The organism is Dyadobacter sp. CY323 (genome assembly GCF_021390245.1).
Taxonomy (GTDB): domain Bacteria; phylum Bacteroidota; class Bacteroidia; order Cytophagales; family Spirosomataceae; genus Dyadobacter.
In genome coordinates this window covers 1-115,343 of sequence record NZ_JAJUXH010000009.1, presented here as the reverse complement: position 1 = coordinate 115,343, position 115,343 = coordinate 1, and the positions used below count along the sequence as shown (strand labels likewise).

General features: G+C 44.8%; 111 protein-coding genes, 1 tRNA gene, 1 pseudogene and 1 riboswitch (1 of these 114 running past the window's edge). Of the genes and pseudogenes, 56 read left to right on the top strand and 57 right to left on the bottom strand.

Going from position 1 to position 115,343, the window contains the following annotated elements:
- The 4 genes from LZG72_RS14875 to LZG72_RS14860 all read right to left on the bottom strand — a co-directional run.
- Positions 1-340, bottom strand: partial view of an EboA domain-containing protein gene (locus LZG72_RS14875; RefSeq protein ID WP_233873722.1) — the beginning only. 509 nt of this gene lie to the left of the window's left edge; the window shows 340 of its 849 coding nt (coding positions 1-340); it begins with the start codon at positions 338-340; its stop codon lies beyond the left edge, outside the window.
- Between the two features lie 192 nt (positions 341-532).
- Positions 533-1,162 carry an MgtC/SapB family protein gene (locus tag LZG72_RS14870; RefSeq protein WP_233873719.1) on the bottom strand — a complete coding sequence of 210 codons (630 nt, stop codon included), beginning with the start codon at positions 1,160-1,162 and terminating at the stop codon, positions 533-535.
- Positions 1,163-1,238: 76 nt separating this feature from the next.
- Positions 1,239-1,571, bottom strand: coding sequence for a type II toxin-antitoxin system RelE/ParE family toxin (locus tag LZG72_RS14865; protein WP_233873716.1), 333 nt, complete (start codon positions 1,569-1,571; stop codon positions 1,239-1,241).
- Positions 1,561-1,797, bottom strand: coding sequence for a hypothetical protein (locus LZG72_RS14860; RefSeq protein ID WP_233873713.1), 237 nt, complete (start codon positions 1,795-1,797; stop codon positions 1,561-1,563). The genes LZG72_RS14865 and LZG72_RS14860 overlap by 11 nt, the downstream gene beginning before the upstream one ends.
- Positions 1,798-1,985: 188 nt before the next feature.
- On the opposite strand from LZG72_RS14860, the gene LZG72_RS14855 reads away from it, so the two are divergent.
- Complete coding sequence (locus LZG72_RS14855) at positions 1,986-3,512, top strand: S8 family serine peptidase (RefSeq protein ID WP_233873709.1); 1,527 nt, start codon at positions 1,986-1,988, stop codon at positions 3,510-3,512.
- On the opposite strand, the gene LZG72_RS14850 is transcribed toward LZG72_RS14855, so the two are convergent.
- Positions 3,513-5,108 carry a Na+/H+ antiporter gene (locus LZG72_RS14850; protein ID WP_233873706.1) on the bottom strand — a complete coding sequence of 532 codons (1,596 nt, stop codon included), beginning with the start codon at positions 5,106-5,108 and terminating at the stop codon, positions 3,513-3,515.
- A 253-nt stretch (positions 5,109-5,361) separates the two neighbouring features.
- Here LZG72_RS14850 and LZG72_RS14845 point away from each other — a divergent pair, with 253 nt between their 5' ends.
- Entirely contained in the window at positions 5,362-6,621 is a 1,260-nt protein-coding gene (locus LZG72_RS14845) for a Gfo/Idh/MocA family protein (protein WP_233874037.1), read from the top strand.
- 5 nt (positions 6,622-6,626) lie between these two features.
- On the top strand, positions 6,627-7,529 hold the full coding sequence (locus tag LZG72_RS14840; RefSeq protein ID WP_233873704.1) for a sugar phosphate isomerase/epimerase: 903 nt from the start codon (positions 6,627-6,629) through the stop codon (positions 7,527-7,529).
- A 68-nt stretch (positions 7,530-7,597) separates the two neighbouring features.
- Here the strand turns inward: LZG72_RS14840 and LZG72_RS14835 are convergent, their stop codons facing one another.
- Positions 7,598-8,068: a hypothetical protein gene (locus tag LZG72_RS14835; protein WP_233873701.1), complete on the bottom strand. Its 471-nt coding sequence runs from the start codon at positions 8,066-8,068 to the stop codon at positions 7,598-7,600.
- A 136-nt stretch (positions 8,069-8,204) separates the two neighbouring features.
- Between LZG72_RS14835 and LZG72_RS14830 the strand changes: the two genes are divergently transcribed.
- The 5 genes from LZG72_RS14830 to LZG72_RS14810 all read left to right on the top strand — a co-directional run bounded on the left by LZG72_RS14830 (position 8,205) and on the right by LZG72_RS14810 (position 14,906).
- Entirely contained in the window at positions 8,205-9,440 is a 1,236-nt protein-coding gene (locus LZG72_RS14830; RefSeq protein ID WP_233873698.1) for a nucleoside recognition domain-containing protein, read from the top strand.
- Between the two features lie 114 nt (positions 9,441-9,554).
- A complete protein-coding gene (locus tag LZG72_RS14825) occupies positions 9,555-11,048 on the top strand; it encodes a TolC family protein (RefSeq protein ID WP_233873695.1) in 1,494 nt (497 codons plus the stop codon).
- A 77-nt stretch (positions 11,049-11,125) separates the two neighbouring features.
- Complete coding sequence (locus LZG72_RS14820) at positions 11,126-12,538, top strand: efflux RND transporter periplasmic adaptor subunit (RefSeq protein WP_233873692.1); 1,413 nt, start codon at positions 11,126-11,128, stop codon at positions 12,536-12,538.
- A 188-nt stretch (positions 12,539-12,726) separates the two neighbouring features.
- On the top strand, positions 12,727-13,734 hold the full coding sequence (locus LZG72_RS14815) for an NAD(P)H-dependent glycerol-3-phosphate dehydrogenase (RefSeq protein WP_233873689.1): 1,008 nt from the start codon (positions 12,727-12,729) through the stop codon (positions 13,732-13,734).
- A gap of 56 nt (positions 13,735-13,790) precedes the next feature.
- Positions 13,791-14,906 carry an exo-alpha-sialidase gene (locus LZG72_RS14810; RefSeq protein ID WP_233873686.1) on the top strand — a complete coding sequence of 372 codons (1,116 nt, stop codon included), beginning with the start codon at positions 13,791-13,793 and terminating at the stop codon, positions 14,904-14,906.
- On the opposite strand, the gene LZG72_RS14805 is transcribed toward LZG72_RS14810, so the two are convergent.
- Positions 14,903-16,045, bottom strand: coding sequence for a DEAD/DEAH box helicase (locus LZG72_RS14805; RefSeq protein WP_233873683.1), 1,143 nt, complete (start codon positions 16,043-16,045; stop codon positions 14,903-14,905). The genes LZG72_RS14810 and LZG72_RS14805 overlap by 4 nt on opposite strands.
- A gap of 79 nt (positions 16,046-16,124) precedes the next feature.
- Between LZG72_RS14805 and LZG72_RS14800 the strand changes: the two genes are divergently transcribed.
- The 7 genes from LZG72_RS14800 to fabF all read left to right on the top strand — a co-directional run bounded on the left by LZG72_RS14800 (position 16,125) and on the right by fabF (position 22,821).
- Positions 16,125-17,717, top strand: coding sequence for a serine hydrolase (locus tag LZG72_RS14800; RefSeq protein WP_233873680.1), 1,593 nt, complete (start codon positions 16,125-16,127; stop codon positions 17,715-17,717).
- Between the two features lie 52 nt (positions 17,718-17,769).
- Positions 17,770-18,324, top strand: coding sequence for a DUF2911 domain-containing protein (locus LZG72_RS14795; RefSeq protein WP_233873677.1), 555 nt, complete (start codon positions 17,770-17,772; stop codon positions 18,322-18,324).
- 127 nt (positions 18,325-18,451) lie between these two features.
- Positions 18,452-19,714: a sorbosone dehydrogenase family protein gene (locus LZG72_RS14790; RefSeq protein WP_233873674.1), complete on the top strand. Its 1,263-nt coding sequence runs from the start codon at positions 18,452-18,454 to the stop codon at positions 19,712-19,714.
- 167 nt (positions 19,715-19,881) lie between these two features.
- A complete protein-coding gene (locus tag LZG72_RS14785) occupies positions 19,882-20,469 on the top strand; it encodes a TetR/AcrR family transcriptional regulator (RefSeq protein WP_233873671.1) in 588 nt (195 codons plus the stop codon).
- A gap of 61 nt (positions 20,470-20,530) precedes the next feature.
- Positions 20,531-21,280: an SDR family oxidoreductase gene (locus LZG72_RS14780; RefSeq protein WP_233873668.1), complete on the top strand. Its 750-nt coding sequence runs from the start codon at positions 20,531-20,533 to the stop codon at positions 21,278-21,280.
- A gap of 17 nt (positions 21,281-21,297) precedes the next feature.
- Positions 21,298-21,531, top strand: coding sequence for a DUF2798 domain-containing protein (locus LZG72_RS14775; RefSeq protein ID WP_233873665.1), 234 nt, complete (start codon positions 21,298-21,300; stop codon positions 21,529-21,531).
- Between the two features lie 39 nt (positions 21,532-21,570).
- The gene (gene fabF / locus LZG72_RS14770) at positions 21,571-22,821 is read left to right on the top strand and encodes a beta-ketoacyl-ACP synthase II (protein WP_233873662.1); all 1,251 of its coding nucleotides are present in this window, start codon (positions 21,571-21,573) and stop codon (positions 22,819-22,821) included.
- A 1-nt stretch (position 22,822) separates the two neighbouring features.
- On the opposite strand, the gene LZG72_RS14765 is transcribed toward fabF, so the two are convergent.
- Complete coding sequence (locus LZG72_RS14765) at positions 22,823-23,620, bottom strand: HAD family hydrolase (RefSeq protein WP_233873659.1); 798 nt, start codon at positions 23,618-23,620, stop codon at positions 22,823-22,825.
- Between the two features lie 202 nt (positions 23,621-23,822).
- Between LZG72_RS14765 and LZG72_RS14760 the strand changes: the two genes are divergently transcribed.
- Complete coding sequence (locus LZG72_RS14760) at positions 23,823-24,722, top strand: EamA family transporter (protein ID WP_233873656.1); 900 nt, start codon at positions 23,823-23,825, stop codon at positions 24,720-24,722.
- Positions 24,723-24,724: 2 nt separating this feature from the next.
- Here LZG72_RS14760 and LZG72_RS14755 read toward each other — a convergent pair whose 3' ends face one another.
- Positions 24,725-25,633 (bottom strand): UbiA family prenyltransferase, encoded by a 909-nt coding sequence (locus LZG72_RS14755; RefSeq protein ID WP_233873653.1) that lies wholly within the window; start codon positions 25,631-25,633, stop codon positions 24,725-24,727.
- A gap of 49 nt (positions 25,634-25,682) precedes the next feature.
- Here LZG72_RS14755 and LZG72_RS14750 point away from each other — a divergent pair, with 49 nt between their 5' ends.
- From LZG72_RS14750 to LZG72_RS14725, 6 genes are all read left to right on the top strand, one after another.
- On the top strand, positions 25,683-27,233 hold the full coding sequence (locus LZG72_RS14750) for a M20/M25/M40 family metallo-hydrolase (protein ID WP_233873651.1): 1,551 nt from the start codon (positions 25,683-25,685) through the stop codon (positions 27,231-27,233).
- A 76-nt stretch (positions 27,234-27,309) separates the two neighbouring features.
- Complete coding sequence (locus LZG72_RS14745) at positions 27,310-28,704, top strand: M17 family metallopeptidase (protein ID WP_233873648.1); 1,395 nt, start codon at positions 27,310-27,312, stop codon at positions 28,702-28,704.
- Positions 28,705-28,757: 53 nt separating this feature from the next.
- On the top strand, positions 28,758-29,972 hold the full coding sequence (locus LZG72_RS14740; protein WP_233873645.1) for an acetyl-CoA carboxylase biotin carboxylase subunit family protein: 1,215 nt from the start codon (positions 28,758-28,760) through the stop codon (positions 29,970-29,972).
- Positions 29,973-30,032: 60 nt separating this feature from the next.
- Positions 30,033-30,269: a hypothetical protein gene (locus LZG72_RS14735; protein WP_233873642.1), complete on the top strand. Its 237-nt coding sequence runs from the start codon at positions 30,033-30,035 to the stop codon at positions 30,267-30,269.
- Positions 30,254-30,655, top strand: a complete 402-nt coding sequence (locus tag LZG72_RS14730; RefSeq protein ID WP_233873639.1) for a type II toxin-antitoxin system VapC family toxin — start codon at positions 30,254-30,256, stop codon at positions 30,653-30,655. The genes LZG72_RS14735 and LZG72_RS14730 overlap by 16 nt, the downstream gene beginning before the upstream one ends.
- 121 nt (positions 30,656-30,776) lie before the next feature.
- Entirely contained in the window at positions 30,777-31,328 is a 552-nt protein-coding gene (locus LZG72_RS14725) for a hypothetical protein (protein WP_233873636.1), read from the top strand.
- 8 nt (positions 31,329-31,336) lie between these two features.
- Here the strand turns inward: LZG72_RS14725 and LZG72_RS14720 are convergent, their stop codons facing one another.
- The 4 genes from LZG72_RS14720 to kduI form a co-directional block, all read right to left on the bottom strand.
- Positions 31,337-31,768: a nuclear transport factor 2 family protein gene (locus LZG72_RS14720; RefSeq protein ID WP_233873633.1), complete on the bottom strand. Its 432-nt coding sequence runs from the start codon at positions 31,766-31,768 to the stop codon at positions 31,337-31,339.
- A gap of 65 nt (positions 31,769-31,833) precedes the next feature.
- On the bottom strand, positions 31,834-33,357 hold the full coding sequence (locus tag LZG72_RS14715) for a tagaturonate reductase (RefSeq protein WP_233873630.1): 1,524 nt from the start codon (positions 33,355-33,357) through the stop codon (positions 31,834-31,836).
- A 27-nt stretch (positions 33,358-33,384) separates the two neighbouring features.
- Positions 33,385-33,729, bottom strand: coding sequence for a cupin domain-containing protein (locus LZG72_RS14710; RefSeq protein ID WP_233873627.1), 345 nt, complete (start codon positions 33,727-33,729; stop codon positions 33,385-33,387).
- A gap of 10 nt (positions 33,730-33,739) precedes the next feature.
- Positions 33,740-34,570, bottom strand: a complete 831-nt coding sequence (gene kduI / locus LZG72_RS14705) for a 5-dehydro-4-deoxy-D-glucuronate isomerase (RefSeq protein WP_233873624.1) — start codon at positions 34,568-34,570, stop codon at positions 33,740-33,742.
- Positions 34,571-34,944: 374 nt separating this feature from the next.
- On the opposite strand from kduI, the gene LZG72_RS14700 reads away from it, so the two are divergent.
- Positions 34,945-35,985 (top strand): LacI family DNA-binding transcriptional regulator, encoded by a 1,041-nt coding sequence (locus LZG72_RS14700; protein ID WP_233873620.1) that lies wholly within the window; start codon positions 34,945-34,947, stop codon positions 35,983-35,985.
- Positions 35,986-36,039: 54 nt separating this feature from the next.
- On the opposite strand, the gene LZG72_RS14695 is transcribed toward LZG72_RS14700, so the two are convergent.
- Positions 36,040-38,184 (bottom strand): TIM-barrel domain-containing protein, encoded by a 2,145-nt coding sequence (locus LZG72_RS14695; RefSeq protein ID WP_233873617.1) that lies wholly within the window; start codon positions 38,182-38,184, stop codon positions 36,040-36,042.
- Positions 38,185-38,343: 159 nt separating this feature from the next.
- On the opposite strand from LZG72_RS14695, the gene LZG72_RS14690 reads away from it, so the two are divergent.
- The 4 genes from LZG72_RS14690 (at position 38,344) to LZG72_RS14675 (ending at position 41,157) form a co-directional block, all read left to right on the top strand.
- A complete protein-coding gene (locus tag LZG72_RS14690; protein WP_233873614.1) occupies positions 38,344-38,961 on the top strand; it encodes a redoxin domain-containing protein in 618 nt (205 codons plus the stop codon).
- 111 nt (positions 38,962-39,072) lie between these two features.
- Entirely contained in the window at positions 39,073-40,215 is a 1,143-nt protein-coding gene (locus LZG72_RS14685) for a methionine aminotransferase (RefSeq protein ID WP_233873611.1), read from the top strand.
- A gap of 43 nt (positions 40,216-40,258) precedes the next feature.
- Positions 40,259-40,693: a hypothetical protein gene (locus LZG72_RS14680; protein ID WP_233873608.1), complete on the top strand. Its 435-nt coding sequence runs from the start codon at positions 40,259-40,261 to the stop codon at positions 40,691-40,693.
- The gene (locus LZG72_RS14675) at positions 40,690-41,157 is read left to right on the top strand and encodes an RES family NAD+ phosphorylase (protein WP_233873605.1); all 468 of its coding nucleotides are present in this window, start codon (positions 40,690-40,692) and stop codon (positions 41,155-41,157) included. The genes LZG72_RS14680 and LZG72_RS14675 overlap by 4 nt, the downstream gene beginning before the upstream one ends.
- Before the next feature lie 5 nt (positions 41,158-41,162).
- Here LZG72_RS14675 and LZG72_RS14670 read toward each other — a convergent pair whose 3' ends face one another.
- Positions 41,163-42,398, bottom strand: coding sequence for an ABC transporter permease (locus LZG72_RS14670; protein WP_233873602.1), 1,236 nt, complete (start codon positions 42,396-42,398; stop codon positions 41,163-41,165).
- Positions 42,399-42,531: 133 nt separating this feature from the next.
- Between LZG72_RS14670 and nadE the strand changes: the two genes are divergently transcribed.
- Positions 42,532-44,592 carry an NAD(+) synthase gene (gene nadE, locus LZG72_RS14665; protein WP_233873599.1) on the top strand — a complete coding sequence of 687 codons (2,061 nt, stop codon included), beginning with the start codon at positions 42,532-42,534 and terminating at the stop codon, positions 44,590-44,592.
- On the opposite strand, the gene LZG72_RS14660 is transcribed toward nadE, so the two are convergent.
- Genes LZG72_RS14660 through LZG72_RS14650 form a run of 3 tightly spaced genes read right to left on the bottom strand, consistent with a single transcriptional unit; the run spans position 44,589 to position 47,990 of the window.
- Positions 44,589-46,373 carry an STN and carboxypeptidase regulatory-like domain-containing protein gene (locus LZG72_RS14660; RefSeq protein ID WP_233873596.1) on the bottom strand — a complete coding sequence of 595 codons (1,785 nt, stop codon included), beginning with the start codon at positions 46,371-46,373 and terminating at the stop codon, positions 44,589-44,591. The genes nadE and LZG72_RS14660 overlap by 4 nt on opposite strands.
- Positions 46,360-47,370 (bottom strand): FecR family protein, encoded by a 1,011-nt coding sequence (locus tag LZG72_RS14655; RefSeq protein WP_233873593.1) that lies wholly within the window; start codon positions 47,368-47,370, stop codon positions 46,360-46,362. Before LZG72_RS14655 ends, LZG72_RS14660 begins: the two co-directional genes overlap by 14 nt.
- The gene (locus tag LZG72_RS14650; RefSeq protein WP_233874035.1) at positions 47,367-47,990 is read right to left on the bottom strand and encodes an RNA polymerase sigma-70 factor; all 624 of its coding nucleotides are present in this window, start codon (positions 47,988-47,990) and stop codon (positions 47,367-47,369) included. The genes LZG72_RS14655 and LZG72_RS14650 overlap by 4 nt, the downstream gene beginning before the upstream one ends.
- A 183-nt stretch (positions 47,991-48,173) precedes the next feature.
- On the opposite strand from LZG72_RS14650, the gene LZG72_RS14645 reads away from it, so the two are divergent.
- Positions 48,174-48,893 (top strand): head GIN domain-containing protein, encoded by a 720-nt coding sequence (locus LZG72_RS14645; RefSeq protein ID WP_233873590.1) that lies wholly within the window; start codon positions 48,174-48,176, stop codon positions 48,891-48,893.
- Between the two features lie 2 nt (positions 48,894-48,895).
- On the opposite strand, the gene LZG72_RS14640 is transcribed toward LZG72_RS14645, so the two are convergent.
- The 12 genes from LZG72_RS14640 to fumC all read right to left on the bottom strand — a co-directional run bounded on the left by LZG72_RS14640 (position 48,896) and on the right by fumC (position 58,334).
- Positions 48,896-49,648, bottom strand: coding sequence for a M15 family metallopeptidase (locus LZG72_RS14640; protein WP_233873587.1), 753 nt, complete (start codon positions 49,646-49,648; stop codon positions 48,896-48,898).
- Between the two features lie 44 nt (positions 49,649-49,692).
- Complete coding sequence (locus LZG72_RS14635; protein WP_233873585.1) at positions 49,693-50,733, bottom strand: LiaF transmembrane domain-containing protein; 1,041 nt, start codon at positions 50,731-50,733, stop codon at positions 49,693-49,695.
- Between the two features lie 4 nt (positions 50,734-50,737).
- Positions 50,738-50,923: a LiaI-LiaF-like domain-containing protein gene (locus tag LZG72_RS14630; RefSeq protein WP_233873582.1), complete on the bottom strand. Its 186-nt coding sequence runs from the start codon at positions 50,921-50,923 to the stop codon at positions 50,738-50,740.
- Between the two features lie 42 nt (positions 50,924-50,965).
- The gene (locus LZG72_RS14625; protein ID WP_233873579.1) at positions 50,966-51,607 is read right to left on the bottom strand and encodes a PspC domain-containing protein; all 642 of its coding nucleotides are present in this window, start codon (positions 51,605-51,607) and stop codon (positions 50,966-50,968) included.
- A gap of 137 nt (positions 51,608-51,744) precedes the next feature.
- A complete protein-coding gene (locus tag LZG72_RS14620) occupies positions 51,745-52,368 on the bottom strand; it encodes a hypothetical protein (protein WP_233873576.1) in 624 nt (207 codons plus the stop codon).
- 37 nt (positions 52,369-52,405) lie between these two features.
- Positions 52,406-52,663, bottom strand: a complete 258-nt coding sequence (locus tag LZG72_RS14615) for a DUF2442 domain-containing protein (protein ID WP_233873573.1) — start codon at positions 52,661-52,663, stop codon at positions 52,406-52,408.
- 137 nt (positions 52,664-52,800) lie between these two features.
- Positions 52,801-52,932 (bottom strand): DUF4160 domain-containing protein, encoded by a 132-nt coding sequence (locus LZG72_RS29465; protein WP_409017704.1) that lies wholly within the window; start codon positions 52,930-52,932, stop codon positions 52,801-52,803.
- 148 nt (positions 52,933-53,080) lie between these two features.
- On the bottom strand, positions 53,081-54,223 hold the full coding sequence (locus LZG72_RS14605) for an aldose epimerase family protein (RefSeq protein ID WP_233873567.1): 1,143 nt from the start codon (positions 54,221-54,223) through the stop codon (positions 53,081-53,083).
- Positions 54,224-54,260: 37 nt separating this feature from the next.
- Positions 54,261-55,466 carry a galactokinase gene (gene galK / locus LZG72_RS14600; protein ID WP_233873564.1) on the bottom strand — a complete coding sequence of 402 codons (1,206 nt, stop codon included), beginning with the start codon at positions 55,464-55,466 and terminating at the stop codon, positions 54,261-54,263.
- Positions 55,467-55,468: 2 nt separating this feature from the next.
- Complete coding sequence (locus LZG72_RS14595; protein WP_233873561.1) at positions 55,469-56,410, bottom strand: D-2-hydroxyacid dehydrogenase; 942 nt, start codon at positions 56,408-56,410, stop codon at positions 55,469-55,471.
- Positions 56,407-56,904 (bottom strand): hypothetical protein, encoded by a 498-nt coding sequence (locus tag LZG72_RS14590; protein WP_233873558.1) that lies wholly within the window; start codon positions 56,902-56,904, stop codon positions 56,407-56,409. Before LZG72_RS14590 ends, LZG72_RS14595 begins: the two co-directional genes overlap by 4 nt.
- 29 nt (positions 56,905-56,933) lie before the next feature.
- Positions 56,934-58,334 (bottom strand): class II fumarate hydratase, encoded by a 1,401-nt coding sequence (gene fumC / locus LZG72_RS14585; RefSeq protein WP_233873555.1) that lies wholly within the window; start codon positions 58,332-58,334, stop codon positions 56,934-56,936.
- A gap of 152 nt (positions 58,335-58,486) precedes the next feature.
- On the opposite strand from fumC, the gene LZG72_RS14580 reads away from it, so the two are divergent.
- Positions 58,487-59,227 carry a 6-phosphogluconolactonase gene (locus LZG72_RS14580; RefSeq protein ID WP_233873552.1) on the top strand — a complete coding sequence of 247 codons (741 nt, stop codon included), beginning with the start codon at positions 58,487-58,489 and terminating at the stop codon, positions 59,225-59,227.
- A gap of 222 nt (positions 59,228-59,449) precedes the next feature.
- Positions 59,450-59,686: riboswitch (cobalamin riboswitch) on the top strand.
- 33 nt (positions 59,687-59,719) lie between these two features.
- Here LZG72_RS14580 and LZG72_RS29180 read toward each other — a convergent pair.
- Positions 59,720-59,845: a hypothetical protein gene (locus LZG72_RS29180; RefSeq protein WP_255701030.1), complete on the bottom strand. Its 126-nt coding sequence runs from the start codon at positions 59,843-59,845 to the stop codon at positions 59,720-59,722.
- Positions 59,846-59,877: 32 nt separating this feature from the next.
- Here LZG72_RS29180 and metE point away from each other — a divergent pair, with 32 nt between their 5' ends.
- The 7 genes from metE (at position 59,878) to LZG72_RS14545 (ending at position 67,790) form a co-directional block, all read left to right on the top strand.
- A complete protein-coding gene (gene metE / locus LZG72_RS14575; protein ID WP_233873549.1) occupies positions 59,878-62,205 on the top strand; it encodes a 5-methyltetrahydropteroyltriglutamate--homocysteine S-methyltransferase in 2,328 nt (775 codons plus the stop codon).
- Positions 62,206-62,447: 242 nt separating this feature from the next.
- The gene (locus LZG72_RS14570; RefSeq protein WP_233873546.1) at positions 62,448-62,834 is read left to right on the top strand and encodes an acyl-CoA thioesterase; all 387 of its coding nucleotides are present in this window, start codon (positions 62,448-62,450) and stop codon (positions 62,832-62,834) included.
- 100 nt (positions 62,835-62,934) lie between these two features.
- The gene (locus tag LZG72_RS14565; RefSeq protein WP_233873543.1) at positions 62,935-63,969 is read left to right on the top strand and encodes a hypothetical protein; all 1,035 of its coding nucleotides are present in this window, start codon (positions 62,935-62,937) and stop codon (positions 63,967-63,969) included.
- A gap of 133 nt (positions 63,970-64,102) precedes the next feature.
- Positions 64,103-65,965 (top strand): carbamoyltransferase, encoded by a 1,863-nt coding sequence (locus LZG72_RS14560; RefSeq protein ID WP_233873540.1) that lies wholly within the window; start codon positions 64,103-64,105, stop codon positions 65,963-65,965.
- 26 nt (positions 65,966-65,991) lie between these two features.
- A complete protein-coding gene (locus LZG72_RS14555) occupies positions 65,992-67,107 on the top strand; it encodes an SGNH/GDSL hydrolase family protein (protein ID WP_233873537.1) in 1,116 nt (371 codons plus the stop codon).
- 63 nt (positions 67,108-67,170) lie between these two features.
- A complete protein-coding gene (locus LZG72_RS14550) occupies positions 67,171-67,320 on the top strand; it encodes a DUF5989 family protein (RefSeq protein ID WP_015812275.1) in 150 nt (49 codons plus the stop codon).
- A 98-nt stretch (positions 67,321-67,418) separates the two neighbouring features.
- Complete coding sequence (locus tag LZG72_RS14545; protein WP_233873534.1) at positions 67,419-67,790, top strand: SxtJ family membrane protein; 372 nt, start codon at positions 67,419-67,421, stop codon at positions 67,788-67,790.
- Between the two features lie 36 nt (positions 67,791-67,826).
- On the opposite strand, the gene LZG72_RS14540 is transcribed toward LZG72_RS14545, so the two are convergent.
- From LZG72_RS14540 to LZG72_RS14530, 3 genes are all read right to left on the bottom strand, one after another.
- Positions 67,827-68,711, bottom strand: coding sequence for a Ppx/GppA phosphatase family protein (locus LZG72_RS14540; protein WP_233873531.1), 885 nt, complete (start codon positions 68,709-68,711; stop codon positions 67,827-67,829).
- 90 nt (positions 68,712-68,801) lie between these two features.
- A complete protein-coding gene (locus tag LZG72_RS14535; RefSeq protein ID WP_233873528.1) occupies positions 68,802-70,256 on the bottom strand; it encodes a hypothetical protein in 1,455 nt (484 codons plus the stop codon).
- Positions 70,246-70,860 carry an RNA polymerase sigma factor gene (locus LZG72_RS14530; RefSeq protein WP_233873525.1) on the bottom strand — a complete coding sequence of 205 codons (615 nt, stop codon included), beginning with the start codon at positions 70,858-70,860 and terminating at the stop codon, positions 70,246-70,248. The genes LZG72_RS14535 and LZG72_RS14530 overlap by 11 nt, the downstream gene beginning before the upstream one ends.
- A 147-nt stretch (positions 70,861-71,007) precedes the next feature.
- Between LZG72_RS14530 and LZG72_RS14525 the strand changes: the two genes are divergently transcribed.
- A complete protein-coding gene (locus LZG72_RS14525) occupies positions 71,008-72,711 on the top strand; it encodes a hypothetical protein (RefSeq protein WP_233873522.1) in 1,704 nt (567 codons plus the stop codon).
- A 226-nt stretch (positions 72,712-72,937) separates the two neighbouring features.
- On the opposite strand, the gene LZG72_RS14520 is transcribed toward LZG72_RS14525, so the two are convergent.
- Positions 72,938-73,414 carry an Lrp/AsnC family transcriptional regulator gene (locus tag LZG72_RS14520; RefSeq protein ID WP_233873520.1) on the bottom strand — a complete coding sequence of 159 codons (477 nt, stop codon included), beginning with the start codon at positions 73,412-73,414 and terminating at the stop codon, positions 72,938-72,940.
- 188 nt (positions 73,415-73,602) lie between these two features.
- Here LZG72_RS14520 and metH point away from each other — a divergent pair, with 188 nt between their 5' ends.
- From metH to LZG72_RS14500, 4 genes are all read left to right on the top strand, one after another.
- Complete coding sequence (gene metH / locus LZG72_RS14515) at positions 73,603-77,427, top strand: methionine synthase (RefSeq protein ID WP_233873518.1); 3,825 nt, start codon at positions 73,603-73,605, stop codon at positions 77,425-77,427.
- Between the two features lie 209 nt (positions 77,428-77,636).
- Positions 77,637-78,185, top strand: a complete 549-nt coding sequence (locus LZG72_RS14510; RefSeq protein ID WP_233873515.1) for a nuclear transport factor 2 family protein — start codon at positions 77,637-77,639, stop codon at positions 78,183-78,185.
- A gap of 94 nt (positions 78,186-78,279) precedes the next feature.
- Positions 78,280-79,518, top strand: coding sequence for a NupC/NupG family nucleoside CNT transporter (locus tag LZG72_RS14505; protein WP_233873512.1), 1,239 nt, complete (start codon positions 78,280-78,282; stop codon positions 79,516-79,518).
- Between the two features lie 94 nt (positions 79,519-79,612).
- Positions 79,613-80,533, top strand: a complete 921-nt coding sequence (locus tag LZG72_RS14500; RefSeq protein WP_233873509.1) for a YihY/virulence factor BrkB family protein — start codon at positions 79,613-79,615, stop codon at positions 80,531-80,533.
- Between the two features lie 60 nt (positions 80,534-80,593).
- Here the strand turns inward: LZG72_RS14500 and sppA are convergent, their stop codons facing one another.
- Positions 80,594-82,360, bottom strand: a complete 1,767-nt coding sequence (gene sppA, locus LZG72_RS14495; RefSeq protein ID WP_233873506.1) for a signal peptide peptidase SppA — start codon at positions 82,358-82,360, stop codon at positions 80,594-80,596.
- A 195-nt stretch (positions 82,361-82,555) separates the two neighbouring features.
- Here sppA and LZG72_RS14490 point away from each other — a divergent pair, with 195 nt between their 5' ends.
- A complete protein-coding gene (locus LZG72_RS14490; RefSeq protein ID WP_233873503.1) occupies positions 82,556-83,059 on the top strand; it encodes a histidine phosphatase family protein in 504 nt (167 codons plus the stop codon).
- A 5-nt stretch (positions 83,060-83,064) separates the two neighbouring features.
- Entirely contained in the window at positions 83,065-83,268 is a 204-nt protein-coding gene (locus LZG72_RS14485; protein ID WP_233873500.1) for a hypothetical protein, read from the top strand.
- Positions 83,269-83,555: 287 nt separating this feature from the next.
- On the opposite strand, the gene xerD is transcribed toward LZG72_RS14485, so the two are convergent.
- Positions 83,556-84,452 carry a site-specific tyrosine recombinase XerD gene (gene xerD / locus LZG72_RS14480; protein WP_233873497.1) on the bottom strand — a complete coding sequence of 299 codons (897 nt, stop codon included), beginning with the start codon at positions 84,450-84,452 and terminating at the stop codon, positions 83,556-83,558.
- Positions 84,453-84,491: 39 nt separating this feature from the next.
- Here xerD and aroQ point away from each other — a divergent pair, with 39 nt between their 5' ends.
- A complete protein-coding gene (aroQ, locus tag LZG72_RS14475) occupies positions 84,492-84,908 on the top strand; it encodes a type II 3-dehydroquinate dehydratase (protein ID WP_233873494.1) in 417 nt (138 codons plus the stop codon).
- Here aroQ and LZG72_RS14470 read toward each other — a convergent pair.
- Positions 84,901-87,651, bottom strand: a complete 2,751-nt coding sequence (locus LZG72_RS14470) for a M14 family metallopeptidase (protein WP_233873491.1) — start codon at positions 87,649-87,651, stop codon at positions 84,901-84,903. The two genes, aroQ and LZG72_RS14470, sit on opposite strands and share 8 nt — an antisense overlap.
- Here LZG72_RS14470 and LZG72_RS14465 point away from each other — a divergent pair.
- Together LZG72_RS14465 and LZG72_RS14460 are read left to right on the top strand one after the other, a co-directional pair.
- A tRNA-Glu gene (locus LZG72_RS14465) sits at positions 87,645-87,716 on the top strand. The two genes, LZG72_RS14470 and LZG72_RS14465, sit on opposite strands and share 7 nt — an antisense overlap.
- 257 nt (positions 87,717-87,973) lie before the next feature.
- Positions 87,974-91,261, top strand: coding sequence for a T9SS type A sorting domain-containing protein (locus tag LZG72_RS14460; RefSeq protein WP_233873488.1), 3,288 nt, complete (start codon positions 87,974-87,976; stop codon positions 91,259-91,261).
- 54 nt (positions 91,262-91,315) lie between these two features.
- Here LZG72_RS14460 and LZG72_RS14455 read toward each other — a convergent pair whose 3' ends face one another.
- Positions 91,316-91,582 carry a hypothetical protein gene (locus LZG72_RS14455; protein WP_233873486.1) on the bottom strand — a complete coding sequence of 89 codons (267 nt, stop codon included), beginning with the start codon at positions 91,580-91,582 and terminating at the stop codon, positions 91,316-91,318.
- A gap of 98 nt (positions 91,583-91,680) precedes the next feature.
- Here LZG72_RS14455 and LZG72_RS14450 point away from each other — a divergent pair, with 98 nt between their 5' ends.
- The 4 genes from LZG72_RS14450 (at position 91,681) to LZG72_RS14435 (ending at position 93,327) form a co-directional block, all read left to right on the top strand.
- A complete protein-coding gene (locus LZG72_RS14450; protein ID WP_233873483.1) occupies positions 91,681-92,052 on the top strand; it encodes a helix-turn-helix domain-containing protein in 372 nt (123 codons plus the stop codon).
- A 45-nt stretch (positions 92,053-92,097) separates the two neighbouring features.
- The gene (locus LZG72_RS14445) at positions 92,098-92,319 is read left to right on the top strand and encodes a helix-turn-helix transcriptional regulator (RefSeq protein WP_233873480.1); all 222 of its coding nucleotides are present in this window, start codon (positions 92,098-92,100) and stop codon (positions 92,317-92,319) included.
- 167 nt (positions 92,320-92,486) lie between these two features.
- Positions 92,487-92,813: a HigA family addiction module antitoxin gene (locus LZG72_RS14440; protein ID WP_310590559.1), complete on the top strand. Its 327-nt coding sequence runs from the start codon at positions 92,487-92,489 to the stop codon at positions 92,811-92,813.
- A 106-nt stretch (positions 92,814-92,919) separates the two neighbouring features.
- The gene (locus LZG72_RS14435; RefSeq protein ID WP_233873477.1) at positions 92,920-93,327 is read left to right on the top strand and encodes a hypothetical protein; all 408 of its coding nucleotides are present in this window, start codon (positions 92,920-92,922) and stop codon (positions 93,325-93,327) included.
- A gap of 18 nt (positions 93,328-93,345) precedes the next feature.
- On the opposite strand, the gene LZG72_RS14430 is transcribed toward LZG72_RS14435, so the two are convergent.
- The 4 genes from LZG72_RS14430 to LZG72_RS14415 all read right to left on the bottom strand — a co-directional run bounded on the left by LZG72_RS14430 (position 93,346) and on the right by LZG72_RS14415 (position 95,908).
- Positions 93,346-93,750: a helix-turn-helix transcriptional regulator gene (locus tag LZG72_RS14430; RefSeq protein ID WP_233873474.1), complete on the bottom strand. Its 405-nt coding sequence runs from the start codon at positions 93,748-93,750 to the stop codon at positions 93,346-93,348.
- A gap of 132 nt (positions 93,751-93,882) precedes the next feature.
- Complete coding sequence (locus tag LZG72_RS14425) at positions 93,883-94,470, bottom strand: hypothetical protein (RefSeq protein ID WP_233873471.1); 588 nt, start codon at positions 94,468-94,470, stop codon at positions 93,883-93,885.
- Between the two features lie 43 nt (positions 94,471-94,513).
- Entirely contained in the window at positions 94,514-94,699 is a 186-nt protein-coding gene (locus tag LZG72_RS14420; RefSeq protein WP_233873468.1) for a hypothetical protein, read from the bottom strand.
- 81 nt (positions 94,700-94,780) lie between these two features.
- Positions 94,781-95,908: an MBL fold metallo-hydrolase gene (locus tag LZG72_RS14415; protein WP_233873465.1), complete on the bottom strand. Its 1,128-nt coding sequence runs from the start codon at positions 95,906-95,908 to the stop codon at positions 94,781-94,783.
- A gap of 153 nt (positions 95,909-96,061) precedes the next feature.
- Between LZG72_RS14415 and LZG72_RS14410 the strand changes: the two genes are divergently transcribed.
- The 4 genes from LZG72_RS14410 (at position 96,062) to LZG72_RS14395 (ending at position 99,993) form a co-directional block, all read left to right on the top strand.
- The gene (locus LZG72_RS14410; protein WP_233873462.1) at positions 96,062-96,598 is read left to right on the top strand and encodes a hypothetical protein; all 537 of its coding nucleotides are present in this window, start codon (positions 96,062-96,064) and stop codon (positions 96,596-96,598) included.
- Positions 96,567-97,238 carry a hypothetical protein gene (locus tag LZG72_RS14405; RefSeq protein WP_233873460.1) on the top strand — a complete coding sequence of 224 codons (672 nt, stop codon included), beginning with the start codon at positions 96,567-96,569 and terminating at the stop codon, positions 97,236-97,238. The genes LZG72_RS14410 and LZG72_RS14405 overlap by 32 nt, the downstream gene beginning before the upstream one ends.
- 67 nt (positions 97,239-97,305) lie before the next feature.
- Positions 97,306-99,180 (top strand): CocE/NonD family hydrolase, encoded by a 1,875-nt coding sequence (locus tag LZG72_RS14400; RefSeq protein ID WP_233873457.1) that lies wholly within the window; start codon positions 97,306-97,308, stop codon positions 99,178-99,180.
- 33 nt (positions 99,181-99,213) lie between these two features.
- Positions 99,214-99,993, top strand: a complete 780-nt coding sequence (locus LZG72_RS14395) for a ThuA domain-containing protein (RefSeq protein WP_233873455.1) — start codon at positions 99,214-99,216, stop codon at positions 99,991-99,993.
- A 44-nt stretch (positions 99,994-100,037) separates the two neighbouring features.
- Here LZG72_RS14395 and LZG72_RS14390 read toward each other — a convergent pair whose 3' ends face one another.
- Positions 100,038-101,438, bottom strand: coding sequence for a metallophosphoesterase family protein (locus LZG72_RS14390; RefSeq protein ID WP_233873452.1), 1,401 nt, complete (start codon positions 101,436-101,438; stop codon positions 100,038-100,040).
- 134 nt (positions 101,439-101,572) lie between these two features.
- On the opposite strand from LZG72_RS14390, the gene LZG72_RS14385 reads away from it, so the two are divergent.
- Positions 101,573-103,771: a radical SAM protein gene (locus tag LZG72_RS14385; RefSeq protein ID WP_233873450.1), complete on the top strand. Its 2,199-nt coding sequence runs from the start codon at positions 101,573-101,575 to the stop codon at positions 103,769-103,771.
- On the opposite strand, the gene nagA is transcribed toward LZG72_RS14385, so the two are convergent.
- The 13 genes and pseudogenes from nagA to LZG72_RS14320 all read right to left on the bottom strand — a co-directional run.
- Positions 103,766-104,875, bottom strand: coding sequence for an N-acetylglucosamine-6-phosphate deacetylase (gene nagA, locus LZG72_RS14380; RefSeq protein WP_233873447.1), 1,110 nt, complete (start codon positions 104,873-104,875; stop codon positions 103,766-103,768). The genes LZG72_RS14385 and nagA overlap by 6 nt on opposite strands.
- A gap of 57 nt (positions 104,876-104,932) precedes the next feature.
- Positions 104,933-105,496, bottom strand: a complete 564-nt coding sequence (locus LZG72_RS14375) for a pentapeptide repeat-containing protein (protein ID WP_233873444.1) — start codon at positions 105,494-105,496, stop codon at positions 104,933-104,935.
- Between the two features lie 25 nt (positions 105,497-105,521).
- Positions 105,522-105,818, bottom strand: coding sequence for a thioredoxin (trxA, locus tag LZG72_RS14370; RefSeq protein ID WP_233873442.1), 297 nt, complete (start codon positions 105,816-105,818; stop codon positions 105,522-105,524).
- Between the two features lie 76 nt (positions 105,819-105,894).
- Positions 105,895-106,944, bottom strand: a complete 1,050-nt coding sequence (locus LZG72_RS14365; RefSeq protein WP_233873439.1) for an acyltransferase — start codon at positions 106,942-106,944, stop codon at positions 105,895-105,897.
- 60 nt (positions 106,945-107,004) lie between these two features.
- Complete coding sequence (locus LZG72_RS14360) at positions 107,005-108,339, bottom strand: hypothetical protein (protein WP_233873436.1); 1,335 nt, start codon at positions 108,337-108,339, stop codon at positions 107,005-107,007.
- Positions 108,336-109,223 carry a glycosyltransferase family 2 protein gene (locus LZG72_RS14355; RefSeq protein ID WP_233873433.1) on the bottom strand — a complete coding sequence of 296 codons (888 nt, stop codon included), beginning with the start codon at positions 109,221-109,223 and terminating at the stop codon, positions 108,336-108,338. Before LZG72_RS14355 ends, LZG72_RS14360 begins: the two co-directional genes overlap by 4 nt.
- 21 nt (positions 109,224-109,244) lie before the next feature.
- Entirely contained in the window at positions 109,245-110,198 is a 954-nt protein-coding gene (locus LZG72_RS14350; RefSeq protein ID WP_233873430.1) for a hypothetical protein, read from the bottom strand.
- Positions 110,199-110,205: 7 nt separating this feature from the next.
- Complete coding sequence (locus LZG72_RS14345; RefSeq protein ID WP_233873427.1) at positions 110,206-110,964, bottom strand: DUF5672 family protein; 759 nt, start codon at positions 110,962-110,964, stop codon at positions 110,206-110,208.
- Complete coding sequence (locus LZG72_RS14340; RefSeq protein ID WP_233873424.1) at positions 110,964-111,947, bottom strand: glycosyl transferase; 984 nt, start codon at positions 111,945-111,947, stop codon at positions 110,964-110,966. The genes LZG72_RS14345 and LZG72_RS14340 overlap by 1 nt, the downstream gene beginning before the upstream one ends.
- A complete protein-coding gene (locus LZG72_RS14335; protein ID WP_233873422.1) occupies positions 111,944-113,167 on the bottom strand; it encodes a glycosyltransferase family 4 protein in 1,224 nt (407 codons plus the stop codon). The genes LZG72_RS14340 and LZG72_RS14335 overlap by 4 nt, the downstream gene beginning before the upstream one ends.
- Before the next feature lie 64 nt (positions 113,168-113,231).
- Positions 113,232-113,888 carry an acetyltransferase gene (locus tag LZG72_RS14330; protein ID WP_233873419.1) on the bottom strand — a complete coding sequence of 219 codons (657 nt, stop codon included), beginning with the start codon at positions 113,886-113,888 and terminating at the stop codon, positions 113,232-113,234.
- A 2-nt stretch (positions 113,889-113,890) separates the two neighbouring features.
- The gene (locus LZG72_RS14325) at positions 113,891-114,589 is read right to left on the bottom strand and encodes a WbqC family protein (RefSeq protein WP_233873416.1); all 699 of its coding nucleotides are present in this window, start codon (positions 114,587-114,589) and stop codon (positions 113,891-113,893) included.
- 6 nt (positions 114,590-114,595) lie between these two features.
- Positions 114,596-115,343, bottom strand: a pseudogene (locus LZG72_RS14320) (hypothetical protein); the annotation flags it as partial.

The following is a 115,343-nucleotide window of genomic DNA, read 5'->3' as shown; positions in this document are numbered from 1 at the left end:
CCACCAGCTCATTCATTTCGGCGGTATCAAAAAGCGTCTCTATGTTTTTAATGTATTCACTTTTGTCCGACGGGTCGAGCTGCGTGAGCAGCCATACGCGGCTCAGACGTACCAGCGACCAGTTCTCTACCGAAAATCCAGGAAATTCCGCATTAAGCTCCCATTTCAATTCGGGGGAATTTGTAATTATTTTTTTTGGGACAAATCTTGGGACCGCTACAAAAGCAGTCATCAATTCGAGCGGATTTGAGGATCCCTTTTGCCGCAGCCAATCGGCTTCGGCGGGAGATGTGTTATAAGTCAGTACTGACCAAAGTTTTTGTTTTATGATGTCGGACATAACGTGCAAAAATGCGATTCAACGGGAAGTGTTCTCGCAAATCATTCTGGGTTATTCATTAATAATATCTAATACCGTTATAAAGTTTCCGGCGACTCCATTATAACGTTGCCTGGTGGTCATAAGCTTCAAGAATGGCGCGTTTCTGCGCATTTTAATGAAAAACTAATTTTACCCGCCGGATACCGCGCCCTAAAAGTCGAATTCCTTAATCTCGGCGTCGTTGAGCAAGTTATGCGTTAACTTCTCGTGATCCTTTTCCGAACCCTGCAGTGTCCAGCTTCCGGTAATGTGGTTACCTGTTCTGCTTTGCTCGCCCCGTAATACCTTCAGATCATGTGCTAGGAAGAGCTGTTCATATTTTTTGAGGGTTTTGTGCTGATATGCGCACATGAGGCGGTAATTTCTGATCTGGCTTTTTTTGCGGATAAATCGTTGGATAGGAGTGAGAACCACGAGCGACAGCCCGGAAATGATAAAACAGGCGAGTGAGACTTCATAAAAACCCGCACCAATGCCCATTCCAAGTGCCGCGGTTACCCACACGATTGCGGCTGTCGTGATCCCCACCACACGATTGTTTTCACGGAAAATGATGCCGGCACCGATAAAACCGATACCGGTAACAATGTTGGCTGCAATGCGCCCGGCATCCGAACTGATCTTGATCGAAAGAATGGTGAACAGGGTAGATCCCACGGCAATGAGGATCATCGTCCGTAACCCGGCCGATTTACTGCGATATTCGCGCTCGGTACCGATTATGGCGCCCAGAAAAAAGGATAAAAGCAGTTTAAAAATTTCTTCAGGTAGGAGCTCCATTCTAAATCGGAATTAAAAAACTAAAAAGCCGGGATCATTACATCTCCGGCTTGTGAAACTATTTAAAATTGCTCTCCTAGTCGGCGTCGACGTTTCTGATTAATTCTTCCAATTCATGATCTTTGATATTCTCTTTCTCTGCTTTATCATAAATTGAAAGCAGTACGACTGTGTGTTTTAGTGCGAATACGCAAGTAATAACCCTCGCCCCGCCACTTTTGCCTCTTCCTTTACTTTTTATCGATAGCCGAATTTTAAAGCAGCTTTTTCCGAGAGGCGTACCTTGACTAGGGTCTTTCGTCAGGTTATTTGCCAGTTCTGCTATTTCATCTTTAAGTGAAGCATATTTCTTAACGAGACGCTTTAAATTTTTGATAAAGTGATCGGACGCCGTTACCTCAAAGTTCATTCAGAACATCTTTAATCGGGCGTGTCTTTAAGGTACCTTTTTTTAGAGCTACAAGGTCTTGTTTAATTTCGTCTAGAATTTTTGATTTCAAAGGCTCCTTATCTCTTCTGATTTCCTCCTGCAAAACAGAAGCCAACTTCTCTCTCTCAATTTTCGGTAATTGCAGAACGAGGTCTGTCAACTGTTGAAACGAAAGTGTCGAATTAGGATTTGTGGTTGCTTTCATAGCCTGACGTCTTTGTTACACAAACAAATTTATAAAAACAAAAGACAAGACCATGCATGGAGCTGCATTGGCCCCGCTTCTGAAACACATTCAATTTTGTAACTGGTAATTTAATTTGTAAAATTACGTTTTATCTTATTTCGAAATTACGGCCTCGGCCCATACCATACCTAACTTCTTAATAGTCCATGAAAAGATTGTTCCTGCTTGTTTTTGCATTACTTCCATTTGTTTCGTCAGCGACCCCCAAGTACTGGATCTATCTGAAAGATAAGGATTTAAATGAAACTCCGGCCGTTTCACCACAAACGCTGGAATGTCGTCAGAAGTTAGGTCTGACCGTTTCGGACGATACAGACTTGCCGGTTAACAAAGCATACGAGCATTTACTTCAATCGCAATCGATAAAGATTATCAACCGCTCGAAATGGCTTAATGCCGTTTCTGCTAACCTCACAAGCGAGCAGGCGATGAAGATCCGCGAGCTGGATTTTGTAGCAGAAGTCGTTCCCATTGATCCCGGTTTTTACATTGCCCGTACCCAGCCGATTGAAAAAGCACAAATGGCCCCGGTGATGTCGCAAGTCCAGGCAAATGCCTTTTTGAAGGAAGGTATTACTGCCAAAGATGTTACCATCGGAGTGATCGATGCAGGTTTTTATGGTGCGGATTCCTCTTTCTCGTTAACTCAGATTTTTTCCAATAAAAGAATTCTCGGCATTCGTGATTACGTGAAGCCGGGCCGCCCGGGCGAATTGTTGTTCAGCACAGCAGAATCGTTCTCAGATATGCACGGAACGGAGGTTTTGGCGGCAATCGCAGGGATCGATCATCAGGACCAAATCCAATACGGAATGGCGACCAATGCAAAATTTTACCTCGCGAGGACCGATTATTCGATGCGTGAATATCGGGGCGAAGAAGATAACTGGATTGCGGCGATGGAGTGGATGGATAGTCTGGGCGTGCGTTTGATCAATACTTCTCTGGGTTATGCCAAAGGCTTTTCCGATCCGTCTGAAAATTATTCACCTTCTCAAATGGATGGTAAAACCAGTGCAATTACTAAAGCTGCTCAGATCGCGTCTGACCGGAAGGGTATTATGCTGATTGTATCTGCTGGGAATGAAGGTGATGACAGAAGCTGGGAAATCGTTTCGGCCCCGGCAGATGCGAAAGGAGTACTGTCGGTAGGTGCAACAAATGGAAAACTTTGGAACCGGATCGGTTACAGTAGCCGCGGCCCGGAATTCCTGCCTTATGTGAAGCCGAACGTATCTTGTTTTTCATTATACGGAACTTCACTTTCGGCACCGGTGATCACAGGTTTTGCAGCTTGCCTACTTCAGGCTAATCCCAAGCTGACGAATAAAGAACTCATTTCGCTGATCGAGAAATCGTCCCATTTGTATCCGTACGGAAACAATTTTGTGGGCTATGGTGTGCCTCAGGCGTCCCGCGCACTGGCGCTTGCCAAAGCTCCTTATTTGCCGAGCAATTCCAGGCTGGTGAAAGCTACGGGCAAGTCATTTGATCTCGACGTGACAAGTTCTGATTCTCTGGTGGCGATTTACCGCAAGAAAAGCGACAAAGACGTTATGTCCCAGCAGGTAGCCAAGGTTCAGAATGGAAAAATATCCCTGAAACGTCAGAGCAATGAAAAATTCACGACTGTGGATCTCAGGGATTATGTGGTTGAAGTGGAGTGGAACTGATTAGTGCGATTTTGTCAAACGAGCCTCTTCCAGATCCAGTTCGCGTTCTTTGGCTTTAATCAATGTATCAGCGCAGATCCGTTCGCGGCGGACGGTCTGAATTTCTTCTCTTTTAACATTAATAATCTCCAGAAGCATTCTCCGGTACTTGCGCATGGCATTTCGGGAGGCATTGTCTTCCGAATGAAGCATTTTCGAATCGGCAAGTTCGATGATTTTCTCATACCTGTCTTTTAACAACCGGAACGGTTCAAATTCCGCAATTTCACCATCATAATTGGACTTCATATAATCAAGACTTGCCGTTGCCAGGCGGGCATTCAGGATAGCGTTTTGCTCGCTCAGGTTTTCACCGTCATCCTTTACTTTCAGCCATTTTATTACAAAAGGCAAGCTCAATCCCTGTAAAACTAGGGTAAACAGGATGACAACGAATGTGATAAAAAGTATCAGGTCGCGATGAGGAAATGCAGCTCCATTTAAAAACAGAGGGACAGATAATGCCGAGGCAAGTGACACGACTCCCCGCATACCACTCCATCCAACGATAAATACCGTTTGCCAGCTTGGCCGTCTTTCGGTGGTACGAATGGATTTGAATAATAAATGCGGGAGATAGGTTGCAGGAAACACCCAGATGATGCGGATCAAAATGGTTACGATACTGATAATGACCGAGTAAAGCACCAGCTCCTGAATGGTGTAGTTTTCGAGTCCCTTCATTACGGCAGGCAATTGTAACCCGATCATGATAAAGACAATGCCATTCAGCAGGAAAATGACCGTCTCCCAAACATGGGTACTCTGCATCCGGGTCTGATAACTAAATAATTCATGGGAACGAAAACTCAGGAACAAACCACCGCTAACCACCGCAAGCACACCGGAATAATGGAAATGCTCGGCTGTAATGTACATGAGATAGGGTGTTATGAACGTAAGCGCGGTGTCGATGCTCGGTGTTGTGGGGAAAAACTTGTGGACCAGATATAATATATGACCGATAACAAGGCCGATGAAGATGCCCATAAACGCTACCAGCATAAAATCAACCTCGGCCTCCCAGAACACAAACTGGCCGGAAGCGATCGTGGCGAGTGCAACGCGGAAGACGATCAGTGAAGAAGCGTCATTCACCAGGCTTTCACCTTCCAGAATGGTAACGATCCGTTTCGGGATTTTCAGCCCATGTAAAACAGATGTAGCAGCGACGGCATCGGGCGGTGATATGATGCCGCCCAGCACGAAGCCCATCGCCAGCGTAAATCCGGGGATCATGGCGTGGGAAAGATATGCAACCGCCGTGGCCGTAAAAACAACGAGTCCGACGGCCAATAATAAAATGGGACGTTTCCATGTCCAGAAATCTTTCCACGAAGTATTCCAGGCAGCCTCATAAAGCAGCGGCGGAAGAAAAATAAGAAATACGAGTTCCGGTTCCAGTTCAAAGTGCGGCATACCCGGAATAAAACTGACCACCAGACCTGCGATCACCAGAAAAATAGGGTAGGAGATCCCGATTTTTTCACTGAGCATGGTCAGCATGGATACTACAAAAAGAAGGGAAATGATAAGAAGTAAATTGTCTTGAATCATATTATAACGTGGAGGTTTGAGAACATAAAGGTAGGTGGATATGGATTTTAATACGCAGTCGGCATAATGTGTGGTCGAACACGCAAAATGATTTTTTGGTTTATCTTTGGAAAAAAAATAAGAGATTTGATTATCTTTAAGCCTTTGTAGTTGCTGAATCTGCGGCAGTATACGGAAAATTCAAAATATTATTTAGTAATTCTATAACCTAATCCCAAGTAATATGAGTACTTCTCGAAGAGATGTTCTGAAAATGGCGGGAATGGCGCTGGCTGGTAGCACACTACCAACCGTAGCGATCCTTAATCCAAATCGCGCATTTGCCGGTACTAATAGTGAAACACTGAAAGTGGGTTTGATCGGTTGCGGTGGACGTGGTTCCGGTGCGGCTAACCAGGCTTTAAAAGCAGATCCTAATGTCGTTCTTCACGCAATGGGTGATATTTTTAAAGACAAAATGGATTCTTCTCTCGAGAACCTTACCAAAGTACACGGGTCGAAAGTGAAGGTTGATGACGGGCACAAGTTCATTGGGTTTGATGCTTACAAGAAAGTGTTGGAATCAGGTGTGGACGTGGTACTTCTTGCTACCCCTCCGCATTTCCGTCCCGAGCACCTTACTGCTGCCATCAATGCGGGCAAACACGTATTCTGTGAAAAGCCTGTTGCTGTAGATGCACCCGGAGTTCGTAAGGTACTTGACGCTGCAAAACTTGCCAAGCAAAAAAATGTCTCGTTGATGTCCGGTTTTTGCTGGCGTTATCATGAGCCTAAACGTGCGAGTTTTTCCAGGATCCTGGATGGTGCGGTAGGTGATATTTCTGCGATTTACAATACGTATGATACAGGTACGTTGTGGTCTTTCCCACGTGTGGCAGGCTGGTCGGACGCGGAATACGTACTTCGTAACTGGACGTACTACACCTGGCTGGCGGGCGATCATATTGTAGAACAAGCAGTTCACAGTATCGACATGATGTCATGGGCAATGGGCGGGAAATTACCGCTTTCGGCAGTTGGGACCGGCGGACGCCAGGTTCGTACCGATTCTTTGTTCGGGAATGTTTTCGATCACTTCGCAGTAACTTACGATTACGAAGGTGGCGTGAAAGGTTTCCACCATTCGAGACAACAGGCTAACTGTGAAAACAGCTACCTCGTCGAAACAATCGGAACAAAAGGACGTGCCATGGTAAACTGCGCACGTAATGTTCATGAGATCTTTGGTGCTAAGCCATGGAAATATGAAGGCGTACAAAACGATATGTACCAGACTGAACATAACGAACTGTTTGCAGGTATCAGAAGCGGCAAGTTTGTGAATGACGGTGAGTTTATGGCTCACAGCACATTGATCGCCATCATGGGTAGAATGGCTTCCTATACCGGAAAGCGCGTTACCTGGGACGAGGCAATGAACTCATCTGAAAAACTAGGTCCCGATACTTACAGTTTCGATATGAAACCTCCGGTTGTTGAGGTTGCAAGACCAGGGATCACTGCTTTCTCCTGATCTCCATGCATAGACGAATATTTATAAAGAGCACTGCCATAGCCGCCTCGGCTGTGGCAGTTGCCCCTCATCTTGTGTCCAACGCAGAAGCTGCACCGCTCGCCCGGCCAATGGTTAAAAAGAGCCTGATGTGGGGAATGGTGAAGGAAGATCTGTCCGTAATGGATAAGTTTAAACTGCTGAAAGATCTGGGCTATGATGGGGTGGAACTCGATTCTCCTGATAAGCTGGATATGAAAGAAGTTCTTGCAGCCAGAGATAAAACCGGGTTACTGATCCCAGGAACAGTAAATTCAATGCACTGGAAGCTGCCGTTGTCTGATCCCGATCCAAAGAAACGGGAAGAGTGCGCGAAGTCGATCGAAAAGGCATTGTGGGATACAAAAGAATATGGCGGAAACACGGTGCTGGTAGTACCGGGAGTTGTAAATGCCAGTGTAACTTACAGTGAAGCATATGAACGCTCGCAAGCGGAGATCAGGAAGCTGCTTCCGGTGGCTGAAAAAGCGGGCGTGAAAATAGCGATCGAAAATGTCTGGAACCAGTTTCTGTTGAGTCCGTTGGAAGCGGCAAAGTTCGTCGATGACTTCAAACATCCTATGGTGGGATGGTATCTGGACATCGGAAATGTACTGCGGTACAGCTGGCCGGTTTCTTGGATCGAGGCATTAAACAAACGTATTTTAAAGCTCCATTTAAAAGAATTCAGCATTAAGAAGCAGAATGACCTGGGTCTTTGGAAAGGTTTTGATGTCGAATTTTTGGAAGGTGACAACAATTGGCCGGAAGTAAATAAAGCATTAGCTAAAATCGGATATTCAGGCTGGGCTTCTGCGGAAGTATCTGGTGGCGACAGAAAAAGATTGCTGACGATCCGCGAAAAAATGGATGAGGTTTTTAAGGCCTGATTTAAAGTATAGAATGAAGCAAAAGAGCCCGATTTCCGGGCTCTTTTGCTTTTTATTCACATTGTAAATTATTTCTTCACTTTATACCTGGTTCTTGCGTAATACTTTAAGGTAGAGATCTTCAACTGGTTATTCTTGATTTCCACAAGCTTATATTCTTTGAATTCACCTGTTTTATCCAAAAAACCAAGAATGCAGGATTGTTCTTTCGGGCCTTTCTGGATTTCTACTTTTGGCAGGATGCCGAAGTTTGGAATTTTTAAAGTATCCTCCACATCCATTGCCTTATATGTCATTTTAACTAAAAAATCGAACGTAGCTTTTGTCTCATACACTTCCACTGCAAATTTCCAGTCGTTCAACGGATCTTCAACCTTTTCACTATATGCCGCCACCGGCCCCGATTCGACCTGATCTCTTGTCAGTGGGATCGTATCGTTAATCGCTTTATCAGGATCAGCATTTGATTGGTCCGAACTTTCCTGCCGGTTGCACGCAATCACTAGTACGAGGAATAAAAACAGAATGGTGTACTTCATTGAAAACAGTAGTTAGGTTTTAAATGTGATCTCTACTTTGCAATATACTTTTGTTATTTGCACGAAATAAAATATTTTAATCATTGCATTATAAACAAATCATTAATTAAGCCCGCTCCTTCACTATTTCGTACTTATGGCATTAAACTACATCTTCGTCGGATTCTTTGTAATCGCCTTCCTGGTCGCTTCACTGCAATTTATCCTGACCGGGGATGTGCAGACATTTAAGGAAGTTACGGAGGGGATGCTGAAAATGGCTGAAGTGGCGGTGATGGATATTGCATTGCCGTTAACCGGCGTGATGACCTTCTTTCTGGGCATCCTGAATGTGGGAGAAAAAGCAGGGATTATTAATAATCTGGCCAAAATCATCGGGCCATTCTTTAACAAACTTTTTCCCGAAGTACCAAAAGACCATCCGGCACACGGGCAGATGATCATGAATTTTTCGGCCAATTTTCTTGGTCTTGACAATGCAGCCACGCCATTCGGTTTGCGCGCCATGCAAAGTTTGCAGGAACTGAACCCGAGCAAAGATACCGCATCCAATGCGCAGATCATGTTTCTGGTGCTGCATACATCCGGTCTGCAGATCATTCCATTATCCATTATTGCACAAAGAGCCATACTCGGTGCCGAAAGCCCGTCGGACGTTTTCATACCTTGCGTGGTCGGAACTTACATTACCACGGTGGTAGCGATGATTATTACGGCGAGCTGGCAGCGGATCAATCTTTTCAACCGGACCATTATGTTATGGCTCGGCGGTATTACTACGGTACTTGCTTTACTACTCTGGTACCTGGCGGGACTACCTCAGGCGCAGATTGAAAAGGTCTCCATTTTCGTCGGAAATTCGGTTTTGCTGGCGGTTATCGCAGGATTTCTCGGAACCGCAATGTATAAAAAGGTAAATGTGTTCGAGAGCTTTATCGATGGTGCGAAAGCTGGATTTTCAACAACGGTCATGATAATCCCATATCTGGTCGGATTGTTAGTGGCCATCAGTGCATTCCGAAGCTGCGGGGCAATGGATTATCTGATCGATGGGTTGAAATTTCTGTTTTCCCTGACCGGGATGAACACGGATTTCACCGATGCGTTGCCGGTTGCCCTCATGAAACCGCTCAGCGGAAGCGGCGCCCGTGCATTGATGATCGACGCGATGAAGGAATTCGGGCCGGATTCATTCATTGGCCGGCTGGTATGTATTTTTCAGGGATCGGCAGATACTACCTTATATATTGTTGCGCTTTACTTCGGTTCCGTGGGGATCAAGAACACCCGATACGCGATCGTGGCCGGATTAATCGCCGATTTTGTCGGAGTGGTGGCAGGAATATGGCTTGGATACTTATTTTTTCACTGATTTTTTATTCTCAAAACAATTACCCTTTTACATGGATATGCAACCGTCCGTATAAAATGGATGGTTGTTTTTTAGGGTAAAGAGTAATATTGATCATCTAACTCTGAACATCTTATGTTTAAATCGTTACGCAATTCCACACTTGTGACGCTTACATTATGTGCGATTCTGGCGAGCAGTGCCGCATTTGCGCAAAGAAACGTTGATCAGCCTGCGAATACTTATTCTCTTGAAGATTGCATCCGCATTGCCCTCGAAACAAACCCTCAGGTAAAGCTTTCCGAAATTACGGTAGCAACGAATGGTAATACCTATGCGCAGTCCAAATGGGCGCGCTGGCCTAGTATCAGTTTTAGTGCCGGCCAGGGATTCAGTTCAGGTAGAAATATTGACCCGTTTACCAACCAGTTCGTTCAGCAGAATATCAGTTCGAATAATTATCAGCTGGGAGGCCAGGTTACCCTTTTCAATGGTTTCCAGATTAAGAACAATATCAAATTCAACGACGCGAATTACAAAGCGAGTCAGAAGGACCTGGATGCTGCCCGAAATGATATTATGCTGAATGTCGCATTATCCTATCTGCAGGTAGTCACCAATCAGGAACTGATCGAAGTTGCCCGCAGACAGGTGGAAGCTTCGAATTTGCAAGTAGAACGGACCGGCAAATTGGTGGAAGCAGGCACGTCGGCCGAGAGTGCGCTTCTCGATCTGAAAGCTCAGCTTGCCAATGATGAACTAACACTCGTAAATGCGGAAAATAACCTTGAAACTGCAAAGCTCAATCTGAAGCAATTCATGAATATGCCTGGCAGCGATCCGATCAATGTTGTTAGAATAGAAGTAGCCGATCCGACATTACAAGCTTACAATGCCACCATTCAGGAAATCTATGAAACGGCTCTAACAAATCTGCCGCAGATGAAAGCAGCTAATTTCCGCATTGAAGCTGCGAAAACCAATGTGGACCTGGCAAAAGGGGCAGGCTTACCTACATTAACATTAAATGGAGGCATTTACACCGCTTTTTCAAGTGCAGCTCCGAAACAACGGTTTGTGTCTGATGGATCAGGAAATACGATGACCGAGGTGATTTCTACCACCGATTACATTGTTTATAATGACCAGCAATTACCGATCGTGCAACAGGTGTCGACGCCAAACGGATCGCTGCGCACATTTGGATATCTCGATCAGCTCAACTTCAACAGAAATTCGGCTATCAATTTAAACCTTACCATTCCGATCTTCACCAATTTCAGGGTAAAGTATAATGTGGCCAATGCTAAACTGCAGCAAAAAACCTATGAATATCAGGCGCAGCAAGTTCAACTGACCATCCGCAAGAATGTGGAACAAGCTTACATCGACATGACCAATGCCGCAAAAAGATATTCCGCGACAGCAAACCAGGTGAGAGCCTTGCAGGAAACTTTCCGGGTTTCTCAGGTGCGTTTCGACGTTGGGGCGATCAACTCCGTAGAATACAGCATAGCAAAAGCGAACCTGGACAAGGCAAACGGGAATTTGGTACAAACAAAATACGATTACGTTTTCCGGACCAAGATCCTCGATTTTTATCTGAACCGTCCGCTTTCTGATTTCTAATACTCATTCACATTACCCTCAGCCGTGCCTCTGGTGCGAAGCAAACACATAACAATTCATTGTAATCAACAAAAAATATGGCACGTAAATCTTCTAAACGAATCTGGTGGATCACAGCGGGATTGGTTGTACTTCTGGTCGCGGGTTTGTTCGGGGCCAAGCAAGCAGGTTACATTGGAAAGCCAAAAACCACGGAAGTTGAATATACAACCGTAAAAACGGCAGACATTGTCGAACGTGTGACAGCGTCCGGAAAGGTCCAGCCAGAGGTGGAAGTGAAGCTAAGCCCGGACGTATCCGGTGAGATCATCAGCCTGAATGTAGCCGAGGGAGATTCGGTATACAAAGGTCAGTTGTTACTTAAGATCCGGCCTGATAACTACGAATCGCTGATGGCACGTGCCCAGGCTGCGGTGAATTCGAGTAAGGCTAATTATGAACAGACCAAAGCGATGGTAGCGCAGTCGGAAGCCCGTTTGGTACAAGCCAAAGCCAATTTCGAACGGAATAAAAAGCTTTTCGCAGATAAGGTTATTTCATCCGCTGATTTCGAACAATTTTCATCCACATATGGCGTCGCATTGCAGGATGTGGAATCTTCAAAAGCAAACGTATCCGCTGCACTTTACAACATCAAAAGCGCAGAAGCCAGCATGAGAGATGCGGCGGAAAACCTTCGTAAAACCAGCATTTTCGCACCCGTGAGCGGGATTATCTCGCTATTGAATGTGGAAGCCGGTGAACGCGTGGTTGGGACGTCGCAAATGGCAGGGACCGAAATGATGCGTATCGCGAACCTGGCCAATATGGAAGTTCGGGTGAATGTCAATGAAAACGATATTGTGCGCGTGTCGCTGGGAGATACTGCCGAAATCGACGTCGATGCGTATAGTTCCTCCGGGCGGAAGTTTAAGGGTATTGTGAAGGAAATAGCTAATACCGCAGCCGGCCTGGCAAGTTCAACATCGACATCTGCGGCAGCGAGTACGTCAGCGGATGCAGTTACCGAATTTGAAGTGAAAGTAAAGATATTGAATGAATCGTTTAATGACCTGATGGTGTCGCGTAACAAAAAATCGTATCCATTCAAACCGGGTATGACGGCTTCTGTTGAAATCATTACGGATCGGAAGAATGGCGTTATTACGGTTCCCATTGCCGCAGTGACGACCCGTTCAAACAAGCCGGTTGTGAAAGCAGGAGAGCCGGGCGGGCCTCCGGCAGAAAACGAAAATGAGAATGAGGATGACAAAAAACCTAAGAAAGAAGAGATTATTAAGGAAGTGGTGTTTACCGACGTGAATGGAAAAGCGCAGATGAAAGAAGTAAAAACGGGTATCAGCGATTTCGAGAATATCGAGATCCTTTCAGGGCTGAAACCTGGGGATCGAATTATTTCTGGGCCCTACATCGCAGTATCTAAGAACCTGAATAACGGCGACTTAGTAGAGAAAAAGAAGGAAGAAGTGAAAAAAGACGAAAAAAAATGAAATGATAACGCGAATCGGTACGTTGTAAAAGCGTAATAAGTTCGATTTAGTTTAGGTTAAAAAGGAAAATCCTTGCGGCTTTGCTGCAAGGATTTTTTATTTTAACAAGCTTTTCAGCGATGAATCGTGCATTATTGAGATTTGTATGCCGTTATTTGAACCCAGATAACGGCTTTATATTTTTCAGGATGAGTTTTTTAAATAATACCAAAATAGCTGTAATCGGCGGCGGAAGCTGGGCGACTGCGCTCATCAAGATCCTGTGTGAACAAAATCATATACAGATCCGCTGGTGGCTCCGAAATCAGAAAGACATTGACCATATCCGCAAATTCAACCACAATCCCAGCTACCTCAGCGACGTGGTGCTTTCTCCAAGAAAGGTGAAAGTTTTCGAAAAGACAGTTGATGCGGTAAAAGGTGCCGATTATGTGATCCTCGCGGTTCCAGCCGCGTTTGTCCGCGAATCATTACAGCATTTATCTCCCAAACACTTACAGGGAAAACGCATTGTTTCCGCCATTAAAGGCATGTTACCCGATCTCAATCTCCTGATCACCGACTGGATTTCCAGGGATTTCGGCATTCCCATTGAAGATACCTGTGTCATCGCCGGACCTTGCCACGCCGAGGAAGTTGCACTCGAAAAGCAATCCTATTTGTCCATTGCCTCCACGGAATGTCCCGCCGCGGAGGATTTCGCCGCTTTAATGACCTGTCGCTACGTTGCCGCCAATCCGCTGGACGATTTGTATGGTGTGGAATATGCCGCGATCATGAAAAACATCATTGCGCTGGCCTGCGGGATCACGCACGGGCTGGGCTATGGAGACAATTTTCAGGCAGTGTTAGTCTCAAATGCCATGCAGGAAATCGGCGGCTTTGTAACTTCGCTTGATCCGCGCGAACGGAATATGAGCTCATCGGCCTATCTCGGGGACTTGCTGGTGACATCCTATTCGCAATTCAGCAGAAACCGGCTGTTTGGTAATATGATCGGCCGCGGGTATAGTGTAAAAGCGGCGCAGCTTGAAATGAAAATGATCGCCGAAGGCTTTTACGCAACCAAAAGCATTCATGAAATGAATAAAATCCATCACGTCAACATGCCGATAACGAATTCCGTTTACCGCGTATTGTACGAAGAACACGCCCCGGCGGTGGTTATGGAAGATCTGAAGAAATTGTTGAAGTAAATAGCCTGTTTCATTTCTAAATGGGTAACATTCAAAACCATTGCATTATTAACATCATGACTATTTTCAAAAAAACCTCCATTCAGATCGCAGGTATGCTGCTGTTCAGTTCTGCATTATTGTTTTCCTGCGGCGAAAAAAAAGCGGAAGATTCTGACAAAGAGGTAATTGACTCAGTTGCCAGCACGAAAGAATTTGTTTTTGGAGATAAACGTGAATTTGCCCAATGCCACGCCTCGACGGTCGTGAGGTTAAAGGATGGCCAGTTTCTGATCGCGTGGTTTGGTGGTACCGAAGAAAAAAATCCGGATGTTGGAATCTGGGTATCTAAAGGCAAGCCAGGGAACTGGAGTGCGCCGAAGGAAGTTGCGAAAATCCGTGAAGATGCACACTGGAACCCGGTACTTCAGAATAATGCCGATGGAAAAGTTTATTTGTATTTCAAAGTAGGCAAAGAAATCGCGCACTGGGAAACATGGGTGAAGACCTCGGCCGACAACGGCGTGACCTGGTCGGAGCCTTATGAATTGGTAAAAGGAGATAAAGGCGGACGCGGGCCTGTGAAAAATAAAATGATCGAACTATCCAATGGAGATTTACTTGCAGGCTCGTCAAATGAAGTGAACCGCTGGGAAGTTTTTGTTGATAAAAGTACCGACAAAGGTAAAACCTGGGTGGCAAGTCCGTACTTCAAGATTGATACGTTGGAAATCAAAGGGAAAGGTGCCATTCAGCCTACACTTTGGGAATCAACACCCGGAAACGTTCATATGCTCGTGAGAACGACCGGCGGTGTGATCGGAAGAAGTGATTCGAAGGATTTTGGTAAAACCTGGTCTACCATTAAAAAGACAAGCCTGCCCAATCCAAACAGCGGCATTGACCTCGCAAAACTGGCAGACGGTACATTGGTACTTGCCTACAATCCGGACGATGAGAACTGGGGTTCGCGATCACCATTGTCGCTGATCATGTCTTACGATAATGGACAAAACTGGACAGATAAAACGGATATAGCCACTGGCAAAAAAGAAGATGAATATTCCTATCCTGCCATTATCAGCTGGGGCGATTCCGTCGCAGTAACCTACACGTTCAACCGGCAGAAAATCGCATTCTGGTCGGGGAGTAAAAAGGATATAGTAGAACTTTCAAAAAAGGAAAAGAACTAGTAACCCATCAATTCCAGATCGTAGGATTCCAGCATTTCAACTTTCTTGCCCATCTTTTTCTGGATGATCTTGAAATGATGCACATCTTCCGGACAGATCAGCGAAATCGCCTCGCCCGAAGCTTCCGCCCGACCGGTACGGCCGATCCGGTGGACGTAATCTTTGGGTGAGCGCGGCAACTCGAAATTGATCACATAAGGTAAAAACTGGATGTCAATTCCGCGTGCTACGAGGTCGGTAGCAACTAATACCGTCAGCTTTCCGGCTTTGAATTTGTTTAATGCCTCCGTTCGGGCACCCTGGCTTTTCTTACTATGCATGGCCATCGCCTGAATGCCATTCTTATTTAGTTTTTCAACCAAATTATCCGCAGTCCTCGTCGCGGATACAAATACAAGAACCTGCTGCATTTCCTGGGTTTTGATCAAATACCGCAACAAAGGCCCGCGACGGTCAGGATCGACGAAATAGGCGGTCTGTTTGATCTGATCTATGTTTTCCTCTTCTTCCCCGATTTCAATGCGAATAGGATCTTTGAGCTGCGTTTTATTGATCTGATCAATTTCGTCGCCCAATGTGGCGGAGAACAAAATGCTCTGACGTTTTTTGGGCAACAGGAAAAAGATATCCTTCATTTCGTCCGCGAAGCCCAGATTCAGCATTTTATCTGCTTCATCCAAAACTAAAATTCGGGTCTCGGAAAGGCTCAGCGCTTTGTAAGAAAGCAGATCAAGCAGCCTTCCCGGCGTAGCAACCAGGATTTCAACACCCTGTAATCCAATCATTTGCGGATTAATGGAAACACCTCCAAAAACAGCCAGCGTCTTCACCTTCCGCGGAAGCCTCTCCCCGAATGTCTGGAAAACCACGCCAACCTGCACAGCCAGCTCTCTCGTGGGTACTAATATTAATGCAGTAATGTGCCTGTTTGGCGCTGCGGGTTTATTTTGAAATAACTCAAGAATCGGCAGGACAAAACTGGCTGTCTTTCCCGAACCTGTTTTTGCGATTCCAAGAACATCATTTCCTTTCAGAATAGCCGGAATTGCCTCCTGCTGAATCGGATAAGGTTGAGTATAATTTTGTTCCGCAATGGTTTTTAACAAGGGTTCGGATAAGCCGAGTGATTCAAAAGTCATAGAAAGTTTTATCCCGTTAACCGGATTTTTTTAGAAGAGAGCAAAGATACCATTTACAAACATTTACTTCTCCCATAACATGTCTTACAACCGCAGGGAATTTTTACAACAACTTGGATTTGGTGCACTACAGCTGGGTGTGATCAGCGCCATTCCGGCTTCCGTCTGGGCTTCGTCCCTCAGTTATGGACAGCTGCCGCGCACCTCGCCCGAATCGCAGGGAATGTCCGCAAAAGGCATTCTGGACTTTGCCAGCGCAGTGGAGGCAGACAAGCTTAATGTACATAGTCTGATGGTACTCCGGCAGGGAAAAGTGGTTGCTGAGGGTTGGTGGGCACCTTATGCGCCTGATCTCCGGCATACGCTTTATTCGTTAAGCAAAAGCTTTACATCTACCGCAATCGGACTGGCTGTGGCGGAGGGTAAGTTGAAGGTGGATGATAAGGTACTTTCCTTTTTCCCCGAGGACAAGCCGGCGACGGTGAGTGAAAACCTGGCGGCAATGCGTGTAAAAGATCTTCTGACCATGTCTACCGGGCATGATAAAGACTCTACCGGTTCGTTGAGAGGCGGCAAAGACCCAAATTGGGTGAAATCGTTTCTGGCATTGCCGGTGGAGCATCAGCCTGGTACTTTTTTCGTGTACAATAGTGGTGCTACTTACATGTTGTCTGCCATCATTCAAAAACTGACCGGGCAAACATTGCTTGCCTACCTGACGCCGCGGTTGTTTGAACCACTGGCCATCGAGGGAATGGACTGGGAAACCGACCCGAACGGGATCAATACCGGAGGATGGGGCCTGCGTTTGAAAACGGAGGATATCGCGAAATTCGGTCAGTTGTACCTGCAAAAAGGAGAATGGAGCGGAAAGCAGATTTTACCCGCTGCCTGGGTGGAAGAAGCGACACGCTCGCACATTCAGTCGAAAGGTGGTGCGCGAAAACAGGAGGAAAATGACTGGTTGCAAGGATATTGCTACCAGTTCTGGCGGTGCCGCAACGGGGCGTACCGGGGCGATGGGGCTTTTGGTCAGTATTGCATTGTGATGCCGAAAGAAGATGTCGTAGTTGCTATCACGAGCGAAACCGGCGATATGCAGAAAATTCTCGATCATGTCTGGAACCATATACTCGCGTCTGTAAAAACCAGCGGTATATCTTCCGACAAAGAAGTGCAGGCCCAGCTTCAAAAGAAACTTACCACGCTGGCATTGCCGCTCACGGCCGGCAAACCATCTTCGGAGCTGGCGGCCACATTGAATGGAAAGAGTTTCAAAATTGCCGGGAATGATCAGAAGATCAGTAAAATCTCTTTCGAGTTTGCAAAAGGCTGGTGCCTTTTTCGTTTGAACGATGATAAAGGAGAACATCTGGTCGTAAATGGCCTGGGAAACTGGAAAGTCGGGCTGACGGACTTGTCGAATATGCCATTGAAACTGGTATTAACCCCGGTACCGGGTGAGACCAGAACAAAAATCGCCTGCAACGGAGCCTGGACCGATGACAATACGTTTGAAATGACCTGGCGTTTTATTGAAACTGCTCATTATGAAACGGTTCATTGCAAATTCGCCGGCGATGATGTGCAGGTTGAGTTCAAGAGAAGTCTTGCCATTATTGGAAATACAAAAGACGCACGCCCGGCTTTAAGCGGCAAACTGATCACATAAATGCTTTCGTATCACTTTAAAGCGTATTATTGAAAAAACAACCACATAACCAATGAAAAAGAACATTTTCCTTTCGCTACTATTCCTTTTTGCAGCATTGGCCACCCAGGCTCAGAAGTTCCGGGCGCTGGATAAAAGCCCGCGCGACATCGCCTATTTCCCCGACCATTTTGCGCACGATCGTAAAGACGGCGAAAAAGCATTGGCGAGAGTTTCGTACAGCAGGCCTTACCTGCAGGGAAGACAGGCTTTTGGAAAGCTGGAACCGTATGGAAAAGTATGGCGGGTTGGTGCGGATGAGTCGGCTGAGATCAAGTTTTACCAGGATGCGACATTTGGAGGCAAAAAAGTGAAAGCCGGTACTTATTCATTATTCGCGATTCCGGGGGAAAAAGAATGGACGGTGATTCTTAGCTCAGACCTGGATTACTGGGGTGCTTACAAATACAAAGAAGCCAATGACGTGTTGCGCGTCACTGCACCAGTTAAACCGTCTGAAACAGCAATCGAAAACTTCTCGATCGTGTTTGAAAAGGTGTCTGATACTTCCGCCAAAATGTTCATGGGATGGGATAAAACCATCGTAGAGGTCCCGGTTAGCTTTTGATCTGAGAAGGAAAGCGCATTAAAGGAATCAGCCTCGCATACATACTGGCATTATTATTATTGCAAAAAAGCAGATCCGCGGCCAAACCGTCGGTCTGCTTTTTTATTTTTAATCAACACTGAAAACAATGCAAAACAATAACCTAGCTATTCTTGCAATTGCCGGAATGATCGCACTCGCAGGTTGTGGCAGTAAGGAGAAGGAAAAAGAAGAGGCCGCAAAAAGCAGCCCGGATTCGGTAGTGACGGTTAGTGACAGCCTTACACTGCCCGCGCCATTTGCCACGGAATCGGCTGAAAAGCGTCCGGAAGAAGCAGGCTGGCCGGAAGGAAAAATGCCCGTCGCGCCCGCTGGTTTTACGGTAACGAAATTTGCAGACAAGTTCGACAGTCCGCGCTGGACTTACATCGCGCCCAATGGAGATGTATTTGTGGCCGAGTCGAGTACAAAAAAGAGTGCGGACCGGATTACGCTATTGCGGGATGTGAATAAAGACGGAAAGCCGGAGCTGCGCGAGATATTCATCGAAAAACTGAATAAGCCGCTCGGAATGCTGGTTTTGAAAAACTTTTTTTATGTCGCAAATACTGATGGTCTGTACCGTTTTCCATATAAATCCGGCGATACGAAAATCACGGGAAAAGGTGAAAAAATAGTGGACCTGCCTGCAGGAGGATATAACAATCACTGGACGAGAAATTTGCTGGCTAATGCCGATGGCAGTAAGATCTACATTTCGGTGGGCTCGGCCAGTAATGTAGCAGATCACGGGATGGACGAAGAAAAGCGTCGTGCCAATATTTTACAGGTAAATCCGGATGGGACTGGTGAAAAAGTCTTTGCAAGTGGTTTGCGAAATCCGGTTGGAATGGCCTGGGCGCCGGAATCCGGTGAACTTTGGACAGCTGTGAATGAGCGCGACAAACTGGGCGACGACCTTGTTCCGGATTACATTACCAGTGTAAAGGAAGGTGGATTTTACGGCTGGCCGTATGCTTATTTCGGTAAAAACGAAGATCCGCGCCGAAAAGGAGAACGACCAGATCTGGTTTCCAAAACGATCGTTCCGGATGTGCCGGTTGGATCGCACACTGCATCTCTCGGGCTCGCTTTTTATGATAAAACCCAATTTCCTGCCAAATACCGGAAAGGTGCATTCATAGGCCAGCACGGATCCTGGAACCGTTCCAGGATCTCGGGCTACAAAGTGGTTTTTGTTCCCTTTAAAAATGGCAAACCAGCAGGGAAACCGGAAGACTTTCTTACAGGCTTTGTCGAAAGTGAAGAGAAGGTATATGGACGACCTGTGGGCATTACCGTAATGGAAGATGGCTCGATGCTGGTGAATGATGATTCTGGGGGTACGATTTGGAGGGTCAGTGCGGAATAGTGAAATAGTGAAATGTGAGATGTGAGATGTGAGGTGTGAATGTGGAAAGCGGTCTGGATTTGATTCGGGGCGCTTTTTGCATTTGACTATTTAATTGGAAATAAAATGGGTATTATGTTTGCAAAAATATACCGTATGGTATATTTTTGTGTCGTTAATTTAAGATCATGAGCAAAGCAGAGAAAACCAGGCAGTTTATTGTTGAAAAAGCGGCCCCCGTTTTTAATGTAAAAGGGTACGCAGGGACTTCGATCAATGATCTGATCAACGCGACCGGGCTTACAAAGGGTAGTATATACGGAAACTTTACCAACAAGGACGAAGTCGCGCTCGCTGCATTTGATCATAACCTTAAATGCATGCTTGGCTCCTTGCAAAAGGAAATGGACAAGCAAACTTCTGCGAAAGAAAAGCTGCTGGTCTACTCCGAAATTTATGGTGAATTGATGCGGGAATCGTTCCCGGTGGGAGGTTGCCCGGTTTTAAACACGTCGACCGAAGCAGACGACACTCATCCAGAGCTCAGAAAAAAGGCCGCCCAGGCGATCATGTCATGGAAAAGCTCCATTGCAACAACCATCAAAAAAGGAATTAGCAACAATGAATTCCGGAGTGATATTGATCCTGAGCAGATTGCCATTACGCTCGTGGCGCTGATCGAAGGTGGTATTATGATCGGCAAGGTCACGGGCAGCGAGAATTATCGGATCGCGATTATGAAATCAGTGAAAAAAATGATTAACGATTTAGAATAAAAAATTTTACCCATAAATATACCGATCGGTATATTATCTATTTAATTAAACAAAAAAGAAAATGAAAACGACTGAGAATACGGTATTGATCACTGGCGGAAGTGCCGGAATTGGTTTTGCATTAGCCAAAGCTTTATCTGAAAAAAATAATCACGTGATCATCACGGGCAGAAATGAGGAAAGACTTTTAAATGCCGCTTCACAACTGAAAAATGTAACGCCGATCGTTGCCGATGTAACGGACCAAAACGACGTTGACAAGCTGGTAACGAAACTTCAAACAGAGTTTCCTGAACTGAATTTGCTAATTAATAATGCAGGTAAAGCTTTTGTCTATCATCTGGATAGCGTAGACAATGCCGGGGAAAATGCTGAGGACGAAATACTTACCAACTATTTATCGGTGATCCGCCTCAACCAGAAGCTGATCCCTCTGTTAAAAAATCAGGATGAAGCTTCTATTGTGACCGTTTCGAGCATTGCTGCATTTGTGCCGAACCACGTTATACCTACCTATGCGGCCAGCAAAGCAGCGCTGCATTCGTACACCCAGTCGCTCCGTCTGACGTTGGCTAAGGAAACAAATGTGAAAGTGTTTGAATTAATGCCTCCGTTGGTCAATACTGATTTTTCGGAAGGAATTGGCGGTAAAAACGGCATTCCGGCCAGCCAGGTCGCTGATGAATTTTTGGAAGCGTTTGAAAATAACATTTACGAGATCCACGTTGGTGGTACGGCACAACTTTTTCAGCTGTTCCTGAGTTCACCATCGGATGCGTTGCTTGCCATGAATCCTGTCGCAAAGAGCTAATTTATACGAACTCTTAGATGAAACAGAAAATAGCATTTGCCATGATTATGGGAGTTATCACAACGGGCATAATTTCCTTTACTTTGATTTCTATAAATATTGGATTTGTTCCCAATTTTTTGGTGATTTGGCTGAAATCTTGGAGTATGGCTTATTTGATCGTCATTCCAGTGATCCTATTAGTTGGGCCGCGTGTCCAGAAACTGGTTTACGCCATGTTCAAAGAAGCAGTGACTCAGGAGTTTGACTAATGACTCCTGACGTCTTAGGAATCAATTTTCACAAATTTTATGAAAAGAGTAGTTGTTACAGGTCTGGGAGTTATTTCTCCCCTCGGTAATTCGGTTGATGAATTCTGGGAGAATATTGTAAATGGTAAAAGCGGTGCTGCTCCCATTACGAAAAAGGATGTTTCAAAATTTAAAACGCAGTTCGGTTGCGAGGTTAAAAACTTCAATCCGGAAGACTATATTGAAAAAAAAGAGCTGAAAAAATATGATCTGCATACCCAGTACGCCATTGCCGCGTCGGATACGGCTATAAAGGATGCAGGTCTGGATTTCACCAAGATTGACGTAACCGACCGTCACGATATGGGTGTGATCTGGGCGACGGGAAATGGAGGTATGGGTACATTTGAAGACCAGCTTCTGGAATTCCACGCTTCGGACGGTACGCCCCGTTTCAACCCGTTTTTCATCCCGAAAATGATCGTCGACATTGCTGCCGGGGTTATCTCGATCCGCCACAAGCTGCACGGTCCGAATTACTGTACGGTTTCAGCCTGCGCTTCGTCGAATACCGCCGTAATAAGTGCATTCGACACGATCAGGATGGATAAGGCGAAACTGATGATCGCCGGAGGCTCTGAAGCGTCCATTATCTACTCCGCACTTGGCGGATTTAATGCTGCACAGGCACTTTCGAAAAGAAACGACGAACCCGGAAAAGCGTCACGGCCATTTGATAAAGACCGTGATGGTTTTGTAATGGGTGAAGGAGCGGCAGCATTGATCCTGGAAGACCTTGATTATGCATTGAGCCGGGGCGCTAAAATATATGCCGAGATTGTAGGCGGCGGTATGGCTGCGGATGCATACCACCTTACGGGAACCCCGCCAGATGGGATGGGGGCTGCGTTGGGAATGCGTAAAGCTCTGAAAGAAGCAGGTATTGCCCCGGACAAAATCGATTACGTGAATGCGCACGCGACTTCAACCGGGCTGGGAGATATGAGCGAGCTGAATGGTATAAAAACCGTGTTCGGTGATCACCAGGTTGCTGTCAGCGCGACCAAGTCCATGACGGGACATTTGCTGGGCGCAGCCGGTGCAATCGAGAGTATCATCTGCACACTCGTTGTGAAAAATGATATCATTCCGGGAACGATCAACACGGAAAACCTGGATGAACATGTACCGGAAGGGATGAATATCATCCTGGGCGATTCTGTGAAGCAAACGGTCAATTACGCGCTCAATAATACCTTTGGATTTGGCGGCCACACGGCAACGTCCATTTTCAAAAAATATACCGAATAAATTACCCGGTTATCTCCGAAAGGATTTCTACTACCCCGTTTTCATCGTTGCTTTTAGCGATGAAACGGGCTATTTTTTTGACGTCCGGGTGCGCATTGGCCATCGCATAGGAGTAATGCGCCTTTTCCAGCATTTCGAGATCATTCAGGTAATCACCAAAAGCCATCGTCTGGTCGAAGGTCACATTGAATTTCTTCTGGATCACCTCCATTGCCGTCCCTTTATTTGCCTTTTTATGTGAAATGTCGAGCCAGATCGGGCCGGAAACTTTCACTTTAAGCGTTTCCTCAAACCTTTTGTAATGCGGGTAACTATTGTTTTCAGAGCCTGCAAGATCACATAACGTGAATTTCAGGAACTGATCGTCTTCTACTTTGAGAAGGTCGTCCACAATTTCATATTTTTCAAAATAAAGTTTGAGATGGTCAATAAACTCGGGGGCATCATCTTCCACATACGCTTTTTTCTTACCGCAAATAATGGGATACGTGTCGGGAATATCGGCGGATACGCGGATCAGATCTCTGACGATTTCGGTATCGATGGCCTGAATATGTATTTCCTGATCCTGAAAGACGACATAACTGCCATTCTCGGCTGCGAAAACTACTTCGTCTTTTACTTTGTCGAGCGTTTTGAGCAGATTAAAATACTGACGTCCACTGGCCGCGACGAACACGATCCCCTGATCTTTCAGCTTCCTGAACACCGGGTAAAATGATTCGTGTACTTCGTGTTCTGAGTTCAAAAGCGTACCATCCATATCGGTCGCCACCAGCCTGATGTCTGAAAAAGTCATATCGTTTTTATGTGTATCTGAATAGGGAAGATATTTCGCAACCCTAAGGTTCCGCGATCTCCATTCTTTTTGTCGAAACCTGGCACTATACCAAATGGTTTTATAACGAATGGTATAAAGGATTGCAAGACATGGATTTTACCAATAACTAAAAGATTGTGAGTGGATAAAAACTTAATTTTGAAGACAAAGTCTTACCGCGATGAAATTTTCAAAATACTATCTGGCCGCATTTGTATCATTCGTTATCTGGGGATTTTTTAGCCTTGCATTAAAACCACTAAAAGCGTATCCGTCACTCGATATCTTATTCTATCGTGTGTTTCTATGCGCGGTTATTATGCTGGTGATCAGCTTATTTGCGAGAACGAAGGTCTTGAAGGAAAATATCAGGACGTTCAGGGCAATGCCGGCAAGTCAGAGGACAAGAGTTGCATTACTCACATTGAGTGGGGGGATTTTACTGACGGCAAACTGGTTTTTCTTTATTTATGTAATGAACCACATCAGTGTAAAAGCAGCTTCGTTCGCATACCTGGTCTGCCCGATCATGACGACCGTTATCGCGTATTTTGTTTTGAGTGAAAAGCTGAGCAAATGGCAGTGGACGGCGGTTTTAATGAGTGTGCTGAGTTGTCTTTTATTGTCGTTCAATAACCTCGCGGATATTGCATATAGTCTCATTGTTGCGGCTTCTTACGCATTATACCTCGTGAGTCAGCGGAAGAATTTCGGTTTCGATAAATTTCTGATACTGACCGTTCAGATCCTATTTTCCGCATTGATACTGTTACCGTTTTACCCAAAATACAGCGCCGCAATTCCGGTTGAATTTTCCTTTTACGCAATGATTTTCCTGATCGCGGTACTTTTTACGATCATTCCGCTTTTTATGAATCTCTATGCATTGCAGAGAGTCACCTCTTCGACAATGGGTATTTTGCTGTATATCAATCCATTAATGAATTTCATCATCGCACTTACCTATTTCCACGAACCGATCAATGCGATCCAGATCACAGCCTATTCGCTGATCCTGCTTTCCATTGTGGTGTTTAACGAACGGTTTATTTTTGGAAGAAGCCGCACTGCAATCGGGTAGTATTAGTTAAAAAAGCTTCCCACAATCCCGCTAGCGGCTTTTACAAGCAAAAGCCCGTCGATTACAATCAGGTAATAAAGGATTTTCCGGGGCCGCTGCAGCTGAAATGCGACGATCAGCAGGCAGATGAATGGAACGAGATTCAGCAAGATCGTTGGAAGACTGAAACCACGGTTAAATGCGAAAATCAAAAAGGCCGTGAGACCGGTGAGAAGCAAAGGAACGAGAATGCGAAAAATAGTATGGGTAAGTCCAAACCGTACTGCAAAGGTTTTCAGTTCGATGTTCGCGTCGTCTTCGTAATCCTTGATGTCGAACATAATCGCATTGACGGTACAAAACATCCAGTTTTTCATAAATAACCAAAGCATTAATGCAGGCTCCTGAATGCTGATATCGTGCTCGATCCGGAGCATTGTGATCGGGAACAGGTTCACACATCCCGCCCATACAAAACCAATCACGAATGCTTTCCACCAGCCGGTGCGCCGGAGGTTTATTCTAAAAAAAGATTCCGGGGTAAGTCCATAGTAAAGAAGGGCCGCCAGTGGAATGAGAATGAGCAGGAGCCAATAGTAAAAAGGCAGTTCAACGATCCGGGCAAAGTTTTTTTGCAGGATCCAGCATCCACTCAATGCACAGATCCCGAGAAATACAAGCTGACTTTTCCGGATAAACCGCGCGTGCTGCCGGTACCATTCGGTTCGCGGATTGTCGGAAACGAGCTGCGTTTCAGGCACGGAATAAGCGAATGTGTAGTAAAAGACGGTGGCTGAAAATAACAAAATGTAGTAGGCAAAAGAATTACGCGGCAGGCCGAGTTGAAAAACAGTTTCCACCGACAATGCAACTGCCAGAAAGCCGACAAAGTAATTGGCAAAAAACAAGAATGCTACGATCCGCTTTCCCACGTCATTTTCCTACATTAGTTTTGTCAATAATTGATCAACTAACAATTTCATGAAAAACATTTTCTCATTCACTATCCTCGTTTTATTGCTCGGGGGAAATACTGTTTTTGCACAACCCAAAGATCCGGTTGTTGAAAACATCGTTAAAGAAGCAACGGAAAATTCACAATTGGAAAAGCTCGCACACGAATTAATGGACGTGATCGGGCCGCGTCTGGTAGGTTCTCCGCAGATGATGCAGGCGCACGAATGGGCTGTGGCGAAATATAAAGGCTGGAATATTACTGCAAAAAACGAAAAGTGGGGTGAATGGCGCGGCTGGGAACGCGGCGTGTCGCACATCGATATGGTTGCCCCGCGCGTGAAATCGCTCGAAGGCATGCAGCTGGCGTGGAGCCCGGGAACAGGTGGCAAAACCGTTACGGCTGATGTAATCATCCTTCCCGATGTGGCGGATTCGGTTGCATTCCAGAAATGGCTTCCCTCGGTAAAAGGCAAGTTTGTGATGATCAGCATGAACCAGCCTACCGGCCGACCGGATTACAACTGGCAGGAATTCGCGACGAAAGAGTCTTTTGACAAAATGAAAAAATTGCGCGACGAGCAAACAGAAGCGTGGACGAACCGGCTGAGAAAAACCGGCTATGGCACGCGCACATTGCCAGTTGCATTGGAAAAGGCTGGTGCTGCAGGAGTAGTCATGTCTTATTGGTCAAAAGGTTTTGGGGCTAACAAAATTTTCGGAGCTTATACCAAAACAGTTCCGACTGTTGATATTTCGCTGGAAGATTATGGGTTGCTATATCGTCTGGCGGAATCGGGGCACACACCTAAGATCAGCGTGCGGGCGGATGCGAAAGAAACAGGTATTAGCCAGACATTCAATACAATAGGAGAAATAAAGGGTACTGAAAAGCCAAACGAATATGTGATCCTTTCCGCGCATTTCGATTCGTGGGACGGTGGCTCGGGCGCCACGGACAATGGTACCGGAACGATCGTGATGATGGAAGCAATGCGCATTCTGAAAAAGGTTTATCCAAATCCCAAAAGAACGATCCTGGTGGGACATTGGGGAAGCGAGGAGCAGGGTTTGAATGGTTCCAGGGCATTTGTTGAAGATCATCCCGAGATAGTTCAGAACATTCAGGCGCTTTTCAATCAGGACAATGGTACCGGAAGAACGGTAAGTCTTGCGGGCCAGGGTTTTTTGAATTCGTATGATTACCTCGGTCGCTGGTTATCGAAAGTGCCGGAAGATATCAAATCACCCATTGTGACGAACTTTCCCGGATCTCCGGGCGGTGGCGGTTCTGACTTTGCTTCTTTTGTGGCAGCCGGCGCGCCCGCATTTTCATTAAGTTCTTTAAACTGGTCTTACGGAACTTATACCTGGCACACAAACCGCGATACATACGATAAAATCGTTTTTGACGACGTGCGCAGCAATGCGATCCTGGCGGCGATCATGGCGTATCAGGCCAGTGAGGACCCCGCGAAAACATCGCGTGACAAAATCGTTTTGCCACTCAATGCAGCAGGGAAACCAGGCGCGTGGCCAGAGCAGAGAAAGGCGACCAGAAAAGGCGGACTGGACTAAAATCAGATCTATTTTTATTTGAAAGCAAAGACTTAACTTGTCTTTGCTTTTTTTATTTACCCCAAAATTGAAACCAATGCAAATCCGGCAAATACTCGACGCGAACGAAGATACATTACTGATCAAATCTTTTGAGTCAGGATCAGAGCCCGAAAATCAGACGATGTTCAAAGCAGAAAAAGGGGAGTTATGGTGGTTTTCTTCCAGGGAATTATGGGTGGGCCTGGGAAAAGAGCCGAAGCTGCCGGCGATCATCCGGATTTTCAGATCATTGTTTTTTAAACGAAAGGACCGCTGGCCAGGTCAGATTATTCTCGATAGCAAAAACCGGAGCGCCGAATGGGTCGAGCATGCGGTCAATGGGATTTTGCTTGGCGGCTACAACATTCAGTTATACAAAACCGACCCAAAACCTGTGAGTACCTTCTTTTCGGATGGAACACTTTCCATTCTGACGGACGCGAATTTCAACCTGGGTAACAGTTTGGAAAAAGCCCAGAAAACGGCATCGGTGCAAATGCGGATCATGGATCTGATGAATGCGCCCGGAAATTATAAAACGCCGCAGGTACTGGCCGATTGGGCGGTGAAATCAGGAGAAGTGAATGGTTTCGGTGTTCAGATTTTGGATAAAGCAAAGCTGGAAGAACTTGGAATGCATGCATTGTTGTCGGTGAATAAAGGCAGCGATGTTCCGCCGGTGATGATCGTGATGGACTATCAGCCCGAATCGTATCAGCAGACGGTCGCATTGGTTGGAAAGGGGGTAACCTTCGATACGGGTGGGATTTCGATCAAAACGTCGGCCAATATGCATTTGATGAAAAGCGATATGGGCGGCGCTGCGGCGGTTTTGGGGACGATTGAACTGGCTGCGCAATTGAAACTGCCGGTACGGTTGATCGGCGTCATTCCATCCACCGAAAATTGCGTCGACGGATCTTCCACAAAACCGGGCGACGTGATTCAATCTTACTCCGGAAAAACCATCGAAGTGATCGATACGGACGCCGAAGGAAGGCTGATCCTGGCGGATGGATTGAGTTATGCCGGGAAAGAGTTTAAGCCGGACGTGATCATCGACCTCGCAACATTGACGGGAAGTGTGATCCAGACGTTGGGTTATGAAGCCGCGGGATTGTTTACGGCAAATGATCAGCTCGCAGACGCATTATCGAAATCTGGTGAAAAAACGGGCGAGAGGCTATGGCGTTTGCCAATTTGGGATGAATACAAAGAAGAAATTTCATCGGATATCGCTGATCTGAAAAACTACCATGGAAAGCCTCTGGCGGGCGCCATCGTCGCCGCGAAATTTCTGGAAGTCTTCACCGACGGGCATTCTGCGTGGGCGCATCTCGACATCGCGGGAACTGCATTTGGAGACACAGAATTCGCTCCCGGACGCGCCGGTACAGCCTACGGAATCAGGTTATTGTATCATTATTTGTCTAATGCTTCACTTGCGTAATTGCTTCTTTTTGCTAGATTTACCCTAGCTACTTTCCACCAAACGCTTTTTTTATGGCGCGAACTCTGACTTTTCTTTGCATCTCTACATACTTCAAGGGTAACGACTTTTTGAGAGCCTGTAAAGAGGCGGGCAACAAGGTGTTTCTGATCACCGCCAAGAAGCTGGAACACAAACCATGGGCCAGAGAATCGGTCGATGAAATTTTTTATGTAGAGGAGGGAGAGGACGGAACTTATAACATGAAGGAAATCATCAATGGTCTGGCGTATGTCATGCGCACGAGGCCCATTGACCGGGTAGTAGCGCTGGACGATTTTGATGTGGAAAAGGCCGCGCATATCCGTGAATATTTCCGCATTCCGGGGATGGGACAAACGACCGGACGCTATTTCCGTGACAAGCTGGCTATGCGTACAAAGGCGGCCGAATCGGGGATTTTGGTCCCGGGATTTTCAGCTTTGTTCAATGACGATCAGATTAATCAGTTTATTGAAAAATATCCTGGCCCGTGGATGATCAAACCGCGGTCGGAAGCTTCCGCCACGGGGATCAAGAAAATGCATGATGCCACGGAATTGTGGGAAACCATTCACGGCCTGGGCGATAGAAGACATGCTTATCTGATCGAGCAGTACAAGCCGGGAAACGTCTACCACGTCGATTCGATTTCTTATAATGGGCGGGTGATTTTCTCGTGGAGCAGCAAGTACCTGGCGCCACCGTTTGACGTGGCGCACGGTGGGGGCATATTCAGGTCGGTGACCGTGCCATTTGACTCTTCGGAAGACCATGCATTGGAAACGCTTGCCGTAGATCTTCTTAAAGCTTTCGGGTTAAGACACAGCGCGTCGCATACGGAGGTGATCCGCTGCCATGACGATGGGAAATACTATTTTCTCGAGACTTCCTCGCGGGTAGGAGGTGCGAATCTGTCTGAAATGGTCGAGGCTTCTTCAGGCATTAACCTTTGGAAAGAATGGGCGAAAATGGAAACGGCGGAGGCAAAAGGTGAAAATTACAAGCTCCCGCCGGTACGTAAAGATTATTCAGGCATAATCATTTCACTTACCCGCCAGGAATGGCCGGATATGTCGGTTTTTAATGACCCTGAAATTGTGTGGAGAATGGAGGAGCCTTATCATGTTGGTCTGGTAGTACGTTCCAAATCCCGCGAAAAAGTAATCGAACTTCTTGATAATTACGCCGATATCATTCAGAACGAATACCACGCATCCGCCCCGGCACCGGACCGGCCCACGCATTAGATTTGTACTTTATGTGTCTTGTAATGTTTTGCTATATTGGTGGTTTAATTCTTTAAAAATATGGAATTGACAGTACACATTGAATATGAACAAATATTAAAGTTGGCCAGGCAGTTGCCTGCGGCTAAAATCATACAATTGAAATCAGATCTGAATACAGGTTTTATAAAAGAGAAGGCTGAAAAACAAATTTCTCAGTTTCAAAAATTTCTATTGTCAGGGCCAGTAATGACTGACGATCAGTTAGATGAGTTTAAAAATAACAGGAAACTGATGAATGCATGGTGGAAGAAATAATCTGTCTGGATTCTTCGGTGTTAATTGACTTTTACAGAAAGAAGGATAAAACAAAATCATATTTTTATAATCTGACCACCAGATATAATGTCTTTGCAGTGTCAGTGTTAACTGAATACGAAAAATTAATAGGCAGTAAGGAAGACAAAGAGATTTTTTGGGAGCCATTTTTTAATACTGTGGAAGTACTTCCTTTTGACAAGGCGGTAAATATTATCGCAATTCAAGTATTTAAGCAACTCAAAACAGCGAGTAAACTTATTGAGATCCCTGACATTTTAATCGGATCAACTGCGATTGCCCATGGCTACAAGCTTGCCACATTAAATCGAAAACATTTTGAAAGAATAGCAGGATTGTCGCTCGTCGATTTGGATTTTAAATGAGCGATACGTAAGACAAATTATATTTCCAAAACACCAGGGTTGTACGAGTTATACGCATACAGCCCGGGTGTTTTTTGTGTTTGGATTTTTACGTTCCCTTTTTAACCTAACAATCGATCGCATGAAAGTCTTTACGAACTATTTGTCAGCGATTTTGCTGATGTCTGTCTTGCTGATTGGTTGTAAAGACGATAAGGAAGTTGTGCCTAAAAGTACGATAAGCTACGATGGCTCTGATTATGACCTGTCGAATGCAGTGTTGCTGGATTATGGGAGGTATCCGCCGCATGAAGGCAGTTACCAGGAACTATTTCTTTCTTCACCCGACGTAGTTATTCGCGAAAAGGCAGGTAAAATTGATTCAGTTTACGGTACCGGTCATGCTATTTTCTTTCGTCTTTTTACCGCCGGAATCGGTGAGCTGGCGGAAGGTGAATATACCTTTGACTTCTCGAACGGGCCGTTTGAGTCGGGAAGTTTTGTCTATTCGTATGCGGTATTTAACGCCAATTTCGTGTTACGAAACCAGGTTGCCCATGTCATGATCGCGGGGACGGTCACTGTAAAAAAAGAGAAGACGGATTACCGCATTACGTTCGATTGCGTTGAGGATACGGGGAAACACATCAATGGCTTTTTCAAAGGACCGTTGAAAGTTTATGACGAGAAATAGCCATTTTTTCAGGGGATCTTAAATGCCTGCCGTGCAAGCAGGAGCCATTGTCCTTTCGTTTTTTGCCAGACCAGCAGTACACGGATATTGATCGGCGCGGGATCTTTTCCTTTGTTGTGCGTTTCGCCTGAAAGCTTGTGGCGCACCAATGCCACGTCACCGGAAATGGAGATCGTTTGCTCCGAAAGTTCAATCTTTTCAAAGTTGGCAGTCCCACTCACGAGGGCTTCGATAAACGCTTTTTTGTTTTCTAAAAGGCCATTTGAATGTCCGTAAGTGAGTAATGGAGAAGTCAGTTTGCTCAATTCAGCTTCATTGGCATCCATCAGGGCAACACGAAGTTTTTCCACCGCAGTCGCCACCGATTTTTCATCTTCCTGAGCAAATGCGCAGCAATTTCCGGCTAGCAGCAATGCGATGAACAATAGTTTTTTCATCATTTCAAATACGTGAATGGAATGTTTTTATACACCAAATAAAGCTTTAAACGCGCCGGGCTTACTGGTCAGGCATATTCGCCTTTTTCGAGAAATACTTTGAGTGCTGCCATTGCACCGATTTGTTTGACCGCATGCAGATGAAAAGCCAGTGAGGATACCAATGCCTCGTTTTTAGGAAAATCCTTTCCCCAGATCGATTGTTCTTTCAAAATAGTCCGAACCATGTCATTCAGCGAGGTTATCTGCCATTTCTGATGAAAGTAAGCTGCTTTCTGATCCTGGATCAGGTAGTGAGCTCCATTCGCGAGACCATAGTAATTATCTCCGTCTTTCTTTACTGCCTTCATGTAAAAAATATATACGGCCAGACCAAAAACCATGTGGTCGGGCAATGCTTCTCGCTTTTTTTCATAATTCAGGAAAACAGGGATTACCCGTGACAGGATTTTGGCGGAATAATTCTGGGAAATGTTGAGCCATTTGTGCCTGATATACGGGTTACGAAATCTTTCTAGCACTTTTTTTGTGAAATTCAGCGCAACATCTTCCTCGACCGGATAGGGAATGGCAGGCCCGATTTCCGACTCCATTAAATTGCTGAGATAGGTTGCGAAACTCACATCTTCCATTGCTTCGGCAACCGTTTTGAAGCCGCATAAATGTGCCAGCCCGCAACCCAGGGTATGCGCGCCATTCAAAAGCCGGAGTTTTAGCTCGCGATACAGCTCAATGTCCGGCTCGATGACCAAACCTTCATCAATCCCAAAAAATGGTAATTTCTGACGGATCTTTTCATCGCCCTCAATTGCCCACAAATGGTAAGGTTCGGTGGTGATCAGCAGCTCATCGCGGTAACCGAGCTCATCTTCATATTCCTTCTGCATGGCCAGCTCGGGTTTGCCCGGAACAATGCGGTCGACCAGTGAGTTACAGAAAAAATTAGACTGTTCGATCCAATCGATAAATGCAGCTTCGAGCCCGTTCCGATGTGCCAGTTCCAGCACGATCGATTCCAGTTTTTTGCCGTTATCGGTGATCAGTTCGGTTGGGATAATAACCACGCCGTAGTCGGCGTTACCGCCAAATGCGACGTAACGGGCATATAAAAACGCAAGCAGTTTTCCGGGAAAGGAAACGGGAGGCCATTGATAAATATCATCCTGGACAAGTCTGATACCGATCTCAGTTGTATTGGAAATGACGATGCTCACGGACGGATTTTTGGCAAGATCGAGCACGAGAGACCATTGTGTTTTTGCATATAAAACACGGCTTATCGCCGAGGAGATGATGTTTTCTTCTTTTACTTCACCATTATCAATGCCCCTTGTACAAATGGTATACAGGTTATCCTGCTGGTCAAACGCTTTCAGATCGCCATCGTCGGTGGATTTTACAACCACAATCCGTCCATTAAAAACACCCTGACGATTTGCCTTATCGATAAAATAATCGGCGAGACCGCGCAAAAATGCGCCCGTACCAAACTGCAGTACCTTTTCGGGTAGCTGGAAAACGGAATCGTCGGGGACTACGAGCGAGGGCTGGCTTCGTAGCTGACGAAGATTCTCGCGGAAAAGACGCCCCATTTCAGATCATTTAATATTTAGTAAAACCTATTTCACAAAATCTTCACGCATCGGATTGAAAATATCGACGAGCGTTCCAGCTTCCATGCATAATGCACCGTGAACTACGTTTGGCGGAATATGGTAAGCATCTCCTTTTTGTAATACCACCTTTTTTTCTCCAATGGTTATTTCAAAAACACCGCTTTCGACATAGCTCATTTGCGTATGGTAATGGCTGTGGAGCACGCCGATTCCGCCCGCCTCAAACGCCACTTTGACCATCATGAGGTTTGCATCGTAGCCCATGATCTTGCGTTTTAGCCCACCTCCCAGGTCTTCCCACGGAATTTCTGCGTCGGAGATAAATTGCTTCTCTGTCAAATCCTTCATTACAATGCTACTATTTAAGGTCAGTGATTGCCACTGCGTCCATGTCTGTGTAATCTTTATTTTCGCCGGCCATACCCCAGATAAAGGAGTAGTTGGAAGTGCCGGAGCCTGAATGCAACGACCACGGCGGTGATATAACAGCTTGTTTGTCAGCAACCCAGAGATGCCTGGTTTCTGTTGGTTCGCCCATGATATGTAAAACCCGCTGACCTTCCGGCAGATCGAAATAACAGTAGGCTTCCATACGGCGGTCGTGCACGTGGGCTGGCATGGTGTTCCATACGCTGCCAACTTGCAAAACCGTCAGTCCCATTACAAGCTGTGAACTCTGAATGCCCTGCATGTGAATGTATTTGTAAATGGTGCGGTGGTTGGATGTTTCCGCACTTCCTACTGTAACCGGCGACGCATCTTCTTTGGTGAATAACCGCGTCGGGTACTTCTGATGTGCCGGTGCCGAAAGCATATAAAATACTGCGGGGTTACCTGGGTCGGCACTGGCCAGCGTTACTTCTTTGGTTTCCTTTCCCGCATAAAAACAGCTTAACCTGTTCATCTGGTACGATTCGCCATCCGCTTCGATAAGCCCCTCGCCGCCAATATTGATGATCCCGATCTCGCGTCTTTCCAGCAGATATTCCGATTTAAGCGGACCATAAGTTTCCAGTTTCAGGACCTGGTTTACGGGAACTGCGCCGCCGATCATCATGCGGTCGTAATGTGTGTAGACAAAATGGACCTGGTCGTTTTGAAAAATCTCCTGAATCAAAAAATTCTCGCGCAATAGTTCGGTATTCATCCGGGAAACCTCGCCGGGGCTGCTCTCAAATCGGATCTGCATGTAGTTGGGGTTTAGTTAAGCTTACTATTTAGTCATTTTAATGGCGCAACCGCATTTTTTTCTTTCATATCGCATACGTTGGGTAAATTCATATGGGATTCTGATTTGTCTTTTTCGGGGTGATGTTAATATTTAGCGTCGTTTCTGAAAGAGCCAACACACAACCTAGTTTAGACTGAATAATTAGAAATATCAAATATCAAATTGTCTTTATTTGTGCAATCGTTCTCGGGAACGTTGTCAGTAGACGAAAAGAACGAGTTTTCTTTCTGATATTGTAAGAAATAGTCTCCCCGAAGCCAGCCGCAGGACCGAATAGTTCGGACAATCAGAAATTATTCTCGAATCATAAGTTGGAATAAACCAATTTTTCCTTGGAAGCAATTACGATAAAGGATATTGCCAAAGCATTGAATCTCTCGACATCCACCGTGTCGCGGGCATTGAGAAACAGCTACGAGATCAATCCCGAAACGAAGAGGTTGGTGATGGAATATGCCGAGCGGATGAACTACCGGCCCAATCCGATCGCATTAAGTTTGAAGGATAGCAAAAGCAAATCCATCGGCGTGATCATTCCTGAGATTGCAAATCATTTTTTCTCTCAGCTCATTAATGGGATTGAGTCCATTGCTTACAATCTTGGTTATCATGTAGTTATATTTCAAAGTCACGATTCGTATGAACGGGAGGTAGCAAATACTAATTATCTCGTTTCCAGAAAAGTAGACGGTTTACTGGTCTCATTAGGCAGCTTGACAACCAATCTGGACCATTTTCAGGAGTTAATGGAAAAGGGGCTGCCCATTGTGTTTCTCGACCGTGTACCGAAAGAAATAGAAACCCATAAAGTGGTTGCCGATAATTTCGCAGGCAGCTACGAGGCTACCGCCCATTTGATAAGCACCGGAAAAAAACGCATTGCGCACCTCACCAGCCCCATTTATTTGTCCATTACGAGCGAGCGACTGGCAGGATATAAAAAAGCTTTGGAAGATTTCGGGCTTCCGTTTGATGAAGATTATGTCAAATACTGTTTATATGGTGGAAAAATGGTGGCGGAAAACGAGGCGGCCGTGGAGGAGTTGCTGAATATGTCTGAGCCGCCCGATGCGATTTTCACGGCAAGTGACCGGTTGACAACGGGTTGTTTATCTGTTTTAAATAGAAGAAATATTAGGATTCCCGAAGAAATCGGGATCGTAGGATTTACAAATATCAGCGTCGCCGAGTTGCTCAACCCGCCGCTGACCGCGGTCGTGCAGCCTGCATTGGACATGGGTCAGCAGGCGGTAGAGTTACTGATCCGGCTGATCGAGCATCCGCAAAAAACCGACGTGTTTGAAACCCGTTCTGTAAAAACGTCACTGATCAAGAGAGAATCTTCGGTTGGAAAACAGGCACTGGAGATTTAAGTAACAAATAAGATAGGTCTTCCAATTGACGGGGCGTTGCTCAACCGGCCTGTTTTAATTTGTCATATACCGCCAGGTTACCTTTCCGACTGTATTCGGTTTCCCGGCTTCTTCTTTTGAAATACTTCCTTTAAAAGTCCCGTTTTTCTGCTTTTCGACTTTGATCTCCCGCCAGGAAAAAATCCCTTTTTCGTAGTCAAATGTTACGCCGTCGTCATCATACAATGCATAACTTCCGTTTTTCTCGCCATAATGCCGGATTTCCAGATCCACTTTTTCGCCCGGTTTCGGTGCATGCAGCCGGGTCGGCATCATGGGGATGATTCCTCCGTCTTTTACATAAACCGGAATGCGGTCCAGACCAGGGGTAATGGTAATGACCTGGCCATCGCCGACAAACTTGCCTGTGTAGAAATCGAACCATTTGCCTTTTGGCAAGATCACTTTCCGGGTTGTCTGGCCGGTAAATAAGGGTGCCACGAGCAAAAACTCGCCGGCCATATATTGATCTTTTACTTCTTTTGTAATGGCTTCTTCGTACGGGTTTTCTTCCAGGTTCGTCGCTGTTTTTTCTTTTTTGAAATCGGATGCAAAACCTTCTTCCAGGCTCATTCCGCGGAATGGAGGGGTTCCTTTGTAATGGTATTTTGCAAATTCCGAGTACCAGTAAGGCATCATTTGCATCCGTAACTCAGCGACTGCTTTGATCTGCGGCGCAACTTCCGGGAATGTCCACGGCTGCATACCGCTCGACCACGCATTGATCATCGCCATAGGTGAAAAACAAACGGTTTGAAAGCGTCTCAGCCATTCTTCGGCCGTTTTGGAAGCTCGTACTTCCGGCGTCCATAATACACCCGCGTAGCCACTGTTTATTAATGCTGTTATGAAATCCTCGTGGCTGTAATTGTCATTATAGATCACATATGGAAAGGAAGATCCGCCTGCATTAGACGCCCGGACTAATCCATAAGTCCGGGAATTATTTTTCCGGAACATTTCAAAGCTTTGTTTTTGGACCAATAATCCATAAGTCTGGCGGATCTGCTCGGAAGCATGGCCGGATGGGAATGTCGCCACGTCGGGCCACACGTAGGAGTCGTACCCGTCGACTTCATCAATTTTATAACCGCTGACACCGATTTTCACATGTTCTTTTTCCCATTGGCTAAAAAGGATTTTACCCGCCTGGGGCATCGAAAGATCGGGGACAATGCCGTTCCATACGGTATGGGAGCCGGTATAGGGTAGGATCGCTGTGTAAATGGACGCGTCGGGAGATACATATGGATTGGTCCACAGATTTATTTTGACTCCCATTGCATCCATTTCTTTTACAAACCGGGCAGGATCGGGAAAGCGGCCTTTGTCCCATTCAAATGTGCAGGGATAGGATTTGCTTTGCCAGCCCGGCTCCAATCCGATGAAATCCAGCGGAAACCCTTTTTCTTCAAATGCTTTTGCTTCCTTTTTCACCTGCTCGTCGGTGTAAAGCCGGTGGACACGCTGGGTGAATCCAAGTCCCCAGCGCGGAGGCAAACATCCGCCACCGCTCAGCAAATTGAAACGCTCGATGACGTTGACAGGCTTCGGTCCGGCAAAAACATATATTTCCACACCTTCGGCGGGAATCAGCATTTCGACGGCATCCGAATAAGGGTGGGCACTCCAATCTTTGTCGGTGTTCCGGTCCATGATCTTTGGTGGATTTTTGCTGTCTTTTCGTACGCCCGAACCGGCATAAACATCGATATACCGGGCTGAATTGACGAAAACACCGTAGCCGAGCGAGGAAATGTAGAATGGCACCGGCGCATGCGTACGGCCATTATCCGACTTGCCATAATGATCGGCATGGAGCTGCATGATTTTCCCGCGCTGGTGAACGGTCTGAAAATTTAAGCCAAAACCAAAAAGCTGCTCGTTCTTTTCAAGCGGAATGCGCAGGTAACTTTTTCCCGAATTGAGTTGAAAATGAATGTCGTTTTTGTTTAATGGGAAATCGGCCTTATCCATTTTCTGCAAGATGGAAGATGCGCGCACATCTGCGGCTTTCAACAGATCATACGCTTCCGGTTTGCCGGCAATTCCTTTCCAAACACCCGGATATATTTTCTTCCATTCGATATTTTGAGCAGAAATAGCCTGTGAGAAAAATGCGAAAATCAGTATAAACAGGATTCTCAGAACGGGGTGCATGAGACATTTAAAATTTAGTTTGATAATTATAAGCTGCGACAGCCATTTTGTTACTAAAAAATAATTTTGATAAATAAAGTCTATTAATCTTGTAGAGTAGATAGATTAATGCTAGCTTTGGAAAAGAAACACAATTCGAGCATTAGTCCCTGACAAATCATGTATTACGAAATTGAAGATGAATCGGGTAACATTTCGACGCTTAATCTGAAACAGAAAGTGACAGATGAATCGGTTGAAATTCTCAAAACGGGCGATTTAGCGCCCTTGTTTTACCTGCGAAATGATGACGGTTTTCCGGTGACATCCATTAATGGGTTTTCACAATCGGGGGATTCCAGGTCTGTAATAGATCTGATCCATTTCAAGCCGCTTGTTTTGAGTTTCTATTGTAATTGCTGGGGAAGTTACGCGCCCAAACATCTGGCGATGATCGAAAAATTGGCGCCACAGGTGGAAGCGCTGGGCGGGCAGCTGCTGATTTTGACCAATGAGTCGCAAAAGGAAATCGAGCGGATTGGCCGGAAACTGGAAACAGAGCTGCCTATTTATCATGATAAAAATTATAATGTGGCGCGATCGTACGGGGTTTATTCTGAAACGTCACCGATCTGGGACCGCATTGCGGGCATTTCGGAGGAGGTTTTTACACCATCTTTGTTTGTGATCGGGCAGGATAGAAGAATCGCGTATGCATTCGTGGACGAGAATTTCGACCATACACCGGACGTGAAGTCTGTTCTGAAAGAAGTATATATCCGGAAATCGGGGAAATAGGGATTTCCATCCTAAACCCGCATCTGCTGACTGTCATTGCTTATATTTGACAAACCGGCATTGATGCGGGTTTTTTTATGTAAAACAGGTTCTTTTTCTCATAAGTCGCGGATGCAATCGAAACTTCCTAAAGTAGGTACGACCATTTTTACCAGAATGTCCCGGCTCGCAGAAGAGCACAAAGCGATCAATCTTGCACAAGGATTCCCCGAATTTGACTGTTCCCCGGAATTGCAGGGGTTGGTCGACAAATACATCCGCGCTGGCAAAAATCAGTATGCGCCGATGGCCGGTGTAATGGCACTGCGGGAAGCGATTTCGCAAAAAGTGTGCACCGCAACCTCGTATGAATATCATCCCGAATCGGAAATCACAATAACCAGCGGCGCTACCGAGGCATTGTATGTGGCGATCAGTACGGTGGTGCATCCTGGGGACGAGGTCATTGTTTTCGAGCCGGCGTATGATAGTTACGTTCCGGCCATTGAGCTGAATGGAGGTGTGCCGGTTTTTGTAACGCTGGATCCGCAGTATGAAGAGATTGATTGGGAAAATGTAAAATCGAAGATCAGCCCAAAAACGAGGGCTATTATCGTGAATACGCCGCATAACCCGACTGGAAATGTTTGGAAATCGTCCGATTTGAAGCAACTGGCGACACTTGCGGAAGAATACGATCTTACTGTGATCAGCGATGAAGTGTATGAGCACATTGTGTTCGATGGGCGAGAGCATATTTCGACAGCCTCCATTCCTTCGCTGGCTGCACGCACTTTTCTTTGCGGCTCATTTGGGAAAACATTTCATACGACGGGCTGGAAACTGGGCTACTGTCTGGCCCCAAAGGAATTGACTGCTGAATTTCGCAAGATCCATCAGTTTCTGGTATTCAGCGTGGTGACGCCGTTTCAGTTTGCAGTAGCCGAATATCTCTCAGAACCTGCGCATTACCTGACTTTATCTGCATTTTATGAGCGGAAGCGGGATATTTTTCTGGATGCGATCAATGACATTGGTTTTGGAATAAAACCTACGGAGGGCAGCTTTTTTCAGAATGTTTCCTACGCGAATTTGTCTGACGAAAAGGACCTTTCCCTCGCCGAACGGATGACCATTGAAGCTGGCGTGGCGTCCATTCCTGTTTCCTCCTTTTACGACCGGCCTACCGATTTTAAGACTTTGCGATTTTGTTTTGCCAAACACGATGATACACTTTTGCGGGCGGCGGATGCGTTGAGGAAAGTAGCTTGGTAAACACGAAAAAAGTCGTATCTTAGGGGGACAAAATACGGATTTTATGAAGAGCATACACTATCAGATGCCCGAAACAAATACGCCGATGCGGATTGCCGCCGAGCCGGAAGTCTTGTACATGGCCCGCAAAACGATCGATCTGTTTCCCATTGATCAGTTTCAGGCATTATCCCAAAAACTTTTATTTACCCAGCTTGAATGGGCTGATATCCTGCATATCAGCGATCGTACGTTGCAGCGCTACCTTAAAGATAACAAGCCATTTGAGGGGCTTTTTGCCGAGCACCTCTATCAGCTCGAAAACATGGCTGAGCTGGGGCTTTCTGTTTTTGCAACTCCCAAAGCTTTGGAAGAATGGCTTCGAAAGCCACGTGAAGTACTGGGCGAAATGCACGATTTTTCTACCTTGAAATCTTTTTGGGGAGTGAAACTGATTTGCAATGAGCTCGGGCGCATTGAGCACGGAGTTTACATATGATCGTTTACAGGCTCGCCGCAAAGCAGTATATCGATGATCGGACGGGCGCGGGCGCGAAGCTTTTTGGTGGCAGATGGAATCCGGTCGGACTGGCTTGTATTTATGCCAGCGAGCATATCTCTCTCGCATTGCTCGAAAAATTTGTTCACGCCGAGCATAAGGAAAATATGCAGCGGATTGCATTGATGCATATTGAAATTCCTGATACTGCGTCGCTTGTTTTTAATACCGACGAAAAGCTTCTGAAAAAATCCTGGGCGGACGATATTTCGTATTCGCAGTTCATTGGGGAACAAGTATTGAACGATCCGGATGTGATCGCATTCACCGTTCCCTCGGCGATAATTCCTTTGGAGCGGAATGTGATTTTAAATCCGCGGGCGGCTGCATTTGATCAAATCAAGTTCCTGAAAGTAACGGATTTCACAACGGACTTTCGGTTGCTCAGCAAGCTTATTTCCTGATTACATTACTTTTTGAAAAGCAATGCTTTTATCGGCTGTATTTTGGTGATAATGAGTGTGGGAATCAACAAGATTAATCCCGAAATGAGCACGGTCACGATGTTTACCATGACGAAAATCGGCCAGTCGAAAACAATGGGCACGGTGTCCATGTAATAATTGACCGGGTTGAGTTCAATGAGTTTGAACTTGTATTGCAGCCAGCAAAGCAATAATCCCGAGACATTTCCAATCACAAGTCCCTGGCGTACCATATGCAGCCCGACTCTGAAAAAAACCATCCGGATTTGTCTGTTCGGACTTCCTAATGTCTTTAAAAGCCCGATCAGCGGTGTTCTTTCCATGATCATGACCAGCAATATGGAGATCATATTAAAGCAGGCAACAAAGAGTATGAGGGTAAGAAAAACAGCGGTATTACGGTCTAACAAAATGAGCCAGTCGAAAATCTGGGGGAAGACGCTCGTTACTTTTTGCAGGTAAATGCCCGGAGGAAGGGTTCGGCGCAAGTGATTGGCAACATCGTCCAGTTTTGTGAAATCGTTCAGATAAATTTCGTACGTACCTACCGAATCGGGCCCCCAGCCATTTAAACGCTGAATCAATGCCAAATCTCCGATAATCAGGTTGTTATCGAATTCCTCCATTTGCGTATCGTAGATCCCCATTATCGTCAGTTTTCGTGGCCTGGGCGGATTTTGCAGGGAATACATAATCACATCTTCCCCAATTTTTAGACGGAGTAGCGAGGCAATTTTCTGGCTGATTAAAACCTCAGAAGAATATCCGTATTTGATAGAAGTGGAGTCTGTGTGGCCGATAAGCCTGCCAGCGACGAGGCTTTTTTTGAACGTATCCCAGTCGTAATCTTTGCCTACACCTTTTAAAACAACACCTTTGATCTCGTCCGGTGTTTTCAAAATGCCGGATTTGTGTGCGACTGTTTGCCAGCGCTTTATTTCCGGAATGGCGGGTAAGATATCCGAAACCGGATTTTTGAGGGGTAATGCACCTTCTTCGTAGGTATTTCCCTGAGAAAAGGCCGCAACATTGATATGTGCCCCAAACAAAAAGATTTTTTGCTGGATCGTCTGCTTAAACCCGAGCAGTACCGCAAACGAAATAATCCCCACCGCAATACCGATGGCGATACTCGCGATGCCTATTCTCGACACGGTAGCGGAAAAGGAACCTGCCTCATTGTGACGGATGCGTCGGGCGATAAAAGAGGGGAACTGCAAAAGGAATCGGTTGGTTATTTTTATGTTAGCAAAAATAGGGAAAAACTTTGCCTGTTTGAAAAGGCAAATTTTTATTAAGTTGCCGGCACATCATTTTAAGGAAGGCCGATATATTCATTAACAAGCCATTTTCATGCCTTTAATCAAAGTAGCTTCCGGAGTAGTAAATCAGACGCCGATGGCGTGGGAGGCTAATACCAGAAACATTATTCAAGCCATTGAAGAGGCGAAAAAGCAGCAGGTAAGTTTGCTATGTCTGCCCGAATTGTGTATTTCCGGCTACGGATGCGAAGACTATTTTTTCGCCCCGGATATGGTGGAGCAAGCACAAAAATGCCTGCTCGAAATTGTGCGCGAAACCGATGGCATCATCGTGGCGGTGGGGCTTCCGGTACGGCATAATGCCAGCTTGTATAATGCGGCCTGCCTGATTTCGAATAAGCAGATTGTCGGTTTTTTCTGTAAACAAAATCTCGCCAATAATGGCATTCATTACGAAGCCCGCTGGTTTCGTCCCTGGCAGCCGGGCGTGGTGGAAAGTATTGAGGTGAACCAAATGTTTTATCCGATCGGGGACATCATTTTCGATATTGCGAGCGGCCCGATACTCGGTGGCTCTCATGGGGTTAAAATCGGATTCGAGATTTGTGAGGATGGCTGGGTTTCCAACCGGCCGGCGCGTCGTCACTACGACCGCGGGGTTGACATTATTTTGAATCCCAGCGCCAGCCATTTTGCATTTAACAAGTTCATGACACGTGAAAAGCTGGTTGTAGATGCTTCCAGGGCATTTTCGTGCAGTTACATCTATACCAATTTATTGGGCAATGAAGCCGGGCGGGCGGTTTATGACGGTGACGCCATGATCGCTTCCAACGGGGAGCTGCTTGCGTCGAGTGATCGGTTCAGTTATGAAGATTACCTGATCACGACGGCGGTTATTGATACGGAAACAACCCGTTTGAGTCAGGTTCAAAGCAAAATTGCTGTGCCTCCGAAAGAACGGACATGGCGGATCCCGGCACGTTTTGATTTCCCGGAAGTGGAGCCAGTGTTTCCGCAGGTTCCTGATATCGAACCTTTTGAAAAGGGGGGTGCATTAAAAGAGGAAGAATTTGCGCGGGCGGTATGTCTGGCTTTGTTTGATTATTTGAGAAAAAGCCGGTCTAATGGATTTACCATTTCGCTTTCCGGAGGGGCGGATTCCTGTGCTTGTACTGCATTATGCGGGCTGATGATCCGCCTGGCTGACGAAAGCATTGGAATGGCGCGTTTGAAAGAAAAGCTTTCGTATATCAAGGAAATCCAGTCTGCGGAGACGGAAGAAGATCTCGCAAAAGCATTGATCCACAACATTTATCAGGGCACCGAAAATAGCTCGTCCGATACATTGGAATCGGCCCAGTCGCTGGCGGAATCGATTGGATCTACGTTTTATAATGTGAATATCAATGGGTTGGTTGAAACGTATAAAGGGCTGATTGAAGAGCAGATAGGTCGGAAATTGAGCTGGGAAACGGATGATATAGCTTTACAGAATATCCAGGCGAGAGTACGTGCCCCGGGGGTTTGGTTACTGACTAATATTTCAAATCATTTGCTGCTTGCAACTTCCAATCGCTCGGAAGCTGCGGTAGGCTATGCAACGATGGATGGCGATACCGCTGGGAGCATCAGCCCGCTCGCTGGCATCGATAAGCATTATCTGCGTCAGTGGCTTCGCTGGCTGGAAACGGCCGGTTGCGAGGTGAAAGGCAAACATATCAGGATCGAAGGGTTGAAAAAAGTGAACAGTTTACAGCCTACTGCCGAGCTGCGGCCGCTGGCACAAACTCAGACTGATGAAGCCGATTTAATGCCTTATGAATTTTTAAATGACCTTGAAAATCTGGCGATCCGGGATAAAAAGTCGCCGCTGGAATCTTACAGGAATTTACATGTCCGTTACAAAGCAATTTATGCGCCGGAACAAATATTAGGCTGGACTGAGCGGTTTTTTAAACTGTGGAGCCGGAATCAATGGAAAAGGGAGCGTTATGCACCATCTTTCCATTTGGATGATCATAATCTTGATCCGAGATCGTGGTGCCGTTTTCCAATACTTTCGGGTGGATTTGAGAAAGAATTGAAAGAACTGGCGGATTTTGTGAATAGCGGGAACACGAGGAATAATAGTAAAAGGATCGGGTTTTAATTACAAAAACGTATCCCGGCCTGAAAGCCGACCCAGCTGTATCCTGTTTTTGACTGATCACGTTTGCGACCGAGCCAGAAAGGTTTAATGCCATTGGTTTCGCCATTCCGAATGCGACCTGATTCATTTCCAGTGAGAAGGTTAATGGATGGTCCGGCGAAAAGAGCAAGTTTTCGGCCTAATTTCTTTTCAATACTCGCTGAAAATTTGAATAGACCTGCATTAATCTCGTCGATTTCCTGATCTTTAAAAAGAACCACATTTCCAGTCAGATCTGCATTAACCATCCACCCTTTTCCCAGATTTTGGGCTGTACCAAAGCCATAACCTATTGTCCCAAGCGGCTTTTCTGCGGACATTCCATTAAAGCCCAATGAAAATATATTGTAAAACCGGCTCACTCCCGTTTTGAATGCGGTATTGAAATAATTGAACTCGTCGGTGGAAAATTCGAAGCGGCGATAACCATTTTGGTATACATAACTGAAAAGCCCAAATGGCACCGTTGCGGAAGAATCGGCGTAATTGATAAACCCGATCTGATGGCCGCTGCGAACCGTATTTGCATAGTTATATCCCGCCGAAAGCTGGTAGCCATCCAAATTACCAACAACCACATTACCCACTCCCGCAACCTGAAAACCAGAGAAATTCCGGCCGGTATAGTTGATCAGGTTACTCCCCTGGAATCCCTGAAAATTACCTAATGTGATGTTGAGGACATTCGCGTACTGAAATCCGGTGACGTTGTTTCCAACAATATTACTTACGCCCGCCAGCTGAAAACCATTGACGTTCCCGCGAACGACATTCAGTATCCCGCCAACTTCCAATGTGCTGACTCCCAGTGAATATCCGGCAATCAGGTTAAGTGAGTACGTATTGATCACGTTTCCGCTCAACTCGTGATTGGTCCCGAAAAAAGGAAGGATAGACGCCTGGTAGTGACGATGTAATGTATCTGAAATATTCCGGGTGTGGATGGCTTGTTTGGCGCTGGCAAATGCGCTGATCAGATTATTTTGTACTTTCTGATAGGTTTGTTTTAAACGCGCATAATCCCGCGCCGCTGGCTGTGTATCCGGCAAAGTCTCCTCAGGCATTTCAACATGTGAAACCAGCTGGATTTTCGGCACGACCACTTTCCGGTGCAGTGAATCGGTTATACTTTGTTCTCTCGGGGTTAGTTTGTTGGAAAGAAGCTGCAACGTGTCTGGATTCAGTCTAATGTGCAGGAAAGTATCCTTACGATTTGAGACGGAAATGCTTTTTCCGATGTAATCCTCTTTACGAACTTCCAGCCGCAACGCTCCCGGGACGACCGGCAAACGTATTTTGTAATAGCCAAACTGGTTGCTGACGGTGGATGCCAGGGTAGCAGTTTCGTAAATACTTGCATTTGCGAGCTTTCGGCCGGTTTTGTTGTCGATAATGTAGCCATTCAGATCAAAATTTTCATCCGGCTCCGGGATGTCTGCCTTTTGGAGGATAATGTATTTTCGCTTCGCCCGGAAGGTAACTTTGCCTTTAAAAAGTTCAGTCAGTATTTCGCGAATGCTTTGATTGTCAGCCTGAATGGAAACTTTGGATTTAATATCAATAATATCCGGACTGTATGAAAAACTGAAATTCCCGGCATCTCCGAGCTTTTTCAAAGTTTCATCGAGCGGTTGACTGGAAATTTTAATGGAAATCCGTTTTTCCAAAAGATCCTGTGATTTCACAAAACCGATTGAAATAGCGAAGAAGAGTGCGAGAAGCAGATATTTATTGACAGCCATTTCCGTCGAGCCAATATACTTTTCCTTCCTTTTTTAAATCCAGGTTCAGCGTTTCGGCAATGACCGAAAGTGTCGCATCCAGTGGTTCTTTTTCAAACCGGATGGTCAGTCTGCATTGTGCGATCTGCTCATTGGACAATCGTACATCCACATGATAACCGTCACGGATTGAGTTAATTACCTCTGTTAAATTAGCTGCATTGAAGTCATATATCTGAGTGCGGTATCCCATAATATTGACATCAGCTTTGAGGCTTCGGATCGAGTCCGCCAGAACTTCGGCGCCTTCGCCTTTGGTGAGCTGAACTTTGTGACTGGCTTTGCTTACCTGCACTTTTCCTGTCGACACATCCACCCGCACGGGACTTTCTTTGTAGGCTTTTACATTAAATGACGTTCCCAAAACCTTGATTTCAGTTCCATCTGCATCGATTATAAACGGGTGTTCTGCATCGGGTTTTACATCGAAAAATGCTTCTCCTTTTAAAGAAACAGTCCTCAAATCGCCATTAAACTCTTCGGGATAGGAAATGGACGAGTTATAGTTTAAAAATACCTTCGTGCCGTCGGGAAGAATTTTTTCAACGGTATTGTTTGAAGTGGCAACCAGCAAAGGCTCTGGAAAACGGCCTGAATTGAGGAAATACCAGCTAAATGCGACGAGCAGTAACGTCACCGCAGCGGCAGCCCACATTGGTACCGGCCACGCTTTTTTGCCAAAAGGAATCTGTTTCACCTCTGGCCCAGGCAATGAAATTTTCGCTGAACTCTTGTCCATTTTCGATTTCATCTTACCCCAGGCCATATCTGTATCCACGCGAAAGCTTTTGCCGATCGCACCCGAATGTTCCCAAATCAATTTATAGGCAGCAAATTCCTTTTCATGCAAAGGTGATTCGGCGAGCCATGACAGCACGGTAGCAATCTCTTTTTCTGAGGCATTATCGGCCAGGTAACGGGCTAGCAGCTCCTCCGATATGTTGTCATGAGTGTTCATGGTAACGATCCGATTAGCCGTTCAACAAAAAAGTAAATGGGCCAGATCATGCCGGGAAGGTAATCGGCGAGTTCAATGCGTAAAAGTTTTAATGCTTTACCTATCTGATTCTCAACGGTTTTGATTGAAATTCCAAGCTGATCGGCAATTTCCTGGTACTTTAATTCTTCAAACCGGCTCAATCTGAATGCTTTCTGACATTGTTCCGGCAATGATCTGACAGCTTTTTCAATGCGTTCTTCCAATTCATTTGCATGAATGGTTTCGGTAACCGATTCGTAAGATTCAGAGGTAAAGTGGAGGGTATGTTCACGGTGAACTTCGCGCACAGATGCGTGCTTGAAACGGTTCAGACAATGATTGTGAACTGCCCGGTAGAGATACGATTTGAGGGATAAGGTAATTTCAAGATCCGCCCGTTTTTCCCAGATCGTCAAAAAAACAGTTTGAACGACTTCTTCGGATTCTTCTTCATCTTTTAATAGCGAACATGCATAGTTGCACAAGCGCGGATAATACAAACGGAAAGTTTGCTCGAAGGCTTTTTCATCGCCTCTCCTGATTGCGTGAACAATATCCGGATCCGAAGGTACCAATCTCTCTTTTTGATTTTTGGTCAAAAATAGAAAATCTCCGTTGATTAGTGGTTGCCGGTAAAGAAGTGCGGGTGCTGACACGGATGTTAATTTTGAATAGGACAATCCGGTGCACCTTAACCCCCACGCAGGAAAAATATTTTTTTAGATAGGGGGAAATCTAAGGGCGGTTGTCATGGGAGAAAGTAACAAAATCATTTATTAGCCATGAAACAATTCTTATTTTCAGTTCTGACCGTTTTGGTCATTTTTGCAGGGTTACAAGCTTGTGTTTATGTTGAGTCAGAAGATAACATTCCACCGCGCGGTGAAAGTACGCGGACCTTTGATTTAAAAAACTTTGACAAGCTGGTGATGGGTAGCGCCTATCGGGTCAATGTAAAAGCGGGGCCTGCTTTCGGTGTTTCGGCTACCGGTGAACTGAATGACCTGGATGATCTAAATGTGTTCGTCCAGGACCGCAAGTTGGTTGTCCGTTATGAAAACTCCTGGAAAAACCGGCGCACCATGCAGATTGACATCACCATGCCCGATCTGGAATCGGTCGATTTTTCCGGTGCGGTAATGTCCAAAATCGAAGGTTTCGAAAATTTGCCGGAAGTGGAATTTGAGTTATCCGGCGCGTCGAAATGTGATTTTAATGGATCTGCCCAGGAATTAAAGTTCGATTTGTCGGGAGCGTCACGTCTGAATCTGTTTGGTTCCGGAAAGTATCTGGATGGTGAGGTGTCAGGCGCGTCGCAGCTTCATGCATTTGATATGCCGGTTGAAGAATCGGATCTGGATGTTTCCGGTGCGAGTAAAGCCCGGGTTTCAGTCTCGCGATTGCTGGTAGTAGATGCGAATGGAGCCAGTGAAGTGCGTTATCTGGGAGCACCAGCGGTAGATAAAAAAGTATCCGGGGGAAGTACCGTCAGACAGGAGTAAAGTTACCGGATCATACCATACCTGGCTTTCGCCTGACTTTTAGACATACCGTCGAAATGCCACCACTCGGTCGTATTCGCACGAAATCCTGCCTGAACCATTACTTTTCTCAGCAACTGACGGTTCTCGATTTGTAGGATTGTCAGCTTGCCTTTTTTTAGCATTTCCTGCTCGGACCTCGGATAGGCAAGCGGGCCAAAAAAGTCGAATTTTGTACCCATATCCAATGGTTTTCCATTACCATCAGCAATCGTCAGATCGATCGCGCAACCGAAGTTGTGGTTGGAGCCGATTTTCGGATCGGCTACGTACATGGTTTTATTTTTAGCCGGAATTTTCAGGTTGTCCAATGCATCCCACAATGCATATTGTGCGGAATTGGGCCTTGCTGCGTCATAAACGAGCAACTTGAATTCCGGTTTCAGCTTTTTTAAGTATTCACTGGCTTTCGACAATCTTTTCGCCATTTCGGGTTGCAGATAGGCGCGGTTGAGTTCACCGTATACGTCTTTGCCGATGAAATTATCGGTTGTCGAATATTTTAATTCAACCAGAATGTCAGGATCTGTTTCCTGAACATTCACCAATCCCTGTTTGATCATCCTAGTCTCAATCTCGGGAAGATTCCTGGCGTCTATGCCTTTTTTAGTTTGTGCAATGAGTTGAAAATGGAATAACAATGCGGCAATAGGAAGTGTCAAGAACTTTTTGAACATAAAAAAATGAATATCGATGCAGGCTGCAAAGATATTCATTTGATTATGTTTTGGGATAAAACCCACTTTGCTGAATTTGGTAATTAGTACCGTTTGATGTTGATGCTGGTCAGGCCGCCTTCGAAGTGAATGATGATTTTTTTCGAGGCACTGTCAAAGCCTGGCGAGTGATACACACCGTTACTCACTTTGTCGAGGTCATCGAAATTTTTCGCATTCAATGCGCCGTCCACATGCATTTCACAACCGACAGATTTAGGAATTTCGAGAGTGACAGAAGCAACTCCGGCTTCGATATCTACATTGGAAAGAACCATTTTGTCGCCCATTTTAATATCCATATCGGCGACTCCGGTACTTACTTTCAGCTTTTCAACTTTGTAATTGCTGAAATCGAAATCACCTTTTCCAGCACCGATTCCCAGGTCGATGTTCCATACCGGTTTTTCATTTAACTGAATTTTCGCCTGATTGGAAATCTCCCCTTTTTTGATTTTCACGTTCCCTTCTTCCATTTTCAGGTTTACCGTAGCCGAATTATCCAGCTTGTTGATGGATGTGTTTGACAAAAATCCGACGATGTTGCTTTTGGTACTTGCTTCGAAGAGCTTTTGAGTATTTCCATTTAAGGTAAAGGAACCTGCTCCGCCTTCCAGATGAAAATTGGCTTTTTGTATAAAATCCTCCATATCATACTTGTAGGAGCCATTTATTGCCTTTCCATCATTCCTTCTCCAATGCTGTTTTTCATAATCTTCGTCCTTATTCTCATCATGATCACCGCCATTGTCTTCATTATGGTAATTGTGGAAGCCAAAATTGTGATCGTCGTCATCATCCCAGTCGAAGTTCCAGTCGCCCATTCTGTTGTCGAAGGCGCGGTTCGTGCGGTTTACAATGCCGCCAAAAACAGCAAGTGTGATCAGTAGCGCAACGACGCCTCCGGAGGCTACGCGAGTTGTGGCGCCAGCGAGCAAAAGAACACCTGCGAGGATCAACAGTACCGGCCAGTAGGGAAGAACTTCATCCCACTGCACAAACACCAGACCCAGACTGCGAAGAAGCCAGATGACACCGAAAATGATCAGCAACCCGCCCCAGACAATACCGCGTGAATTTTTCATTGTGTTAAATGTTAGATCTGTTGGAAGTATCAGTATTCAGGAAATTGCGAAGCAGCAACAAACCGCCCGTGGTAATGAGGATAATGGGCCAGAAGAAACGGCCAAAATCGAATGCTGTCAGTTCTTCTATCAGAAAAAGGGATCCGATGATAATGAGGATTACTCCCCAGAAAATGTTTTTGAAGTTCATGGCTATTTTTATTTTAAGTGAGTTCTGAAAAGGAATACCGCACTAGTTTACTTTAATGATCTGATCATCGTCTTCATCCGGTTTCCGGTTTTCAGGATCTTCAGGGAAATGCGTGGCAGTGGTTGGTTGCGATGAAAAAGGTGTGTAAGGCTGTGGGTCTGGTTCCGGCTGTGGCGGTGTCACCGGATCGACTGGCGGCGGAGGTGTTGTAGGGTACACGGTAGTATTGCTTTCGTGATCCTTATCTCTTTGTCTGAGAATCAGAAACGCTCCGATAGCGATGAAAACGATGGGCCAGAAATATTTTTTAAACTCATACCAGATCGGAAGATCGTCGAGCAGCATAATGGCGCCAAAAACGACTAATACTCCCCCGAGTATCATCACGGTTTGATCTGAGCGTTTTTTATCAAAGAAAGGCTCCCCCGAAAATGGCCCGGTTGGTTTTGCGAGCGGATCGGTGGGGGTTGTGTAGATATCACCGGCAGGTCCGGTAGGCAACACTGCCCATAGGATAATGTATAAAATTCCTGTCCATCCGAAGCTTGGGGGGATTGGGAGAAACAACATCACGACAAACAGGACGCGCACAATCACGACGTCTATTTGCAGATATTGAGCTATTCCGGAAGCCACTCCTCCAAAAACTGCCTGGTCGGGTATGCGGTGCAATTTCTTTTCCATGATTCGTTTAACGTTTATTTGTAATCAAAGGTAGTAGGTAATGCAAGATACTGAAAACCGGAAAATTACTATCGGTAAAACGACGTGTTAAGCGGATATTTTTAAGGAAAGTGGAAAATCGGGATCAGAATCGGGGATTATTGCTCTTCTAATGCTTCCAGAATGTCCATCATACTGCCAAAATCCTTGTATCCGGGGCGGATTTCTTCGCTGCCCCGCAATGCGATGCCGACATTTGGCAGGAGTTCGGTTAATGCACTTACTGTGAACTCATTGTCAAGCCCAAATCCGATCAGTACCGGATATTCGGCCACGAGATTGCCGAGCACACGTATCCAGGATTCGGACAAATCTGCATTTGAGTCGCTTTCCAGCAAAAAGTACGTAACATCGGATTCGTACCTGCTCAGGATCGAGCTTAATTCTTCAGCCTCGTACAAATCGACACTTATTCTAAGAATTAATGGAAGGTTGAGTTCGCTGCGGAGATAATTCAGGAGCCCGGGTTGCTCCACCTGTATCGCATGGACCGGATAGTTGGTCAACGTTTCTAAAATGGTCTCAGGATTTGTCTGGTTCGTTTCGGCCACAAGAGTCACACCGGCAAGCCAGGAGCATATATCTTCGAATTTCTTGGGAGAAATGTAATTCGGTGAATCTTCGTCAATGGAAAAACCAAGCATTTCTACACCCATGCCAGCACAATAGCGCGCATCTGACAGATTGGTAACATTGCTGATTTTAACTGTTTTAGTAAGCATTTTGGGAGTTTATGATTTAAGAGTGGGATGCCGAAATTCAAAAAGCAATTTTCCCGGCGTGCAATTGTTCTATCGGAAAAATAAGGTCCCAGTTCTGTCCCCAAACAAGATTGCCGTTCTCTATCTTGAATTTTTGAAAATGATCGAGGTTGCGATACTTATTATACTGCGGATGAGGATTTCCTTCTAAAAAATCCTTGAAATCGATAGTCTGCTGCGAGTTATCCGAGAAACGCACCATCACCTTGTAATCCGATAAATATATCGCGTCCATTACGCTAATGACCAGATTCATAGTCGTTTTGTAATTTTAACACTTTCACTTTCTTCTTGAGAACAAAGAAATCTGTCCAGCGATTCACAATATCTTATGCAAAATGTGAAATGACTTTATCAGCTTCTTTTAACTGCTGGCTTGCAAGTGGTTCTCTTTCAGCTACTTCCGGATCCGGATCTCTGCAATTCTCCGTTCTCGAAACAAATTTCAAATACACTTTCGCATTCCGCGTATGAAACATGTATGTGAATCGGCAAATGTTCATTGGAATAAAAATAAAATATCATTCCAAAATATTCGGGAATTTTTAGCATCCAGGTAATACAGTGTGATTTGCCAAAACTAACAAAAAGAAATATAAAAGGGACAAGATAACCAGTGCTATCAGAAGCTCTGATTATCTTGTCCCAATTCAATAACTGTCTTTATTAGCTTTTACTTCGCCGAAAACCGATATTTCGTGGTTGTCGAATACGTTTCTCCGGGTTTTAGTTGCGTAGTGGGGAACTGCGGCTGGTTGGGTGAATCGGGGTAGTGTTCCGTTTCCATGCACAAACCGAAGCGTTTTGAAAATGTAGCTCCTTTGCCTTTCAAACTTCCGTCGAGAAAGTTACCCGTGTAAAACTGAACGGCTGGCTCAGTCGTAAATACTTCCATAAACCGCCCGCTTTCAGGATCTTTAACTGTCGCGAATAACATTAATCCCGGTTCTGTTCTTTTAATGACCCAGCAATGGTCGTAGCCACCGCCGTTTTTAATCTGCTCATCTTCCGTTTTGTTGATACCCGCCGACACTTTTGTCGGTTTTCTGAAATCAAATGGCGTTCCTTCGACGGCACGCAATTTCCCGGTCGGGATCAAGGTGGTATCAACAGGCACTATACTATCTGAAACAATCGAAACTTCATGATCCAGAATGTCTCTTTTCAGACCGGTCAGATTGAAATAAGAATGGTTGGTCAGGTTAATTACTGTGGTTTTATCAGTTGAAGCCGTATAGTTGATTGTCAATGCGTTATCATTATCCAGCGTGTAAGTAATTTTCACACTCAGGTTTCCCGGATAGCCTTCTTCCATGTCTTTGCTGGTATATTCCAGTTCCAGGCCCACTACCGAATCCTTATTGATCTCAGTAGCTTTCCAGATCACCTTATCGAAGCCTTTTTTACCCCCGTGCAATGCATTTGGGCCGTTATTTATCGCCAATGTATAGTCTTTACCTTCCAGCGTAAATTTCCCTTTTGCAATCCGGTTACCATACCTTCCCACTAAAGCTCCGAAAAACGGATGGCCGCCGAGGTAGGGGGGAAGCGAATCAAAACCTAATACTACATCGGCAAACTCACCGTTTTTATCGGGAGCGGTCAACTTGGTAATAATTCCACCGTAGTTGGTGATATTTACCGTCATACCATTCCCATTGGTCAATGTATAAAGGTCTGCTTTCTGTCCGTCGGGAAGTTCTCCGAAGGATTCTTTTGAAATGGTACTTGTCATTTTTTCGTCATTCGATTTTTGAGAGCATCCAAAAAGGCCGAAACCGATCAGCGCAGTGAGTAAAAAAGGAAGTTTTTTCATAATGAAAGTTTAAAGTTTGCAGCTGCATTACTAAAAGTCATCCAACAATCCGGATTTCCTCAGTTCCGTCGGTTATTTTCACTTTATAGCAGGGTAGATCGATCTGATATTGGTCGAGATACGCCTTTTTCATTTCGATTTCAAACGAGGGAACGGCTTCTTTTTTAACCAGATTAATTGTGCAGCCACCAAATCCACCACCCATCATTCTTGACCCTAAAACGGCTTCATTGCGAATGGTTTGTTGCACGAGAAAGTCCAGTTCGGGGCAGCTTACTTCATATTCATGCTGCAAACCCTGGTGCGTTTCATACATTTTGTTACCAAACGCAGGTAAATCACCATCGATGAGCAAATTACAGGCATCCTGAACGCGACGAATTTCTTCGGTAATGAATTTGCAGCGGCGATATACCACATCCCCAAGTTCTTCCCGATGCAATTCCACAAATTCGGGATTAGTGTCGCGGAGGCTGAGAATAGAAGAATCGTATTTCTGTAAAATCTGGGTTCCTTTTTCGCATTCCAGCCGACGCGTGTTGTACTCCGAACTGGCGAGGGAATGTTTCACCATCGTGTCACACAAAACGATCAAATAATCATCCATCGGGAACGGAAAATATTCGTATTCCAATGAGCGGCAGTCAAGACGGATAACCGATTCATTTTTGCCAAATGCAGATGCAAATTGGTCCATAATGCCGCATTGAACACCTACGTATTCGTTCTCCGCTTTTTGGGCCATCTTAACAATGGTCAGACGATCCAGCTTCAACTCGAAAAGCTCATTCAACGCAAAAAGTAAACAGCATTCCAATGCCGCTGAGGAAGACAAACCGGCACCAACTGGCACATTTCCCCCGAAAGCAGCCTGAAAACCACCTATTTTCAATCCCTTTTTATGAATTTGTTCAACGATACCAATCTGGTAATGCGGCCAGGATTGCTCTGGTTTGGACAGGTCGGAGAGTGAAAATGAGTACGTTTCATCCAGATCAGATGCGTATAATATAACCCGATCGTCTGCACGCGGCGAGATTACAAAATAGACCGCTTTATCCACACTGGCTGGCAATACAAACCCATTATTGTAATCCGTATGTTCGCCGATCAAGTTAATGCGGCCCGGGGACCTGAAAACCCGTATTTCTTCCGGATTTTCGCTGCCGAATTTTAAAAGATATTTTTCTTTTACGGCTTCCGCCAATTCCGTTTCCGTGATCACTTGTTGCAATTTGGTCATGATTAATATCCTTTACGGAGGTTCACTTCATTTGCAATATTTCCCCCATTATCGAGTGCAAACACATTATTCAGGAATAAATCGACTTTACCGACATGTTCATTCCGATGTCCGCCGCCCGTATGTTGTGTTAAAATCACATTGTCCATTTTCCAGAGTGGGCTGGTTGCCGGCAGTGGCTCCACCTCGGTCACATCCAGTACGGCACCTTCTATTTTTTTCGCATTTAATGCCTCGATCAATGCATTTTCATCCGTAGTACTGCCTCGTCCCACACTTGCGTAAACACTTTCCGGTTTCATTTTTGAGAAAAACTCCGCATCGGCAAAATGCGTGGCAGTTCCAGGCAATGTGTTGATAATCAGATCAGCAGAAGGTAGTTCGTGCAGTAACTCTTCACGACTGTGCAGGTCGGCATCCGGGGAAGTTCTTGCCATGAGATGAATGGTGCAGCCAAATCCTTTCAGAATGGAATGTACTGCCATGCCGATAGTCCCTGCGCCGAGTACGATTACATTTTGTCTATAAATGATCCGGAGGTCCGCCCGCAATTTCGACCCGATCCATTCCGATTTCTGTTTCAGCAACGTCAGCGTATCCAGGCCTCTGTACAATGCCAGAACACCTCCAACGATCGATTCGGCGCAGGGGCGCGCAAACCAGTCACCCATGTTGGCTACTTTGGCACCGTCGGGAAGTGATACCGAAGAAAACTGATCAAATCCGGCTGAATCCAGCTGCCAGAAGTTGAGATCCGCAGGTTGGTTTTCAAACCATTCCACGGGCGGGTTTCCCAAAATATAGTTTGCATCCCGGAAGAACGATTTATTCGTTTGCTCGTCCGTGCTTTCCGTTCTAAAATGAATGGTATGCGAGGCTGATAATCCTTCGCTAAGCTTATTTTGCAGCGTTTCGTCCAGCAGTGAATGACAGTAAATGATCATTTGGTCTTTTTGTTTAATGCAGCTAAAATTTTCGTTCCCCTCGACCTGAATGCAGCCGTCTCATAGTCTATATTTTCTACTATTATATAACAAAGCTCATTCTTTATTTCCGGATAAATCAGCGAAAGCCTGTAAAGTATCGTGAGCGAAAATGCGCGTATCGCAATGGCGGTCTGCCTGTTCTGAATAAATCCAAAACAGGCATCCATTACTTCTCCGTGGAATTGTTCCGGTATCTCAATTTCTTCAAGGATTCTCGCACTATTCCGTATCACTGCATCATGCACATCGTTTCTCTTCAACTGGTCGACTAGTATACCCACATAGGGCTGCATCAGATCAATTTTTTTTCTGGCAGCGATGCTAAGGCTGTATGCGGCGCGTTGGGCCAGTTTGTGATCTTCAGACAGATAGCAATGTATGAGTTCTTTAAAGGCATTTTCAGATGAGCAAGCATACTCGGCTACGCGTGTGGCGAGGCTTTTGGATTGCATTTGATCCGCCAATAAAACTTCCGGAATGATCATTTGTTATCGCCGACCATGTCTTCCGGTTTCACCCATGCATCAAACTCATCCGGCGTAAGGTATCCCAGTGCCACTGCCGTTTCCTTCAATGTCGATCCATTTTTATGAGCCGTCTGCGCGATTTCCGCGGCCTTATAATATCCGATTTTGGTATTCAGCGCAGTAACCAGCATCAGAGAGTTGTTCACATGTTTTTTGATATTCTCATGAAGTGGCTCAATGCCCACTGCACAATTATCATTGAATGAAACACATACATCGCCGATCAGACGGGCCGAATGCAGGAAGTTATAAGCCATTAAAGGTTTAAATACATTCAACTCGAAATGTCCATTTGAGCCGCCGATACCGATTGCTACATCGTTACCCATTACCTGGGCTGCCACCATTGTCATCGCCTCGCATTGGGTAGGATTCACTTTTCCCGGCATAATGGAGCTACCCGGCTCATTATCAGGAATATGTATTTCGCCAATACCCGATCTCGGGCCCGAAGACAACATCCGGATATCATTACCGATTTTCATCAGACTTACTGCGACTGTTTTCAATGCGCCGTGAGCTTCCACAATGGCATCATGTGCGGCCAATGCCTCGAACTTGTTTTCGGCAGTAATGAAAGGAAGTCCGGTCAATGCAGCAATATGTCTGGCTACGTTCTCAGAATAACCTTCCGGCGTATTAATACCCGTTCCAACCGCTGTTCCGCCCAATGCGAGTTCCGAAAGGTGGGCAAGTGTGTTGTAAATGGCGCGGAGACCATGATCAAGCTGGGAAGCATATCCCGAAAACTCCTGCCCAAGTGTAAGTGGCGTAGCATCCATAAAGTGAGTACGGCCGATCTTCACTACATCTCTGAATGCTTCTGACTTTGCTTTTAATGTATCTCTCAGCTTGGTAATGCCGGGAATTGTTACGTCTACCAAAATTTTGTAGGCTGCAATGTGCATTGCCGTCGGGTAGGTGTCATTGGACGACTGGGACTTGTTTACATCGTCATTTGGATGAAGGAATTTGGTTTTGTCGGCCAGTTCGCCACCTTGCAGCACATGTCCGCGGTAGGCGATCACTTCATTGCAGTTCATATTAGACTGGGTTCCCGAGCCTGTTTGCCACACGACCAACGGAAACTGATCACTAAGTTGATCGGTAAGGATTTCATCGCAAACTTGTCCGATCAGGTCACTTTTTTCTTTGGGCAAAATACCCGCTTCGAAATTGGTAATGGCCGCGGCTTTCTTCAAGTAAGCAAATGCCTTGATGATTTCCTTGGGCATCCTATTGATATCCTGTGCAATCGGGAAATTTTGGATTGAACGTTGCGTTTGAGCGCCCCAATATACATGAGCAGGTACCTGCACTTCGCCCATTGTATCTTTTTCTATGCGATATTCCATTTTATGTAGTAAGAGAATGAAAAATTGTAAATGTGGATGAGGTGGTAAAGTTAGGGTCGGGTTTGCAGTTTTTGTTGATTTTTTGGGATAAATGTTCAGCAGGATAAAAAGAATGTTTAGATTTCAAACCGCAGGTTCAAATCACTAAAAGAATGATTCCTAAAATCACTATTTGCCCCGATTACAATGCGATGAGTTCGATGGCGGCGGATCGCGTAATGGCGCTTTTAGCAAAAAAGCCGGATGCCGTCATTTGTTTACCTTCCGGCAGTACGCCGCTGGGCATGTTTCAGACCTTGGTTGCTGCAAATCAGAAAGGAACGACCGATTTCTCGAAATGCGTTTTTATTGGTTTGGATGAATGGATCGGACTGAATGCAGATGATGATGGAAGTTGCCGAAATTTGTTAGATCGCGACTTCCTGAAACCAATCGGAATGCGTGAAAATCAGATCGTGTATTTCGACGGGAAAGCGATTGATCCAGCCGCTGAATGCGACCGGGTTAATAAAATTCTCGACAGTCTGGGAGGTCTCGACCTGATCGTACTCGGTATGGGAATGAACGGTCACCTTGCATTAAATGAGCCGGGTACGGCCTGGAATCTGTACGCACATGTCTCTGATCTCGATCCGGTTACGGTGGAAGTCGGGCAAAAATATTTTAAAAAAGCGACGGTTTTAACAAAAGGCATTACCATCGGAATAAGAAATATTTTAGAAGCAAAAACGGCTATTTTACTGGCTTCCGGCAAATCGAAAGCCGAAGTAGTGCGCCGCGCCCTGGCTTTTCCGGTCACTACCGATTTCCCGGCTACGGCTTTGCAAAACCATTTGAATGCAGAGATTATTTTGGATGAAGAGGCGGCCGACGGCGTTGCCGGGAACGGATAAATGACACTCTCGCCTTTACCCGAATTCTTCACAGGAAAGAGATATACAGCTATTTTCCCTAAAATAACGGCTTCGAAAAATCACTTTTGAAGCCGTTATTTTTGGCTAAATCAGATATTTTATCGTTTCAAAAACTGAATTTTTTATTCAAATCACTTAAATCGGCCTACCCAGCCGCATCGATTCTTTTTCTCTACTAACTTCGTCGAGTTCTTTGGAACGCCCGTCAATCGGGGTAGTGGTTTTTGCTTTTGGAACCCTCATCCAATGTCAGCAAAACAAAAAGGAACCGTGTGCGAATCACGGGCAGTCGTGCTACTGTAAGTGCCGGCCCTGCAAATTTCAGGGCAATTTTTACCCTCGCGTCCCATTGAGATCAAAGGCAGCAAACCGGAGAAATCGAGAAGGGCGGTAAAAATGGTGCAAGCCAGGAGACTTGCCGCTACTCTCAATGGCCTTTCTCTCACGTCAGGAGAATTGTCACGCATTGATTTACTCAAAATACATATTTCCATATGCCAATGCACGATCGTTCGCAAACTGGCTGCCCGGATGACTGTATTCAGTACTGATCAATCTTTTTATCAAAGTCAAATCAGGATGGGAGGGTGTTTTCAAAGGGTTTTTATTAACTCTTAAACACAATTGCTATGTTGTCACACAACCTCGGTTACCCACGCGTCGGTAGCCAACGCGAACTCAAAAAAGCCAGTGAACAGTATTGGGCTGGAAAGATCAACCGGGATGAACTTCAAAAAACCGCCCGGAAGATCCGTCATCAGAACTGGGAGATCCAGAAAAATGCAGGCATTGACCTGATCCCCTCCAATGATTTTTCTTTGTACGATCAGGTACTGGATACGTCGATGATGGTCGGTGCTATCCCGGAACGTTATTACCAGCTAATCGATGGAAAGTCAAACAACGAGCTCGATCTTTATTTCGCGATGGCGCGGGGTTTCCAGCGCGATAATACAGATGTGAAAGCCATGGAAATGACAAAATGGTTTGATACAAATTACCATTACCTCGTTCCGGAATTTACTGCAAATCAGAAATTCAAGCCATATTCCGACAAGGTACTGCTTGAATTTGAGGATGCATTGCAAAAAGGAATTACTACCAAGCCAGTTTTGATTGGTCCGGTAACTTACCTGCTATTGGGTAAGGAAAAGGAGGCTGGTTTCGATAAAATAGATCTGCTAGACAACCTTTTGCCGGTGTATATATCGGTTCTCAAAGAACTGTCGTCGAGAGGAGCGGAATGGGTACAACTGGACGAGCCCGGCCTTGTTCTGGATCTGACAGAAAAGCAAAAGCTTGCATTTCAGAGCGCATATGCGCAGCTCCGGGAAGCATTACCGACGTTGCGCATTCTGGTAGCCACGTATTTCGGGGCACTTGAAGACAATTTGTCGACTGCAACTGCATTGTCGGTTGATGCCCTGCACATTGATCTGACGAGGGGCGCGGAAACGCTTCCAGCCATTCTGAATGATGAAGATTTTGTTTCATCAACTAAAAAGCTCTCGTTAGGAGTAGTTGATGGCAGAAATATCTGGAAAAATGATTATCAAAAATCGCTGGACTTCATTACAAAGGCAGTGGAAGTTTTAGGTGAAAATCGAGTGATGGTGGCACCTTCATCTTCCTTGCTGCACAGTCCGCACGACCTGGATTTGGAAACGAATGTGACGGTTTTGACCCTGGAAATAAAAAACTGGATGGCTTTCGCAAAACAAAAACTGCATGAAGTTTCGGAAATAACTGCACTCGCTAAAACCGATTGGAAGAGTGAAAATGCATTTGTTGAAAACCAGACAGCCATTGAAAGCCGCCGCAATTCTTCATTAATCCATAAACCACATGTTAAAAAACGCGCAGAGGAGATTGTAGATCGTGATTTTGAGAGATTGAGCACTTTTCCGGAGCGTCAGGCTATTCAGCTTGAAAAACTAAAATTGCCTCTTTTCCCGTCCACGACAATCGGCTCTTTTCCGCAAACCGATGACGTCCGTCAACTGAGAGCTAACCTGAAAAAGGGCGTTTTGACCCAGGACGATTATGAAGATCGGATCCGGGAAGAGATTGTGAAGTCTCTCAGATGGCAGGAAGATCTGGGCATCGACGTGCTGGTTCACGGGGAATTCGAACGGAATGATATGGTCGAGTACTTCGGCGAAAGTTTGTCCGGATTTGTTTTTACACAAAATGGATGGGTACAAAGTTACGGCAGCCGTTGTGTGAAACCTCCGATCATTTTTGGAGATGTAGAACGTCCCGAGGCGATGACCGTAAAATGGTCTGCTTTTGCACAAGCCAATTCTGAAAAACTGGTAAAAGGGATGCTGACTGGCCCGGTAACGATTTTGCAATGGTCATTTGTGCGAGACGATCAGCCGAGAAAGGATACTGCATTCCAGATCGGCCTGGCGATCCGTGATGAAGTTGTCGACCTCGAAAAAGCCGGTATCAAGGTTATTCAAATTGACGAACCTGCCATTCGGGAAGGATTACCGTTGCGGAAACATGCGTGGAAAACGTATTTAACCTGGGCTGTGGATGCATTCAGGCTTAGTGCCGCAGGTGTCGCTGATCAGACGCAAATCCACACGCATATGTGTTATTCGGAGTTTAATGATATTATCGATTCCATTGCGGCCATGGATGCCGATGTGATTACGATTGAGACTTCGCGTTCGCAAATGGAGTTACTGGATGCATTTGCCAACTTTAATTATCCAAATGAGATTGGCCCTGGTGTTTATGACATTCACTCGCCGAGGGTTCCGACGGTGGATGAAATGGTGTTTTTGTTAGAAAAAGCACTGAAAGTGATCCCAGCCAGAAACTTATGGGTAAACCCGGACTGCGGCTTGAAAACACGAAAATGGCCAGAAACCGAAGCCGCTTTGCGCAATATGATTTCAGCAGCTAACTTGCTCCGTGAATCAGTTGTGGCGGTGAGCCAGGGGTAGGTTGGCATTTGTCAGGACGGTCAGGGATGGTCATTTGTTGTCACTTATTGTCATTTGTTGTTCAGGATTGTTCGAAATCGATCAAAATGGTTTGGAGTTGTTTTGGGCTGTTTTAGAACATTTTTTTTTAGAATATTTAATTAACCACATCGAACTACCCCAAACAACCCACGACAATAAGTGACAACAAATGACAACAAATGTCCACCCCTGACCATACAATTACCAAAACCAAGAGAATTTTGACACTAGAAGAAAAGATTACCGCCTCGGAAGCAAGGGTTTTTAAAACTGTTTTTCCAAATAATACCAACCATTACGATACGCTTTTCGGTGGAACCGCATTATCGATGATGGATGAAGTAGCGTTCATTGCTGCCACACGGTTTTCCAGGCTGCGTTGTGTTACAGTTTCTTCGGACCGCATTGATTTTACTCACCCCATTCCGGCTGGGACGATCATCGAACTCGTCGGAAGAGTTGAGACGGTCGGCAACACCAGTATGAAGGTGAGAGTCGATATTTTTGTCGAGAAAATGTATGAAGAAGGTCGGGAGAAGGCTGTGACCGGTATTTTTACGTTTGTGGCTTTGGATGAGGCACATAAGCCTACAAAAATACTAGCCTAATGGTGCAGGCAATCTGAAATTTACGGTAGATAATTAAATGCATTAAAGTTTTTGCGGATTACTATATTTGCATATAACCTGTCCGTTTTTAACGCTCGTAATGAAGTTGCGCTTATTTCTTTTTTCTGCGATATTCTTCCTCATCCTTTTCCTCCTCACGGAGATTTTGCTTCGATTAACTCTGGTTTTCTTTGGTTATCCCTTTTTCAAACCTTCCGACAATATTTATAAAAGTTACTATACCAATCTGGATCCCGTCCGGCAAAAAGATATAAAGAGTAACGATGATATTTTTGACGTCCTGATTCTCGGAGGATCTGTCGTAAGTACACCCTGGTCTAACCTGGAAGCCCGCCTGGATACAATCCTTAAAGATGAATACAAAGACAGAAAATTCGCATTCTACAATATAGCGGGCGCAGGTCATACTTCACTTGATAATGCTCTCAAGTATACATTACTGGACAAGCAGCGTTTTGACCTGGTTTTTTACTATGAGGCCATTAATGAGAACCGGGCTAATAATATTCCGGCGAAAGATTTCAGACAAGATTACTCCCATATCCAATGGTACGACGGGATTTACCTGCTGCAAGCCCATCCCGAAATTAATATTACAGTCATCCCGTATGTCGTCGACAAAGCGATCCGGTTTATACGGGATAACATTAAGAAAAGGGTTTTTATCAGTCAGGATAAAGTAGATCCGGCTTATGCGGTTTTCGGTTCAGACATTAAAACAGCGGTACCTTACCAAAAGAATATCGAGCGTTTGATCAAAACCGCGGCGTCGCGCGGGGATAAGCTGGTGCTGATGAGCTATGCAAGTTATTTTCCACCCAATGTGAAATTGACGGGCAAGGAAAAAGACATGAAACATTTCGCAGGCTGCCGTTTCGCGTCCCCGGTCACGATATGGGGACTTCCTGAAAACGTGCACAAAGGCATTGAAATACACAATATGGGACTACGGAAGTTGGTTAAGAAATACCGGATGCCGTTTTTGGATATGGAAGCAACAATGCCAAAAGATTCGACTTTATTCTGTGACGTATGCCATGTGAGTGAAGCTGGTGCTCAAAGGTTTGCTCATGAAATGGCAGGATTTATTATACGTGAAAAGATCGTTAAATAAGCTGGAATGACTATTAAACTCCTGTTACCATTGGCAGACAAGGTCTCCCTGAATTGCACGGTTGAGCAAAATGCTTAACTTGCACGCCTTTTGGACGGTATAGGAGTAACTGTACACATAATTTAAACACTTAATGAAAATTCTAGGTATTTCGGCCTTCTATCATGATTCTGCGGCAGCTCTTATTGATAACGGTGAAATTGTAGCAGCAGCCCAGGAAGAACGGTTTACCCGTAAAAAACACGATCCAGGTTTCCCCTCCAATGCGGTATCATTTTGCCTGGAATACGGCGGTTTATCCATTAACGAGCTTGATGCAATCGTTTTTTATGACAAACCTCTCCTGAAATTCGAAAGATTACTCGAAACGTATTATGCTTTTGCCCCCAAAGGAGTAAAATCCTTTTTAACCGCAATGCCGGTATGGATCAAGGAAAAGATGTTCTTAAAACGTCTGATCAATGAGGAGCTGGTTAAGCTTGGGTACGACAAAAAGAAAAAAGTAAAAATGCTCTTCCCTGAGCATCACTTGTCGCACGCAGCCAGTGCGTATTACCCATCTCCATTTGAAAAATCGGCTATTCTGACAATCGACGGGGTGGGTGAATGGGCGACAGCCTCCATTTGTCTCGGCGAAGGAAAGGATATCAGTATTTTAAAGGAGTTGCGATTCCCGCATTCACTTGGTCTGCTATATTCAGCATTTACTTATTTCTTAGGTTTTCGGGTGAATTCCGGCGAGTACAAACTCATGGGACTTGCACCTTACGGAGATCCGCATTCTCCTGACATTAAAAAGTATGAGGAAATCATACTGAGAGACCTTGTCGATTTAAAAGAAGATGGTTCCGTTTGGCTTGATCAGGAGTACTTTGATTATGCAACCGGCCTGAAAATGGTGAATGAGCATAAATGGGAGGCTCTTTTCGGATTCAAAACAAGAAGGCCGGAAGATCCGCTAGAAGCCATGCATTGTAATTTGGGTCTTGCAATTCAGAATATCACGGAAGAAGCGGTGATCAGAATGGCGAAAGAAGCGAAACGATTAACAGGTGCTGATTATTTGTGTATGGCTGGCGGTGTTGCATTGAATTGCGTATCAAACGGCAAGCTTCAGAAAGCCAATATTTTTAAGGACATTTTCATTCAACCTGCTGCGGGTGATGCCGGTGGCGCATTAGGAGCGGCGCAAGCTGCGTACCACATTTATTTCGGTCAGGAAAGAACAGTTACCTGGAAAGCAGATGCAATGAGAGGTTCTTATCTGGGTCCAACCTTCTCGGATCTGGATGTGGCACTGACTGCAAAAAAATACAAAGCAGTTTACACTTACTACGATAATTTTCAGGAACTTACGGATGAGGCTGCGAAATTACTTGCCGAAGGAAATGTAGTAGGCTGGGTGCAGGGACGCATGGAATTCGGGCCGCGTGCATTGGGTGGACGAAGCATACTGGGAGATCCAAGAAATGCCGAAATGCAGAAAAAACTCAACCTCAAAATTAAATACCGCGAATCTTTCCGGCCATTTGCGCCATCCGTTCTCGCGGAAGAATGCTCCGATTATTTCGATTACGATGGAATTTCACCTTACATGCTGCTGGTTCATCCAGTAGCTGAAAGCCGCCGCAAGCCGGTTCCATCTAATTATGGTTCGCTTGATCTTCGCGAAAAGCTTTACTTCGAGCGCTCCGACCTCCCATCAATCACGCATATTGACTATTCCGCGCGGATCCAGACAGTCCATAAAGATACCAATCCGAGGTATTACGATCTGATTCATTCCTTCAAGCAACTCACTGGCTACGCGGTAATCGTTAATACCAGTTTCAACGTTCGCGGTGAACCGATTGTTTGCACGCCCAATGACGCTTACAGGTGTTTTATGCGTACCGAAATGGACTATCTGGTGGTTGGTAATTTCATTTTCAACAAGAAACAACAACCGGAGTGGCTTGAAAAGGACAATTGGAAGGAAGAGTTCGTTTTGGATTAATTATCCTTCCATGATTAACATCACTAATGGCATCTAAAATTTTTACAAGCCTCGTTAGAATGATCTTTCTGGGGCTGCTTTTTATCTTTTTATTTTACCCGGACAAATTTCACATCAAATTTGATTATCCCGGTTTCCCGCAAAGCGACAGCTGGTATGTCAGGCTTGCCAAATTCTCTTTCTGGTTCCTGCTGATCATCGAGATCCTCCGCATTTTCTATTATGGGGTGGTCAAAAGTAAAGCGAAAGGATTGATTGCGAATATTGTAACCATTGTCATTCCGTTAGTGGTTACACTTATTTTTCTCGAGATCATCTTCATGTACATCCCGCAAAGTCATGAAGGCGTTTTGTCAAAGGCATCACAGATCTGGTGGGAGAAATATTGGAACCCGGTGAATACGCTTGGTTACCACGATAAAGAAATAAAGCAGGAATCAACCAAGAAAAATGTACTGGTTATCGGAGATTCTTTCGCCGCCGGACATGGATTGAAAGATGTAAACGAACGCTTCTCCAATATGCTTGAAGCGAAGTTGGGGCCTGATAAATATTCGGTCTATAATCTTGGAATGTCGGGAGCAGACACGCGCGACGAAGCAAAGAGACTCGCGGAATTCCCCGTTAAGCCGGACATTATCATTCTTGAGTATTTCCCGAATGATATCGAAAAGGTCGGACGAGAAAAGGGATTGACATTGTCTGGCGCTGAACCATATGCGGATTTGACGGGGCCCATGGCGACAATTGTGAAAAGGTTTTATCTGCCGAATTTTATCTACTGGCAGTTGCCTCATACCGGTTTCAGCACATTTGAAAAGTTTGTACAGACTGCGTATACCGATTCAACCGTTCTTAATGCGCATCTTCGCGATCTCTCCAAGATGACCGAATACAGAGATAGCACAAATGCTAAAATGTACGCCGTGTTTATCCCGTTTTTGTTTCAAATTGAAAAAAGTGCTGGGTATACAAAGCCGGTTGAAGATTACCTCCGTTCGAAGGGTGTAACCGTAGTCGGGATAAATGATGGTATCACTAAAATTCCTGAGAAAGAGCGTGTTGTGGGAAAAAATGACGGTCATGGAAGTGCAACCCTGAATGCATTGATCGCCGACAGACTTTACAATGCGATGAAATGATGCATTGATTTAATGAATTGAAGTAACGTAATTTTATAATTTAATCTAAAACATTAAAAGGAAATGGATTTTTTGACAGACTTGTTTGCTTTTATGAAGGAGCGCAAAAAATGGTGGCTTGCTCCGGTGATTATCGTTCTGCTCCTGATCGGGGTTCTGATCGTGATTGGTGGTGGGTCCGCAGTGGCTCCATTTATCTATACTTTGTTCTAAAATTCGTGGTCTGTTTCGCAGGCCTGAATCAGAGACTAAAACTAGTTGCGCTGGTATCTTCATAAGTACCAGCGCGTTCAAATTTTTCCACAAATCAAATGAGTGAGTCAGATAAGACCAAAGCCCAGCTGGTCATCGTAACCGGATTGCTGGTATTGTATTATATTTTTAAGTCGAGATATCCTTATTTCATCGTTGCCGCAGCTGCGATTGGAGTGATAAGTCTGGCAATTCCCGTTGCGGGGGATTTGATCGTAAAAGGCTGGTATAAACTGGCGGAGATATTAGGTGCGATCAATGGCAAAATACTCCTTTCACTTGTATTTTTTGTCGTACTTTTTCCGGTAGCGGTTTTTGCTCGGATGGGTAAAAAGAAAAATCCACTGGGATTGAAGAAAGAGTCAGGTAATTCCGTTTTTACAGAACGAAATCACAAATATTCCGCGAAAGACCTTGAACAGGTCTGGTAGTGAAAAGTTAAGTTAATAAGATCAAAAAGGCCTGGTTCAGGCCTTTTTTTTGCGGCATGCCCGATCGTACAATAGCTGAAGCATACCGTCTTTGAGGCCGACGTCAGGAACGTGGATGACTTTTGCACCAGCCCATTTCATCGCAGACAGATAAATGTCGCCGGCCGGAACAATCACATCTGCGCGGTCGGGGTTGAGTTGCAATTTATTCACACGCTCATCGAATGTGAATTTCGCAATGTAGTCCCTCATTCTTTCAATTTCGTCAATGCTTGTGGAACTCTCGGTTAGTTTGGATGAGAGATCAAAAAGTTTGTTAATGTTTCCACCCGTGCCAACTGCCTGAATCGGCAAATTATAGTCGACATTCTGATTAATCCATTCTTTGATTTTCAACCAGGAATTCTTGGATTCCTTTCCTTCCAAAAGCCTGACGGATCCGAGTTTGAACGATTTCGCAATGATTTTGACGCGGTCTTTATATAAGTTGAGTTCTGTGCTGCCGCCACCTACGTCAATGTGAATGTACTGACCTTCACTCAGCGATTTCACAACGACATTATTTACAAGCTCCGCTTCGCGCTGACCATCAATGATTTGAATATGAATACCGGTACGTTGCGCAATGTGGTCGCGTACTTCAAAACCATTTTCAGCTTCACGCATTGCCGAGGTAGAACATGCCATAAAGTCGTCCACTTCATGCAATTCCATGAGCAGCTGATAAGCCAGCATAAGTTTCATCAGCCGGTCCTCGCTCATCGAAGAAATCCTTCCCTGAGTAAAAACATCATGGCCCAATCTTAGCGGAAAGCGGACGTATTCTACCTTTTTAAAACGAGAGATACCTTCATCCTGCAACACAGATGAGATTTGCATTCGGGCACCATTGGATCCAATATCTATTGCAGCGAATTTCAAGCAGTATGGTGGTAGGGAGTGAATAAAGACCAAAAGTAGAACTTTCACGAACAAGTTTCTACACCTCCCGTGAAAGTTAAAGATCCTTATTTACATTTTTCGCCCGATCTGATACAGAAGTTTCAGTTTCATGCCCGGGCCAGCAGAGTGGCTTAGCGGGGTGAGTGGTTGGAAATAAGTAAACAAATATCCTTCCGCCTGTATCACGATCGGATGCCATGTTTTTTCAATACCCATTGAAAAATTAACGGAATTAATGGCCGGCGAATCGGTCTTTTTGTCAAAAGCCTGGGTGAAATAGGCATTGTTCGGAGCCTTGCAATCGAATGAAATGTTTTCTTTGGATTTCAATGTGATGTTCGTTCCCACTCCCGCATAATATGCCCAGTTATCCTTGATATCGTTCCGGAATGCGATAGTCAGCGGAATTTGAACCAGGGTTGGGTTGACTTTAATATTATACACTTCGAAAGCCAGCGGAACCTGATCGGGATGCGTTCTTTTAAAGTCTTTCCGGTTTTTCTCACGAAATATTTTCTCCGTAAAAAACTCCATTGGTTTCACTTTCAACCAGCTGATGCCTGCGGTAATGGAAAATTTCTTGGCAAGCAGTACTTCCCCAACTACCGTTTTTGCCTGACCATTCCCTTCAATGTGGATTCCACCTCCAAAACGGTAAGGTACTTTGATATTGAATTTTGGAATTACATTATCGGCTTTGGCAGTTTGTTCGACCTTTTTATCCGAAGCTGTATTTGCATTGCTGGCGATATGAGTACTGCCAATATCTGTTTTTCGGGCATTCAAGGATTGTTGTACCTGCCTGGAAGAAATCCTGCTGGCGAGCCCATAATTCATTTTTCTTGATAAATAGGATGAGTTACCCAAAGTTGTGACACCGCTAACCACCATTGGCTCAAATTCGCGGTTTAGCACCCGCTCATTGGCATTTGCTGTCAGGCTCTCATTTTCAGATGCAGCACCCGATTCCGCAATGGTTTTTTCTGCATGAGTAATCGTTTTGTCGTGACCATAAATCTCAGAGACTATTTCTGCGACATTTTCGCTCGGATCGGAGGTAGTATTTAATACAATGTTGTTAGTAGCCCGGTTTGCATCCCTACCATTCGTAATGGCGAATTGGTCACTCCGCACGGTATTTTTCTCAACGTAAATCCTCCCGGGCGCCTTTGCAGCTTGCTGCTCATTATTCGTAAATTGTTCTTTTTGAACAAGATAAACCGTATCCGTCTTTCCTGCGATTGTTGGCTGGTTCTTAATTACCTCAATCTGATTTTTAAGATTCTTTACGTCTGATACCAGGCTGTCGTTTTGCGAGAGCTGGTTAATGTACATAAATGACATGACCGTCGTGATCGATGCGGCAGCTGCGTAGCCAATCCATGAGCCGTATTGTTGCCAGAGAGATGGGGGCGTGTGGACCTGCATGTATTGCTGCATTTTGGCCCAATCCTGCTCCTGAAAGTCTGGCTGGATACTCTCTAATTTTCGGCGTATAGTATTTTCAAATAGATTAGTTTTCATTTCCTCGGAATGACTTTACGGCCCAATCACTTGGGAAGAGATGTGGGTAATATTGTTTAATCAAATGCTGCAAACGAGCTCTGGCCCGAACATAATGCGAACGCACCGTAGCTTCGTTGAGCTGCAGTAAATCGGCAATTTCCCTGTGATTGTAGCCATCTACAACATACAATAAAAAAACATTTTTGTAAACAGGCTTGATCCGTTGAATAAGTTCAAGGATTTCATCTGCGGTAATCTGACTGATAATGTCTTCATCAAATTTGGGATAAGGAGCGTCTTCCAGTGAAATGACGTCCTCGCTGTGCTTTTTGTGCTTCCGGTAATAGCTGATGGCCGTATTTACCATGATCGTCCTCAGCCATGCTTTGAATGGATGATTCGAGTCATATTTTGTCAAATTGTTGAAAACTTTCAAAAATCCTTCGTTTAAAACCTCCTCAGCCTCCTCAGTTGTATTCGTATAGCGAAGGCAAATGCTTTTGGAATACCCGAAAAATTGTTTGTAAAGATGCCTCTGCGCCTGACTGTTTCCAGCAATGCAGGCAGCCACAACTGAGTCGAAGTTGTGCTCGTCAAAGGATATTTTTCTTCCAAATAGCAAAGTCAGGGTATAATGTTGTCAGGGATTGAATTCTTGAATAAGGTTACGCTTCGGTTGTGGAGATTGTTGCAGGTAATGAGTATTTAATTTAAAACTACCTATTTTTGACATCAAAGTTTGGGCAAAGTCGATTTTTACACACCCTGCATGACTGTTCTGAAGGTACTAAGTTTCCTATCCAGTTTATTTTTCATCGGCCTGTTTTTCTTCCTAGTAGCGTCGAATTCAGTTGATATTCCGGTTGGCGATGATTTTTATTGTTTGCTGCTTTTTGCGCAAGAATTTCACGATTCGGACAGCCTGCTCAAAGGCTGGTCGCTGCTTACCGAGCAATGGGTGGAGCACCGCATTCTGTTTTCTCGCCTGACGGCCCTCATTTCCCTTCTGATCCATGGACAGGTCAATTTCGTGACCATCATCTTGTTGGGCAATTTGACACTGGTCGCCATGACGGTTTTATTCGGCTTTTTTCTTCGCAAAGTCGGGCAGTTTTCATGGTTTTACTTACTGCCGGTTGTATTAATTCTGTTTAACCCGGCGGCATTCGAGGGAAACGTATGGGCGGGAGCGGCAACGGTTTACATGCCAGTCTGTTTTCTCGGGTTACTCACCATCTATCTGGTGGCCCAGGGATCCAAGACCGCTTTTTTTCTCGGAATTATTACAGCATCCATTGCTACGTTCTCTTTTGGGAATGGGATGTTCGCGTTTTTTTCCGCATTCATCGTGTTGCTGTACCTGAAAGAGTTCAAAAAAGCGGGGATCTGGGCAACTGTGGCTGTTTTGATGGTATGTTGCTATTTCTACGGTTATGGTGTGCATAGTGCGACGAAGTCATTTGATTTGTTCGTGCACTTTCGGTATCCCATGTATATCATCTATAATCTGCTGGTCTTTATCGGAGGTGTTTTTAATCTCATTGATAATACGAACTCACATTTTCAGGCCGAGAATCTGCCTTCCCTGTTAATGGGCCTGATTTTACTGGTAGTAATTCTGATAGGTGTTTTTATATTTCTTTTTCAGGATCGGCCGGTATATACTCCACGAACGGATACACGCAAACCAAAGGTAATCTGGCTTGGAATGGCGCTTTTTATCCTGCTTACCACCCTCGCGATGACCTACTCGCGAACTTTTGGGGAAAGCATGAATACCGTTTCCAGCAGGTACCGGATTTATTCCATGCTGTTTTTCATCCTTGCGTATTTGTGGTGTTTCATGTTTTTCAAAAATAAAAAGGCAGTAGCGGCAGGTTACGGATCGATAGCGTTGCTTTTGCTGGGGTTTAATTATTTTATGAATTTTGATAAGCTTGCCAATTTCAAGTCTTCATTTCTGGCAGGAGTTTACAATTATAAAGTAAATCACGACTGGGTTATCTACCGGCATACCGCGTACTATGCGCCTGCCAGCGTTGCGGTAAGTGACAGCATTTCGAAGGCAGATGAGCCAGTATATCGTTTCAAGAATGCATTTCCGGAACTGACACTTTCAAGCATTTTGAATGCCAAAGAGTTAAGCCATGTAACAGTCACCAAGTCAGAAGGTTGTATTGATAAAAAAAGCAATTGCATTTACGTGGCTTCGGATCATTTTCCGGAAACTCCCAACAATCACAAAGGCATCTACCTGGTTTTTTACAATCAGAAAAATATATATCTGCTTCCCTGCGATCCTGTAAAAAATGGAAAAGTCAAAATGCTGACAAGTTTCCGCTACTTCAAAAACGGCTTCGCGACACAAGTGGATTACGATTTCATACGTCCCGACGGTGATGGATATAAGCTGGCCATTTTCTGTCCATCCAATCGCGGTGACAAAATCATGAAGATCAACGATCCGCTTTAATGGTTGCCTGTTTCTTATATTCCGGCAAGTCGAATAATCACAAAATGGAATAAAAAGTAGCCGGACGTTGCAACACACCGCTTTTTCATGGCGTAAATGAGGAAAATACTTGATCAGAAAATACAATTATACGACGTGTACGAACCACAGGTAATTGGTAAAACGTCATAAAAGATTTTTGTTAGGGGTGAGTTGGAATACGGTGCTGGATCTTCCGGTGCCGTATTTATTTTTTACTGCTCAGCATTTCCAGCGCAGATGAATTCTTGATTTCACCCATTACGAACAAACTGTGTGTGCTGCCGATGTTTTCAAGAGAGCCTAATTTTTGCATTAAAAATTGCTGATACTGAGACATATCTTCGACGACTACCTTTAATAAAAAATCGTAATCTCCGGAGATGTTGAAGCATTCCATCACTTCCGGCATAGCGATCACCGCCTTCACAAATTTCTCTCCCATGCTTTTGGAATGCTCTTTTAAAGCAATATTGCAGAATGCCATCAGCTTTTTCCCAACTTTTTCCCGGTCCACCAGCGCCACATATTTTCTGATCACACCTTCTTTTTCCAGTCGCCTCACGCGTTCGTAAACAGGTGTATACGAAAGGTTTAACTTTTCCGACAGTTCCCGTGTTTTCAAAGTCGCATCCTGTTGCAGCAAATGCAGGATTTTAGCATCTGTTTCGTCGAGATTGTACATAGATAGAATATCTTTATTCAATTTGGTAACGAAACGAAGATAGATAAATAGTTTGGAGATTGTAAAATTGATAGACTATTAGTCTGAATTTTTTGAATATCTTGAACAAAACATCTATTGCGTTAAATTTGCTGAACCGAAAAAGTGTTTCGTTTTTAATAGAAAATCCATTTATAACTAATAAAGAAATGATAGCAACGCAAACAGCAGATATTCGCGAGATACTAAAAAGCCGTATTCTGGTACTGGACGGAGCTATGGGTACAATGATCCAGCGTTACAAGCTGGAAGATCACGATTACCGTGGCGACCGGTTTGCAGACTGGCCGCAGGATGTGAAAGGTAACAACGATTTGCTTTCACTAACCCGCCCTGATATCATCAAAGAAATTCACGCCGCCTACTTTGAGGCCGGTGCCGATATCGCTGAAACCAACACATTTTCGGGTACTACCATCGCAATGGCCGATTATGGAATGGAAGAATTGGTGTATGAGCTTAATTTCGAGTCAGCACGGCTTGCGCGGGAAGTAGCAGATGCGTTCACCGAACGAGAGCCGGAAAAACCCCGTTTCGTGGCGGGATCGATGGGTCCTACAAACAGAACTGCGTCACTGTCGCCCGACGTCAATAATCCGGGCTTCCGCGCAATCAGTTTCGATCAGTTGGTCGATGCTTATTATGAGCAAATTAAAGGACTTACGGACGGTGGTTGCGACTTGCTGCTCGTGGAGACGATTTTTGATACATTAAATGCAAAAGCAGCTCTTTTTGCAATCGATAAATTTTTTGTTGATGCCAAAAACGGCAAAGTAGAAAGACTTCCGTCATGGAAATGCAAACCGGGCGAAGCGTTGCCGATTATGATCTCCGGTACCATTACCGATGCGTCGGGAAGAACTTTATCCGGACAAACTACCGAGGCATTTCTGACTTCCATTTCGCATTTACCGTTGTTATCTGTTGGGTTAAACTGTGCATTGGGAGCCGACTTGATGCGTCCGTACGTTCAGGTTTTAGCAAAAGAAGCGCCTTTTTATACATCTGCCCATCCGAATGCAGGATTACCCAATGAAATGGGGGAATATGATGAGTCGCCGGAGCAAATGGGAGAAGTTATTGACGGATTTTTGAGGGACAATCTCGTTAATATCATCGGCGGATGCTGCGGTACTACTCCGGACCACATTCGCGTGATCGCTGATCTGACAAAAAAGTACGAGCCGAGGCAATTACCTCAGGCCGAAACAGTCATGAAACTGTCTGGTCTGGAACCGGTTAAAATCACCGAGCTGACCAATTTTGTAAACATCGGTGAACGCTGTAATGTGACTGGTTCTAAGAAATTCGCGAGGCTAATCCGGGATGGGAACTATGACGAGGCATTGACCATCGCGCGTGAACAGGTGGAAAGCGGCGCGCAGGTGATTGACATTAACCTCGATGAGGGAATGATAGACGGTGTGGCGGCGATGAAAACCTTCGTGAACCTTATCGCCTCTGAACCGGATATTTCCAAAGTACCGTTGATGATTGACTCTTCAAAATGGGAAGTCATCGAATCCGGACTTAAATGCGTACAGGGAAAATCCATTGTGAACTCCATTTCTCTGAAAGAAGGAGAGGAGAAGTTCAAGGAATCGGCAAGAGCTGTACTTCGTTATGGGGCAGCCACAGTTGTAATGGCTTTCGACGAACAAGGTCAGGCGGACAACCTGGAACGGAGGATCGAGATCTGCTCAAGAGCTTACCGGATTTTAGTCGATGAGGTAGGGTTTCCGCCGGAGGATATCATTTTTGACCCGAACATCCTTACGGTTGCAACCGGTATGGAGGAGCATAATAACTATGCTGTGGACTTCATTAATGCAGTTCGCTGGATCAAAGAAAACCTGCCGCACGCAAAAGTTTCAGGCGGTGTCTCCAATGTATCGTTCAGTTTCCGGGGCAATGAGCCCGTTCGCGAGGCGATCCATACGGCATTTTTATACCATGCCATCAAGGCTGGTTTGGATATGGGTATTGTGAATGCAGCGCAGATCGGAATTTATGATGAAATTCCAAAGGACGTTCTCGAATTGGTTGAAGATGTATTATTAAATCGGCGGACCGATTCTACGGAGCGCCTGGTAACCTACGCGGAAACAGTAAAAGACAAAGGTAAATCGCAAAGCGGGCCGGATTTGACCTGGCGTTCACTGCCGGTTAAAGAGCGAATTTCCCATGCTTTGGTGAAAGGTATTTCAGATTATGTTGATGAGGACGTCGAAGAATGCCGGCACTTGTTTACCAGGCCGTTGGAGGTAATCGAGGGGCCTTTAATGGACGGAATGAGCATTGTCGGCGATTTGTTCGGAGAAGGAAAGATGTTTCTTCCGCAGGTGGTAAAATCTGCACGGGTAATGAAAAAGGCAGTTGCCTATCTGCAGCCGTATATCGAGGCCGAGAAATCAGGCGGCGGATCTTCTGCGGGCAAAATTTTGCTTGCAACTGTAAAAGGGGACGTACATGACATTGGCAAAAATATTGTGGGCGTGGTACTGGGTTGTAACAATTACGAAATCATCGACCTAGGGGTAATGGTGTCGACAGACCGAATTCTCGCGGCGGCCGAGGAACATCAGGTCGACATCATCGGATTATCCGGTTTGATTACACCATCGCTTGACGAAATGGTAGGTGTTGCCAAAGAAATGGAGCGCAGGAAGTTGAAAACACCATTATTAATCGGTGGCGCGACTACTTCCAGAATTCATACTGCTGTTAAAATTGACCCAAATTATTCCGGTCCGGTCATTCACGTGCTGGATGCGTCCCGTTCCGTTCCGGTTGCAGGCAAGCTGATTCAAAGTGACAAGAGTCAGGCTACTGTTTTGGCGGACATTAAAGCGGAATATGCGAAGCTTCGCGACGACCATTCAAAGAGGGGTGGAGAAAAAGCGCATATTTCAATCGATAAAGCGCGCTCGAATAAAGCGAAAATTGACTGGAAGGATTTCAAGGCGACAAAGCCGCAGTTTCTCGGAACACGGGTTTTCGAAGATTATGATCTGGCGGATATCGCCAGATACATCGACTGGACGCCATTTTTTCAAACGTGGCAGTTGCATGGAAAATACCCGAAGATCTTTGAAGATAAAGTTGTGGGATCTGAAGCAATGAAGCTTTTTGAAGATGCTGCCGTGCTTCTTGGTGAAATTATTCGTGATAAAACACTGAAAGCGAAAGCAGTAATCGGATTCTGGCCTGCCAATTCGATTCAGGATGACATTGTATTACATCATTTCGAAGAAGAAACGCGTGAAGTTCCGTGCGAGCGTCATGGCTCACACCAACACCTGGAATATAAAATCAGCAGAAACGAGTTCAACGAAGAAAAAGCTGGAGAACTGATCGCCGATACTGCGGTTGTACTGCATCATCTGCGGCAGCAAAGCCAGAAAGCAGCCAATCTTGCCAATTATTGTCTGTCCGATTTTATTGCACCACTTGAAACCGGTCATACCGATTATCTGGGCGGTTTTGCAGTGACTGCCGGGGTGGGTATTGAGGCGCTTCTTGATAGGTATGACAAAGATCACGACGACTATAACAGCATCATGGTGAAGGCATTGGCCGATCGCTTGGTAGAGGCATTAGCTGAGTTGATGCACGAAAAAGTCCGGAAGGAACTTTGGGGATATCAAAAAGATGAAAGTTTGTCAAATGAAGAGTTGATCAAAGAAGCGTATAAAGGTATCCGGCCGGCGCCGGGCTATCCAGCCTGCCCCGATCACACCGAGAAACGCGCATTGTTCGATTTACTGGACGCTGAGAAAATTGGGATTGAACTTACTGAAAGCTTTGCGATGTACCCCGCAAGCAGCGTGAGCGGCTGGTATTTCTCACATCCCGAAAGCAGATACTTTCCAGTAGGCAAGATATTCAAAGACCAGGTTGAGGATTATGCAAGAAGAAAGAATATGACTTTGGACGATGCGGAGAAGTGGCTTTCACCGATTTTAGGATATTAAAGAAGTTTGTAACCGTTGAGAGGGAGGTGGTTTATTCCATCTCCCTTTTTTTATTTGCTTAAGTATACTTTTCCCTTCTGAAACGCGTATTTAAGATAGGATTGCGCCCAATAATCAGGTATTTATACTCTATTATCTCAATATTTTATAAAAGATATTTGTATATGCGATTTTAGCCGTGAATAGAATAAATATTTAGTTTATTAGCCATGAAAAAAAATATCTCCGTTTTCATACTCCTTATCCTTCTTGCTTCCTCATTTAAATACCGGTCCAAAGCAAAAGAGTTTGATCAGCCTATCTCAACTACCGGATACGCCAGCAATGCAACTACAACGGAGAAAAATGTCCAGCCTTTGGATGCGGTTGTAGACCAAATGCAGCGGGCAAACCTGGACAAAGCAAACGGTAATTCCGAAGCGATAAAATCACTTTGGTCGCATACGGAGAATGTTACTATTTTCGACGGTGGCGAGAATCAGGAATTCAAAGGGTGGAAAGCCGTACAGGCAGAACTCGAAAAAATAAGCGCCGGAAACCCCGAAAATTACACCTACACATTTGAGAAAATAGCCAGCCACCAGAGTGATGATCAAGCTTGCGTTCTGCAAAAAGAACACTACTTGTTGAAAACTGGGAAAGCTGTGAATCTCTACGCAACGATTGTTTTCAGGAAGGAAAATAACACCTGGAAAATCGTTCACCGCCAGGAGAATGTCCTTTCTTCGCAAGACAAATCGGACGAATCTTTTAAATAACTGTCCGCTTTCCTGATATTTCTGACCAAGTATTACTTACTGGTTTTTTTGTTGCTATTTTGCAGCTTTGCGCTAAAATTGACAACAAGGATCGATGGAAAGATTTACGGGACTGCTTGGTATTGCATTGATTCTTGGCATTGCATTTGCCATGTCAAACAACAGAAAGGCAATTAATTACCGTACGGTGGGCGTTGGTTTGGCTCTGCAGTTTGGTTTGGCGGTTTTTATTCTTCGGACCGACATTGGTCAGGCTATTTTTCAATGGCTTGGAGAAAAAGTCCAGAAACTTCTTTCTTTTTCAGACAAAGGCGCCGACTTTGTTTTCAGCACGTTGGTACGCCCCGATCTGATGCAACGCGCATTTGGCCCCGGCAACGACTTCGTATTTTTCTTCAAAATCATTCCTACCATCATTTTCGTTGCCGTTCTCGTGAACATGCTTTACCACCTGGGTATTATGCAGCGGGTCGTTTCATTTATTGCGAGGGGAGTTTATTGGTTAATGGGAGTGAGCGGAGTCGAGGCGTTATCCAATGTAGCCAGTACGTTTGTAGGCCAGGTAGAGGCGCAGATTATGATTAAGCCTTATCTTAAAAACATGACAAATTCGGAGTTAATGGCTTCTATGACAGGTAGTTTTGCATGTATTGCCGGAGGTGTCATGGCTGTTTACATTTCGCTTGGCGTACCTGCACCTTACCTGATTGCAGCCAGCTTGATGGCGGCTCCCGGCGCATTGGTCATCTCAAAAATTGTTTATCCCGAAACACTGGAAAGTGACGCAAAAGGCGCTGTAAAACTGGAAATTCAGAAAACGCATGCGAACCTCCTCGACGCCATTGCAGCCGGAGCGAGTGAAGGTTTAAAAGTAGGTTTTAACGTGATCGCCATGCTGATCGGTTTCATTGCATTGGTGGCTCTCCTCGATTATTTGCTGGGATACATTGGTGGGTTATTCTCTTTTCCACAACTCAGCTTCAACTTCATACTGGGAAAAGTCTTCTCCATTTTCGCGTGGGCAATGGGCGTTCCTGCCAAAGACATTGATGCAGCCGGCTCACTCATGGGTACTAAGATGGTGATCAATGAGTTTGTAGCATATCTTGATATGGTCAAGATCAAAGACACACTGGATCACAAAACACTGGTAATCACGAGTTTTGCATTGTGCGGGTTTGCAAATTTCAGTTCCATTGCGATCCAGGTAGGAGGTATCGGTGAACTTGCTCCAACCCGACGCGCCGACCTTGCCAGGCTTGGTTTTAAAGCACTGGTATGCGGTACATTAGCTTCTTATATGTCTGCAACATTAGCAGGACTTCTGTTGTAACTTCTCAGTATCTCAGGTTTGCCGGGTGGTTGGCATGAATATTTTTGCGATGTGATGTTGAAACCATCTCCTCAGCAGGCAGGTATTCTTATCTATGAAAAACATCAAGCTATACTTCGGAATCTTCAAAGAGAGCGCGACCGAATTTTTAAACGACAACGGTCTGAAACTGAGTGCGGCTCTGTCGTATTACACGATCTTTTCTCTGGCTCCCATGTTGCTGGTCATCATCTCGGTGTTCAGCATTTTTTTTGGCAGGGACGCCATTCAGGGTGAACTTTTTGGACAAATAAGCGGGCTGGTAGGTGCCAGCGCCGCGGAACAGTTACAGGAAATTCTGAAGAATGCGGAGATGTCCAATAAGTCAGGACTGGCAGCTGCGATCGGAATTGGAACCTTACTGATCGGTGCAACCGGGGTTTTCGCAGAAATGCAGGATTCGATTAATTTCATATGGGCTATAAAATCAAAACCCAAAAAAGGCTGGCTGCAATACTTAAAAAACCGGCTCATTTCTTTTTCGATGATTCTTACCCTGGGTTTCCTGCTCGTTGTTTCACTGGGCGCAAGTGCATTGATCGATCTTTTGAGTAACCGGCTCGAACAATACTTTTCCGAGGCTTCGGTGATTTTGTTCTACATGGTCAACATGGCCTTGGTACTCACAATCATCACATCGCTTTTTACCGTTATTTTCAAAGTACTGCCCGATGGCGAGCTGCGATGGAAAGAATGTATGGTCGGGGCCGCATTTACATCCGTTCTGTTTCTGATCGGCAAATTTGTAATTAGTTTTTACCTGGGTAAATCCGACCTAGGAGCTGCCTACGGAACTTCTGCCTCCATTGTTATCCTGCTGACCTGGATTTATTATTCGTCCATTATTTTGTATTTCGGGGCCGAGTTTACCAAGGTATATGCGAGGCAGGATGGCGTAGCAATCACCCCGAATAAGCACGCCGTGCTGATTGTTCGTCAGGAGTTGAATGAAAAAACAGGTGTAATTGAAAATTAGGCCAATAAAAAAGCTCGATTCCATAGCGGAAACGAGCTTTTTTATTGGTTTTTAATAGAATTAACGAATCACCATTTCAAATGGCATTCTGGTTTGCATTCCCCCCATGTTCATCAGTTTTTTATACATTTTGACATAAGGTGCAAGTTCTCCCAGCGTTTTTGCACTTGCTTTTTCTTCTTCGTCGTTCATTACTTTCGATACCAGTTCATCAAAAGGCTTTTTCTTTTCAGGATAATAACGGACGCGGTAATCCCCTTCCGACAATTTCGCAGCTTTTGCGGCAATCTTGATGGCATCATCAACTCCGCCCAAAACGTCAACCAATCCATTTTCTTTTGCTTCTACGCCAGACCAAACGCGGCCCTGCGCCAGACTTTTCAGTTTTTCAACCGACATTTTCCGACCTTCCGCAGCTTTTTTAGTGAAAGTGTCGTAACCTTCATTTACACTTTTCTGAATCGTAGCCTTCTCAAAATCAGTCATTTCTCTCGTAGCGGTTGGCCAATCAGCATGTGGGCTGGTACCTACACCGTCGAAAGTAATGCCAAGTTTATTGTTCATGAAATCGGTTACATTGAAGATCAGGCCGAAAATACCGATGGAACCTGTGATCGTATTCGGCTGGGCGACGATCGTGTCGCAGCCCATCGCAAGATAATACCCGCCGGAAGCAGCTACATCCGACATAGAAGCAATTACCGGTTTCTTTTTAGCAGTCAATTTAATTTCCCTCCACATTACATCCGAAGCCAATGCGCTTCCGCCTGGTGAATTGATACGGATCACAACAGCTTTGATCTTATCGTTCTCACGGATTTTTTTAAGTTCTTTCACGAATTTTTCCGAGCCGATATTGTCGTCGCCACCATCACCGCTCGTGATTTCACCTTCCGCGACCAGTACCCCAATTCTTTTGTTAAAATCTCCATCGTCGATTTTGCTGTCGCCTTTCAAATATTTGTCAACACCAACGTAAGAAATGTCCTTCTTCTCTTCCACCTTCAATTCCTTTTTTAGATAGGCCTCCAATTCATCCTGATAACCCAAATTCGTCACAAACTGATATTTTAAAGCGGATTTTGGATTTTCCACTGCCAGAGAATCTGCCAGCCCTTTCAACGTTTCAACCGGGATTTTTCGGGACGCGGAGATGTTTTTAAGGAAGTTGTTATTGATTGCCGTAATGAGCTCAATCGACTGCTTTTTGCTGGCCTCACTCATATCCGCGCGGGAAAACATTTCAATGGCGCTTTTAAATTCGCCCACTCTGAAAACGAGCGGCTTGATATCGAGTTTGTCAAATGTTCCTTTAAAGAAGCTGTATTCGGCGGAAAGGCCATTCCACTCCATTCCACCGGCTGGATTGAGGTAGATTTTGTCAGCGAGTGAGGCGATGTAGTATCCTTTTTCAGAATAGCTTTCGCCATATGTAACGATGAATTTCTTTGATTTTTTAAATTCCAGGAGCTGATTACGTATTTCTTCGAGCGTAGCCCAGCCAGCCTCCGGATTTTCTGTTTTGAGGTAAATCCCTTTTACTTTATCATCTGTCTGCGCATTTTTCAGAGCTTCGATGATATCTTTCAGGCCAGCCACATTTTCATTCCCTTGAAAAAAGCCTCCGAGATCAGCAAAAGGATTCTCAACCCCAACTTCCTGGATCGGTTTGTTCAGGTCCAGTTTAAGGATCGATTTGTCATTCAATACCACTTTTTCTTCGCTGGAAAATAGGGATCCAATGCCGGCTAAAATGAAGAAAGAGAGGAAAATAAAAAGGATTATGCCGACGAAAGTGGCCAGGACATATTTAAAAAATTGAAGCATTGTATGTAATCGCTTAGTATGTTTTCTGTAGTAATGTAATTAACAAAATTAAAGATTATTTGTCGCCCCTTGTTTAATAAATAATGTCAAAAGGTTGTTTCGACGGATTAAGTGGTTGCGGAGACACAAATTTTTTCAAAGCTAACCGAAGCATTTCCCAAGGCATATTCAGTACTTTTGAGAAAAAATAAGGCAATGAAAAAAACGCTCATTCTGGTTCGCCACGCAACCGCGGAAGACCAAACTTTCAGGATCAAAGACTTTGACAGAAATCTGAACAGCAAAGGTCTTGGCGAGGCAACGGCGATGGGAAAGTGGCTGGCCGAATCGGATGTTAAGCCTGATATTTTCGTGTCAAGCCCGGCTTCGAGAGCATTCAAAACGGCGGAGATCATTGCCGGAAAGTTAGGGGTGAACACCGCTTCCATCAATTCACGGACCGAAATCTACGACGGGGGCCCGAGAGCTTATCTGAACGCCATTAATACGGTTCCCGAAACATTTTCCACTCTCATTTTATTCGGCCACAATCCGGACATTACCTATTTCGCAGAATATCTTTCCGGCTCCAACCTGGGATCGATGAAGAAAGGATCAGTTGCATTTATTGAATTTGAAGGTCAGAAATGGGAAGAAATATCTGCTAAAACCGGAAATTTAACCATTTACAGAACACCAAAACAGGTGAGCGAAGTTTAGTAACAATGAAGGATCCCAACAAGAACCGCAAGATTTTTATTGTCGTAATGATTCTGTTCGTCGCATTGTTCTCCTACATTTCCTACGATATGTCGAGCCGCACCACCGCGCCCTGGAACAAACCAAAGCAGCTCAATCGCGCAATGCCCGGCGCCACCCCGGATTCCGATTCCCTTTTGCTGGATTCGCTCTTACAGGAAGTGAAGTGACGTATCTGGAAGGGGATATTATTGGTGATTTGTCGTTAATGGTAGTCATTGGTGGTCATTAATAGTCATTGGTAGTCAATGGTAGTCAATGGTAGTCATTGGTGGTCATTTGTTGCCTGTTTCTAATAGTCATGTCGGACATCACAACAATTAATGACTATTATGACAACTAATGACAATGACAATTAATGACTACAAATGACTACAAATGACTATTAATGACTACTAATGACAACGACAACTCATGACAATTAACGACCATCAAATGACAACCCCAGCCTCTGCTATCAACCTCTCGGGTGAAACTCTGTGATCACCTGCCGCAGATAGTCCCGGTCGAGGTGCGTGTAAATTTCAGTCGTTGTAATAGACTCATGGCCAAGCATTTCCTGAACTGCCCGTAAACTCGCGCCGCCTTCAATTAAATGCGTTGCGAATGAATGCCGGAAGGTGTGGGGGCTCACGTTTTTAGCAATCCCGGCTTTCTCGGCAAGATCTTTAATGATCAAGAAAATCATCACCCGCGTCAACTGGCCACCTCTACGGTTCAGAAATACGATATCCTCACTATCCTTTTTCGGCGCGATCTCATTTCGTACATGATCCAGATAAATTTGGGTGTATTTGATCGCTTCCTTTCCAATGGGTACCAATCGAACCTTGTCGCCTTTTCCAAGAATCCGTAAAAACCCGATATCAAAGTAGCAGTGTGTTAACAGCAGACCGGTAAGTTCCGAAACGCGTAGACCTGAGCTATACAAAACTTCTATAATGGCCCGGTTCCGGGTGCCTTCCGGCGTCGAGTGGTCGATTGCCGCCAGCATAGATTCAATGTCTTCATAAGAAAGTACATCAGGCAACTTTCGGGGCAGACGGGGAGATTCCAATAGCTCCGTTGGATCTTCTGTGATCTCATTTTCCAGCAACAAATATTTGAAAAACGTCTTGATCCCCGACAGCATCCGGGCTTGTGAATGCGCTGCAAGTCCGAGTTCGGATAAGTATTTCAAAAATTCCGATAAATGCACTTCCTGGATCTTTGCTGGAGGTAAATCAACTTTTGTGAATTCCAGAAACTCTTCCAGCTTTTCGACATCCCGCACATAAGCATCCACCGAATTGCCCGATAACGAGCGTTCCAGGCGGAGATAATTTTTAAAATGTTTAATGTAGCTTTGCCACATACAAAAAAGGGAAAAAGAATAATCAATCAGCGTGCTAAAATGAAGAAGATACTAATCCTCAACGGTCCCAATTTAAACCTTTTGGGCAAACGTGAACCCGGTATTTATGGCAGTCAGTCATTTGAGGATTACTTTGAAACCTTGAAAGCGACCTTTGCGGACATTGAACTGCATTATTTTCAGTCCAACCACGAGGGCGCAATCATTGATAAAATTCACGAGATCGGATTTTCGTTCGATGGCATCATTATCAACGCCGGCGGACTTACCCATACGTCCATTGCGCTGGCGGATGCATTATCGGCAGTGACCACACCAGCGGTAGAAGTCCATATTTCCAACATCCACGCCCGCGAGCCATTCCGTCACCATAGCTACCTGACTTCCAGGTGTAAAGGAATGATCTGTGGATTGGGGCTGAAAGGGTATGAGTTAGCGGTGAGGTATTTTACCTAAACACCGCGTTACTGAAAAGAATCTTTCCATTGTAAAGCATGGCGCGGAAGACCGGATCTTCCATCATGTAAATGACCTGGCCGTTGCCCAGTTCCTGAACTCCGAGTATTAATGTGTTTTTTAGTTTGGCTGCCATTTTGCTGCCTACAAATCCGGCTTTGTAGCCCGTTTCAGTCAGGTAGCCCACATTCCATCCATCTTTTAAATATTCCCTTTCATAGGCATCCCTCACGAGCGTGACGTATTCTTCACTGCATCCGAAAGACAATGGATGGGTTTTGTCCATGGTTAACTGAAACATACTTCCCGGGGACGAATCGCTGGCACCTTCACGTTCCTGATCCCCGTACTTTTTGAAGAAGTCAGCATCTTTCTTTCTGTCCGAAGATTTTTTTGAGAGAGTAAATCCTGACTTACCTAAAAATGCATCGGTTGCACCTTCCATGGCGATGATCTTGCCACCATTTTTTACCCAGGCTTGTAGTGCTTCCAGCTGTTTTTCTCCTAATATGTCGTTGTATTTGCCATCTGGCAAGATCAAAACGTCGATCTCATTCCAGGGTAAGGAAATCAGCCGCGTCGCATTTACAATGGTAACCGGGTATTTGATCTGCTGCTCAAAATAATGCCATACTGCACCAAATGAGGTAGGAGAAATGCCGTCCCCGCTAACTGCAACCACTTTTGGGATTTTCAGAGCAGCGATGTGGTCGTCGCCGAAGTCTGATCCTGAGGTAACCAGGGCGGTTTTTACGGGCAGAAGTTTGACAAAATGTTTAGTAGCAATGGATGTTACCAGCTTATCAAAATCATTTCTCTCATTTCCTTTTTTAGTAATAATGAGCGCCCCGGCTTCAAACTTCGCATTGTCGATCTCAAAGGGAACGTTTGACGTTTTTACCAAAATCTCATTTTTTAATAACTCGGCCAGGAAAACGGCATCTTCCACTTCCGACCAGCGTGCGACATATGCATAAGGTGAAAAATTGGGTACAGCGTTTTCGACTTTCTCAGGCTGATAACTCGCAGGTGCAAGCTTTTCTTTCAGACCATACGCTTTTAGGCCAAAAATGTAAGATAGTCCCCAGCTTGTGACATCGTACGTGACAGAATCTTCGAGGACGGGTTTAGGCTCAAAAAGCACACGCAACAAATTGGATTTAGGCTGATATGTGGTAATCAGCAAGTCGTTATGTTCGATTTTTACGGATTCATCAACCGAATTGATCAGCTCGGTTCCTTTTACGGTGGCCGATTTTCCGGCAATCCCATACGTTATACCCTGCTTTTCGAGCCACGAACCAAAGTAGCGGGCGCGTTCTTCCCGTCCTTTTGTTTTGACAATGTAGGTTTTAAATGCGCCGGTTGGGGCTTTGGCGGCATTGTCGTGAAACTTCACAAACTCTGCTACAATCTTTTCTTTTTGTGACAATACAGCTTCCAGCGTGGCCAAAGTGGTAGCATAATGGTGGGAAATGCGGCTTGCCAGCGTGAGCGTGTCGTGTTCATCTTCCCTTTTAATTGCTAATCCTGCCCGGCCACCGCCGCCTTGTTCGTAAGTTACACCCACTGCACCATTGATGGTCGGCCAGGTGTCGCCGTAGCTTGGATAGAATAGATCGTAATTGTATTTTGTGAAATAGGCCCAGTTGTTTTTATCAAAATATTTACGGCAATACTCGCCGATCAGCACATTGAACTCGCGCTGCCAGGCTGTAATGTCCTTATGAAAAGGCTTCGCTGCGGGTGGAAAATAGTAGCTTCTCGACGGTCCCATTTCATGGAAATCGGCGTGAAAATGCGGCATCCATTGATTATATAATGCGATCCGTTCCTGAGTTTCTTTTTGAGTTTGCCAGGCCCAGTCGCGGTTTAAGTCAAATAAATAATGATTAAAACGTCCGCCCGGCCAGGGTTCATCGTGTTCCAATGCAAATGGCGTCACATCCGGAACTGCATTTTGTACACGGTTATACCATTGCGAATACCGCTCATATCCATCGGGATTAATACACGGATCGATCAGAATGACCATGTTTTTGAGGAAATCCTGCGTCAATGCATTCTGTTTGTTAAGCAGTTCGTAAATCACCTGCATGCTCGTGTTTGCCGAAACCGACTCATTTCCATGTACATTATAGCTCAGCCACACGATCGGGGGCACACTTGCATCCGGTGTGCCTGGCATTAATCCAATGCTTTTCAAATGGTTCTCACGGATGCTGTTCAATTTGCTTATGTTTTCAGCAGAGGAAACAAATGCAACCATCAGCGGCCTGCCTTCATTCGTTGTCCCGTATTGCATGAGTTTCATGCGGTCCTGGTTTTGCGATTGCAGCAAACTGAAGTACTGAGTGATCTGGCTATGAAAGGCGAATTTCGATCCCAATGGAAATCCGAGGTGCTGTTCGGGAGTGGTATTCTGAGCAAAAACTGGATGAAACGATATGAACAACAGGAGGATACGGGCAAAACGTGGCATAGGCAGCGGATGAATGGAAGTGCTCAGACTCAAATTTAGAAAGTTACCCGAATTTAACCCCATTAGGGTTGGGATAAAAAAACTTTCGGAAATGAACTTGTTGAAAATGAATGGATAATGAAATAGTTCAATTTTATTTGCCTTCCATAGTTGCAATTTTAAATCCAACCGTGCATCTTTGCACCACGTTTTCGGAAAAGGGAAACGAAAAGTGAAAGAAAGTGTTGAAAAACGCGCGAAGTAGGAGACCAGTCGGCCCATTCGTCTAGCGGTTAGGACACGACCCTTTCACGGTTGAAACAGGGGTTCGATTCCCCTATGGGTCACAAACCGTGCGATGAAGCACTTTCGATCATTACTAAAACCGCCTTGTTTCAGGGCGGTTTTTTTTGTTTGCGCCAACTCCCTCTATTTCAATCAACTAGTTTATCAAACTGCTGCGAACGTTGCCGAAGCCGCAATATTATATCGGTTACAGAATGGTTTATTGTGTTTTGTAGTATATTTGTTATAAAAGGTAGAATAAATTAGAGATAATTCATCTTAAACTATACAGTATTTATTGTTAACAAATGTACACTATATGAATTTTTTACGGAAGATTGTTTTTACAGGACTCATGGCCAGTCCGTTTTTTGCGGCAGCCCATGAAGGAAGTAGCAGCATCCCTTTGAGCTCCGACAGCGTGAATGTCGAGGCTGGTTTGGTGGCTGATCTGAATCATACATACACCATTAAAAACCCTTACGCAGATTCGCCCGACAAACCTTTTACCATTACTCCCAAAACGGTAGCGGCAAGCCCGGCACCATTAGCCAGCAAAGTAACGTGCGGGGGAAGGACCTGGGAGCATAATCAATATCTGGGAAGTACCAGCGATGGAAAAGAAGTGCGCGTACGTTTGCAGGATAACCGGATTTACCTCAACTGGGATGGCGAGGTGTCCGCAAACATCTGGATTCTTTATTATTTGAATACAGGGGCGTTTCAGGACAATTCTACAGATGGGCCCACGATTGCGAACTGTGTGAACCCGGTTGACCCGAGTACTGCACGAAACCAACTATTGGGAAGAACGAATGACGGTCAAATCACTTGTAAAGGCATTGTCATGCCGGACCGTGACTTTCTTGGAACGTATGTTGGCAGCGAGGGGAACACGTATCAGTCCATCCGGTATGTGAACGGGATGCTACGTGTCGCCATGAAACAGGGAGAAAATGACACGCGTGACGACTTTTATGACATGGGTCTTTTGAAATTCACGATACGTCATGCAAACACACACAGCAAGTTATCTGCGAAATGGGAAGGTGTTTTGACGGAAGAGATGGTTGATGGCTGTTTCTGGCCGATCGTCCCAAAAGCTGCCACACCGGTTGCTGAGACGCCGTGTGCATCCGGCCCGACTTTGAAAACAGTTACGAACGTGAACCAAACCAGTCTGCGGTTCACCTATGAAGGCACCGGAGTAACGTCCATTAAATGGAAAATTCTTTCAGGTTCTAATACCGTTGCCAGCAATGCAACTGGTACCCTGAGCGGCACCACCGTGAATCTGAGTTATGGATCGCTTACGCCGGGGAGTTACAAGCTTGTGATCGAGGGCAACAATTGTGTCTCCGGATCAAGCGAAATGAACTTTACCGTACCCGTTCCTCCGGTAGGAGCCTGCATTGCAGGGCCAAATGTGGGAGCTGTGACAAATATTTCAGCAACTGGTTTGCGGTTTAGCTTTGATGGGCTTGGGGTGAATACCATTAAGTGGAAAATTCTCTCGGGAAGCAGCACCGTTGCCAGCGGGACGACGCCACAGCTTACCAGCTCACAAGTCAATATTATTTTTGGATCGCTTTCACCAGGTAATTACAAGCTCGCTATCGAAGGAGGTGACTGTAATTCATCACTGAGTGAAACAACGTTTACCGTGCCAGGTTCAATATCAAATTGCGCCTCTGGTCCGACTTTGAAAACGGTTACGAATGTGAACCAAACCAGCCTGCGTTTCACCTATGAAGGCACCGGAGTGACCACCATTAAGTGGAAAATACTTTCTGGGGCAAACACCGTTGCCAACAATACGACCGGAAACCTCAGCAGTACTACGGTGGACCTGAGTTTCGGCTCACTTTCGCCTGGTAATTACAAACTTGCCATTGAAGGCGGAAACTGTGTTTCGGGACAAAGTGAACTGAACTTCACGGTGCCCGCCCCTCCTGTTGGGAACTGCATCGCGGGGCCGAATCTGGGAGCTATCACAAACATTTCAGCGACCGGTCTGCAGTTTGGTTTTGATGGACTTGGTGTCCATACCATTAAATGGAAAATCCTTTCGGGAGCCAATACCGTTGCCAGCGGGACGACGCCAGAACTTACCAGCGCAAACGTAAATCTGATTTTTTCTTCACTTACACCAGGCAATTACAAGCTTGCGATCGAGGGCGGTGACTGTACATCTTCAGTAAGCGAAAAACCGTTTACTGTGCCGGGTTCTACACCAAATTGTTCAGCTGGCCCGACTTTGAAGACCGTAACAAACATTACTCCAACGAGCCTGCGTTTTACCTACGAGGGAACGGGAGTGAGTACCATTAAATGGAAAATTCTTTCGGGACTCAATACCGTTGAAACCAAAACAACCGGGAATCTTAGCACCACCACTGTGAATGTGACATTTGGAACGCTTTCACCAGGCAATTACAAGCTGTCGATCGAAGGAGGTAACTGCGTCTCGGGGCAAAGCGAGCTGAGCTTCACGGTGCCAGTACCTCCGGTGCCGGATTGTATTGGTGGCCCGAGCATTTCTACGATCAAAAACATTTCTCAAACTGGCCTGACGGTAGATTTTGCAGGAACGAACCTTCAAATTTTTTCGTGGAAAATTTTGCAAAACACAAGTGAAGTTGGAAGCGGAAAAACGACGTATTTGAGCACCAAATCGACCGCAATTACCTTTCCAACCCTAGCCGCGGGTACTTACACCCTTCAGATAATACCTGAGGACTGCAAGGGTACGCCAGCTACCAAAACCTTCGTCGTGCCGGTTGCACAACTTACTCCATGCGTATTTGGCCCGGAGTTACTTTCTTTAAAAGATCCCAGCCCAACAGCGTTGAAATTTCAATTTAATGGGATCCAGGTGACAGCAATCAACTGGAAGATCATGAAAGGTAACACGATGATGCGATCGAGCAGTGTTGAGCCGAAAAGCAGCTTACCGGAGATCACTTACGACAGGTTGAATGACGGCGAGTACACATTGGAAATCCAGGGAGGAAATTGTAAGTCTGCGGTTGCTTCTTCGACTTTCAAAGTAAGTGGTTCACTGCCGATCTATATTGCGAATTTCAAAGGTGAGGTGGTCGACAAAGGCGTCGAACTTTCGTGGGAAGTGGTTGCTGAGCAAGATGGAAAGGAATTTGAAGTACTGCGCTACGACGACAAGCTGAAAAAAGAGGAAGTACTGGGTAAAGTTTCACTTACCGATCAGCGCATTGGATGGTATCATTTTGTTGACGAAAAACCATTACTGGGTATCAATTACTATCAATTGAAGCAAATTGACATCAATGGTACATTCGAAAAAAGCAAGATGATCTCGATCAATCCGGGCATTATTACCGGCAGAGTGGTGGCGCCAAATCCCGCACAGGATTATGTGGACATTCAGTTTACGTCGCGGACAGCGGGCTTGTCTACGGTCAGCATTTATTCCGTTTCGGGTGTAGAAGTGAGCAGTTCGCAGATTCAGATCAAGGAGGGAAATAACAACCACCGCCTGAATGTGAAGAAGCTGATCGGCGGAAGCTACATCATCAAAATCGCGCACGGTGGCGAATTTTCGAAGCTTCGATTTATGAAAGTGAATTGATATCAGGACATTAATGATGCAAAAGCCGCTCGTTTATCGGGCGGCTTTTTTTGTTTAAATCTCCCGGCTTTTGATGCCAGCGAGTTTTTCAAGTGCCAATGTGACCCGCTCGATCCGGTCGACATGCCCGCGTGAGGAGTCCGAGTAGGCTTGTGCAACGGACCGCATATAGGCCTCACCGTCGCGGGTGTTAAAGAACGGATCGTGGCTCGCCAATCGTTCCCTCCATCCCGATCCGACCTTTTTTCGGGCCTCACCAAATCGTAAAAGTAACCTTTCCTTAATCGAAAGCCTCTTAGGCTCAACGGACCTTGTTTCCATGTGCATAATGTGTAATTTGCGTATACCAGTTATTGTACAGCAAATATATGAATAAAAAATTGATCGTGTAATTATTTTTGTATAATATTTTGATTAAAATGTTTTCTGATCGATTAAAGCAACTAATCACGCATTTAAAAGTATCAATTACTTCATTTGAGACATCTATTGGAGTTTCGAAGGGCTCAATTGCTAAACCGATTCAAAATGGAAGAAACGTTGGATCTGACGTTGTGGCGAAAATTTTATCTGCTTACCCAAATTTAAATCTGGAATGGCTGATTGCTGGAACTGGTGAAATGATGAAGGAAAGTAAAATATTAGAAGATCAATTTCCAGAGAATATTTTACCCGGCAATTTAATCACAATCACCAAAGACGAATTTATTGAGTTGCAGCGGAAGGCATTGCGGCAGGAGGATCGGATTCGGGAATTGGAGAAGGTTGTTGAGGAGTTGAGGAAAGGGTAGATTTACATTATCAAAATGCTATGATTCAGCAAAGTAACTAATTTAATGAGTGATAGGTACGAGATAAATGGCGCGTTTGTTCGTATTTTTAATTCTTTGATTGAGAGCAAAACAATCAAGAGCAAAGGTGAGCTTGCAACGATTTTGAATATAAAACCTTCAACACTTTCAGAAATCATTGCAAAGCGGCAGGGTGTAACTGTGGAGTTCATTCAAAAATTCTGTTCAGCATTTCCAACTATTACCCCGAATGATTTTTCGATGTGAAATCCGCTTTTGATGCAAATAGCAATGCGGAAATTGTTGATCTACAAAGCCAGATAATAAATTTGCAAAAACAGTTATTGGCATTGAGGCATAAAGGGATGGAATAATGGATTCCGAGAATTTCAACTGTGCCTGCGATGTGAACTATGTTGATTACCACTACAAGTATGGAAATGTTAAAAAGAGAAATGCGTCCGTCCCATCCCGGTGCTATTTTAAAGGGAATGATTGAGGGTTTGAGGGAAGAAACTGGCCTGGCATTTACAATATCAGAAATTGCGAAAGGTCTGGGAGTTAATCGTGGTACGCTGTCGTTAATCTTGAATCAAAAATCGGGAATTAGTCCGGAAATGGCTGTTAAGCTTTCCGAGGCATTTAATACGAATGCAGACCTTCAAAAGAAATATGATCTTTGGGAGGCTGAAAAGAAGGTGAATCGTGAGTCTGTCAAGCATTTTATTAATGGGCAGTCGGCGAAGTTGGCTGTGGTTTAGAATCAAAATCATGGTCGGGAAAATTAAGAACAGATATTTGACAAAGGTCGCAAATTTGCGACCTTTGTTTTTTACTCACACACGTACACCTTAATTGACCAACGTTATGAAATTAACAATTATAGTAGAAAAAAGTGATAACGAACTCTGGGGGCGCATTGATCATGTCCCTGATTATCTTCCTGTTACAACTGGAAAGACAATGGAAGAAATTGACCAAAACCTAACGGATTTGCTTGATGACTACATTCAACATGAAGGTCAGAATCACAAAGAATGGGAAAATCTGAAAATCGAAGATATCACTTTTGACCATGTGTATGATCTGAGCGCATTCTTTGAATTGTTTGACGACGTTAAAGTAGGAGCAATCGCGAAAAGGGCAGGGTTGAATCCCTCGCTGGTGAGGCATTATGTAGCCGGAACGAAATTCCCGTCCGAGCAACAGGCGAAAAAGTTGGAAGATGCTATCCATGAGCTTGGCGAGAAGCTGAGGGAGGTTGTTTTGGCTTAGAAATAGCCTATTAATATATCAATGCGCATAGATATGTATGTCAGCTAATTGATTCGCCAATTGCTTGATTGCATTTTCTATTTTCTCAACCTGTTTTGCAGAAGGGTTCTTTTTACCGCTTGCATATTGCCTCAAAAGACTACCATTAAGTCCGGCGAGTTCTGCAATTTTGGTTATTTTTAAGAAATCGAACTGTTCAAAGAACACTGTGAGATCATATTCAATTCGAAATTCGAAGTCGCCCGGATTAAGATCGTGAAAGTCAAATAAAAGCTTTTTCATTTTTTGTTCAAGCTCTCCAACAGACTTCGCATCGTCAACGATTAAATTTTCATCATAAAGTACCCTTCCCCAGAGAGAATTCTCACCACTTTCGATGATGAGTGTGATAGATTCTGTTGTATTTTTCTCTTCTGTTTCCATTTCAAAAGTTTTGATACGTTTTCACTTCAGGCCTGCCTGTTTCAAAATGCTAGTTAGTGTCGAGGAGAAATATCTCCATTGTGCATTGGAAAGGTTACTTTGCTAGTTTTTGTTGGGGCAGCTCGCTTTATTTTATGTTTCAGGATCAAACAACTCCGTCAATAATTCAGGATTGCGAACGCAAAGGTGAATGTGGTCATGCTCGCGGAATGCGCTGCCAGGGTACACCGGGAAGCCTTCCTGGAATGGGGCCCGGACGGTGTCGTAGGTGAAATTAGGATCCCTTTTAATTGCCAGAGTCATTGCGTAGTCAATCACTACCTTGTCGAGATACCTCAAAACCATATCAGTCGGGTTACCTATTCCTTTTGGATGAGATTTGTTTACAAGCACAGCGGAGTTTGTATTCTTCCAGTCTGTATAAAGGTCACCAAAAGAAATCTTGAGTATTTCTTTTGAAAACGAATTGGATAAGTCAAAGCAATGACCAAGTTGAATCTTAGCTCCGATGACGGCAGCATTATTGCCATGCAGTTGTTTTGCCCAATCATAAGCTCTTAAAAAATCATTTTCCCAGAAATAAACGCCGGCACCGAGCCAATCATACCGATTAACGCTGTTCTCGAACTTAGCTGCGCCACTGAGGATTTTGTTTTTGACATCAACATTGCATCCATGAAAACCATAGACGGCAACATCGCAATAATGGAGAGGATGCATTCTGAATGATAGTGTGTGAAAAATCGTTAAGCTCAAACAAGAATCAGGCTTTTTTCCAATCTTTTGGAATACCTCCTCTATATTGTTCCGCAACCTCACCTGTTTCGTCGAGGTATCCTATTTCTATAAGATGAATGATAGATGCCTGGCGAGGGTCCGGAGAGTTTTCTATCTCTTTTCGCCTAGCCGCAACATCAGCCCTAATTTTTTCAACCAATTCCTGAGTCATATCTTTAGTGTTTATCGGAATAAATCCGGGTGTATAGAAACCCAAATGTCTGCTAATTTTATTTAACAAACAATCTCATTCCTACTCCGGTTGCAGAGCCTTTTCCTTCCACCATTCTTCCCAAATCTGATCTCCATTTAAATCAACTTTTTGTCCGATCAGCGGGGTTACCAGAGGCATATTTTGCTTTTTTGCTTCGGCTGAGGCTCTTAAGATTGGTTCGTTCCAGTCGTGTAGTGCGAGGGAGAACTTGGCCCAGTGTACTGGCATCAATTTCTTCGCATTCAGCTCTTTGGCTGCGGTTACCGTTTCTTCCGGCATCATGTGAATGTATTTCCAGGCCTCGTTATATTGCCCGCATTCCAGTAACGCAAGGTCGAATGGGCCAAACTTCTCACCGATTTTCTTGAAGTGATGATCGTAGCCTGAGTCGCCTCCGACGAAGATCTTCTTGCTTGGCGTTTGAAGTACCATCGACACCCACAATGCTTTGTTCCGGCTAAATCCCCGGCCTGAAAAATGCCTTCCGGGTGTAATGTCAATCTTGAAACCACCTCCCAGATCAATCCCTTCATTCCAATCTTTTTCAGCGATAATCGCCGGATCGTATCCCCAATATTCAAAATGTTCGCCTGTACCCAGACCAGTAACCACCTGTTTTACTTTCGGTTTGAGTTGCAGGATCGTCTTATAATCCAAATGATCGTAATGATCGTGAGAAATAAGAAGATAGTCGATGTTCGGGAAATCTGCGACGGTGTAAACATCGGTTCCTTTGAAGCTTGGCGTCGTGAAACTCAGCGGCGACGCATTGCCGCTTAAAACCGGATCAACCAGGAACCTTTTTCCATCAATCTGCATGAAATACGACGAATGTCCAAACCAGACCAGCACATTTTCGTTTGGATCTAAATGCAGCAAATCTGTTTTCTGCGAAGGGATCGTTGCGCCGGGAATGTTGAACTTGCTTTTGCCGAAGAAAAATTTGGTAATTACCTTAAAATAACTGGCACCCTCTGCCAGTGCGGGCGTCAAACTTTCATTCTGAAACTGGCCGTCGCGATAATTTGGTGACTGTTTGATCCTTTCCAATCGTGCGCCCGAAGGTTGTCTTCCAAATATGGGCTGTCGCATAAATAACACAATTCCAACTACCAGCAATGCCAGTATCACAAAGAATATCATGAGAGTCTTTTTAAGTCGTTTCATTTAATTTTTACATCTATGGAGTCGTCTTAGTCACAAAACTCGACCCCTCAAATCAATGCAACCGATAAGTAAGTGAAAAGTTCCGACCGCTAACTAAATCTTGTGATCGATGGTAAATCTTACCTATTTATGAGACTTCTTTCTCTAAATATCATGAAAAAAACGATTTGCTTGCTGTATTTTCTGGCCGCCTCTGTCATTTCTGTTTCTGCTCAGGATAGTCTTATTACGGAGCTCTCCAAAGAGTATATGAAAACTTTTCTTCCTCAAAACAACTCATTTGCGGGGCAGGGTTGGGACTACATTCTGGAAAAAACAATGAAGCCAAATTACATATTGATCGGCGAGGATCATTTGATGAATGAGGTTCCTATGTTTTGCTCGGCTTTGCTTAATCATGTGAAATTTGACAATTTCTTCTGCGAAACGGATCCATTTTCCGCAAAAATCATCGAGTCGAAAATCAGTGAAATGTCTGAGCCGGAGCTGGCAAAATTCGTTTCTGACTATGGAAATTCGTTTTCTTTTTTTGCCATGAAACCTGAACTGGATCTCCTGAAACAAGTCGCAGCCGCAAATACCGATGTCTATGGAATTGATCAGATCCTGGTGGTCGCTGACCGGTTGATATGCAGTGAATTGAAACTAATCACTAAGAATGGCCGCAGCGTCCGTTTATCAGGATATTGAAAATCAGTCAAAAACACATTTTGAAAACTTTCTGAAAGATCCCAGCAAGCCATTTTACATGCTGACTCCTGACTTCGAAAAAAGACTTGCCATTCTTTCGTCGATGGATTTAAGTGCCGGGGAAACGGAGATTATCGATAAACTAAAACTTACAGCCCGGATTTATAAGCAACAAAACCATCACCTGAGAATCCAGCTTATTAAATCTCAGCTTATGGAAAAATATGGGGAGTGGGAGAATAAAAAGAGCTTGTTCAAATATGGCTCAGTGCATTTGCCGAAAGGTGAGAGCTTACTCGACATTTACGACATCGGCAATCTCATCCACAATGTTGCGGATAGTAAGTTTCAACAATCTTTTCATATCATGATCATCGCCAAGTCGGGTTTTCAGGCTTCTCCATTCAAAGGCTTTCCGGATTCGCCAATCGATGCGGGGGGTAACGAACTGAAAACTTTGAAGCCAATCTTTGACATTAACAGTGGCCCGAACTGGCAATGTTTCGATCTCGCTGCATTAAATTCGAAAATTGTAAAATCCAAAATACGCGTTGAAAGTAAGAGAATGACACAGATCCTGGAAGGTTACGACTTGCTGATCGTTATCCCTGCCGCTACGCCTGCCAAATTTGCTTTCTAGTACCAATCGGAAACAATTATTTCTTCCTTATTTTTGATCAGAAACGTTACTCTACATCTGGTCCATTATGAAAATAAGTTTCCCGTTCTTCTTCCTTTTGCTGATTTCCTTTACCTCCAATGCACAAAGTACGGCGGTTCCAGACACTGGTTTTGTTCGAAGTAACTACAAGAAAACAGAAGTTTACATTACCATGCGTGACGGCGTGAAGCTTTTCACTGCCATTTATTCTCCAAAAGATTCTTCCCAGACTTACCCGATCATCATGCAGCGGACGCCGTATTCGATACGTCCGTACGGTGCGAATAACTACCGCAGAAGTCTCGGGCCAAATGCATTTTTGATGCGGGAAAAGTACATTTTTGTTTATCAGGATGCGCGGGGACGGTATAAAAGTGAGGGTGATTTTCGTGAAATGACTCCGGCGATCGCAAATAAGAAAAGCAATAAAGATGTGGACGAATCCAGCGATACGTATGATACGCTCGAATGGCTTTTGAAAAACACAAAAAACAATGGTAAAGTAGGTCAGTCAGGTATCTCATTTCCAGGCTATTATTCATCGGCTGCATTGCCCAACGCACATCCTGCGCTGGTTGCAGTTTCTCCGCAAGCCCCGATGTCCGATGAATTCATCGGTGACGATTGTTATCATAACGGCGCTTTTTTTCTCATGGATAACTTTGGGTTTTACAGCGGATTTGATGGTCCGAAAAGTGAGGATGGACAAAATTATAAAAGTCATTTTCAGGCCAGCTTCAGTGACGCTTACGAGTACTTCCTGGATTTTGGGCCATTGAAAAAAGCAAATGCGGCACCTTACTTTGCCGATGAAAAAAGCATCTGGCGGCAAACGGTTGCACATCCGGTTTACGATGATTTCTGGCAATCGAGAAATATCAAAAGCCATTTGAAAAATATAAAACCGGCCGTTTTGGTAGTGGGAGGCTGGTTTGATGCTGAAGATCTGTATGGCGCATTGAAAACGTATGCCGCGATTGAGAAACAAACTCCGGGTAATAATAACAGGCTGGTAATGGGTCCCTGGACGCATGGGGGATGGGCTGCGTCAACGTGGAAATCGTTTGCGCAATACCAGTTCGGCGGCGACGTAAACAAATATTATCAGGAGGAAATCGAGACTAAGTTTTTCAATTTTTACCTCAAAGGAAAAGGAGATTTCAAACAGTCCGAGGCCACTATTTTTGAAACTGGTACCAATCAATGGAAGAACTATGAAGTCTGGCCTCCAAAAAACAGCCAGCCAACCGCATATTATTTTGACTTAAAAGGGAAATTGTCGGTCTCGAAACCAACCTCTGTAAGAAGTGTATCCGAGTACGAAAGTGACCCGGCGAAACCTGTACCGTACACCAATGTGATCGGCAGACAAAGAAATAACGAGTACATGGCCGAAGATCAGCGTTTTGCATCCCGCAGACCGGATGTGCTGAGTTTTCAATCCGATTCCCTGACCGAAGATCTTACGCTGACTGGCGAAATTGTAGCAAACCTGATGGTTTCGATGACCGGGTCTGATGCGGATTTTATTGTAAAAGTGATCGACGTTTGGCCGGCAAATAGCACAGTACCTGCCGCCAAAGAAGGTGAGCGGCCGGTTCAAATGGCTGGTTATCAGCAGATGGTTCGGGCGGAAGTACTGCGTGGGAAGTTTCGGAACAGCTTTTCAAAACCTGAGCCTTTTGTAAAGGACAAAATCGAAAAAGTAACCGTGAAGTTGAATGAAGTGGCGCATACTTTCAAAAAGGGGCATCGGGTAATGGTGCAGGTTCAAAGCAGCTGGTTTCCATTGGTAGACAGAAATCCACAGAAATTTCTGAACATTTTTGAGGCAAATGAGTCGGATTTCCAAAAGTCGAAAATTACCATTCACCACGATGCAAAAAATAGCAGCCATATTCTTTTACCGGTGCTGAAATAGTACCCGGAGTTAACTGTAAGCAACTGGTAAATAATGAAGAACCTGTTTCGGAAATCCCCGATTTGTATACTGGTCGTATTCCTGACGTTATCAGGCGCTACTTGTTTTGGTCAATCAAAATCACCCGCATTCCGCGTTTTGGCAATGGCTGAGCCGGGCGGACATCACATTGCCTACTCAAAAGCGGCGCGGATCTGGCTGGATTCACTTGCCGCCAAAAGCAATTTTTCGATTGACTACATTGATAAAACTGATCCGATTAATGAACACTATCTTTCAAATTACCAGCTGATCATTCAGCTTGATTATGTGCCATATGCCTGGAAACCGGAAGCTATTGCTGCTTTTGAAAAATACATTGCAGAAGGAAAAGGCGGCTGGATCGGATTTCATCACGCGACTTTACTGGGAGAATTTGATGGATATAAAATCTGGCCCTGGTTTTCAGAGTTTATGGGGGGTATTCGTTACAAAAATTACATTGCCGATTTCGCTGCGGCGACTGTAAAAGCGGAGGACATGAAACATCCGGTTATGAAAGGAGTGTCGGCATCTTTTCTGGTTAAAAAAGAGGAGTGGTACATTTATGATAAAAGCCCGAGACCAAATGTGCATGTGATCGCAAGCGTGGATGAGTCGACGTATTTACCTGATTCGAAGATCAAAATGGGCGATCATCCGGTTATTTGGTCAAATCCGAAAGTGAAAGCGAAGAATGTCTACATTTTCATGGGACATTCTCCGGTTTTATTCGAAAGTGCGGAGTACAAGAGGCTGTTTGCCAATGCGATTTTCTGGGCTGCAGGGGAATAAATTAAAACGAGACTTGCCAAGTCTTCAAGACTTGGCAAGTCGTCTCACATTCCCTTCCGTTTTTTATATTCCTGGTACCGCTCGTTGTATTCCTTCAACTGTTCTTCCTTAAAGCTTTTCTCGTAGCGTTCCGGCAATTTCAATCTTTCTTCCATTTGAAGTGTATTGGACAATTCAACAAGCGTATTGCTTCCATTTGGGTCTTTTTCAAGATCAAATGCGTCATATAGGTCGCCATTCACTGTAAATGCTTTGAAGGAGAGTTTGTTCTGATCAATAGTTATAGCCTGATACAATTGGGTGTTGGACGCGGCGCGGTCCATCCAGTTTTGTAATCCGAGGTCGTACATTTTAGGTCCACTTACCGACACCACGTAAATCGGTCCGTCGGGCTTTTTGTGGCTTTCCCCGGTCGGCATGTTAATTCCCCGCGCGTACGTGTGATCGTGGCCCTGAAGAACAATATCTACCTTATATTTTTTGTAAAGAGGCTCCATTTTTTCTCTCCATTCGTCATTGTCCCGGCCTTGTTTGGTGGAATAAATTGGATGGTGATGGATTACTACGGTCCATCGGTTTGGGTTATTGGAAACTACTTTTTCAAACCAATCGGCTTGCTTATTGCGCGAGTCCCGGTTTGAAGTCGCTTCCTCTGAATTCAGGAAAATGAACCTGCTACCTTGATAATCGATATAATATGTGGTTTCAAGTAAATCCTCCGGTCCGTTTTCCGGTAATGCAAATTGTGGCCGCCAATGTTTGGAAACCTTTTCTTTCAAACCATCCCGATAATATTCATGGTTTCCGGGAGTTGCCAGATTTGGCACCATTCCATTTACCCAACCTCCTGCCTCAAACCATTCTCCCCATTCATAGTCATTATTCGAACGGTTGATCAAATCACCGGCGTGAATCATAAAATTCGCTTTCGGCAAGCTTGAATAGGCCCCCCGGATCGCTCGCGACCATAACGAACGTATGTCATTCTGCGCATCCCCAAAATACAGAAATGAAAGAGGTGCAGGCTTGTCGGATGCGGTTTTAAAGTGAAACCATTCACTCCATTGTGTGCCATTTCCCACCCGGTATACATATTGGGTAGCTGGTTTCAAACCTGTAAAATTAACTTCGTGATAAATAACGGATCTTTCATCCAGTTTGGTCGGCTGACTAAAAGCTTTCACTACCGTTGCTTTTTCTTGGAAATCCGGCGACGGATCAGCCTCGTGGATCGCGGCAACGGCGTTTGTCACACTGGAATCGGTGCGCCAGTTTACAGCCTGTGAAGTAGCCGGATCGCCTTTGTAGCCGAGAATAACACGGTCCGGGAATGTGGATGGTAGGTAGGTTTTGTTCGCTTGCGCCTGAGTGAGCTGGCAAAAAGAGCAAGTAAAGAAAATGGAGAATAGGGTGATTGGGAGGTATTTTGGAGACTGGAATATCATAAGTCGACTTGAAAGTTGCTTTACAATGATACCACTTTCAAGGGTAAAAAGGCTACTCGGCTTTGTTACCGTTTCAGATAGAAATTAAGTTTCGGTTTCAATAAGCTAAATTTGTGTAGAAGAAAACTTGATCCGTGCAGCAGAAAACACTCTTAATCACCCCACCTTTTACGCAGCTTAATACGCCGTACCCAGCCACAGCTTATCTGAAAGGATTTCTGAATACGCTGGGAAGAGAGTCTTATCAAGCTGATTTAGGTATCGAAGTTATCTTGGAAATCTTTTCTGCGACGGGATTGAAAAAGCTGTTTTCTGAGCTCGAAAATTCGGATATCGGGCTGACAGACAATAGTTTCCGCATTTATTCACTCAAAGACGAATACATCAGTACCATAGATCCGGTGATTCGTTTTCTTAAAAATGCGAATCCGACGCTCGCACATAGCATTTGTGACCGCAGTTACCTCCCGGAAGCCAGCCGGTTTCAGCAGCTGGAAGATATGGACTGGGCATTTGGTACCATGGGTATTCATGATAAAGCCCGGCATTTGGCGACACTTTACCTCGAAGATCTGGGCGATCTGATCCAGGAAGCAATCGACCCGCATTTTGGATTCAGCAGGTATGCGGAACGTCTTGGAAGATCGGCGACGAGCTTTGATGAAATGGAGCAGGCGTTAGAACTTCCGGATACGCTTTTGACGGAGGCATTGACCAGAATACTTGAGAAAAAAATTCAAATTTTTCAGCCCGATCTTGTTTGTATCTCGGTACCGTTTCCAGGGAATTTGTACGGTGGTTTTAAATGTGGCCAGTATTTGAAAAAGCATTATCCTACCATTAAAGTAGTGATGGGTGGCGGATTCGCGAATACGGAACTTCGCTCGTTGAAGGAACCGCGGGTTTTTAATTACATTGATTTTGTTTGTCTGGACGACGGAGAGGCGCCATTACTTTCATTACTCGGACATCTGGACGGTGTCCGGGATATTTCGCAAATGAAACGGGTTTATTCACGTGTGAACGGAGAAGTGATTTATCATAATGGCGCCCGAGAAAAGGATGTGCCGCAACGTGATACCGGTACGCCGGATTATAGTGATTTGCTTTTACACGATTACCTGTCCGTCATCGAAATCGTGAATCCCATGCATCGGCTCTGGAGCGATGGAAGGTGGAACAAGCTGACGCTGGCTCATGGCTGCTACTGGGGTAAATGCTCATTTTGTGACATTTCACTTGATTATATTCGTCGATATGAACCTATGACTGCGGCGTTATTATGTGATAGGATTGAAGAAATCATCGACCAGACGCAGCAAAACGGGTTTCATTTTGTAGACGAGGCGGCACCGCCCGCATTATTACGGGATCTGGCATTGGAAATCATACGTCGCAAGATCACCGTTGTTTGGTGGACCAATATCCGTTTTGAAAAGAACTTTACGCCAGACTTATGCCTGTTATTAAAAGCCTCAGGCTGCATTGCGATTTCCGGAGGATTGGAAGTTGCCTCGGACAGACTACTTGATAAGATGAAAAAAGGCGTTACCGTGTCGCAGGTGGCGCGGGTAGCCGACGGTTTTACGCAGGCGGGCATTATGGTACACGCCTATCTTATGTACGGATTTCCTACGCAAACGGCCCAGGAAACGATTGATTCACTGGAAATGGTCAGGCAGCTTTTTCAGACTGGAATTGTTCAGTCGGGATTTTGGCACCGGTTCGCCATGACTGCGCATAGTCCGGTCGGGTTGCATCCGGAAGAGTTTGATGTAATGCGTCTGGGGCCGGATACTGGTAGGTTTGCGAACAATGATCTTGAACATAACGATCCGCTCGGCGCTGATCATGACCGTTTTGCGGAAGGTTTGAGAAAATCGCTATTCAATTTCATGCACGGGGTATGCCTGGATTTCCCACTTTCCAAATGGTTCGATTTCAAAGTTCCGCCAACTTCGATCCCACCCAATTATATTCAACGCAGTATTAGCGAAACCAGCCATTTGAACAATCGTCCGAATGCGGTTATAGTCTGGCTTGGAAGCTTGCCGGAGCTGTCTATTTTCGAGGAAATGCAGGGCAGGAGAACCGTAGAAGTTGCGGAGCTTGTATTTTTTGACAAGAAAAAAGAATGGGCTGTCGAGATGGAGCCTGTGATAGGAGAGTGGCTCGTCATGACTTTTCCAAAGCTTTTGAGTTCTAGTCCGGAACCTTATCCGTTCGAGCAGTTTAAAAGAGACTTTGAATCAGCCGGACTTGGCGCGTTCGATCAGTTTAGTCAGTCCAAAACCTGGCTCGATCTTAAAAATAGTGGGATGCTGATACTATAAGGTGATCACTTCGAAATTTTTGAGATTGTCGTCGAATGCCGTGAAAACTGCCGGATAACCCACCTCAATGCAACCGATCTGTTTGTTAAGTCCTATAACCGTAGCTGGTCGGATCGTGACCATTTCAATCGCTTCCTGCAAAGGTATTCCTACGTTTTCTACGGCATAGCGAACCGCATCGGGTAGTGAGATGGTAGCTCCCGCCAGGTTTCCGTCTGAGTTGGTATAGCGACCGTTTTTCAGGGAAGCGTCGAATTCATCCCATTTAAATTCAGTCACTTTTTCTCCCAGAAAAAGTGCGTCCGAGATCAGGAAAAGCTTGTCTTTTTTAATCTTGTACGCTACGCTCGCAGCTGCAAAATCGCAATGTACGCCGTCGATAATAATTGGCGCATAAACAGTTTCGGTATCAAATGTTGCCCCCACAAGTCCTGGTTGCCGGTGACCGAATGCAGACATTGCATTGTACAAATGGGTAACCAGATTAATACCCTTAGAAAATGCATGGGTCGCTTCCTCGTAAGTTGCATTGGAATGGCCTGCAGAAACGATCATTCCAGATTCCAAAAGCATTTCAATCTGATCGTCTGTGAACATTTCCGGAGCGATCGTGATCAGCTTGATTACATCTTTACCATACCTGATGATTTCTTCAAGTTCTGCATTGGTAGGTTTTCTTACATATTCCGTCAGATGCGCGCCGCGTTTTATTGGATTCAGGAACGGTCCCTCAAGGTGCATTCCCGGTACGCCGGCAGCTGGGTTTTTTGTAATGTAATTGCGGGTAGCCTCGATGCCTTTTAGAATATTATCCAATGGCGAGGTGATTAATGTAGGCAGTACGTAGGCGGTACCGCTACTTACGCTGGCCTGATAAATATCGTCAATCGTTTCTTCGTCTGCTTTTTGGGTGAAATGAAACTTCTCCCCGCCATTGATATGGATATCGAAAAAGCCGGGCGCCAGGTTGGCTACTTTTGTGGTCGCGGCACTTGTCTCTGCATATTCCATTGCGGCAATTTTGCCATTCAGGATTTGGATAAGCTGATTTTTAAGAACTTCTTTTCCGGTAAAAACCTTCTCGGCAAACAATTGTACGGGCATAGATCGCTAATAAGAATATCCTGTCAAGAAACGAAAAATGTGTAGTCGTTCAAAATTCTACTTGAGAATTATATCGAATTTTGAAAGAAGTCCGGCGAGGTCCGAAGATAGAAATTTGGCTTTCCGGATGTTGTTACTGGTTGGGTCGATTGTGAAATTTTTGCTGGACGAGAAGTCTGCCCCGGCAAGGTTTGTATTGGCGAAAACAGCGTCCCAGAAGTCACAGTTGTGGATTTTGCATTTGGACAAGTCGGCATCAGTGAAATCGGCACCGTGTATTTTACAGTTTGTGAAGAAAGTTTTGTTGAGTTTTTTTCTTTCAAAAATCGCATAATCCAGAATGCAGTTGTCAAACCTGGCCGCAAATGCGAAGTCTTTACTTTCTGCAAAATTGACACCGGTTAACTTGCAGTTAATGAATTCGATATCTGAAATTTTGCAATTCTTGACCGAGACATTACTGAGATTACAATCCTGGAAAACGCAATCAATAAAATCAATTCCTGAAAGATCCTGAAACGTGCACTGTACAAAACTGACTTGTTCAAAATGGTCACCACGCAATGGCTCGGCGCTAAAATCTACACTTTTTATGACTTCTGAATTGCCTGTTCGCAACATACGGACTATCGAGGAGGGATTTAAATTAAATATACTTTTGAATGACCGATTTCAGCTGGTCGGCCTGAACCACGCCCGATTGCCTCCACATTGGCTTTCCGTGTTTGAAAACTATGAGGGTCGGCACTCCCTGGATTTTATAGGCGCTCGCGGCGGATTGATTTTTATCCACATCCACTTTGATGATCGTGGCGGTATCTCCCAGATCGGCTTTCACCTTTTCCAGAATGGGTTTCATCATTTTACATGGTCCGCACCATTCCGCAGAAAAGTCGACGAGGACCGGTTTATTGCTATTGATAAGTTCTTTGAAAGACGCCATGTTTTCCGAAGTTTGGTTAATAGGATAACCATTGCTGGTTAAAGATCGTGCCAGCTAAGACTCTAAAATTCCGCGGTTAACTCCACTTTTCTCGCAAAAATTTACCGAATCGCTTTTCAATAAATTCATACGTAAAGTGTGAATAGCAAATGGTAAGAACGATCGACGTCACCAGTGAAATGCCGATCATCAGTTCGGAATCTGGCGATTTCAATAATCGAAAAAGGATCACATTGACCAGGATCAGGACGATCGCATGGTTCAGATAAATGGAATAGGATATTTTTCCAAGATACTGGAATGGCCGGCCGGACAGCATACGGGTAACAATGCCCCGGGAACTCGTAAAGATGATAATGCCGAATGCAAACAGGAATGGAAAGACGAGTTTCCATAAATTTAACTCCCATTGATAGGTATAATACATAGAACCAAGCAACAGTACAAGAAAGGGAATTTCAAGAAATGACAATTCAAACGACTTTTTGCTCAATACCAAATGTGTGAAAATACCCAGGCAGAAGCAAAGCAGCCCGCGTACAAACCCATAATCGTACGCAAGCAGGTATTCGCCTTTTGAAACAATGAAAAGTATGGAAAGAAGTATGATGACCGTGAAGCCGATGTATTTGAGTTTAGGCAGAAAGAGAACTACTAACCCGAATGCAACATAAGCAATCATTTCTGCCGAAATGGACCATGACGGATAATTATTGCTCACCCAGGTGCCGAGAATCGGCGTGGAACCCATAAAAGTGATCGTGTCGAGGGTAGTGAAAAAGTAGTATTCGGAACCCAGCGCGCCGACATTTTTCATCGGAGTTTTTTCCCCCAGCAAGTTGGCGATCACAAAGACGATCTCTGTGAAAAACAAAAGTGGGTAGAGCCGGATGAACCGCTTTTTGAGAAATGAGAAGAAATCGCCGGCCGTGTGAATGCGTCCGATGTAATTTAATGCAATAACAAAACCGCTGAGGACAAAGAAGAAATCAACAAAAAGACTGGCGTTGATGACGAAAAAATTATCGTACAGGTAGGAGTCTTTGAAAGCATTGTGATGATGTGCAATGACCATCACTGAAAAAATACCCCTAAGTCCGTCCAATTGTTCAACTCTGTCTTTCATGCGTTTGTAAATGTGCGTTCGCATTGCCCGACCGCAGCTTCTCCGGATTTAGGAGGATAATTAAGTTGTAGCGGGTGCCAGTGTTTGTATTGAGACAGGAGCCTTTTTAAAACTGTCGAGATAGCGAATTCCGAGAAACCGGATCATTACAGAGTATGGAAACCAGAACGCAATGTCGTATGGCCTTCCGCCGGTGAAAAGTAACACCATCATGGAAAGGAAGAAGTAGGCTAAAAACGTACTGAGCGGATTGGTGTACCTGCGAACTTCGCGAATCGCAAAAACAAACAGGAAGAAGTTAAAGCTGGCGAAAAAGACAAATCCAAAAACGCCATGATTTACCCAGGATTCAAGTACGGGGACATCCAGATATTCTTTTTTGTATCCTCTTCCAAGAAAAACTTCCCAGGAGTAAAGTGTTTCTAAAAACTCTCCAAAACCACTCACACGGCCCATCGCCGAATAATCGACATCGGCGGTATCTGAGAGTTTCAAACCTGTGGAAGTGAAAATTACATCCATTATACGGTTTTCAAAAACATCCCAGTAGCCAAGCAAAAGATTCAAAACATCGCCATAACGTGCTAAAAACACGTTTATACCGATTATAATAAGAATAATGAAAACCAAATTCCTGAATTTGAATGCATCGCCAATGCCGGTCACGACATTCTTAAGCTTGAAATGAAAAATGAAGAATGCTCCGAAAGCAATCCCCAGTCCGAGGTAGCTGGATTTTGCGAGTGAAATGACCACGACCCCGAGGCTAAATAATATGGAGAAAAACAAGAAGGCTCTTGTAAGTAATCCTTTTGTCGAACCCAGCATGACGAATGCAGAAAGGAGGCAGACCACTCCGTTCCGTGCGGTAATGTGCGGATTACCACCGGGTTGTGCACCTTCGTTTGCGAAGCTCACCGCAGCTCTCATGCCGGGGGTCCAGTTGGGATCGGTGATGAGCGAGTAGACAAGCGTAATATTGGTAAAGAATGAAAAGACAAAAAGTACCTGGATAAGCGTATCCTTCACATCGTTTGGAACGTGCATCAGCAAGGCGATAAAGCCAAATGTGAATACAAAGTTGCCCACATCAGCAACTGCTTTTCCGGAAGTATTGAGGAAGAAAAAATAGTATAGCGTCAGAACCAGAAAGGCCAGGCCCAAATTGATGAGGATCACGTTGGGCTTGTAAAGCCGCTTGAACAAGTGCCTGGGCACCATCAGCAACAATGCAAGCGAGAAAAAAATGGCTGTAAAAACGCTGCTCGCAGGACCGACGCCCAAGGTATCCCTGATGAAAAATATCAAAGGAAAGCCATTGAACATCATCGCGATGCCCATTGAATATCTGAGATAATTGAAATTTGTTGCTACGTTAAATAAGCTCCAATTCATCTGGAAAGTCTGAAACTGATGTATTTAATATCCAAGCGTAAGATGAAATATGCAATTTTTCGAACCCGGCACCAAAGATACTTGATTTTGTTCAGAGAGGCTGAGCTGTTCGTAGAAATGTACAATTCCCGAATGCGCGCATGTTCCTCGCTGCCAACTGAAGCAATGGTCGATGATTTCGCATCGGCATGTACCCGGAGAGCCCCCGCCAGCCCCCCGACTTTCCGGACGGTGGTGGATTTTTGCGCGGTATAGCGGGTTATAAACTCATAATCAAATGCGAAACGGTAGCTCTCGTCAAATGGCCCGTAGCGCTTCACCAGTGAATTTTTGAAAAACAATGACTGATTATGGATCTGCATTCCTTCAAGTATTTGACAATCAAAACTGTACGATGTCGTTTTGAGAATTTCAGTGACCTGATCGTCGGTTGAAATCATATAGAGATCACCATAAATTATGTCTGAATCCTCTTTTTGAGCCGCTTTTCCAAAACGATCAAATGTGCCCGGGAAATATACATCATCCGAATTCTGGAAACTGATATAGTCACCGGTAGCTCTCTCAAGTGCCTTATTTATGGCGTGAACTTGCCCCCGGTCTTTTTCGGAAACCCACCATGAAATGTATTTTTCATACTTTTTGATAACCTCTACACTGGCGTCGGTAGATCCGCCGTCTACAATGAAATATTCAAGATTTGGATATCCCTGATTTAAAACGCTGAGTATTGTTCTTTCCAGAAATGCCGCCTGATTGTAAGAGGGTGTAATGACGGTTAGTTTGGGAAATTTCGGATTATTGGCCGGTTTTCCCAATGGAGATATTTTCAGTGCGGATAAAAAATCCCGGAGAGCCTTTGTGTCTTTTTCAAGAAAGTGCATGTAGTCTGGTTGAGCTGGGTATTAAAATTGATCAATGTAAGTGGTCAATGTCTTCAATTTCTTTGCAATATTATTCCTAAAAAGCCGATACTTTTTGATTTGGATGTTTTTTCCGTACCGGGGCGTAGCTCCTACCGGAACTTTGGCTGCATAATGCTGTACCGACTGCCTATATTTTTTAAATAAATCCTTGAAGACCGGGTCTTTTGAAAGCAATGCTGCGTGATCGGACCACACCGGATCGAAAAAATCCAGGCCGGCAAAATCGACGGTGATCAAATCTGTCGCTTCAACAATATGGCGTTCATTCTCTTTTGATATCTTACTGCTCAGCACCGATTGCAAGCCATGATGCCATCCCGCATGGCGGATGATCGTCGTTTCTTTATTCCAAATCGGAAGGTAGTTCAACCAAAGCTGATCCATATTCATTCCTTCACAAAGATTGAAACTCGCGCGGTCGACGGTGCGGTTTGCCCACCAGCGTAGTAATTTCAGCGTTTTAGCATTTGGCCTCAAAACCCAGCTACCCGCATGGAACATACCAGCATTGAGAATTCTCTTATCGTCAAGTATTCCGGATGCCGGCAAAGGTTTTGTAAGATTCGGTGTCAGGAACAGGTCCGAATCCGTGGTAAGAATATCCTGAAATGAATGGAATAACAAAACGGTCGGTGCCAAAAACGTGATCTGGGCACAATCAGGATATCTTTTCAGGAGTCCGAGTGCAAATGCAGGTCTGGATGCCGATAACAATTCGAAGTTATAATACCGACTCGCCATCTCCTCCCAATGCAAAATCCCAACTTCTGAAAGAGACATTAAATGAATGTAGCCGGGCAAATCTTTCAGAGGAATTGAGTCGGCCCAACATAAAACAAAGGTATGGTCAGGTTGAAATTCAAATGCGGAATCTGCCAGAGCCAGTGCATGAGCCAGGTTTGTGCGATTACAAACGGTATAAATAATGTTCATGTACGGATTATTCTGATTCGGGCAGTGCGTTAAAAAAAGGTAATTTCTGGATGTTAGACCTCGTAATGCCGGTTAATGCAAAAGGCTGGGTTTTGGAATTCTCGAAATTTAGGGCATTTTGGGCAAAGTGTTTGCGAACAACATGAGTCGGCTTTCTTAAATGCGGTAAAAAGCGATTGGCTTCAAGATCCCAGAATACAGAATCTGCGTGACTTAAATGGTCGTCATGCCTGTACTGATATGATTCTTTCTTTTTGCTTTTCAAAGTCTTAATGGTGTGTTCGATCCGGCAAAGGTAAAGACCGTTATTAGCATAGCCTTGTCCGAATGCTCGTTTTTCTTCAGCTTTTAGTCCCAGCAAACGTGTTAAAATGTGGTCATTAAAAGGGTTTTTGTCTCCGAAATAGGGCGCTGCATTCAGGAAATCATATCCCTGCTTACACCAGTAATAAAGCTCATCCTTGATCACCCAGCTATTCAGTTCATGGATCAGAAGAAATTCGCACCAGTTGAATCGCTCGTAAAAATCTTCCATCAGAAACAGCGCTGCCAGATGGTCGCGCGACTGAAAATATTTTTGGGGAAAATAAATGACATCGATTTCCTGGTGATGTTCTTTTACAATCGATAGATCGGCACCCTGGTAAGTGACAAAAATGAGTGGATAATTACTCAGTGTTTGAAGGCAATGGTGCAGAAGTTTTTCTTCCGTAGGGTTGATCTGCGGGTTCAGAATGGGGATTATTACGGAAACTAGTTCTTTCATCAGGGAGTTTCAAGCTGATCAATCAAGTAGTTGATCGGCTTCTTTAGCATTTTTCGTACCCGCTGGTAAAGTCGCACCGGCTCAGGTTTGATATAGGAACAATGGAATTTCCGGTAATAAGCGTTCCCGTTTTTCAATAAACTATTTCTGTAAAGGTCAAACAAGGCGGTCAGATCTTTTCTTTCCGAGAGTTCGAAACGGTCCTGATATTTAGAAAGCACGTCGGGTTTCGCCGGATCGTAGCCACTGTAATGGAAGAAAATCAATGGATTGTCTCCATTAACGCAATGTGTATTATCAACAAATGAAAAGAAGCGTTCGTGCAGGTTCCAATAGGCGGCATTGTATCCCGGATTTTGTTCCAGATAGGTGTTGGGAACAAAGAGCGGCAGGAAGTTCATCCAATTCTGATCGACAAAAAGTCCGTTACAAAGGTCGATCAGACATTCATATCGCAGCTTCTCCTCCCACCATGCAATGAAACGCAAATTTTCGTCTGAGCGGCTAAATGCCACAAAACCAAGGTTGTATACGCCGGTATTTAAATGATGGAGTTCGTTGGGGGTCAGGGTATCATCGATGGGCGAATTGATGTGCGGCGTCAAAACGGCATTGTGTTTCGCGAGTGAGCTTAAAAGCTCTTTTAATGGCTGGAAAACAATAATGTCCGGGTCGAAATAAATTACATTTTGCGCCCAGGGATAATGTTTGAAAAAGTAAGTGAAATAAAAAGGTTTAACTGCGGTATTGAGTTCGGTAATGTTATACCTGTCAGCCATTTCATGAAAATCCCGGATCCCTATTTTGTCAATTTCGACCATAGGAAATGTCGGGGCGTAAGATTCTTCAAACTCAATCCCATTCAATGAATCCACGAGTCCGATCACAAACAGAACATCCGGATTAGTGGATTTTAACGAATCCCCAAGAGTCCTGGCCTGAGCTAAATAATTGATTGAACAAATTGTAAAGGCAATAGTCATTGATTATGCTGTTCCGAAACCTGCAAGGGTAGATATTTTTGAATGATGGCTTCGACGCTTCCCACGCTTTTGTCGGTATTATGCCTTTCCAGCACTTTTTTACGGCCTGTCTGGCCCATTGAATCTCGTAACGAAGGATCCAGTACAAGTTGGATAACTGCTTCCGCGGCAGCTGTTATGTCCATATATGGAACCACAAATCCAGCATCGCTCTCAATCAGTTCGGGGGCACCTCCGGCGTCTTCGAAACAAACCACAGGAATTTCCTGCAAAGCTGCTTCCATGACGACGAGTGGGTATGGATCTTCGCGCGAACTCAGAAGCAAGACGTCGAATCGATGGATATAGTCGAGTGCGTAGGGTGTGGGTGGAACGAGGATGATTCGGTCGCTCAGTCCCATTAACCGGATGTCGCTTTCAATCAACTCAAAAATTTCGTGCTGCGGACCTGCACCGACCCAAACGAAATAGACAGGAAGCGGATGGGTTTTCTGGATCACTTGTCGGGCGATCCAATTGAAAATATCATTTCCTTTACGCCATTCCGCATTGCCACAACCACCTATTACGATCGCATCTTGTGGCACTCTGTATGTTTTCTCGAGAATGTCCGGCTGGATCGATTTCAGTTTTTTATCAATATGCAAATGATCGATCAGCGTAAACGTGCTGACATGCCTTTGGGGAAAATCGTATTTTTTAATGTAAAAGTTAGCCACTGCATTCGAAACGGCGATCAGGTGGTCAGTCTTTCTCAGCAGGAAATTCAGGTGTCTTTCATGCGAATATATCTTGATAGACATCGCCAGCTCGTGAACAAAAAGCACGAGGGGCAGGTGATGAAGAAAAGTCAGGAAATCGTGATAAACACCGGCATTGGCTATTGAATTGACAAAAACCAGCCCGATATTCTGCTGTTCAATTTCAGCAATGATCTTATCATTATCGCGCTGCACAGAGCGTTCGTGGTAGAGCTTGTACAGGTTTACTTTTTTAAGAATTTTTCCGGTTAATGGCGTTGACGATACTTTATAGCTTTGGTATAAACGGGTCACACCAACGACTTCTTCAAACTCCCTTTCCAGTTCTCCGCCACTGCATAATAACAAATGCATAGGTACACCGCGGTCTTTCAAAAGCCTCAATAACTGTAATAACAGAAGTTGACTTCCTGCCCGGTTCGCGTCGTGGCTTACAAATAAGATTTTCTTCTGCTCCATTAACCCAATCATTGCTATCTCAAACTTCGGTTATTCTGGTAACTCTTCCAAGAATATCAGTACATCAGTAAGCTTCGTGACTTAGTTTTCCAGGGACTTTCTTTGCGGGATTGCCGATGTAAATCCCCCATTCTTCTGTCTCTTTTGTGATTGCGGACGCCATTCCAACCAACGTTCCCTGAGCTATCCGCGTATAATCTCGTATCGTACTGTTTACGCCGAAAAAGGAATATGATTCCACCACGCAATGGCCTGAAAGCACCACGTGTGAAGTGAAGAACACATGATCGTTGATTTGGCCGTGATGACCAATGTGATTGCCGCTCCACATCACCACATTGTTGCCGATCGTAGTAAACGGCTGGATCGTATTATCTTCCAGGATGAAGCAATTCTCACCGATCACATTATCGAAAAGCGTTGCTTTGGAGCTGATGTAGGAAATAAACGGATAGCCTTTTGCCTTGGCCTGATTGTAAATGGACTCGCGGTTCCGATTCATATTCCGACCTGTCATTGGGGCGAAAAATGAATATTCGGCCGGTGAAAAAACAGTCTCAATGTCTTCAAAAGCTACAACCGGCAGACCTTTGAAATTTTCATTTTCAATATATTGGCGATTGATGGTAAATGCGACTACTTCATGTTCGGAGTCATGAGTCAAGTAGTAGTGTGCTAGCTCTGCGGTATCCAGTACTCCAAAAATGATAATTTTCGCCATTCCTAAATGAGTTCGTAAGCTTCTAATTGTTCACTGATCTGTTCCGGACTATTGAACATTAAAACATCTATAACAGATAGCCAGGGCACAAAAGCATTCTTAAATTGCGGGTAGGGGCTTGAAACACTCTTAATGAAGTTAAGCTTTATCCCTTCCTTTTCAAACCGGCTTTTGTCATACAATTCCATTCCTCCAATCGGGTTAATGTAATGACTGGCATTTTCCTTGTTACAGATATCCAGAATTCGATCCGGGCCTTTCAGGTTTTTATTACTATAAATCGACGAGGAGGGGAGTATTTCAGTTTCAATTCCCATGGCTGCGGAGACCTTAGTCAGTGCAAAATAGGCCAGCTCATTGATGGTTTTAACTTCTAAATTTACAATTTCTTCAATCAGAACAAAAACCTTTTGATAATATGGTGCTTTCTGGTAGGATTGCTGGATCGTCTTTAAGAACTTTTTCTGCCAGGGATCATTCGGAGAAAGTTCCACTTCGTTGATCAGCTTATTTTGACTGGCGTCTTTTAATGGGATTGTAAAAAGATGCGCATTTCCACCCACTAATATATTATTTCTATTGATCCAGCCTTTGTTGATAAAATTGACATCGTCATAAATAATGAATTTATCGACCGCATTAATCAACTGAAAATAACCTATATAGGGAAATATATAAGGCTGCATTATCGCAATAGTCATGGGATACTATTTAAGTTTCCGAAGGTAATAATCCTGACCTTTCACATCCAGATTGGTCATGGTAGTATCCGACCCCAACCGGATGTCACTTTTCAGCGCCTTAATCTTGCTGGTATCGTTGATGACACTTTTGACATAAAAAAGGTAATCGGCTTCTTGGGGAATTGGTTTCAGACCTTTTTCAAAAGGATGGATCGAGATGAGCTTGCGGGATAAGTCTTCGCCGTAAAGAGGGTATTCAAAGTCGTCGTTTATCGTCGCCAGGGCAACGGTGGCATCCTTTGGAACAAGCGAATCGAAAGTCTGGTAAGCCTTGGTAATGTCGGGACGCGCAAAAGTCTGATAAGCAATACGTTCCGCTTTTAGGGCCGATGGATAGCCATATGCAGCAAAAGGCAGGCAACGGATATTGAGATATACAGACATCACCGCAGAAATGCACGCCAGTCCGACAATGGTCAGAATGTAGCCTTTCCAAACGTTTCGTCTCGGTTTTATAATGGACAACCGATGATTTGAAAATAAAAGCAAGAGAAAAAAGACGCCGAATATTCCGGATTCTATAAAATATCTTCCTTTAAACGGATCGTAAGGTGCTGAATATGAAAGTGCTGCAAAGTGCAAACAAAAGGCGAGAGCCAGGAACCAGTGTACTCTGGACCGGAAAACGCGAATCAGCACAAGCAAGATCAATGGAATGATCAGGGCAAATCCGAAAACGCCCCAGTAAGGATTTGCATTGTAATTGTTGAAC

Bases quoted from the DNA above. Each gene is read 5' to 3' on its own strand.
- LZG72_RS14870 (WP_233873719.1), bottom strand. From the start codon at position 1,162: ATGGAGCTCCTACCTGAAGAAATTTTTAAACTGCTTTTATCCTTTTTT.
- LZG72_RS14865 (WP_233873716.1), bottom strand. From the start codon at position 1,571: ATGAACTTTGAGGTAACGGCGTCCGATCACTTTATCAAAAATTTAAAG.
- LZG72_RS14860 (WP_233873713.1), bottom strand. From the start codon at position 1,797: ATGAAAGCAACCACAAATCCTAATTCGACACTTTCGTTTCAACAGTTG.
- LZG72_RS14855 (WP_233873709.1), top strand. From the start codon at position 1,986: ATGAAAAGATTGTTCCTGCTTGTTTTTGCATTACTTCCATTTGTTTCG.
- LZG72_RS14850 (WP_233873706.1), bottom strand. From the start codon at position 5,108: ATGATTCAAGACAATTTACTTCTTATCATTTCCCTTCTTTTTGTAGTA.
- LZG72_RS14845 (WP_233874037.1), top strand. From the start codon at position 5,362: ATGGCGGGAATGGCGCTGGCTGGTAGCACACTACCAACCGTAGCGATC.
- LZG72_RS14840 (WP_233873704.1), top strand. From the start codon at position 6,627: ATGCATAGACGAATATTTATAAAGAGCACTGCCATAGCCGCCTCGGCT.
- LZG72_RS14835 (WP_233873701.1), bottom strand. From the start codon at position 8,068: ATGAAGTACACCATTCTGTTTTTATTCCTCGTACTAGTGATTGCGTGC.
- LZG72_RS14830 (WP_233873698.1), top strand. From the start codon at position 8,205: ATGGCATTAAACTACATCTTCGTCGGATTCTTTGTAATCGCCTTCCTG.
- LZG72_RS14825 (WP_233873695.1), top strand. From the start codon at position 9,555: ATGTTTAAATCGTTACGCAATTCCACACTTGTGACGCTTACATTATGT.
- LZG72_RS14820 (WP_233873692.1), top strand. From the start codon at position 11,126: ATGGCACGTAAATCTTCTAAACGAATCTGGTGGATCACAGCGGGATTG.
- LZG72_RS14815 (WP_233873689.1), top strand. From the start codon at position 12,727: ATGAGTTTTTTAAATAATACCAAAATAGCTGTAATCGGCGGCGGAAGC.
- LZG72_RS14810 (WP_233873686.1), top strand. From the start codon at position 13,791: ATGACTATTTTCAAAAAAACCTCCATTCAGATCGCAGGTATGCTGCTG.
- LZG72_RS14805 (WP_233873683.1), bottom strand. From the start codon at position 16,045: ATGACTTTTGAATCACTCGGCTTATCCGAACCCTTGTTAAAAACCATT.
- LZG72_RS14800 (WP_233873680.1), top strand. From the start codon at position 16,125: ATGTCTTACAACCGCAGGGAATTTTTACAACAACTTGGATTTGGTGCA.
- LZG72_RS14795 (WP_233873677.1), top strand. From the start codon at position 17,770: ATGAAAAAGAACATTTTCCTTTCGCTACTATTCCTTTTTGCAGCATTG.
- LZG72_RS14790 (WP_233873674.1), top strand. From the start codon at position 18,452: ATGCAAAACAATAACCTAGCTATTCTTGCAATTGCCGGAATGATCGCA.
- LZG72_RS14785 (WP_233873671.1), top strand. From the start codon at position 19,882: ATGAGCAAAGCAGAGAAAACCAGGCAGTTTATTGTTGAAAAAGCGGCC.
- LZG72_RS14780 (WP_233873668.1), top strand. From the start codon at position 20,531: ATGAAAACGACTGAGAATACGGTATTGATCACTGGCGGAAGTGCCGGA.
- LZG72_RS14775 (WP_233873665.1), top strand. From the start codon at position 21,298: ATGAAACAGAAAATAGCATTTGCCATGATTATGGGAGTTATCACAACG.
- fabF (WP_233873662.1), top strand. From the start codon at position 21,571: ATGAAAAGAGTAGTTGTTACAGGTCTGGGAGTTATTTCTCCCCTCGGT.
- LZG72_RS14765 (WP_233873659.1), bottom strand. From the start codon at position 23,620: ATGACTTTTTCAGACATCAGGCTGGTGGCGACCGATATGGATGGTACG.
- LZG72_RS14760 (WP_233873656.1), top strand. From the start codon at position 23,823: ATGAAATTTTCAAAATACTATCTGGCCGCATTTGTATCATTCGTTATC.
- LZG72_RS14750 (WP_233873651.1), top strand. From the start codon at position 25,683: ATGAAAAACATTTTCTCATTCACTATCCTCGTTTTATTGCTCGGGGGA.
- LZG72_RS14745 (WP_233873648.1), top strand. From the start codon at position 27,310: ATGCAAATCCGGCAAATACTCGACGCGAACGAAGATACATTACTGATC.
- LZG72_RS14740 (WP_233873645.1), top strand. From the start codon at position 28,758: ATGGCGCGAACTCTGACTTTTCTTTGCATCTCTACATACTTCAAGGGT.
- LZG72_RS14735 (WP_233873642.1), top strand. From the start codon at position 30,033: ATGGAATTGACAGTACACATTGAATATGAACAAATATTAAAGTTGGCC.
- LZG72_RS14730 (WP_233873639.1), top strand. From the start codon at position 30,254: ATGGTGGAAGAAATAATCTGTCTGGATTCTTCGGTGTTAATTGACTTT.
- LZG72_RS14725 (WP_233873636.1), top strand. From the start codon at position 30,777: ATGAAAGTCTTTACGAACTATTTGTCAGCGATTTTGCTGATGTCTGTC.
- LZG72_RS14720 (WP_233873633.1), bottom strand. From the start codon at position 31,768: ATGATGAAAAAACTATTGTTCATCGCATTGCTGCTAGCCGGAAATTGC.
- LZG72_RS14715 (WP_233873630.1), bottom strand. From the start codon at position 33,357: ATGGGGCGTCTTTTCCGCGAGAATCTTCGTCAGCTACGAAGCCAGCCC.
- LZG72_RS14710 (WP_233873627.1), bottom strand. From the start codon at position 33,729: ATGAAGGATTTGACAGAGAAGCAATTTATCTCCGACGCAGAAATTCCG.
- kduI (WP_233873624.1), bottom strand. From the start codon at position 34,570: ATGCAGATCCGATTTGAGAGCAGCCCCGGCGAGGTTTCCCGGATGAAT.
- LZG72_RS14695 (WP_233873617.1), bottom strand. From the start codon at position 38,184: ATGCACCCCGTTCTGAGAATCCTGTTTATACTGATTTTCGCATTTTTC.
- LZG72_RS14690 (WP_233873614.1), top strand. From the start codon at position 38,344: ATGTATTACGAAATTGAAGATGAATCGGGTAACATTTCGACGCTTAAT.
- LZG72_RS14685 (WP_233873611.1), top strand. From the start codon at position 39,073: ATGCAATCGAAACTTCCTAAAGTAGGTACGACCATTTTTACCAGAATG.
- LZG72_RS14680 (WP_233873608.1), top strand. From the start codon at position 40,259: ATGAAGAGCATACACTATCAGATGCCCGAAACAAATACGCCGATGCGG.
- LZG72_RS14675 (WP_233873605.1), top strand. From the start codon at position 40,690: ATGATCGTTTACAGGCTCGCCGCAAAGCAGTATATCGATGATCGGACG.
- nadE (WP_233873599.1), top strand. From the start codon at position 42,532: ATGCCTTTAATCAAAGTAGCTTCCGGAGTAGTAAATCAGACGCCGATG.
- LZG72_RS14660 (WP_233873596.1), bottom strand. From the start codon at position 46,373: ATGGCTGTCAATAAATATCTGCTTCTCGCACTCTTCTTCGCTATTTCA.
- LZG72_RS14655 (WP_233873593.1), bottom strand. From the start codon at position 47,370: ATGAACACTCATGACAACATATCGGAGGAGCTGCTAGCCCGTTACCTG.
- LZG72_RS14645 (WP_233873590.1), top strand. From the start codon at position 48,174: ATGAAACAATTCTTATTTTCAGTTCTGACCGTTTTGGTCATTTTTGCA.
- LZG72_RS14640 (WP_233873587.1), bottom strand. From the start codon at position 49,648: ATGAATATCTTTGCAGCCTGCATCGATATTCATTTTTTTATGTTCAAA.
- LZG72_RS14635 (WP_233873585.1), bottom strand. From the start codon at position 50,733: ATGAAAAATTCACGCGGTATTGTCTGGGGCGGGTTGCTGATCATTTTC.
- LZG72_RS14630 (WP_233873582.1), bottom strand. From the start codon at position 50,923: ATGAACTTCAAAAACATTTTCTGGGGAGTAATCCTCATTATCATCGGA.
- LZG72_RS14625 (WP_233873579.1), bottom strand. From the start codon at position 51,607: ATGGAAAAGAAATTGCACCGCATACCCGACCAGGCAGTTTTTGGAGGA.
- LZG72_RS14620 (WP_233873576.1), bottom strand. From the start codon at position 52,368: ATGCTTACTAAAACAGTTAAAATCAGCAATGTTACCAATCTGTCAGAT.
- LZG72_RS14615 (WP_233873573.1), bottom strand. From the start codon at position 52,663: ATGAATCTGGTCATTAGCGTAATGGACGCGATATATTTATCGGATTAC.
- LZG72_RS29465 (WP_409017704.1), bottom strand. From the start codon at position 52,932: ATGATATTTTATTTTTATTCCAATGAACATTTGCCGATTCACATACAT.
- LZG72_RS14605 (WP_233873567.1), bottom strand. From the start codon at position 54,223: ATGAAAAAACTTCCTTTTTTACTCACTGCGCTGATCGGTTTCGGCCTT.
- galK (WP_233873564.1), bottom strand. From the start codon at position 55,466: ATGACCAAATTGCAACAAGTGATCACGGAAACGGAATTGGCGGAAGCC.
- LZG72_RS14595 (WP_233873561.1), bottom strand. From the start codon at position 56,410: ATGATCATTTACTGTCATTCACTGCTGGACGAAACGCTGCAAAATAAG.
- LZG72_RS14590 (WP_233873558.1), bottom strand. From the start codon at position 56,904: ATGCAATCCAAAAGCCTCGCCACACGCGTAGCCGAGTATGCTTGCTCA.
- fumC (WP_233873555.1), bottom strand. From the start codon at position 58,334: ATGGAATATCGCATAGAAAAAGATACAATGGGCGAAGTGCAGGTACCT.
- LZG72_RS14580 (WP_233873552.1), top strand. From the start codon at position 58,487: ATGATTCCTAAAATCACTATTTGCCCCGATTACAATGCGATGAGTTCG.
- metE (WP_233873549.1), top strand. From the start codon at position 59,878: ATGTTGTCACACAACCTCGGTTACCCACGCGTCGGTAGCCAACGCGAA.
- LZG72_RS14565 (WP_233873543.1), top strand. From the start codon at position 62,935: ATGAAGTTGCGCTTATTTCTTTTTTCTGCGATATTCTTCCTCATCCTT.
- LZG72_RS14560 (WP_233873540.1), top strand. From the start codon at position 64,103: ATGAAAATTCTAGGTATTTCGGCCTTCTATCATGATTCTGCGGCAGCT.
- LZG72_RS14555 (WP_233873537.1), top strand. From the start codon at position 65,992: ATGGCATCTAAAATTTTTACAAGCCTCGTTAGAATGATCTTTCTGGGG.
- LZG72_RS14550 (WP_015812275.1), top strand. From the start codon at position 67,171: ATGGATTTTTTGACAGACTTGTTTGCTTTTATGAAGGAGCGCAAAAAA.
- LZG72_RS14545 (WP_233873534.1), top strand. From the start codon at position 67,419: ATGAGTGAGTCAGATAAGACCAAAGCCCAGCTGGTCATCGTAACCGGA.
- LZG72_RS14535 (WP_233873528.1), bottom strand. From the start codon at position 70,256: ATGAAAACTAATCTATTTGAAAATACTATACGCCGAAAATTAGAGAGT.
- LZG72_RS14525 (WP_233873522.1), top strand. From the start codon at position 71,008: ATGACTGTTCTGAAGGTACTAAGTTTCCTATCCAGTTTATTTTTCATC.
- LZG72_RS14520 (WP_233873520.1), bottom strand. From the start codon at position 73,414: ATGTACAATCTCGACGAAACAGATGCTAAAATCCTGCATTTGCTGCAA.
- metH (WP_233873518.1), top strand. From the start codon at position 73,603: ATGATAGCAACGCAAACAGCAGATATTCGCGAGATACTAAAAAGCCGT.
- LZG72_RS14510 (WP_233873515.1), top strand. From the start codon at position 77,637: ATGAAAAAAAATATCTCCGTTTTCATACTCCTTATCCTTCTTGCTTCC.
- LZG72_RS14505 (WP_233873512.1), top strand. From the start codon at position 78,280: ATGGAAAGATTTACGGGACTGCTTGGTATTGCATTGATTCTTGGCATT.
- LZG72_RS14500 (WP_233873509.1), top strand. From the start codon at position 79,613: ATGAAAAACATCAAGCTATACTTCGGAATCTTCAAAGAGAGCGCGACC.
- sppA (WP_233873506.1), bottom strand. From the start codon at position 82,360: ATGCTTCAATTTTTTAAATATGTCCTGGCCACTTTCGTCGGCATAATC.
- LZG72_RS14490 (WP_233873503.1), top strand. From the start codon at position 82,556: ATGAAAAAAACGCTCATTCTGGTTCGCCACGCAACCGCGGAAGACCAA.
- LZG72_RS14485 (WP_233873500.1), top strand. From the start codon at position 83,065: ATGAAGGATCCCAACAAGAACCGCAAGATTTTTATTGTCGTAATGATT.
- xerD (WP_233873497.1), bottom strand. From the start codon at position 84,452: ATGTGGCAAAGCTACATTAAACATTTTAAAAATTATCTCCGCCTGGAA.
- aroQ (WP_233873494.1), top strand. From the start codon at position 84,492: ATGAAGAAGATACTAATCCTCAACGGTCCCAATTTAAACCTTTTGGGC.
- LZG72_RS14470 (WP_233873491.1), bottom strand. From the start codon at position 87,651: ATGGGCCGACTGGTCTCCTACTTCGCGCGTTTTTCAACACTTTCTTTC.
- LZG72_RS14460 (WP_233873488.1), top strand. From the start codon at position 87,974: ATGAATTTTTTACGGAAGATTGTTTTTACAGGACTCATGGCCAGTCCG.
- LZG72_RS14455 (WP_233873486.1), bottom strand. From the start codon at position 91,582: ATGGAAACAAGGTCCGTTGAGCCTAAGAGGCTTTCGATTAAGGAAAGG.
- LZG72_RS14450 (WP_233873483.1), top strand. From the start codon at position 91,681: ATGTTTTCTGATCGATTAAAGCAACTAATCACGCATTTAAAAGTATCA.
- LZG72_RS14445 (WP_233873480.1), top strand. From the start codon at position 92,098: ATGAGTGATAGGTACGAGATAAATGGCGCGTTTGTTCGTATTTTTAAT.
- LZG72_RS14440 (WP_310590559.1), top strand. From the start codon at position 92,487: ATGGAAATGTTAAAAAGAGAAATGCGTCCGTCCCATCCCGGTGCTATT.
- LZG72_RS14435 (WP_233873477.1), top strand. From the start codon at position 92,920: ATGAAATTAACAATTATAGTAGAAAAAAGTGATAACGAACTCTGGGGG.
- LZG72_RS14430 (WP_233873474.1), bottom strand. From the start codon at position 93,750: ATGGAAACAGAAGAGAAAAATACAACAGAATCTATCACACTCATCATC.
- LZG72_RS14425 (WP_233873471.1), bottom strand. From the start codon at position 94,470: ATGCATCCTCTCCATTATTGCGATGTTGCCGTCTATGGTTTTCATGGA.
- LZG72_RS14420 (WP_233873468.1), bottom strand. From the start codon at position 94,699: ATGACTCAGGAATTGGTTGAAAAAATTAGGGCTGATGTTGCGGCTAGG.
- LZG72_RS14415 (WP_233873465.1), bottom strand. From the start codon at position 95,908: ATGAAACGACTTAAAAAGACTCTCATGATATTCTTTGTGATACTGGCA.
- LZG72_RS14410 (WP_233873462.1), top strand. From the start codon at position 96,062: ATGAAAAAAACGATTTGCTTGCTGTATTTTCTGGCCGCCTCTGTCATT.
- LZG72_RS14405 (WP_233873460.1), top strand. From the start codon at position 96,567: ATGGCCGCAGCGTCCGTTTATCAGGATATTGAAAATCAGTCAAAAACA.
- LZG72_RS14400 (WP_233873457.1), top strand. From the start codon at position 97,306: ATGAAAATAAGTTTCCCGTTCTTCTTCCTTTTGCTGATTTCCTTTACC.
- LZG72_RS14395 (WP_233873455.1), top strand. From the start codon at position 99,214: ATGAAGAACCTGTTTCGGAAATCCCCGATTTGTATACTGGTCGTATTC.
- LZG72_RS14390 (WP_233873452.1), bottom strand. From the start codon at position 101,438: ATGATATTCCAGTCTCCAAAATACCTCCCAATCACCCTATTCTCCATT.
- nagA (WP_233873447.1), bottom strand. From the start codon at position 104,875: ATGCCCGTACAATTGTTTGCCGAGAAGGTTTTTACCGGAAAAGAAGTT.
- LZG72_RS14375 (WP_233873444.1), bottom strand. From the start codon at position 105,496: ATGTTGCGAACAGGCAATTCAGAAGTCATAAAAAGTGTAGATTTTAGC.
- trxA (WP_233873442.1), bottom strand. From the start codon at position 105,818: ATGGCGTCTTTCAAAGAACTTATCAATAGCAATAAACCGGTCCTCGTC.
- LZG72_RS14365 (WP_233873439.1), bottom strand. From the start codon at position 106,944: ATGAAAGACAGAGTTGAACAATTGGACGGACTTAGGGGTATTTTTTCA.
- LZG72_RS14360 (WP_233873436.1), bottom strand. From the start codon at position 108,339: ATGAATTGGAGCTTATTTAACGTAGCAACAAATTTCAATTATCTCAGA.
- LZG72_RS14355 (WP_233873433.1), bottom strand. From the start codon at position 109,223: ATGCACTTTCTTGAAAAAGACACAAAGGCTCTCCGGGATTTTTTATCC.
- LZG72_RS14350 (WP_233873430.1), bottom strand. From the start codon at position 110,198: ATGAACATTATTTATACCGTTTGTAATCGCACAAACCTGGCTCATGCA.
- LZG72_RS14345 (WP_233873427.1), bottom strand. From the start codon at position 110,964: ATGAAAGAACTAGTTTCCGTAATAATCCCCATTCTGAACCCGCAGATC.
- LZG72_RS14340 (WP_233873424.1), bottom strand. From the start codon at position 111,947: ATGACTATTGCCTTTACAATTTGTTCAATCAATTATTTAGCTCAGGCC.
- LZG72_RS14335 (WP_233873422.1), bottom strand. From the start codon at position 113,167: ATGGAGCAGAAGAAAATCTTATTTGTAAGCCACGACGCGAACCGGGCA.
- LZG72_RS14330 (WP_233873419.1), bottom strand. From the start codon at position 113,888: ATGGCGAAAATTATCATTTTTGGAGTACTGGATACCGCAGAGCTAGCA.
- LZG72_RS14325 (WP_233873416.1), bottom strand. From the start codon at position 114,589: ATGACTATTGCGATAATGCAGCCTTATATATTTCCCTATATAGGTTAT.